Source organism: Pseudomonas kielensis, from assembly GCF_030505375.1.
Classification (GTDB): Bacteria; Pseudomonadota; Gammaproteobacteria; order Pseudomonadales; family Pseudomonadaceae; genus Aquipseudomonas; species Aquipseudomonas kielensis.
The window spans coordinates 1,645,307-1,760,649 of the sequence record NZ_CP130043.1 but is presented as its reverse complement, the minus strand read 5'-3'; the positions used below and the strand labels follow the sequence as shown (position 1 = coordinate 1,760,649).

Below are 115,343 nucleotides of genomic sequence, written 5' to 3'. Positions count from 1 at the left end.
CGCTCCGCGGTCAAGCGTCCAAGTATGGGGTTCAACATGCCGAAGAAACACGTATTGGCGATATCCGCCGTAGTCGTGGTCGCGGTGGCTGCCGCCTGGTTGCTGCCAGGTCGCAACAAGACACCAACCACCGGGGCACCTGCCAACGAACAGGCGCAACTGCCCCTGGGTCAGGGTGCCAATGGCGGTGCGCCGTCGGTCGAATTCGCTGGCAATACCCAGCCAATGCCCCTGCCGTTGGTCGGCCAGTCGCAGCCGGTGATGCGCGGCCCCTTGGCTGAAGCTGCCGGTGGCATCACGGAAGGCGATGATGGCGTGCCGCTAGAGGGCTCCAGCAGCGTTCCGCCGACCGTGACCACCATTGCCCCGCCAAGCGGCGTTGCAGCCGGTCCTGCGCCTACGCCAGCGGCCAAGCCAGTGCCTGCGCCAACCCAGGTTGCGACCGCCAAGCCTGCCCCGACCCCGACCCCGGTGGCCAAGCCAGCACCAGCACCTGTGGCCAAGCCAGCGCCGGTGACCAAGCCGGTGGAGAAACCAGCCACTGTCGCCAAGGCGGCACCGGCAGCCGGTGGCAGCTGGTACGCCGGTCAGAAGCCGGGTAACTACGTGGTGCAAATCCTCGGCACCAGCTCGGAAGCCGCGGCCCAGAGCTTCGTCAAGGAGCAGGGCGGCGAGTACCGTTATTTCAAGAAAGTCCTCAACGGCAAGCCGCTTTACGTCATCACCTACGGTAACTTCGCCAACCGCGATGCCGCCGTATCCGCCATCAAGGCCTTGCCAGCGAAGGTTCAGGCTGGTAAACCTTGGCCTCGCTCTGTCGCCAGCGTCCAACAAGAACTGGCAACAGCTCGCTGAAGATTCGGCGGCCTTACCCAGGCCGCCTCTCCCGGCACCTCAAAATTTCTGCAAGGCATGCTGCCCTCGGGCCGCGTGCCTTGTGGTGTCTGCGTCACAGTAGTCTTTGAGTGGTTGCGGTCAGAATTAAAAAAAGTTTTGACTAGCACAGTAGATCGCTTTAAACCTTTCATAAATGCGACATAGATTTGCGACATTTCGTCGTCAAATTTGTGAGCCTCTGTGTCGGTGTGTACAATGACCTCCCTTTTGCCCCCGCAAAGCTGGCGTACGTTCGGCGTGGAAGGTAACTGGTTGAATTGAAAAGAAATTTGCCTCGTTAAGAGGCAGCCTGGTGAGAAAGTGTCTATGAAAGCAGGTCTGTACCAACCAGATGAATTCAAGGATAACTGCGGTTTCGGCCTGATAGCCCATATGCAGGGCGAACCCAGTCATACCCTTTTGCAAACGGCCATCGAGGCCCTGACCTGCATGACCCACCGCGGTGGGATCAACGCCGACGGCAAGACCGGTGACGGTTGCGGTCTGCTCATTCAAAAGCCGGACGTGTTCCTGCGGGCAATCGCCCAGGAAACCTTCGGTGTGGAACTGCCCAAGCAATATGCGGTGGGCATGGTGTTCTTCAACCAGGACCCGGTTAAAGCCGAGGCCGCGCGCGAGAACATGAACCGCGAGATACTCGCCGAAGGCCTGCAGTTGGTCGGCTGGCGCAAAGTGCCGATCGATACCAGCGTCCTTGGCCGCCTGGCCCTGGAGCGCCTGCCGCAGATCGAGCAGGTGTTCATCGCCGGTGATGGCCTGAGCGACCAGGACATGGCCATCAAGCTGTTCAGCTCCCGTCGTCGTTCGTCCGTGGCCAACGCCGCCGACACCGACCACTACATCTGCAGCTTTTCCCACAAGACCATCATTTACAAAGGCCTGATGATGCCGGCGGACCTCACCGCCTTCTATCCGGACCTGAGCGACCAGCGCCTGCAAACCGCGATCTGCGTGTTCCACCAGCGCTTCTCCACCAACACCCTGCCGAAATGGCCGCTGGCCCAACCGTTCCGCTTCCTGGCGCACAACGGCGAGATCAACACCATCACCGGCAACCGCAACTGGGCCGTGGCCCGTCGCACCAAGTTCAGCAACGACCTGATGGACCTGGAAGAGCTCGGCCCGCTGGTCAACCGCGTGGGTTCCGACTCCTCGAGCATGGACAACATGCTGGAGCTGATGGTCACCGGCGGCATCGACCTGTTCCGTGGCGTGCGGATGATCATTCCGCCAGCGTGGCAGAACGTCGAGACCATGGACCCGGACCTGCGTGCATTCTACGAGTACAACTCGATGCACATGGAGCCGTGGGACGGCCCGGCCGGCGTGGTCATGACCGACGGTCGCTACGCGGTGTGCCTGCTTGACCGTAACGGTCTGCGTCCGGCGCGCTGGGTGACCACCAAGAACGGCTTCATCACCCTGGCCTCGGAAATCGGCGTCTGGAACTACCAGCCAGAAGACGTGATCGCCAAGGGCCGCGTTGGCCCGGGCCAGATCTTTGCCGTGGACACCGAGACCGGCCAGATCCTCGACACCGATGCGATCGACAACCGCTTGAAGTCTCGTCATCCGTACAAGCAATGGCTGCGCAAGAATGCCCTGCGCATCCAGGCGACCATGGAAGACAACGACCACGGTTCGGCCTTCTACGACGTCGACCAGCTCAAGCAATACATGAAGATGTACCAGGTGACGTTCGAAGAGCGTGACCAGGTGCTGCGCCCACTGGGTGAGCAGGGCTACGAAGCCGTTGGCTCCATGGGCGACGATACGCCGATGGCCGTGCTGTCCCAGCGCGTGCGCACGCCGTACGACTATTTCCGCCAGCAGTTCGCCCAGGTGACCAACCCGCCGATCGACCCGCTGCGTGAAGCCATCGTCATGTCGCTGGAGATCTGCCTCGGTGCCGAGCGCAACATCTTCCAGGAGTCGCCGGAACACGCCTCGCGCGTGATCCTCAGCTCGCCGGTCATTTCCCCGGCCAAGTGGCGCTCGCTGATGAACCTCGATCGCCCGGGCTTCGAGCGCCAGGTCATCGACCTCAACTACGACGAGGCCATGGGCCTTGAAGCCGCGGTGCGCAATGTCGCCGACCAGGCTGAAGAAGCCGTGCGTGCCGGTCGCACCCAGATCGTGCTGAGTGACCGTCACATTGCCCCGGGCAAGTTGCCGATCCACGCTTCCCTGGCTACCGGCGCGGTGCACCACCGCCTGACCGAAAAAGGCCTGCGCTGCGACTCCAACATCCTGGTCGAGACCGCCACCGCGCGCGATCCGCACCACTTCGCGGTACTGATCGGCTTCGGCGCTTCGGCGGTCTATCCGTTCCTGGCCTACGAAGTGCTGGGCGACCTGATCCGCACCGGCGAAGTGCTGGGCGACCTCTATGAGGTGTTCAAGAACTACCGCAAAGGCATCACCAAGGGCCTGTTGAAGATCCTGTCGAAGATGGGCATCTCCACCATCGCGTCCTACCGTGGCGCCCAGTTGTTCGAAGCCATCGGCCTGTCCCAGGAAGTCTGCGACCTGAGCTTCCGTGGCGTACCGAGCCGCATCAAAGGCGCGCGTTTCGTCGACATCGAAGCCGAACAGAAGGCCCTGGCAGCCGAAGCCTGGAGCCCGCGCAAGCCGATCCAGCAGGGCGGCCTGCTGAAGTTCGTCCACGGTGGCGAATATCACGCCTACAACCCGGACGTGGTCAACACCCTGCAAGCCGCTGTGCAGCAGGGTGACTACAGCAAGTTCAAGGAATACACGGCGCTGGTAGACAACCGTCCGGTGTCGATGATCCGCGACCTGTTCAAGGTCAAGACCCTGGATACGCCGCTGGACATCAGCGAGATCGAACCGCTGGAATCGGTGCTCAAGCGCTTCGACTCCGCCGGTATCTCCCTCGGTGCCCTGTCGCCGGAAGCCCACGAAGCCCTGGCCGAAGCCATGAACCGCCTGGGTGCGCGTTCCAACTCCGGTGAAGGTGGTGAAGACCCGGCGCGCTACGGCACCATCAAGAGCTCGAAAATCAAGCAGGTCGCCACTGGCCGATTTGGCGTGACCCCGGAATACCTGGTCAACGCCGAAGTGCTGCAGATCAAAGTGGCCCAGGGCGCCAAGCCTGGCGAAGGTGGGCAACTGCCGGGCGGCAAGGTCAACGGCCTGATCGCCAAGCTGCGTTATGCGGTGCCGGGCGTGACCCTGATCTCGCCTCCGCCGCACCACGACATCTATTCCATCGAAGACTTGTCGCAGCTGATTTTCGACCTCAAGCAAGTCAACCCCAAGGCCCTGGTCTCGGTGAAACTGGTGGCAGAAGCGGGCGTCGGCACCATTGCCGCTGGTGTGGCCAAGGCCTATGCCGACCTGATCACCATCTCCGGCTACGATGGCGGCACCGGTGCTTCGCCGCTGACCTCGATCAAGTACGCCGGTGCGCCGTGGGAACTGGGCCTGGCGGAAACCCACCAGACCCTGCGCGGCAACGACCTGCGCGGCAAGGTACGGGTGCAGACCGACGGTGGCCTGAAAACCGGCCTCGACGTGATCAAGGCGGCCATCCTCGGCGCTGAAAGCTTCGGCTTCGGCACCGCACCGATGATCGCCCTGGGCTGCAAATACCTGCGCATCTGCCACCTGAACAACTGCGCCACCGGCGTGGCGACCCAGAACGAGAAGCTGCGCAAGGATCACTACATCGGTACCGTCGACATGGTGGTGAATTTCTTCACCTACGTCGCCGAAGAAACCCGCGAGTGGCTGGCCAAGCTGGGCGTGCGCTCTCTCGAAGAGCTGATCGGGCGTACCGATCTGCTGGAAATCCTCGAGGGCCAGACCGCCAAGCAGCAACACCTGGACCTGACGCCGTTGCTGGGCAGCGATCACATCCCGGCAGACAAGCCACAGTTCTGCCAGGTCGAGCGCAACCCGCCGTTCGACAAGGGCCTGCTGGCCGAGAAAATGGTCGACCTGGCCACCTCGGCCATCAATGACCTGAGCGGCGCCGAATTCGCCCTGGACATCTGCAACTGCGATCGCTCGATCGGTGCACGGATCTCCGGTGAAATCGCGCGCAAGCATGGTAATCAGGGCATGGCCAATGCACCGATCACCTTCCGCTTCAAAGGCACTGCCGGGCAGAGCTTTGGGGTATGGAACGCCGGTGGCCTGAACATGTACCTGGAAGGCGATGCCAACGACTACGTCGGCAAAGGCATGACCGGCGGCAAGCTGGTGATCGTTCCGCCCAAGGGCAGCCTCTACAAGACGCAGGACAGCGCCATTATCGGCAACACATGCCTGTACGGCGCCACGGGCGGCAAGCTGTTCGCCGCCGGTACCGCGGGCGAGCGATTTGCTGTGCGTAACTCCGGTGCCCACACCGTGGTCGAAGGCACTGGCGATCACTGCTGCGAATACATGACCGGTGGTTTCGTCTGCGTCCTGGGCAAGACCGGTTACAACTTCGGTTCAGGCATGACCGGCGGTTTCGCCTACGTGCTCGACCAGGACAACACCTTCGTTGACCGGGTCAACCATGAACTGGTGGAAATCCAGCGGATCAGCGGCGAGGCGATGGAAGCCTACCGTAGCCATTTGCAGCGTGTGCTGAACGAGTACGTCGAGGAAACCGACAGCGAGTGGGGTCGTGAACTCGCCGAGAACCTCGATGATTACGTGCGTCGTTTCTGGCTGGTCAAGCCCAAGGCTGCCAACCTGAAATCGTTGCTTTCCAGCACCCGTGCCAACCCGCAGTGATATGCGCCTGAAGAGTTTGATGAGGTTTTAACATGGCTGAACGTCTGAATAATGACTTCCAGTTCATCGAGGTCGGGCGCAAGGATCCGAAGAAGAAACTGTTGCGTCAACGCAAGAAAGAGTTCGTGGAAATCTACGAACCGTTCAAACCCCAGCAGTCGGCCGACCAGGCCCACCGCTGCCTGGGTTGCGGTAACCCGTATTGCGAATGGAAGTGCCCGGTGCACAACTTCATTCCCAACTGGCTCAAGCTGGTGGCCGAGGGCAACATCCTCGCCGCCGCCGAACTGTCGCACCAGACCAACACCCTGCCGGAAGTCTGCGGCCGGGTGTGCCCGCAAGACCGTCTGTGCGAGGGTGCCTGCACCCTCAACGACGGCTTCGGTGCGGTGACCATCGGTTCGGTGGAGAAGTACATCACCGACACCGCGTTCGCCATGGGCTGGCGCCCGGACATGTCCAAGGTCAAGCCGACCGGCAAACGTGTCGCGGTGATCGGTGCGGGCCCGGCGGGCCTGGGGTGTGCCGACGTGCTGGTGCGCGGCGGGGTGACCCCGGTGGTGTTCGACAAGAACCCGGAAATCGGCGGTCTGCTGACCTTCGGTATCCCCGAGTTCAAGCTGGAAAAGACCGTGCTGAGCAATCGCCGCGAAGTCTTCACCGGCATGGGCATCGAGTTCCGCCTCAACACCGAGGTGGGCAAGGATGTGACCATCGAGCAACTGCTCGCCGAATACGATGCCGTGTTCATGGGCATGGGCACCTACACCTACATGAAGGGCGGTTTTGCCGGCGAGGACCTGCCGGGCGTCTACGACGCACTGGACTTCCTGATTGCCAACGTCAATCGCAACCTGGGCTTTGAAAAGTCGCCGGAAGATTTCGTCGACATGAAAGGCAAGAAGGTTGTGGTGCTGGGCGGCGGCGACACGGCCATGGACTGCAACCGCACCTCGATTCGCCAGGGCGCCAAGTCGGTGACCTGTGCCTATCGTCGTGACGAAGCGAACATGCCGGGCTCGCGCAAAGAGGTGAAGAACGCCAAGGAAGAAGGGGTGAAATTCCTCTACAACCGCCAGCCGATCGCCATTGTCGGCGAAGACCGGGTCGAAGGCGTGAAGGTGGTCGAGACCCGTCTCGGCGAGCCGGACGCCCGTGGCCGTCGCAGCCCCGAGCCGATTCCGGGTTCCGAAGAGATCATCCCGGCCGACGCCGTGGTCATCGCTTTTGGTTTCCGTCCAAGCCCGGCCGCCTGGTTCGAGCAGTTCGACATCCAGACCGACAGCCAGGGCCGCGTCGTGGCCCCGGAACAAGGCAAGTTCAAACACCAGACCAGCAACCCGAAGATCTTCGCCGGTGGCGACATGGTGCGCGGTTCCGACCTGGTGGTGACGGCGATCTTCGAAGGCCGCAATGCCGCTGAAGGGATCCTGGATTACCTGGGCGTCTAAGCTGCGTTAGAAACAGCACTGCAATACCTGTGGGAGCTGGCTTGCCAGCGATAGCATCACCTCGGTCTACCTGACCAACCGAGGTGTCTGCATCGCCGGCAAGCCAGCTCCCACAGTGTTTTGTATTGTTGCGAAAACCGTGTTCCAACCGCGACAAATTGACCCGATAGACAAAAGGCTGACCTGCATCCGTGCCTTTTGTGCTCGGCTCTGAGAAAATGCCCGCACTTTTTTTCCGGATGCCGACATGACTGCCCTGAAGAACGACCGTTTCCTTCGTGCCCTGCTCAAGCAACCCGTAGACGTCACGCCCGTGTGGATGATGCGTCAGGCCGGTCGCTACCTGCCTGAATACCGTGCCAGCCGCGCCAAGGCCGGCGACTTCATGAGCCTGTGCATGAACCCGGAGTTCGCTTGCGAAGTCACCATGCAGCCGCTCGATCGCTACCCGCAGCTGGATGCGGCGATCCTGTTCTCCGACATCCTGACCATTCCCGATGCCATGGGCCAGGGCCTGTACTTCGAAACCGGCGAAGGTCCGCGCTTCAAGAAAGTCGTCAGCACCCTGGCCGACATCGAAGCCCTGCCGATTCCTGATCCGCACAAAGACCTCGGCTACGTGATGGACGCGGTCAGCACCATCCGCCGCGAGCTCAACGGCCGCGTGCCGCTGATCGGCTTTGCCGGCAGCCCATGGACCCTGGCGACCTACATGGTTGAAGGCGGCTCGTCGAAAGACTACCGCAAGACCAAAACCATGCTCTATGACAACCCGCAAGCCCTGCACCTGCTGCTGGACAAGCTCGCACAGACAGTCACCAGCTACCTCAACGGCCAGATCATGGCCGGCGCGCAAGCGGTGCAGATCTTCGACAGCTGGGGCGGCGCCCTCTCGGCGGCGGCGTACCAGGAATTCTCCCTGGCCTACATGCGCAAGATCGTCAGCGGCCTGATCCGTGAGCACGAAGGCCGTAAAGTGCCGGTGATCCTGTTCACCAAGAGCGGCGGCCTGTGGCTGGAAAGCATCGCCGACAGTGGCGCTGATGCATTGGGCCTGGACTGGACCTGCGACATCGGCAGCGCCCGTGACCGCGTCGGCAGCAAGGTAGCCCTGCAAGGCAACATGGACCCGACCGTGCTGTACGCCAAGCCTGAAGCCATTCGCAGCGAAGTCGGGCGGATCCTCGCCAGCTACGGCAAAGGCAGCGGCCACGTGTTCAACCTCGGCCACGGCATCACCCCGGAAGTCGATCCGGAACACGCCGGTGCCTTCCTGCGTGCGGTGCACGAGTTGTCGGCGCAGTATCACGAGTGATCGTGACCCGATAAAAAACGCCCGGCAAATGCCGGGCGTTTTTGTATGCGTGTGGGCACCTTGGGTGACGCTGTAAATAGCGGCCCTGTTGGCGAGCCAGGCAGTGGGGGGCAGACTTGCTCTTTGCGGGCAAACCAGGGTTTGCAACGTTTGTTTCGCAGACGTTGTCTGTAGAACAAGGTTGGGCGATTGTAAGAAAAAGTTGCGTGACTTGTCTGATAAATAGCACCGATGACATTTCTCATGCTGTATAGGATTTATCCTACATAGAACCAGTGAGTTAATCGGTAGAGTGCGGCGCTCTCGTAATCTGGTCGCCGCAGCGTTGTGAACTTGATGTGCAGCGCTTAAATAAGTTTTGTTATTTGGTGCGGTTTGGCCAGCGTTTTCTTGCGGGGTTAAAAAGGTGCTGAAGTTGTCGCGCTCGGGAAATAACCGATTGCGTTGCGCAATATTGGGCGCTTCGCGAGTAAGTATAAATAACCAGTCTGGAACTAATAATATGAAACTAACTGTTTCTAGCCGCGGGATACTGGCGGGTTGCACATCCTCGATGACATTGATGGCAGCCATGCTGGCCTCACCCGGTGTGGCAGCCCATGGCTTTTTGAATGACCCACCTTCGCGAGCTTTTCTCTGCCAAAAAGGCTTGAACAAAGACTGTGGCGGCGCCCAGTACGAACCTCAAAGTGTCGGCGAGACCTTCAAGGGTTTCCCGGCCGGCGTCGGCGGCGCACCGCTGCAAGGCCCGGTAGACGGCAAGATCGCCAGTGGTGGTCATACCCTGTTTTCCGCCGTGGATGCGCAGACCGCCACACGTTGGCACCTGACTGAAATCAACGACCGCAACATCGATTTCGCCTGGACATACACCGCAGCGCACCCGGCGACCAAGCACGAATACTTCATTACCAAAAATGGCTGGAATCCGAACGAGCCACTCGCACGCGCCTCTTTTGACAGCGCGCCATTTTGCTATGTCGACGGCGGTAATGTTCTGCCCATTTCCGGAGCCAAGCACTCTTGCGTGATCCCCAATGACAAGAGCGGGCAGCATGTAATTCTCGGTATCTGGACCGTCGGCGACACTGATGCCGCCTTCTACAACGTCGCCGACGTCAACGTCCTGGCCGAGGCAGCGTTGCCGGGTGGATGGAACCATGTCGGTAACATAACCCCTGCCAGCACCCTGTTGCCGGGTGACAAGGTCAAGGCGCGCGCCTTCACTGCCAACGGTGAAAGTCCGTCGCACAGCGTCGAAATCGGCATCGCCTCGGCTGACGCCGGCAAGCCCGAGAAATGGTCGTTTGCACTGGCCGAGCAGATCAACAAGAGCCAGAAACTGGTGCGAGCCGGTGTCCGTGACGAAGCAGGCAACATCGTACCAATCGAAGGCGAAAACAAGCTGTACGCACAAAAGGATAGCGGTGTAACCCGCTACGAAGTGCAGTTGAACATGCAGGAAGATGCGGCGGCACGTCTGATGGTCGCGTCACTGCAACCTGAATATGTACTGGACAAAGGTCAGGCCAAGGTTGATTTCGGGGTTATCGCTAACCGCACGATGAACATTGAGGCCACGTTGTTTGACCAAAACAACAAGTCGGTCGGCTCCACTGCGGTGCAGATGGACAGCGGCACGACAATGCAGTCCATAGATATTCGCAGTATCCCTGGCACGCACACTCTGACACTGGTGGGTACTACCCTGGATGGTCGGACCACTCGCCAGGACAATCGCACGGTCAATGTGACGGGTGAAGGTGGTGCGCATGAGTACGACTTCGAGTTCCCGAACAACATCGGTGAATACACCGCTGGGACCACTGTCCTGCAACCAAAGACTGGCAATGTCTATGAGTGCAAGCCGTTCCCTTATTCGGGTTACTGCAAGCAGTACAGCCCTGCGGCGAATGGCTATGAACCAGGAGTTGGCGCTCACTGGCATATGGCCTGGGATCAGAAGTAAGTTTAAGTAACAACTCTTCGGGTAGTCCGCTGCAGCGGGCCGTCCGAAGAGGTAGTTTTTATTTTAAGAGAGCAACAGTTTTATTGCGGTGAAGGCCTGGCGAGTACGGACTCGCAAGATGTACAAGCAGGTTTTCAGCGTTTTTTTTGTGGGTCAATGAACTTCATATTTCGTTACTTGGCATGTCGTTGCCGGTAATGGACTGGGCAGGGTGATTTTATATGTCACTGGCGGTCTTTATCTCACGCTGGCCGGAGTTGCTTGCAAGTGTCTTGTGGATCTTGCCATTGGGTTACGGAGTTTATCTGTTCGATAACGAAGTCCGGACGCGCGACCATCTGCTGGCGCGGTCCGTCCTGCCAGCCGCGCCCGCGCAGCAAGCGCTACCGGCCATCGAGTTCAACCCCGAAGCCATCGCTACGGTACTGGGCCTGGCGGAACACGCCGCCAATGTGCGCAGCGCCGAACCTTTGACGTTACGCGCCAGCTTTGTCTCCAGCGCCGGCATTTCGCGGGCGTTGTTGGCGGGGGCTGACGGCGAACGCTTGTATCAGGTGGGCGAAAGTTTGCCAGGCGGCAGTGTGTTGCGTCGGGTAGAGGTCTCAAGAGTGGTGTTGTGGCGCAAGGGACGCGAGGAAGTGCTGACCCTGCAACCGGCCATTGAGCTTCGCGTGTTGACGCTCAACCCGACAACCCCAAGACCTGCGCCACCCCTTCTTCATCTTCGGCCAAGTGCTGATCTACCTCCGAGTCCCTGAATGATGTTTTCAATGCAAGTTGGCGCCGTCCGCGCACGGCTGCGTGTCCTGGCGCTCGCGACGCTGTTGATCCCGAGTCTGGGGGCGGCCGAAGAGGAGCGCTGGCAGCTGGCGATGAACAATGCGCTGCTGCGGGATATCGTCGAAGAAATGTCGGTGATTCTCGGCACGACGGTGATCCTCGATCCCAAGGTAGAAGGCCGGGTCACCGTGATGTCCCGGCAGGCACTGGACCGTGAAGGGGTGCGACGGTTGTTCTATTCAGTGCTGGATGCGCACAACTTCACCGTGATCGATCAAGGAGACCGCATTCTCATCACGCCGGTGACAGAGGCCAAGACCCGAGCCAGTCAGGGCGATTCGAAAGCAGTGGGTGACGGACAGTTTGTCACCGAAGTCATTGCCCTGGGCGCCAGCACGGCCGCCGATCTGGCGGGGCTGGTTCGACCGTTGGTCTCGGTCAACGGTTATGTAGGCCCCTCGGTTTCTGCCAACGCGCTGGTAGTGACTGACACCGCCAGCAATGTCCGGCGGGTCGGGCAGGTGGTGCGCCAACTCGACTCTGGAGTGCGCAACGCCCACAGCCTCGTGACGTTACGCCACGGTCTGGCGGGTGAGATCGCCAGTGTGCTGGAGGCTTCGCTGGGCAAGTCCGGTGCCGATGCTGGCAGCCTGGTGATTGCGGACAATAGGGCCAACCGGCTGGTGGTCGTTGGGCCGGAGTCAGTGCGCAAGCGCCTGGTCCAGTTGGCGCAGTCACTGGATGTCCCTGCGACCACCAAGCTCGACAGTGCCCGGGTCATTCGCTTGCACCACAGTGACGCCAAGCAACTGGCTGAAGTCCTGGATGCCCTGGGCCAAGGATTCAACACTCAAGACGGCAACAAAAACACCAAGGATTCGTCATCGGCCAGGCCGGTCATGGTCAAGGCCGACGAGCGTCAGAATGCCCTGGTGATATTTGCCGATCCCAGTCAACTGCGTACCTTGGAAACCATCGTCCGCGAATTGGACCAGCCCCGTGCGCAGGTGCTGATTCACGCCGCTATTGTCGAGATCACCGGTGATATCGTCGAGGCGCTGGGTGTGCAGTGGGGCCTGGACACTGGGAATGCCAAAGGCCTCATCAACTTCCCGGGTACCGGTGTGCCGGTACTGGGAGGGTTGAATTTCAATGACAAGAATCCTGCTCCCGAGGGTTCGTTTTTGCGTCTCGGTGGCGGCAGTTTCAGCGCGCTGATTTCGGCCCTGGCGAGTAACAGCCGCAGCAACCTGTTGTCGACACCGAGTCTGCTGACCCTGGATAACCAGGAGGCGGAAATCATCGTTGGCCAGAACGTCCCGTTCAAGACCGGTTCCTACACCACCAACAGCAACGGCGCGGATAACCCGTTCACCACGGTCGAGCGCAAGGATGTGGGAATCAGCCTGAAAATCCGTCCGCACATCAACGAGGGTTCGCTGCTGCGTCTGGAAGTCGAGCAGGAGATCTCGGACATCGCACCCTCGGTGTCCGGTGTCGATTCGTCGGACCTGATCACCAACAAGCGCGCGCTCAAAAGCACCATCCTGGCCAATGATGGCGAGATCATCGTGATCGGTGGCCTGATCAAGGACAGCGTGCGGAGCCAGGAAAGCGGGGTGCCAGGATTGCGCAGCATCCCTTACCTGGGCGCGTTGTTCCGCTGGACCAAAGACACTCAGACCAAAAGTAACCTGATGGTGTTCCTGCGTCCGACCATCCTGCGTAGCCGGCAGGATATCGCCGAGATCAGTGAGGACCGCTACAAGGCCCTGCGTGAACTGAGTCAGCCCACGGACCGACAGAACAACTCGTTGTTATTGCCGAATGATCCGCATCAGCTGTTTGACCACAAACCTGAGCGCTCGACACCATGACCCGACAGCCGGAGCACGGCGAGCAACTGCCGTTCGGCTTCGCCCGGCGTTCCGGGGTGTTGGTGGACGGTGCTGGCGAGACATTGAGCCTGTCGATTCGTGCCGACACGCCACTGACCGCGCTGGCAGAAGTGCGGCGGGCCATCGGCCGTCATCTGCCGTTGCAGGTGCTTGAGCCCGCGGAGTTCGCCACACGCCTGGCCAACACTTATCGCGAGGGGCAAAGCGCCGCCGAACAGGTCGCGCTGGGTCTGGACGACGAGTTGGACCTGTTGAGCCTGGCAGACCAGCTTCCTCAGACCGCCGACCTGCTTGAGCAGGAGGGGGACGCGCCAATCATCCGTCTGATCAACGCATTACTGAGTGAAGCCGTGCGTGAGAAGGCCTCGGATGTTCACCTGGAAACCTTCGAACAGTACCTGTCGGTGCGCTTGCGGGTGGACGGGCAATTGCGTGAAGTGCTCAAGCCGCGACGCGAGCTGGCCAATTTGCTGGTGTCGCGGATCAAGGTGATGGCGCGCCTCGATATCGCCGAAAAGCGCGTGCCCCAGGATGGCCGCATGGCCTTGCGCCTGGCCGGGCACGAGGTGGATGTGCGGGTCTCGACGCTGCCATCGGCCCATGGCGAGCGTGTGGTGCTTCGCCTGCTCGATAAACAGGCCGGACGGCTCGATTTAAGGTGCCTTGGCATGCCACCCGAAACACTGACGCACTTCGCCCGGATTCTCTCCAGGCCCCACGGGATTTTCCTGGTGACCGGACCCACCGGCTCAGGCAAGACCACCAGCCTCTACGCCGCTCTTTCCAGCCTCAACGACCAGACGCGCAACATTCTCACGGTGGAAGACCCCATTGAGTACCACTTGCCGGGGATCGGTCAGACACCGGTCAATCCTAAGGTGGAAATGACCTTTGCCCGGGGGCTGCGGGCGATTCTGCGTCAGGACCCGGACGTGGTGATGGTCGGTGAGATTCGTGACCGGGAAACTGCCGAGATCGCCGTGCAGGCCTCGTTGACCGGCCATCTGGTGTTGTCGACGCTGCACACCAATAGTGCGGTCGGTGCCGTCACCCGCTTGCTGGACATGGGCGTCGATGCCTACCTGTTGGCGTCATCACTGGTCGGTGTGCTCGCCCAGCGCCTGCTGCGCACCCTGTGCACCCACTGCAAGGAGCCGTACCTGGCCGACGCCATGGAGTGCCAGCGGCTGGGCGTCGAGGCACCGGCGCGCGTGTTCAAGGCTCGTGGGTGCGCCCACTGCCAGCAAGGCTATCGCGGTCGGACCGGTGTGTATGAATTGGTCAGCATGACGCCGGCGCTATCGGCACTGATCCATCAGGGCGCCAGTGAGCAGGACCTGGCTCAGGAAGCACGCAGGCACTCACCAAGCCTGTTCCAGGACGGGCAACGGTTGGTACTTGAAGGGTTGACCAGCCTCGATGAGCTCTTGCGCGTCAGCCGGGAGGATTAGGCGTGCCGGGATTCGACTACCGTGCCCAGGACTGCAATGGCCGTTCATGCCGGGGCGTTCAGGAAGCTGACAGCCCCAGGCACGCCCGTCAATTGCTGCGCGAGCGCGGGTTGTTGCCAAGCCATGTGGGGCCGGCAAAGCACCAGGGGACGCGCGCCCGCGGATTTGCCCACGGCACCTCATTGGCCGCTGGCGAACTGGCGTTGCTGACGTTGCAGTTATCCACGCTGATCCAGGCCGGCTTGCCGCTGGAGGAGTCCTTGCGTGCGGTTGCCGCACAGAGCGAAAAGCGTCGGATCAGTGCGTTGTTGTCGGCGGTGCGCACGCAGGTCATGGAAGGGCACGCGCTCGCGACCGCTCTGGGTGGATTTCCCCGGGCCTTTCCCGAGTTGTATCGCGCCACTGTCGCGGCGGGCGAGCGCTCCGGGCATCTGGGTTTTGTACTGGAACAACTGGCGGCCTACACCGAGGCTCGCCATGCGTCCCGTCAGCGCATCCAACTGGCATTGGTGTACCCAATGATCCTGATGGTCTCTTCGCTGGCCATCGTCGGTTTTCTACTGGGTTACGTAGTGCCGGATGTTGTGAAGATTTTTGTCGACAGTGGTCAGCCATTACCTCTGCTGACCCGAGGGATGATCCTGCTCAGTGACGGCCTGCGCGACCATGGCCTGCTTTTGCTGGGGCTGCTGGCGATACTCGGGTTACTGGCGCGCTGGGCCTTGCTTCAGCCCTCCCTGCGCCTGCGCGGGCACGCATTGGTATTGCGCCTGCCCTTGCTGGGGAAGGTGCTGCGAACCATGGAGGCTGCACGATTTGCCAGCACTTTGGCGATCCTCGGCAAAAGTGCAGTACCGCTGGTTGATGCCTTGGACATTGCCGCGGCCGTGATCGGCAACCTGACCATCCGCGCACGCATGCACGACGTCGCCCGCGCCGTGACCGAGGGCGGCACCCTGACCCGTGCCTTGGAGCAAAGCGGTGATATCCCTCCGATGATGCTGCACATGATCGCCAGTGGCGAACGCGCTGGAGAGCTTGACAGCATGCTGGCGCGCGCTGCCGAGCAGCAGGAAAAGACACTCGCGGCACGCATCGGCCTGGTCGTGAGCTTGTTCGAGCCCGTGATGCTGGTGCTGATGGGTGGCGTCGTGCTGCTAATCGTCATGGCCATTTTGTTACCCATTCTCAGTCTGAACCAATTGGTGAGTTGATCAATGAACCCTGTCCCCCATTCAAATCCCCGCGCGCAGCGCGGCTTTACCTTGATCGAAATCATGGTGGTGGTTGTCATCATTGGTGTGCTCGGTGCGATCGTCGTGCCACAGTTCATGAGTCGTCCCGACCAGGCCAAAGTCACGGCGGCCCGGATCGATATCCAGGCGATCACCACGAGCCTGGAAATGTACCGGCTGGACAACTTCAGCTATCCCTCCACCCAGCAAGGGTTGGAGGCGTTGGTCAAGTATCCGCAAGGCGCGCCGGTGCCACGAAACTGGAACGCGCAGGGTTATCTCAAAAGTATCCCGGTGGACCCTTGGGGGACGCCGTACCAGTACCTCAACCCGGGTGTTCACTCGGCGGATGGCAGTTATGACCTGTACTCCCTGGGGGCGGATGGGTTGCCCGGTGGTGAAGGGAATGCGGCGGACATCGGCAACTGGGGGCATTGACGGATGCGCCAGGCATGCCGGGGTTTTACCCTGCTCGAACTGATGGTGGTCATGGTGCTGGTGGGCGTGCTGCTGGGCATGGTTGGGCTGGCCACCGGTAGTACCCCCGCGCGCTTGGCCCGACAGGAGGCCAACACACTGATCCAGGTGCTGCACACGCTGCGTCAGCAGGCGGTGTTGGAAGGGCGTGAGTTCGGTCTGCGCCTGGCGCCTGACAGCTATCAGGTGCTTAGCCTCGAGGGACAGGGCTGGCGCCCGGTTGGAAGTGTCTATCGTTTGCCCCAGGGATTTGAGCTGCACCTGGAGCTGCCAGGACAGATTCCGAGCTTGAGCACTGCCGGGGAACAGCCGCAATTGTTGCTGCTCAGCAGCGATGAAAGCACAGCCTTCACCTTGCACCTGCGGGCCGATAAGCGATCGCTGATCAGCTTGTCTAGCGATGGCTTGAACGAGGCGGTGCTGGATGAGTAAGCGCAAGCCTCGCCCGACGCGCCGAAAACACCGTGGCTTTACCTTGCTGGAGATCATGATCGCCCTGGTGGTGTTTGCCACGCTGGCGGCTGCCGTCATTGCCGCCGGGCAATATGCGCTCAAACAAAACGCTCGGCTGGAGGAGCAGTTGTGTGGCGTTTGGCTGGTGGACAACCATCTGAGCGAATTGCAGGTGGGGGCTGTACCGGCCACTGCGCGCGAGCATGTGAGGCGGCACTTCGACCGGCGTGAGTGGCGTTTGGATCAGGTCGTCAGGCCCGCGATCGATTCCGGATTGCTCGAGGTCGAGGTCAGCGTCAGCCGGGCCGACAACAACCGCGTGGTGCATCGTGCCACTGGCTGGATCGATGCCCGTGACCACTAGGCAGCAGGGCTTCACCTTGCTTGAGCTGGTGATCGCCATGGCGATTTTCGCCGTGCTGGGGTTGGCCAGTTGGCGCTTGTTCGATGGCGTGGTCCGTGCCGAGCGCAGCGGTGCAAACCATGAGCAGTACATGCGCACCTTGCTCCGGGCCGTCGCGGTGATCGAGCGGGATGTGTTGCAGGTGACTGTGCATCCGCTGGTGCTTGAGCAAGGCGTTTTGCAGTTGCAACGCGGTAACTGGCGCAACCCGTTGGATCAGCCGCGTAGCGAGCTGCAGAACGTCACCTATCGCCTCGACCAAGGCACGTTGTGGCGCGAAAGTCTGGGTGTGGAACACCCTGTCGCGCAGCGCCAGAAGCTGTTGGACGACGTGCTTGAACTGCGTTGGCGGCTCTACGATGGCAAGCTCGGCTGGCGCAGTGACTGGCCGGCCGCTGCGGGACAACCGGTGGATCGGCCACAGGCGCTGGAGCTGACCTTCTCGACGGCGCGTTTCGAGCAGATTCGCCGGGTCCTGCTACTACCGGGGAGCGCATCGTGAGTCGGCAACAGGGCGTGGCATTGATCAGCGTGCTGCTGGTCATGAGCCTGGCGCTGCTGCTCACCAGTGCGATGTTGCGTAACCACCGGCTAGTGGTCAAAAGCACCGCGCAACAGCTGTACCAGGTGCAGTTGCGTCAGGCCGGGTTTGCCGCAGAACGCTGGGCGTTGCAGCGCTTGCGCAGCGCCGACCTGCAGGCGTCGCCTGACGTCAATCTGGCGCAGGACTGGGCAAAGGCGCAACCGTCCCTTGAGTTCGACGGTGGCACGCTGCATATCCGTATCGAAGACCTGGCAGCACGTTTCAACCTGACGTCGCTGATCAGCACGAACAAAGTCGACGACTTGATGCTATCGCGCTGGATGCGCCTGCTGGCCCAACTGAATATCCACAATCAGCACCTGGAAAACCTTGCGCAGGCCGGTCTCGCCGGCTTGACCGACCTCAGTCAGTTGCGGGCGCTAGCCGGTGTCGAGGCCGATGAGCTGCGCCATTTGCAGCCGATGATTGCACTGCTGCCCAAGAACGCGAGCCTGAATATCAATACGGCCTCGATGCAGCAACTAATGACCCTTGCCGACATCAACGACGCGACGGCCCGCACATTGGTGCAGCAGCGTCCTGTGGACGGTTATCGCTCGGTCCAGGCGTTCGTCGAAGACCCTTTGCTTGCGGGGCTTGAGCTGGGCAGCCATGGTCTGGGGCTGGGCAGTCGCTGGTTCCTCATCACCGTAGACGTTGCTTTCGGATCCGCTCGATTGCGCCTGGTCAGCGAGGTTGAACTCGATGCCAAAACCCGGCAGGCGAGTGTCCTGCAACGACGTTTTTTGAACCCACTGACAAGCGAGTCCTCGTGATGACCTCCTGGCTTTACCTCAGCGCCGAAGGCCTGTCTGAACCCTCGGCACAATGGCCCTGCTGCCTGGTCACGGAATCGGGTGAACAACTGGCGCTGACGCTGGCCGAAGCCGCCCCCAAGTTGCAGGGGCAGGCGGTCGGCCTGGTGTTGCCGATGGAAATGTGTGGCTGGCTGCAGACCGAAACGTGGCCCTCACGTCGCCGCCCCGATGTGCGGACCGTTGCCTACTCCATCGAAGAACAACTGTGCGAAGACCTCGAGACCCTGCACCTGTGTTTAGCGCCCCGTGACCGGCTGGGGCGCTACGGGCTGTGGGTGGTCAATCGGCAGCGCTTTGCACAGGTATTGGCGTTGATGCCCCCGCTGGGGATCACCCTGGCTTTGGTACAGGTCGATGCCGACCGCTTACCCAATGACCAGGCCTATGGCGTGTGGTGGCTGGGCCGCTGGCTCATCGGTGGTGCGGTGCCCGCGCGGCTTGCACTGTCGGCGCCTGAATTGGCGCTGCTCAGGCCGCGGTTGCCCGAAATCACCTGCTGGCTCGAGGACGGTTATCCGGCGCTGCATGGGCAGGGCACGCAGAGACAGCCGATCAACCTGTTGCAAGGCGAGTTTGCGCGCCGGCATCGGCGGTTTCCCTGGGCCGCGGCGGGATTCTCGAGCCTGATGATGTTCACCTTGGCGTGGGGTTTCATGCAGGCACGCAGTAGCTTTCTCGAAGCTCAGGCCCAGCGTTTGTACGCCGTGAGCGAGCAACGTTTCAGGGACCTGTACCCACAACAAACACGCATCGTCGACCTGTCCGCCCAGCTCAAGGTCCTGCAAAAGCACAGCCGTGCGGACACACAGGACACTCAGGTTGCGCGCCTGTTGAAACTGACCCAGCAGGTCATCGGCGCCAGCAGCGTGGATGTGCAGCGCATTGAGTACCGCCTCACGGAAGGCTGGAAGCTGCAACTCACCGCAGACAGTTTTGCTCAGTTGGAGCAACTGCGCGAGCGGGGGCAGAACAGTCAGTTACCGATCAGGCTGAGCGGCGCGAGCAAGGTGCGCGAGGGGGTCCAGGCACTGCTGACCCTGGAGCATCAGCCATGAACGTGCGGATACCCAAATTACCGGCGGCGGTTTTATCGATCTGGCAACGGTTGGCGCCCCGCGACCGACAGGCCGTGAGTGCGCTGGGGTTGGTATTACTGGCGGTGCTGGTTTTCGTCGGATTGTGGCAACCGGCCCAGGCGCGATTGGCGATAGCCGAACGGGTGTACCAGCAGCGGTTGGTGCTGGCCGCCGAGGTCAGCCGTGCCCAGGCCCCCAATGTCCGGGGCCATGACACGCAGCCCCTGGCGGTGCGCCTCAGCGAGCGGGCCGTTGCCGATGGCCTCGACCTGCATCAACTGGATGTGCAGGAAGATGTTTTGCGCCTGACCTTGAGTGGTGATGCGCGAACGCTATTGAGCTGGATTCACCACACCGAACTGGAGGGAGGCTTGGTGCAGTCGCTGACACTGGATAAACGCGATAAGCGGCTGGAAGCTCAACTGCGGATACAAGCAGCGCCTGATCTGTAGGCAGATGCTTGCTGGCGAATGGGGCCTGGGCCGTATCAGACATTGCGCTTTCGCAGGCAAGCCAGTGCCTGCGCGCAGATTAAGTTTCAATTCAGCGAGCCTGTATACGCTGGGTCCATCGAAATCCAGATGGAACCATCGCCATGAAAGCACGCTACCTCGCTCTGCTCGTTGCCCCCCTGTTCAGCACTGCCGTCCTGGCTGCCGGTTACACCGGGCCGGGTGCCGAGCCCATCACCACGGTGGCCGCGGCCAACGAAGCGGCTGACGACACGCCTGTCGTCCTGCAGGGCTTTGTGGTGAAGAAGCTGAACAACGACGACAAATACGAGTTCAAGGACTCCAGCGGTACGGTCACCGTTGAAATCGATGATGAAGACATGCCTGCGGTCGCCTTCAACGACAAAACCAAGGTCAAGCTGACCGGTGAAGTGGAAAAGGGCTTGCTCAAGCGTGAGATCGATGTCGATCAGGTGGAAATCCTCAACTAAGACCGTATTCCCACCCAAGGGCCGCCATGCGGCCCTTTTTTGCGTCAGGACTTGGCGCTCTCCGCCAGGGTCGGCAACTTCGCCAGCTTCAATGCGACCAGCAGTGCAATCACCAGCAGCGTGCCGATGAACAACCCGATGCCGTTCCAGCCGCCCTGGTGCCAGAACACGCCACCCACCGTACCGGCGATGCTTCCCCCAGCGTAGTAGGTGAACAGGTACAGCGACGATGCCTGGCCCTTGGCCTTGGTGGCGCGGCGGCCGATCCAGCTGCTGGCCACCGAATGCGCGCCGAAGAAGCCGAAGGTGAAGATCAGCATGCCGATGATCACCAGCGGCAGGGGGCTGAGCATGGTCACGGCCAATCCGCCCAGCATCAGCACGATGGTGCCCCAGAGCACCTTGCGCCGCCCCAGGCGATCGGCCAGGGAGCCGATTTTCGCCGAGCTGTAGATGCCCGACAGGTACACCACCGACAGCAGGCCGACAAAGGCCTGGTCCATGTGGTACGGCGCGGCCAGCAAGCGGTAGCCGATGTAGTTGAACAGCGTGACGAAGGCGCCCATCAGCACAAAGGCTTCGAGGAACAGCAGCGGCAGGCCGGCGTCGCGAAAATGCATGGTGAAGCCATCGAGCAAACTGCGTGGGTGCAGCGAGCGCGCGCGGAAGTTGCGTGATTCGGGGAGGATCTTCCAGAACACCGCCGCGGCGATCAACGCCAGCCCGCCAATCACCAGCATCGCCGTGTGCCAGCTGACGAAGTCGATCAGCACCCCGACAATCAGCCGGCCGCACATGCCGCCAATGGCGTTGCCGCCGATGTACAGGCCCATCGCCAGGCCGATGTGCTGCGGATGGATCTCTTCACTGAGGTAGGTCATGGCCACCGCCGCCAGGCCGCTCAGGGCCAGGCCGGTCAGCGCGCGCATCAGCAGGATGCCTTCCCAGGTCGGCATCATCGCACTGCCCAGGGTGCACAGCGCGGCGGCGAACAACGCTGCGACCATCACCGGTTTGCGCCCGATGCGGTCCGAGAGTGGGCCGGTGATCAACAGGCCGATGGCGAGCATGCCGGTGGACACCGAGAGGATCAGGCTGCTCTGCGCAGCGTTGATCGAGAACTCATGGGAGAACAGCGGCATCATTGGCTGCACGCAGTACAGCAAGGCAAAGGTGGCGAAGCCGCCGCTGAACAGCGCCAGCACCGTGCGCAGGAACATCGGCGTACCTTTTTCGATGTACACCTCGTGCAGTTGGGCGACCCCGGGGGCCTGTGGGGCAGGCGGAAGATCATGGGCAAGTGGCGCAACAGCAGTTTTCACGGGGGACCTCAGGAGTGCACGGCCGGGCAGGCAATGAAAAAAGCATATAGCTGGCTAATGTTTCTATCCAATATATTGTTCGACCTGTTTAAGAGGTTTTACGACCTAATGGAGTTTTCATGGAATTGCGCCATCTGCGCTACTTCATCGCTGTCGCCGAAGAACTGCATTTCGGCCGCGCAGCACAGGTGCTGGGCATCTCCCAGCCGCCGCTGAGCCAGCAGATCCAGGTGCTGGAACAGGAGGTCGGCGCGCGTCTGTTCGAGCGCACCAATCGTCGGGTCGAGCTCAGCGAAGCCGGTCGTCTGTTTCTCGAAGAAGCCCGGCTGGTGCTGGCCCAGGTCGACAAGGCGGCCGACGTGGCGCGTCGGGCCCAGCTTGGTGAACTGGGCGAACTGAAGATCGGCTTCACCTCGTCGGCGCCGTTCAACTCAACCATCCCCCAAGCCATCTTTGCCTTTCGCCAGCGCTTCCCGGCCGTGCACCTGAACCTGCGGGAAATGAGCAGCACCCAGGTCGCCGATGCCCTGGTGGACGAGTCGATCCAGGTCGGCATCATGCGGCCCTTGCCGCTGCCGGACTCGCTGGAGGTGGTCGAACTGACCCGCGAGCCGCTGGTGGCGGTGCTCAGTTCCAAGGACCCGTTGTCGGTGGGCAGTGAGGAGGGCCTGTTTCTGTCGGCGCTGGCCCATGAACCGTTCGTATTCTTTCCGCGCAGCTATGGCAGCGGTCTGTACGCCCAGTTACTGAGCCTGGCACGTGACGCCGGCTTCAGCCCGCACTTTGCCCAGGAAGCCGGCGAGGCCATGACCATCATCGGCCTGGTGGCGGCGGGGCTGGGTGTATCGGTATTGCCGGCGTCCTACCAGCGGATGCGTATCGACGGCGTGGTCTATCGCCCGCTGCTCGATCCCCTGGCCATGTCGGCGGTGTGGCTGGTCCAGCGCAAGGACCAGAAGTCGCCGATGGCCAAGGCGTTTGTCGACCTCCTCACCCTCAAGACTGACCCCCTACTGTAGGCGCAGTACCTAGGCCCAGCGCTTGAATATCAACGAAGTATTCACCCCGCCAAACGCAAAGTTATTGTTCATCACGTACTGGTTGCACATCTGCCGGAACTCGCCACGCAGGTAGTCCAGGGCGCCGCACTGGGGGTCGACGTGGTCGAGGTTGAAGGTGTGGGCGTATTCGTCGCTGTTGAGCATTTCAATGCTGAACCAGGACTCCAGGGCACCGCAGGCGCCCAGGGTGTGGCCCAGGAAACTTTTCTGCGAACTGATGGGCATGCGGCTGCCGAACAGGCTGCTGGTGGCCAGGGTCTCGGCGATATCGCCCTGTTCGGTGGCGGTGCCATGACCGTTGACGTAGCCGATCGCCGAAGGCGCCAGGCCGGCGTCTTCCAGCGCCAGCTCCATGGCCCGGCGCATGGTGCTCTGTTCCGGGCGTGTGGTGTGTTGACCGTCGGCGTTGCTGCCGAAACCGACGACTTCGGCGTGGATATGCGCACCACGGGCCAATGCGTGCTCAAGCTCTTCGAGCACCAGCATGCCACCCCCCTCACCGATCACCAGGCCGTCGCGCGCGGTGTCGTAGGGCCGTGGGCTGGATTGCGGGGCATCGTTTTTCAGGCTGGTGGCATAGAGCGCGTCGAACACCATGGCCTCGGTCGGGCACAGCTCTTCGGCGCCGCCGGCGAGCATCAACGGCAGGCGTCCGAACTTGATCGCTTCATAGGCGTAGCCGATGCCCTGGCTGCCGCTGGTGCAGGCGCTGGACGTGGGAATCAGGCGTCCGGTGAGGCCGAAAAAGATGCTGATATTGGCCGCCGTGGTGTGGGGCATCATGCGCACGTAGGAGTTGGCGTTGAGCCCTTCGGCCACCGAGTTGAGCAGCATGTTGCCGAAGGCCTTGATCTCGTCGGTGCTGCCGGTGGATGAGCCGCAGGCCACGCCCATGCGTCCGTCCTTGATCGACTCGTCACCCAGCAAGCCGGCATCGGCCAGGGCCCGCTCGGCCGCGCCGACCGCCAGCCGGGACACCCGCCCCATGCTTCGCAGCTGTTTGCGGGTCCAGTGGGCCGGCACCTTGAAGTCATCGATGGGGCCGGCCAGCCGGGTGTTCAGCTCAGTGAACCGATCCCACTCGTGCATGCGCCGGATGCCGCTGTGGTTGGCCTTGAAGTGGCCGGCGATGGTTGCCCAGTCGTTACCCAGGGAGGTGATGCCGGCCATGCCGGTGACAACGACGCGCTTCATCAACACAGGCCTCCATTGACGGCCAGTACCTGGCGGGTGATGTACGAGGCTTCCGCCGACATCAGGAAATTCACCGCGCCGGCCACCTCTTGCGGGGTGCCCAGGCGTTGTGCGGGGATCATTTTCATCAGTTCTTCCACCGGCACGTGGTCATCGAGCATGGCGGTGTCGATCAGGCCGGGTGCGACACAGTTGACGGTGATTTTGCGCTTGCCCAGCTCAATCGCCAATGCCTTTGCCGCACCGATCAGGCCGGCCTTGGACGCACTGTAGTTGACCTGCCCGCGATTGCCGATCAGGCCCGACACCGACGTGATGCAGACAATCCGGCCGGCGGCGCGGCGGCGGATCATCGGCATCATCACCGGGTGCAGCACGTTGTAGAAGCCGTCGAGGTTGGTGCGCATGACCTGGTCCCAATCCTCTTCGCTCAGGGCGGGAAATGCACCGTCGCGGGTCAGGCCGGCGTTGAGCACCACGCCGTAATAGGCGCCATGGGCCTCGACATCGGCCTCCAGCACGGCTTTGCAACGGGCGCGGTCGGCGACGTCGAATTGCAGGACCCGTGCGCGCCGGCCCAGGGCCTCGATCTCGGCCTGGACCGCGTCGGCCTCGGCGCGGCCGCTGCGGCAATGGACCACGATGTCATGCCCGGCCTGGGCCAGGCGCAGGGCGATGGCGCGGCCGATGCCACGGCTGGAGCCGGTGACCAGTACGAATTCAGTCATCACTGGACTCCTTGGATTGATCGAGGTATTGAGCCGCCTTGGGCGGGCGGAACACGTTCAGGCGAGCGCTGGCGTGAATGCCCGCGCCATGGATATGGCATTCGAACACGCCCATGCCGTTGTCGTCTTCCAGGGAGCGGATCCCGTGGATGGTCAGCTCGGCGCCGGCCGGGAAGTGCTCCACGTTGCACTCGAACTTGCGGGTGCCAAGCAGGAACCCCAGCTCCACGGGATTGCCCCGGCGCCGGGCATGGCAACCGGCAAAGGCGGCAACGCTCTGGGCCATCAGTTCGATACCGACCCAGGCCGGCAGGCTGCCGTCCGGATGATTGAACAGGCCGTCGGGCTTGACCGTCAGTTGGGTGTGAATCTGTTCTTCGTCGAACCCCAGGACCCGGTCGATGAGGATCATGTCGCCAGCGTGGGGCAGCAGTTCGGCGAGCGGCCAGTCAATCATGGTGCGTCTCCGATAATCAGGCTGACGTTGTTGCCACCGAAGGCAAAGGAATTGCTCATCAGGTAGCGCGGACCAATGGACGCCAGGCGATCGGCAGGGGTCACCCACTGCAGCGCTGGCAGCCCTGGGTCCGGCTGGCCGTCCCAGAGGTGAGGAGGCAGGGCGTGGGCGGGGTTTTCCGCGCTCAGGCTCAACCAGCAGAACGCCGCTTCCAGGGCCCCGGCGGCACCCAGGGTGTGGCCGGTCAGGGGTTTGGTCGAGGAACAGGGTACGCCGGCCGGGAACAGACTGGCCACGGCCTGGCTTTCCATCGCATCGTTGTGCTGGGTGGCGGTGCCGTGCAGGTTCAGGTAGCTGATCTGCCCGGGCTGCAGGCCGGCACGGGCCAGGGCCTTGTGCATCGCTTGCCGGGCACCGCGACCGGAGGGCTCGGGGGCGGAAATATGGTGTGCATCGGAACTCGCACCGCCGCCGAGCAGGGCCAGCGTCGGCTGGTCATTGGCACAACGGGTCATCAGGAACAGCACCGCCGCCTCGCCGATGTTGATGCCATTGCGGTTCACGGAGAACGGATTGCAGCGCTGTCCGGACACCGCTTCCAGGGCCGAAAAACCGTTGAGCGTCAGCTTGCACAGGCTGTCGACGCCGCCGCACAGCACCGCGTCGCACAGGTCCAGGTCGAGCAGGCGCTGGGCGCTCATCAGGGCGCGGGCGCTGGAGGTGCAGGCGGTGGAAATCACGTAGGCCGGGCCGCGCAGTTGTAGCCAGTCGGCGAGGAAGTCCGCCGGGGCACCGAGTTCCTGCTGCCGATAGTCATAGTCCGCGGGGAATTGCTGGTCCCGCAGGTAGGTGGCCAGGCCCTGGCTGGCTTCATCGATCCCCGAGGTGCTGGTGCCCAGGACCACGGCGATGCGCTGGGCTCCGTAGCGCTGGATGACCTGGTCGATGTCGGCACGGATCTGCAGCGCCGCTTCCAGCAACAACTGGTTGTTGCGACTGGCGTGCTGGCGCAGGTGACCGGGAATCGCTGCCAGTTCGCCCCGGACTGCCGCCACGGGCAGGACGCGCTGTGGCACCCAGCCGGACTCGAGCCGCATCCCCGAGTCGTCCCCGGCGAACAGGTTGCGCGCGACCTCCTGCTGGCCGCGACCGAGGCTGCAGACCAGCCCGAGAGTGTTGAGGTAGGCCGTCATGGGGTGTCCCCGCGAAGTGGCGTGACCTGATAGGTCGGGCCTTGGGGCAGGTTGAGTTGAAAGTTCAGGGGCTGGTCATAACGTACGTCCCAGCGGGTAGGCAGCGAACGTTGTGCGCCATGCTGCCAGGCAGTGGGGTAGTTGGCCTGCAACTGGTCTGGCGGCGTCAGGGCAAACAGCAGCGCGGCGAACAGTTCCCGGGCTTGCGGGTTGGGCGGCAACAGGCCGTCAGCCTGCCACTGGCCGTTGACCAGTATCTGGCGCGCCTGGGGGATGCCCAGCAAGTCCATCATCGACCAGCGAATCCCGGGTTCTTCACGCTGGATCACCAGCACCCAGTCCTGGCGTTGCTGGTCCTGGGATTGTTGCACGTGCAATTGCAGCGGCAGTGCCAGCGTCGGTTGCCCCGCGGGCAGGGGAGGCTGGCCGGCGCATGCGCTCAGCAGCAAGGCAGCGCCCAGCAGCATCAGGCGCGCGACAAGGTCACGCTGGCTCATGTGGCATCCCGGGCACAGAGCTGCGAGATCATTTTCAGCCGGCGCCGGGCCTCGCTGACAAACGGATTACGTTCGTCCCAGGCGTAGCCGGCGAGGATCGCGCTGATCATGCGGCGGATCTCGGCGTTGCCGCCCTGATGGTAGATCACATCCTGGAAGGTGCCGTTGTACCAGCCTTCGACATAGCAGCGGAAGGTATCGACCCCGCGCTTGAGGGGCTCGGCGAACTCGCGCTGCCAATCGACGCTGTGCCCTTGCAGCTGGCGATCCAGGACGGCGGCGGCCATGCTCGCCGAGCGCATGGCGATGGTCACGCCGGAAGAAAACACCGGGTCGAGAAACTCCGCGGCATTGCCCAGCAGGGCAAACCCCGGCCCGTGCAGGGTCTTGACGTTGGCCGAGTAGCCGCCGATGGTCCGGGCCTCGGTGTCCCACACAGCGTTTTCCAGGACCCCGGCCAGGCTCGGGGTTTCGGCGATGAAGCCGCGCAGGCACGCATCCAGGTCGTCGCTGCGCCCGACGAAATGCTCGGCGGCCGCAACCACGCCGACCGAGCAGCGGCCGTTGCTGAACGGGATGGTCCAGAACCAGATGTCGCGTTGGGTCGGGTGGGTGGTGATGAGGATTTTTTCGCGCTCGAACGCCGGGCTGTCGATCCGATCCTGCACGTGGGTGAACACCGCCTGGCGCAGCGGAAAGTTCGACGCCACTTCGAGGTCGAGCAGGCGCGGCAGGACGCGGCCATAGCCACTGGCGTCGAGGATGAAAGCGGCTTGCACGGGGTACTGGCTGCCGTCCTCGCGTTGTACCTGCAGGTGCGGTCGCGGGCACTCGACATCGACGCTGACGATGGCCTCGCCGTAGCGGATTTCCACCCCTTGCAAGGCGGCCTGGTCGGCCAGCAGCTTGTCGAAGTCGGCGCGCTGCACCTGAAAGGTGGTCGGCTTGCCGGCGCTGAAGGTGTCACCAAAATCGAACGCGCTGTAGTGCTCGCCCCAGGCGAAAGCGGCGCCGTTCTTCAACTGGAACCCGGCGGCGTTGACCGCATCAAGCATGCCGGCTTCTTCGACGAAATCCAGGCAGTGGCACAGCAGGCTTTCGCCGATGGAGAATCGCGGGAAATGCTGGCGCTCGATGACCAGCACATCGTGGCCCTTGCGCTTGAGCAGCGCGGCGGCAATGGCCCCCGAGGGGCCGGCACCGATGATCACAACCTGACGCTGTTCGATTTCAACGGTTGGCACGTGGACTCCTTGCCGTAGCGGCGCTGTTTCCGGGCGCGCGATGCATGCCGAGCAAAGCCGGCAGTAGCGTCGCGACGAGACCCATCAGCATCAGCGCGAAGTACAGCGCGCCACTGATGAGGTGTTGTTGCAGCAGCAGGTTGAGAAAGACGATCTCGCTCAACCCGCGAATATTCAGCAGGACCGATTCCCGCCAACGGCTGGCGCCTGCAAAGGATAGTCCGGCCCAGCCCAGGCCCAGCCAGTTGCCGAGCAATTTGCTGGCGATCGGCAACAGCAGCAGGGCCAGCAACTGATGCCAGCCCAGGCTGTCGAGGGCGCTGTGCACGTCGATCTGCACAATGCCGAAGGTCAGGATCAGCGGGATGGCGACCCAGGTCTGCACTCGGTTCATCCACACCGCCGGCAGGGGCAGCACCAGCGCGATCTTCAAACTGGCCATCAACAGCAGGTAGCCGATGCCGAGGATCAGTGCATTGAGCTTGTAGTGCTCGGCCGCCACCAGCAGCAGAAAAAAGCCGGCGCTGTAGACCAGCGGCTGGCGCAGCCCGAGCAGGCGCAGGAGCAGTGGCATGCACGCCCCGGCCAACGGCAGTAACAGGCTGCTCAGGTGCAGGCTGCCCTGGGCCACGGCGAACAGGGTCCAGCAGGTCAGGTCGATGAGGATCGCCGTTTGCACCAGGCGCCGGGTCGCCGCTGCGGGATAACCGATGTGGCGCAGGTACAGGTACAGCACCGGAATCGCGGTGATGGCGAACAGCAGGCCGACAGCCAGGGAGCTGATCCAGGGTTGCGCGGGCAGCAACCAGATGGCCGTGGCCAGGCCGCAGGCGAAGGGCAGGCAAAAACTCGGCAGGGCGATTTTCAGGCTCTGGCGGTCCAGGCGCAGGTCGATCACGTCGCTGAGGATATGCCCCAGCAGCAAGGCAAACCCCAGGCTGTAGAGGTTTTTCAGCCACCCCGGGGCAATCAGTTCGGCGCCCGTGAGCTGCCAGCCCGGTTCGATCCAGAAGTACATCAGCAACGGCAGGCCGAAGGTGGCCAGCAGCAATTGGCTGACGATCGGAATCAGGCCCAGGTGTCGGCCGACGTAGGTGGCCGCGGCGAACAGCGCCAGGGCCAGGAGCCAGAACAGGACAATCAGCATGCTCCCAGCTCCCGGCGTGGCGCGGTGTGGGCCTGGCTTCCCGCCCACGGCGCGAGGATGAAGCTGAACACCAGGCCCAGGCTGACCGCCAGGCCGAAGTTGCTGACCGCCGGGGTGCTGGACACCGCCAGCAGGCCGAACGACAGCCAGGTGGTCAGCGCCGCCAGCAGGGTGCCGAGCAGGCTCACCGCCGCGCCACCGACCTGTTCGCGCATCAGGATCGCGTAGTCGACGCTGATCGCCGTGACCAACAGCAGGCCGAACAGGCTGAACAGGGTCAAGGGTTGCCCCAGCCAGCCCAGGCTGGCCAGGCTGCACAAGGCGGCCAGCAACGGCAGGAGCACGATGCGCAGGGCGCCGCCCAGGCCGAAAGGCAGGATCAGCACCAGCACGATCAGCACGCAGGACGCGAGCTTCAATTCGGCGGCGCTGATTTGCGTGGCGGCGAACACCTGGTTCAGGTCACCAAGGCGATCCACCAGTGCCACACCGGGCAAGTCCTGGGTCTGCACCCGCAGCAACGCCGGGTCGTTCAAACCTTGCAGGCTGACCATGGCCGCCACGCCCTCGGCGTTCGGGCCGAGCCACAAGGTGCGGTAGGGTTCTGCCAGCGGCCCCAGCAGGGCGGCGTCGATGTCCTGCACCGGCAGCGCCTGCAGCGCCGCCAGTTCTGCCTGCAGCGCCTCGTTCGAGACGCCGAGGGCCTGCAGGGGTTGCCAGTGCTGGGGCAGCTTGGCCAGCGCCTCGCGCACCTGCTGCTGGACGCTGGGGGCGCTGACCAGTTGATCGAGCGCCAGGAAACCCTGGAGCCTTTCCAGGTTGACCAGTTGCTCCAGGCGCTCAGTCAAGGCGCTCTGGCGCTCGAGCAATTGCTCCTGGTTGGCGGCCCGCACCAGGAAAAACTGACTGGTGGGCTGAAAGCCGGTGATCTGTGCGATGGTCCGCGCCTCTTCGGTGAGTTGCGCCGGCGCTCCGACCCATTGGCGAATGTCGTTGCGCGTGTGCAGTTGCAACAGGCCACCGACACAGAAGGCAAGCAGCAGCGCGAGCAGCACGGGGGGACGCAGGTGCCTGAGCAGGGCTTCGCGCAGGCTCAGCAAACCTTCGCAGACCCGCAGCGGCCACTGCGCCGGGTGCAGCTCCAGGCCCTTGAGCAGCGCCGGCAGCAGGCACACCGCCGACAGGTAGGCGCCGAGCAGTCCGGCGGCCGAGAACACGGCGATCTGGGTCAGGGCCGGGAAGGGTGTCCAGGCCAGGGCCAGGTAGCCAATGCAACTGGTGATCAGGCTCAGGGTCAGTCCCGGCAAGGTCAGGCGCAAGGCCGACCAACTGCGCCAGGGTTTCAGGCTCCAGCTCTTGGACAGGTAATGCAGTGGGTAATCCACCGCCACGCCGATCAGGCTGGAGCCCAGCACCAGGGTCATCACATGCATGTGGCCAAACAGCGCGACACAGGCCACCGCGCCAAACAGCATGCCCACCAGCACCGGGACGAACGCCAGCAGTACCCGCCAGCGGCGGAAAGCCAGCAACAGCAGGAGCAGGATCCCCAGGGTTGCGCCGCCGCCGACCCAGGTCATCTCCCGGGTCGCTTGCTGCTGACCGGCAGCGGCATACAGCAGGCCGCTGGCTGCGAGCAGTTGCACGTCAGCCTTGGCGGCCTGTTCGCGGCTGCGTTCGAGCAGCCCGGCCACTTGCAGCGGCAGTTGCATGTCAAAGGCATTGCCGGTGGTGCGGGCCCGCAACAACACCCAGCTCTTGCCGTCGGCGTCGGCAATCAATGCGCCGCTGCCGATGTCCAGTTGCACGACGCCACGCTGCGGTTGGCTGTTCTGGATGCGTCCGGTCAGGCCCAGCCAGTCGTCCTGGCTGGGCACCAGGCTGAAGCCGCTGAAGGGGTCGAACAGGGCTTGCAGGCGTTGCTGGATAAAGGCGTCGGGCTGTTCCACCAATTGTTGGCGGTCGGTCTTCGACAGCATGGCCAGGCGACCTTGCAGCAGTTGGCTGCGCAGGGCCGGTAGGTCGGCCTGCAGATCCCACTGGACCTTTTCGAACAGGCCGCTGGCCTGCCATTGAGCGCCGAGGGTCTGCGTCATCTGGATGGCCTGGCTGCGCTGCGGGTGGCCGACCAGTACCAGGATTTCCCGATTCAGCGGTTCCTGCATGCGCTGTTCGGCGCGCAGTTCCAGCGGGTCGGGGGTGGTGCCGGGTGCCAGCTCCATGAGGTTGGCCGACACGGGTGCGCCGTCGCGCCATTGCCAGGCGCCGAGCGCGAGCACCGCCAGCAGCAGGCCCAGGAACAGCCAGGGCAGCCTGCGTTCACTGGGCAAAGTCATGTTGCTCCGCATCACTTAGGGGTTGATCGGCCGTGCTGTCCGGCATGCGCAGCAAGGTGCTGTCGCCCTGGGTTTCCAGCAGTTCGATGCGTTGCACCAGTTCGCCGCCTTCGATGTTGATTTGCTGGAACACTTGCTTGAGCAGCACTGAGCGCGGGGTCAGGGTCAGGTGCCAGCGCTGGGCATCGCCACTGAGGGCCAGTTCGAAATCCCGTTGCAGGCCGCTGCTGTCGCCTTGCAGCACGGCAAGAAACAAACGGTTCTGCTCGGCGCCGGCACTTTTGCCCGGCAGCATGTGCCAGCCGTTGGCGTCACGCCGGGCGATGCCCTGGGCGTTGATGCGGTAGTCCTGCTGCAGCGGTGTCTTGAGCAACCAGAGCAAGCCGTGATCCTTGGCCAGCACGAAGGTGCCCTGGCTGGTCAACGGCTGGGGCAGGGCGCGCAGGTGTTTTTCCTGAATGAACTGGCCGTGGATCACCGCAGGTTTGGCCAGTTGAGTGCTGAGTTGTTGCAGATCGAATGCCTGTGCGCTGAAGCTCAGTAATACCCCCATTCCGGTAGGAGCGAGCTTGCTCGCGAAGAACCTGAGGACGCGTCGCAATACCAGGCGTGCAGCGTTATCGTTGACGACCTTCGCGAGCGAGCTCGCTCCTACAGGGGGGGTGTGCATCATTCGAGGGCTCTCGTGACGGCGTCGGTAAACACTTTGGGCGAGGCCAGTTGCATCTCGCGGCTGGCCAGGTCGACCGCGACCTGCACCGTGCAGGCACGGGTCAGGCGCTCGCCGCTGGCGAGGTCGGTGATCAGGTAGTTGATCTTCAGGCGGTTTTCCCACTCCACCAGGCTGGCACGCACGTTGAGCGTCTGGCCGAATACGGCGCCGCGCACGTAGCGCAACTGCAGGTCGATCACCGGCCAGGCGTAGCCGCAATCGTGCATCGCGTTGTAGTTGTGGCCCAGGCGGTCGAGCAGGGCGCAGCGGGCGATTTCCAGGTACTTCACGTAGTGGCCATGCCAGACCACCTGCATGCTGTCGACGTCAAAGAACGGCACGAGGATCTGGGTGTCGTGGTGCAGCACTCCTTTGCTACGCATGCAGCCTCCAGTGTTGTTCGCCGATCCGTTGCAGGCACAGGCGCAGTTCGCCTTCCAGGGCGCGGTCTTCGATCACCGGAGCAAAGTCCTTGGCCAGTTCCGCGTGCATGGCCGCCAGTGCCGGCGGCAATGGCCGGGCGTCGGCTGCCTGGCCGCGTAGCCAGACCCCTTGCTGGGCGGCGAGCAAGGTGGCGGCAGCGACCTGCTCGGTCAGTTCCAGCACGCGAATCGCGTCGCGGGCGGCAATGGTGCCCATACTCACCTTGTCCTGGTTGTGGCATTCGGTGGAGCGCGAGAACACGCTGGCCGGCATGGTGTTTTTCAGCGCTTCGGCGGTCCAGGCGCTGGTGCCGATCTGCACCGCCTTGAAGCCATGGTTGAGCATGGCCCGCTCGGTGCTGGCGCCCGACAGGTTGCTCGGCAGGCCATGGTTGTAGCGTTCGTCCACCAGCAAGGCAAGCTGGCGGTCGAGCAGGTCGGCGACGTTGGCCACCAGGTTCTTCAGGCTGTCCATGGCGAAGGCGATGTGCCCGCCGTAGAAGTGCCCGCCGTGCAGCACGCGCTCGGCTTCGGCGTCGATGATCGGATTGTCGTTGGCGCTGTTGAGTTCAATCTCGATGAACGAGCGCAGCCAGTTCAGGCTGTCCGCCAGCACACCCAGCACATGGGGCGCGCAGCGCAGCGAGTAGCGGTCCTGCAGGCGATGCAGGGGCGCGGTGGGGGCGTCGATCGCCAGGTCCTTGCGCAGCCAGGCGGCGACCTGCATCTGCCCCGGATGGGGCTTGGCGGCGAACAGGCGCTCGTCGAAGTGCTCCGGGTTGCCTTGCAGGGCGACCACGTTCATCGCCGTGATGCGCGTGGCCAATTGCAGCAGGTAGTCGGCGCGGGCGAAGGCCAGGCAGGCCAGGCCGGTCATCACGGCGGTGCCGTTCATCAGTGCCAGGGCTTCCTTGGGGCGTAGCACCAGCGGTAGCCAGCCGAGCTCGCGGTGGACCTCGGCCGAGGTGCGGCGCTCGCCGCGCCATAGCACCTCACGCTCGCCGGACAGGGTCGCGGCCACGTAGGACAGGGGCGTCAGGTCGCCGCTGGCCCCCACCGAACCCTCCTGCGGGATCAGCGGCAGGATGTCCTGGTCGAGGAACGCCTGCAGGCGCTCCAGCAACTCCACGCGCACCCCGGAGACGCCGTGGCACAGCGACTGCAAGCGTGCGGCAAGCACGGCGCGGGTGGCCTGGGCGTCGAGCAGTTGGCCCAGGCCGCAGCCGTGAAAGGTGTACAGGTGACGGGGCAGGGCCTCGACGTGGTGCAGCGGTACCGCCACCACGCAGGAGTCGCCGTAACCGGTGGTCACGCCATAGATCACGCCTTCCTTGTCCAGCAACGAGTCGAGATACCGGGCGCCCTTGGCGATGCGCTCGCGGTAGGCACTGTCGCTTTGCAGCCGCGCAGGGGCCTGGCGGTTGGCCAGGGCCAGCACGTCCTCGATGCGCAGGGGGAGTTCGCCGAAGGTTACCGGCTCAAGCGTGGGCGTCGTCATCGGCTTTCCAGAAAGGGTAGAAGTTGAACCATTGTTGGGGCGCTTGCAGGCAATAGTGACTCAGGCGTTCGGCATAACGGGAAGCCCACTGATGAATGACCTGCTCGCGCTCGCTGCGTTTCCACAGGATCGCCTCGGCGAAGGGTTCGAGGGTCAGGCGGTAGTGGCCCGCGGGTTGTTTCAGGCACAGCAGCAGATTGACCGGGCATTTCAGCAAGCCGGCCAGCAACCACGGGCCTTGGGGGAACGCCGCCGGATGGCCGAGAAAGTCCACGGTCACGCTGCGCCCGCCGTGCAGGGGCACGCGGTCACCGGCGATTGCCAGCCATTCGCCACGCTCCAGGCGCTCGTGCAGTTGCAGCATGGTCAGCGGGTCCAGCTCACTGACCTGGATCAGCCGCAGGTTGGTGGCTCCGGCTTCTCCCAGCAGGCGGTTGAACTGCTCTGCGTGCTTGGTGTGCACCAGTACGTTCATGGTGACCCGCTCGCCGATCTCCGCCAGCGCGCGGCAAACCTCAAGGTTGCCCAGGTGGGCGCCCACCAGCAGTTGCCCGCGGCTACCGCGCAGTTGATTGCGCAGCAGGGCCGGGTCGTTGATCTCTATCTGCTCGATGCTCAGCTTGCCGTTCCAGACGTCGAGCTTGTCGAGCATCGAGTCGGCGAAGGCCATGAACTGGCCAAACACCCGCCAATGACTGGGGCGCAAGTCGTCGCGGCCGCTCCAGTCGGCCAGGCGCTGCTGGTACTGCCAGGCGCTCTGGCGGGCATTGCGTCCAAACAGGAAAAAGTACAGGACGATGCCATACAGCAGCGGGCTCAATGCGCGTCGGCCCAGCAAGCGGGCGGCGCCGGCGGTGAATTTCATCAGCCAGAAGCTGCCGCGCTCCTCGCGGTCGGCCCAGTGCTTGTTATCGGCGTTGCCGCTCATCGGCGCCACCGCCGCCAGAGCAGTGCGGGCGAGCGCAGTAGCATGCCGAAGAACAGCCGGGTGTGCATGCGCGTGATCAGCACGTTGTCGTGGAACAGGCGAAAGTGCGAAACGCCGTCCAGCGGGTAGTGGACGCGGGTTTGCAGCCACAGCATGGGCTGGTTGCGCCAGGCCAGGCGCACCAGGATGTCGGAGTCGAAGTCCATGCGCTGGCCGATGTTGGCCGAGTCGATCAGGGCCAGGGTCGGTGGCAGCGGATAGACGCGATAGCCACACATGGAGTCGCGGATCTGCAACGACAGGGTGTTGATCCAGACCATCACATGCGTCAGGTAGCGCGCATACAGGCGGCCTTTGGGCACGCTGGCGTCGTACAGCGGGTAACCGCAGACCAGCGCCTCGGGATGGGCTTTGGAGCAGGCGATGAATCGCGCGGCGTCCTGCAGGTCGTGCTGGCCGTCGGCGTCCACTTGCAGGGCATGGCTATAGCCCAGGCGTGCGGCTTCGCGCAGGCCGTGCATCACCGCGCCGCCCTTGCCCTGGTTGACGCTCAGGCGCAAGACAAACACCTTGGGCCGTTGGCCGAGGGCATCCAGCACTGAGGCGCAGGCCGGGCTGCTGGCATCGTCCACCAGGATGCACGGCAAGTCGGCGGCCAGCAGGGCCTCGACCACTCGGGCAATGGCGGTTTCGTGGTTGTAGACCGGGATCACCGCGCAAGGGTTATGCATCAATTGCGCTCTCGAGCAGGATCCGCCCGCTGGAGCAGGTGGCAGTGGCATTGCGGTAGGTGAAGTACAGCTTGCCGCGTGTTGCGTCGAAGCGCAGGTGCAGCTGGATTTCATCGCCCGGACGCACCAGTTGCTGGAACTTGAGCACTTCCATGCCGGCAAACTTTTGCGGCAGGTTCATCAACTGCTGGCCCAGCTTCAAGGCCCAGTCCACCTGCACCACGCCCGGCAGCACCGGCGCCAGGGGGAAGTGGCCGCTGAAGTAGGCCAGGTCCGGGGGCACGGCCAGTTGCAGGCTCCACTGACCCTCGTCTTCACTCTGCTCCAGCACCTCGGGAGTCTTGGGGCGTGGGGCCAGCAGCAGGGCATCGATGGTTTTCTGCGCGAGTTTGCCCTGGGCATTCATCGGCAGTTGTCGCAACAAGCGCCAGCGGCGGGGCAGGGCCAGGGTTTCGCAATGCTGGTTGAGGTGTTCGCGCAGGGCCTGGGTCAGGTTGCGCCGACCGATGTTGCGCAAGGCATGCAGGCCCGTTTCGCTGAGGACCAGCACGGCACCGAGCGAGGCACGGTTTTCCTGGACCACGCCCAGGCGGGCTTCGGCGACCCAGTCGTGGGTCACCAGGGCTTGCTCGAGCATGGGCAGGGAAATGCGTTTTTCTTCCAGTTTGACGATCCGGTCCAGGCGCCCCAGCAGTTCGAAGCGACCGTCCGCGCCGATGCGGGCGGCATCGGCACTGTGTTCGACATGACCGGGCGGCAGATAGGGCGAGGCGATCAGCAAGGCGCCGTCGCTGTCCTGGCGCAACTGGACGCCGGTAAAGGGCTGCCAGGGTTCGTGCCCCTGACGCCAGGCAATGCCACCGGTTTCCGAGCTGCCGAGAATTTCCGTCGGCCATTGCTGCAGCCGGTCATGCAGGGTTTGCGCAGCTTCGCCGGGTAACGCACCACCGGAAGAAAACACCCGGCGTACGGCACTCAGGGCCGGCCAGTCGAGGTTGTCGCCCATGCGCTTGAGCAGTGCCGGGCTGGCGACCCAGGCAAAGGCCGGGTGTTCGCGGCTGGCACGCTGCAGGTCTTCGGGGAATGCCAGTTGCTTGCGCACGAACGGGCGCCCGGCACACAGCGGCCAGAGCACGCGAAACAACAGGCCGTAGATGTGCTGGGTGGCGACGCTGCCAATCAGGCAGGCGTCGCCCAGGTCCGCGCCCCACAGTTGCTCCAGGGCTTGGACTTCGTTGGCCAGTTGGCGCAGGGACTTGTCGATGCGCTTGGGTTCGCCACTGGAGCCGGAGGTGCACAGGCTCAATTGGCAGCGATCAAGGTCCAGGGCGGCGGCCGCCAGTGGCGGGGCGCACAGATCGGCCAGGTAGGCATCACCCGGCTGGTCGCTCAGCCACAGCTCGACTTCGCGGCTCCAGCGTTGACGGGTCTGGGCTTGCAGGTCGGCGGGCAGCAATACGCTGACCCCGGCACGCCAGGCGCCGAGCAGGGCGATGGCCAGGTCGGCGGCGTCTTCCAGGTGCACGGCAATGCGCTGAACGCCGCGGGTCTGCAGGCCGGCGGCCAGGCTCAGCGCCTGCTCGCACAGGCGCGCATGGTCGAGCGCCGGGGCGGTGGTCACGGCCCGTTGTGTTTGAGTCTTGAGCAGCAGGTGCTCAAGTTTTATCCAGTTCATGGGTGGTCTCGTACCCGTTGTCGTATGAGCCACTCGATGGCAAACATCAGACCGATCAAAACGTAGGAAATCAGCCCGGTGTACAGCGCCCACCAACTCAGCGGTGCCCAGAGGGTCAGGGCGGCTGCACACAGGCCGTTGCACAGGAAAAACAGGCACCAGGCAATCGTCACTTGGCGGGTATAGCGGATGGCTTTTTGCGGCAGTTGTGGCTCGCGCAGGCGCGCCAGGCGCTCGACCATCGGCGGGCCGTACTTCAGGCTCGCGCCGAACAGCCCCAGCAACAGCGCGCTGATCAGCACTGGGTACCAGCGCAGCAGGCCAGGGCTGTCGAACAGCGCCAGCAGCAGGCAAAACAGCAGGACCGCAGCGGCCATCAGCACGTCGCCAGGGCGTCGTTTGCCGGTCACGGCCCTGGCCAGCCACAGGCTGCCCAGCAGCAGGGCGAATTGCCAAGGGGCGAAGTGCGCCATGCCGTAATACACCGCAAAGGGGTACAACAGGCCTGTGAGCAACAGGCCTAGGCCGATCACTGGGCTCATGCTGTCGGTTGAACCAGACGGTAGACCGCCTCGACCACATCACTGACCGTGCGGACCGACTTGAATTCCTCGGCGGCAATCTTTTTGCCGGTCTGGCGCTTGATGTGGTCGATCAGGTCGACGGCATCGATGCTGTCGATCTCCAGGTCCTGATACAGATTGGATTCAAGGCTCACGCGCGCCGGATCCAGTTCAAAGAGTTCGACCAGGGCATCGCGCAAGGTGTTGAAAATATCGTCACGAGTTTGCATGGTCCGGTCTCAAGCTGCCTGTTTTGCCGTGACGAAGGCCGCAAGGCTCGCCACATTGATGAAGTGGTTGCGGGTGTCCTTGGCGTCGGCATCGATCTTGATGCCGTACTTTTTCTGGATGGCCAGGCCCAGCTCCAGGGCATCCACGGAGTCCAGGCCCAGGCCTTCGCCGAAGAGCGTCTGTTCATCGTCAATGTCATCGACACCGATATCCTCCAGGCCCAGGGAATCGATGATCAGCAGTTTTATCTCACGGTGCAGTTCGCTCATCTTGGGCGAGCTCCTTAATAAAGTAATGATGCAAGTAGTCGTTGAGCTTGCGCGAGGCCTGCGGCGCAGGCCCCATCGCGGCGAAGGCTTGTGGGTCTATATCGGCCCCCACGTGGAAACTGAAATGCACGCGGCGCTTGGGAATCCGGTACCAGGGTTCGGCCTTGGTCAGGGTGGTCGGGCTGACCTTGATGACCACCGGGGTGAGGATGCTCGCACCTCGCAGGGCAATGGCCGCCCCTCCACGGTGCAAGACCGGTGGTTGGCCGGGCTGGGTGCGTGTGCCTTCCGGGAAGATGATCAGGGTTTGCCCGCTCCTGAGCGCGTCGGCGGCGGCATCGAGCATGTCCATGCTGCCGTCATTGCTGATGTATTCGGTGCAGCGTAGCGGACTGCGGGTAAAGGGGTTCTGCCAAAGGCTTTGCTTGACCACGCAATTGGCGTGGGGCACCAGGCCGATCAGAAACACCACGTCGATCAGCGAGGGGTGATTGGCCATGATCATCTGCCCCGGTCGACCGAGGCGTTCTGCGCCCTGGATGTCATAGGTCAGCACGCCGGTACGGGCCATGAACCGCACAAACAGCCAGAACAGCCGGCTGACCGTCGCGCGAGCCCGCCGCCTGTGGGTCGGGGCATCCCCGGGCAGGCAACCGAGTACCGGGAAAACCACCAGGCGCAGGCACAGCCCGCCCAACCCGAACAGGGCAAAGCTGGCAGCCGTCGCCAGCAGGCGCCAATAGTAGGCGTCGCGGTTTTTTTCGGTCACGGATTGCGTTGCCAGGTCCATACACGATTTTTCCAGGCATGTTGGCAAGAAGTCTCCTGGCCGAGCAGCACAGGTAACAGATTCAGCGCGTGGGGCCAGTGGGCGTTGGACAACGGATCCGCTGCACTGTTCAGGGACAGCTGCCAGTCTTTACCGGAGGTCAGCAGCAAGCCGACGGCGTAGGGAAACGGCACGTCGTCGATCCACGGCGAGTAGGCCTGGGGTGGCTGATCCTCGGTCACTACCAGCAGCACTGCCGGTGCGCCTTCGTCGAGCAGGGCGGCGGCTTCCAGCACGCCATGTTCGAGGCCGTCGCCGGCGGCGGCCAGGGCGGTCATTTCGCTGGTTTCACCGCGCATGATCGACCACAGTCCGATGATCGCATTGTGTACTGACAGGCTGAACTGGGTAGGGGATAGCGGTTGCTCGGCCGCCAGGTCGCTGAGGATCTCGAAGGTGCGCGGGGTTTCGCCATGACGGGACACGAACACCAAGGGCAGTTGCTCGCGCCCTTCGGCCAGCGGCCAGCCGACGCTGAAGGCCATGCGGGCCAGGCGGCTCAGGCGGCGGCGCTGCATGGCCGGAAGAAAGGACACGTCGGGGGCTTCATCGCTACCCGGGAGCACCACCGGTCGGCGGCTCCAGGCTTGCCAGTCGTCCACGCTTACGAGCCCAGGGGCCCAGGCGCGCCATTGGGCGATGCTGAATGTGATCACTGAATTATTCCCGCCCCTGCGGGCTTGCTTGACGCGGTAAGTCGTTTCGATCAGGGACTGACCTGGCGTGGCATGACGGCCGAGTGTCGCGCATTATCCCGGTGCTGTTGGCTTGTAGCAAATGCTGGTTACATTTTGTTCAGTAGATGGTGAGCGTTCTCAAGTAATGGGCAGCGAGGCAATTCTGCGGTTTTCGTCGGGATAATCCGCCAGTCACGTCTTCAGCCAATGGAGGAACGCGCTGGTTAATTCGAGGAGATTGCAGCTGACTCTGTAGTCCGTTTGCCGCCAAGGTAGCTAAGCAGCATCGAGGCCTACTACACTCGGTCATTCTTTGATACACGGAGGTTTTGCAATGCGGCGCGTGGTGTTCAATCAGAAAGGTGGCGTGGGTAAGTCCAGTATTGCCTGCAATCTGGCGGCGGTCAGCGCCAGCGAGGGCTATCGCACCCTGCTGGTGGATCTCGATGCCCAGGCCAACTCCACTCAATACCTCACCGGCCTGACCGGCGATGACATTCCGATGGGGATTGCCGATTTCTTCAAGCAGACCCTGTCGTCCGGGCCGTTCTCGAAGAAGAACCGGGTGGATATCTATGAAACCCCGTTCGACAACCTGCACGTGATCACGGCCACGGCCGAACTGGCCGACCTGCAGCCCAAGCTTGAGGCCAAACACAAGATCAACAAACTGCGCAAATTGCTCGATGAACTGGCCGAAGACTACGACCGGATCTACCTCGACACCCCGCCAGCCCTGAACTTTTATGCGGTTTCAGCGTTGATCGCCGCCGATCGTGTGTTGATTCCCTTTGATTGCGACAGTTTCTCCCGTCAGGCGCTGTACGGCCTGCTGGCGGAGATCGAAGAATTGAAGGAAGACCACAACGAAGGCCTGGAGGTCGAAGGCATCGTGGTCAACCAATTCCAGGCGCGGGCCAGTCTGCCGCAGCAGATGCTCGATGAGTTGATTGCCGAAGGCCTGCCGGTGTTGCCTGTGTACCTGGGCAGTTCGGTGCGCATGCGTGAGTCGCACCAGGCCAACATGCCGCTGATCCACCTCGACCCTCGGCATAAACTGACCCAGCAGTTCGTCGACCTGCACAATCTGCTGGAACACTCCTGACCTTCACGCGCGCATCAGATGCCCTGGGCGCGCAGCCAGCCGAGCAATTGCGGTAACGGCATGGCCCCGCTCTGGCGTGCCACTTCCCGGCCGTTCTTGAGCAGGATCAGGCTGGGAATCGAGCGAATCGCCAACTGAGCCGACAGTTGCTGATTGGCCTCGCTGTCCAGCTTGGCCAGGCGGCATTTGCCCTGCAACTGCGCGGCAGCCTGGGCGAACACCGGTGCAAAGGACTTGCACGGCCCGCACCAATCCGCCCACACATCCACCAGCAACGGCAGGTCACCCTTGATCTGGCTGGCGTAGTCCCCCTGTTTCAACTCGAACGGCTTGTTCAGCAGGACTTCGGCCTTGCAGCGCCCGCATTTCGGATGGTCGCCCAGGCGTTCGGCGGGAATGCGGTTGAGGCCGTTGCAGTGGGGGCAGGGGATGAGGAGTGGGTCGGTCATGAGTGATATCCAATGGGAAGCTGATAACACCTAGTTGGAGACGTTTGCTCATGTTTTCAATCGCGCAGTGATCAGCGTGAAAACCAGGCTGAGTCGTACCGAGCCAGACCGCTGGTCTACTTCGGATTATCGCAACTTGCGATATTTCTTATCTGTGAATAACTCCCCATAGCAAAATGCGATAAGGATGTTGCATGCATGTTCTCACCGAAAAAAGAGTACGTGAAGCCAAGGTCAGATGGCCAATGGCAGCCAATGCGCTGGACCATTGGTATCAATTAGCCAAAGGAAGCAATCCGTCGGATTTTGCGGCGATGAGAGCCACATTCTCTGCTGTCGACAAGGTAGGTGAGCTTCATGTTTTCGATATCGGTGGCAACAAGCTGCGGTTGATAGCTTTTGTCAGATATCGATCGAAAAAGCTTTATATCAAGCCTGTGCTGGATCATCGCGAATATGACCGCGGCAAGTGGAAGGAGGAAAAAGCATGAGTGTACTGATCAAAAAAGCTGCCGAGCATTGGGAGTTTGTCTCACCGCTGCTTCGAAAACCGAAAAGTGAAGATGACTATGACCTGCTGGCGCATGCACTGGACGAGTTGCTCGAGATGACGGGCGATGATGAGTCCCACCCGCTGATGAGCCTGGTGGATATCATTGGTGACTGGATTGAGGAGTGGGACCATAAGCATCACCCGATGCCCAAGCCTAGCGGGGTCGAGATTCTTGGCTACTTGATGCGTGAACACGGCCTCAGCCAGAGCGACCTGCCTGGCGTCGGCCCTCAGTCGGTCGTGTCCGAAATCCTGAGTGGCAAGCGCCAGCTCAACCTGCGCCAAGTCCGCTGGTTGGCCGAGCGCTTTAGCGTGTCGGTTGAAGTCTTTATCTGACTCACCTCACGACGAGCAACTGATCTCCAGGTGCTTGCCCCATTCCGGCGGTCGCTCTGCGTAGCTTTCCATCCCCGCTTGTTGCTCGAATGGCTTGCTCAGCACCGCATGCAGTCGGCGGACCTCCGAGTAGTCGCCGTTTTCTGCCGCATCGATGGCTTTTTGCGCCAGATAGTTGCGCAGGATGTACAGCGGGTTGACCCCGTGCATTCGTGTGCGGCGTTGCTCCTGGTCAACCACTCCTTCACGGGCCACCCGGGCCCTGTAGCGCTCACCCCACGCATCGAAACCCTGAATGTCGACAAAGTCATCGCGCAAGCGGGCGAGGGCCTGTTCGGGGGCTTCATCGCCGAGGCGGCGGAAAAACAGGCTGTAGTCGACGGCGCTGTTTTGCATCAGCTGCAACAACTGCTCGACCAGTGCCTGGTCATTGTCTTCGCCGGTGGTCAGGCCCAGGCGCCGGCGCATCAGGTCCAGGTAGTGGGCCTGGAACAGCGGCAGGTACAGGCTCAGGGTCTCGCGCAGGGCTTCGACGCTGATGAATGGCGTCAGGGCTTGTGCCAAGGCGCTGAGGTTCCACTGACCGATCGGGACCTGGTTGCTGAACGAGTAGCGACCCTGGTCATCGGAGTGGTTGCAGATGAAGTGGGCATCGAAGTCGTCGAGAAAGGCGAACGGCCCGAAGTCGAAGGTGATGCCCAGGATCGACATGTTGTCGGTGTTCATCACCCCATGGCAGAACCCATACGCCTGCCACTTGGCAATCAGTTCGGCGTTGCGCTCGACGATTGCCCGGAACATCGCCAGGTACGGCTCCGGCTGTTCCAGGCACTCGGGGAAGTGCAGTGCCAGGACGTGTTCGCCGAGGGCCTTCTGCTGCTCGGCACGCTTGGTGTAGTAGAAGTATTCAAAGTGACCGAAACGCACGTGGCTCGGCGCCAGGCGCAGGACCATCGCCGCCCGCTCCTGTTTTTCGCGCCACACGGGTGTGCTGGAGCCGATTACGCACAGCGCGCGGCTGCTCGGGATGCCCAATGCGTGCAGCGCTTCTGAGGCGAGGAACTCGCGGATCGAGGAGCGCAGCACCGCTCGGCCATCGCCCATGCGGGAGTAAGGCGTCTGCCCGGCCCCCTTGAGATGCAGGTCCCAATGCTCGCCGGCCTGGTTGTAGACCTCGCCCAGCAATAGGCCGCGGCCATCGCCCAGTTGCGGGTTATAGGAGCCGAACTGATGCCCGGAGTAGACCATTGCCCGGGGTTCGGCCTCGGCCCACAGTTTATGACCGCCGAACAGCTCGGCGAACACCGGGGTCTCGGCCACCGCGGGGGCGAGGTCCAGCAGGGCCATGGCGGCGTGGCTGGCCACGACCAGGCGCGGCTCGCTGATGGGCTCGGGCAGGACATGGGTTGAGAACGCGTCGCCCAGGCGAGCGAAGCGGTTGTCGAAGGTCAGTTCGTCGAGGGCTTTCAACGGCCATCTCCAGCAGAATGTCCGAGCATTCTGCTGGGGATTGCGCGGTTAGTCGAGTTTCGGCGCGGACGGCGGTTGCTCGCCAGGGAGGTCCTTTGCCGGAACGATGGTTTTCGTTTCCGGTTCGATCGGCACCATCTTGTACTCCTGGCCGTGGAGGTTCTTCAGGTAGATCTCCATCTGGCGGAACGAGATGTTGATGTGCTGCTTCTTGAATTCACGGTTGATAAACCGGTTGATCTCGTCGAGGACCGGGTTGCGGTCACCCAGGTCACGCACGTGCACGCGCAGTTCGTGATCCAGGGTGCTTTCGCCGAAGTTCAGGAAGTACACCAGGGGCTCCGGCTCCTTGAGCACCCGCGGGTTTTCGCGGGCGGCCTTGAGCAGCAGCTCCTTGACCAGGTCCAGGTCCGAGCCATAGTCCACGCCAAGCTTGAGCGTCACGCGGGTGACCGTGTCGGTCAGCGACCAGTTGATCAGTTGCCCGGTGATGAACGTCTTGTTCGGGACGATGATGTCCTTGCGGTCGAAGTCGGTGATGGTGGTGGCGCGGATGCGGATTTTGCTCACCGTGCCCGACAGGTTGCCGATGGTGATGGTGTCGCCGATCCGTACCGGACGCTCGAACAGGATCATGATCCCGGAGATGAAGTTGGCGAAGATTTCCTGCATGCCGAAACCCAGGCCGACCGACAGCGCGGCCACCAGCCATTGCAGCTTGTCCCAACTGACCCCGAGGGTCGACAGCGTGGTCACAAAGCCAATGCCGGCAATCACGTAGGTCAGCAAGGTGGTGGTGGCGTAGGCGCTGCCCTGGGCCAGGTTCAGCTTGGACAGTACCAGCACTTCCAGCAGGCCGGGCAGGTTGCGCGCCAGGGCCAGGGTGATGCCGATGATGATCAGGGCTCCGAGCATGTCGCCGATGCTGATCGGCACCATGCTCATGTTGGCGCCGGTGCCGCTGGTGTATTCGTAGAGGGTGATGTTGTCCAGGTACGAGAACACCGTGATCAGGTCGGCCCAGACCCAGTACAGGGCGGCAATGAAGCCACCCAGCAGGGCCAGGCGGATCAGGCGCAGGGATTGCTCGTTGACCTTCTCGATGTCCAGCGTCGGCTCTTCGACCACCACTTCGCCGTCGCCGGCTTCCTTGGCCGCCAGGCGCTTGGTCAGCGCTCGCTGGTAGGCCAGGCGCCGAGCCGCCACGGAAAGGCCGCGCACGAAGGTGGCCTCGATCACCAGCCAGAACATCAACAGGTACAGGGTGTTGATCAGCCGGTCGCTGAGCTTCAAGGCGGTGTAGAAGTAGCCGAAGCACACGGCAATGAACAAGGCCACGGGCAGGGCGGTGAACAGCACCCCGAGCGCCTTGCGAAACAGCGAGGCGTTGTTGTGGTTCGGGCTGTTGAGCAGCAGGCGACTGAGCAGCCAGGCCATCAGGGCGTAGCAGGTCAGCACCACGCCGATGCCCAGCACGTCGTCGGCCAGCGCCGCCGGTTGCAACTCGGCCACCGCCACCACGGCGACCAGCGCGATCACGACCACGCCCAGGCGCCGGATCCAGGTGCGAAGGAACTCGACCTGGGGTTTTTCCCAGCGGAAGTGCAACTGGGCCACGCCGCCCGGCGCCAGGATCCGGTAGGCGGTGTAGAACACCAACCAGGCCTGGGACACTTGCAGCAGGGCCGCGCCGAGGTTGGTGTTCTGCCCGCGGGCGTCGATCTGCAGGGCGTAGCCACACAGCGCCAGTGCCAGGGATACCGGCATCGCCAGCAGCACGTTGATCAGGATCGCCTGGGGCGTGTGCCACTGGCTGTCGCGCTTGAAGTGCCCGATATCCTGGTGGACCTTGTTCAAGCGGCCATACAGGTACTTGCGGCGCCACAGCAAAAAGCCGAACAGCAACGCCAGCGGGGTGAACAGCAGTGGTCGCTGGGTCAGGCCGTCACTCAACTCGCTCAGGGTCGAGGTCCAGGGCAGGGTGTTGATCTGTTTTTCCAGGCGCGTCGGCACGGTCCGCAGCCATTCCAGGTCCAGCGGTTTGTTGCTGGGGATCCAGAACATCTGTTCGTCGAGGGTCGAGCGCAGGTTCTGGGCGGTGGTCAGCAGTTGCTTCTGGTTCAGCTGCAGGGTGATGGATTCGTTGAGCAGGGCGCTCAGTTCACGGTTCAGGCGCTCCAGCAGGTCGGCCCGGGTCAGCGCCAGCTCCAGCAGGTTCTTGCGCAGTTGCGGGGTCACCTGGTCCGGCGGTTGGGCCGCCAGCAAGTTATCCACATAGGCCGTGGGATTGCTGATCAGCTCGCGTTGCTGATTGACTTCGAACTGGTACAGGCGGATGTCGGCAATCTGGTCGGCCAGGTCGCCGTCCAGGCGCAGGCGGGGTAACGCCTGCTTCTGCTTGTAGAGGATCTTGGACAGCAGCAGGCTGCCCTTGAGGACGCTGATCTGTTCGTCCAGCGCCGCGTCGCTCTGGGTCACGGTGTCGAGCTGTTGCTTGGTTTGCAGGTTCTGCTGGGTCAGCTCGTTGAGGCGGTCGGTGCTTTTGAGCAGGTAGTCGGAGAGCTTCAGGTTGGCCGCGCTTTCAGTGGCGAGCAGGCTGCTGCCGCCGGCTTTCTGGGCTTCGATCGACTGCTGGGTCACCGTCTCCTGGGACTGTGCCAGGCGTTTCTGGTTGATCAGGGTCTGCAGGTCCTGGATCTCCTGCTCCATGCGCGCGGTGCGTTCGGTCAGCAGGTCGTGCTGGCTGTTGCCCAGGTCCTGCAGCTGGCTGTTGCCGGCCAGTTCCTGGCGGCGCAGCGGGATCAGCGCGTTCAAGGCGGCGAGCTCGGCATTGAGCAGGTCGCGTTGTTCGTTGGAGAGGGTCTTGCCGTTGTCCTTGCCGGTCTTGAGGATGTTGTTGATCTGCAGGATGCGAGTCTGGCTACTGCTGATTTCGGCCTGGGCGCGCTCGGGGCGGGTCTGGGCCGTGATGATCAGGCTGTTGGCTTCGGCCAGGGCCTTTTGCAGGTCGCTTTGCTGGGTGCTGCGATCGGTGAGCATCTGCTCCAGTTGCGGCACGCTCAGGCTGGCGTAGCGCTGGGCAACCGGGATCACCTTGGTCGCCTCGAGGCGTTCCAGTTCGCGCTGGTTCTCGATGTTCTGCTTGGGCGCGGTGCTCAGTTGTTGCTTGAGGTCGGTGAGGCGCTTGTCGTAGTCGGCCTTTTTCGACAGCTGGGCCAGGGTCTGTTGCAGCACCGCTTGCAGGGCTTTTTGATCGGCCTCGGGCAGTTTGCGTTCGGCGATCTTGTCCAGGCTCTTCTGCACGGCGTCAGCGGAGGGTGGTTCGGCCGCCTGCAGGGTGCCGACGGAAAGACTCAGCCCCAGCAGGGCGATAGCTAAAAATGTGCGCAGGGTTGGCATAGAGACCGATCGAAGACGTGGCGGAAAAAGGAGTTTAGAGGAACAACCCGGGGCCCGGGCGACTTCCTTCGGGGAATCTGACGCCCACTTTGGCAATCTTGTTCCCGTCCATGACGGCGACCGTCCAGATGGTGTTGTTCCATTCCACCTGGTCACCCACCACCGGAGCGCCGCCGACTTTCTGGGTAATGAAGCGACTGAGCGGCATGTCCGGATCGACCCCTTCCAGTTGCAGCCCGTACAGCGCGGAAACCGCGCCCAGCTGGGCGTCGCCTTCGAGAACGAAGTCGCCGAAGAAGCGCAGGTCCAGGCCCCGTTGCGGTGCCTGGCTGAACAGTTTTCCCAGGGCCGGGAGGTTGTGTTCATGGCCGATCACGCAGAGCAGGTCATCGACTTCCAGCACCGTACTACCCGACGGATGGAGCAGTTGCTGGCCACGAAACAGTGCCGCGATGCGGGTGCCTTCGGGCATTTTCAACTCACGCAGCGCTGCGCCGATGCACCATTTCTCCGCGCCGAGGCGGTAAACGAACAGTTCCCACTCGCTGGTCACGTGTACTTCCAGGGCTGCGCGGGAGATCGGCGCGGGCTCCGGCGGTACCGTCACCTTCAGCAGCTTGGCCACCCACGGCAGGCTTGTGCCCTGGACCAGCAGTGACACCAGCACAATGAAGAACGCCAGGTTGAAATACAGCTGGGCATTGGGCAGCCCCGCCATCAGCGGGAACACCGCGAGAATGATCGGTACCGCGCCGCGCAGGCCGACCCAGGAAATGAACACCTTTTCCCGGCCATGGAAGGCCTTGAACGGCAGCAGGCCGACCATCACCGACAGGGGGCGGGCAAACAGGATCATCCACAGGGCCAGGCCGAGGGCCGGCAGGGCGATCGGCAGCAGATCGTGGGGCGTGACCAGCAGGCCCAGCACCAGGAACATGCCGATCTGCGCCAGCCACGCCATGCCATCGAGCATGTGCAGAATGCCGTGGCGGCTGCGTACCGGGCGGTTGCCGATCACCAGGCCACACAGGTACACCGCGAGGAAACCACTGCCGTGCAGGGCGTTGGTCAGGGCAAAGACCACCAGGCCGCCGGCGATCACCAGGATCGGGTACAGGCCGGTGGCCAGGTTGATGCGGTTGACCATCTGCAGCATCAACCAGCCACCGCCCAGGCCAATCAGGCCGCCGATGCCGAACTCACGCAGCAGGTGGGTCAGCAGGCTCCAGTGCAGGCCGGTCTGGCCGCTGGCGAGCATGTCGATCAGGGTCACGGTGAGGAACACCGCCATCGGGTCGTTGCTGCCGGACTCGATTTCCAGGGTGGCCGTCACCCGCTCGTTGAGGCCCTTGCCGCCGAGCAGGGAGAACACCGCCGCAGCATCGGTGGAGCCGACGATGGCGCCGATCAACAGGCCCTGGATCAGGTTCAGGTCGAACAGCCAGGCTGCAGCCATGCCGGTCAGCCCGGTGGTGATCAGCACCCCGACGGTGGCCAGCGACAACGCGGGCCATAACGCCACGCGAAAGCTCGAGACCCTGGTGCGCAAGCCACCGTCGAGCAGGATCACGGCCAGCGCCAGGTTGCCGACCAGGTAAGCGGTGGGGTAGTTATCGAAGATGATGCCGCCGCCGTCGACGCCGGCGGCCATGCCCACCGCCAGGATGATCACCAGAATCGGGATGCCCAGGCGTGAGGACAGTGAACTCACCAGAATGCTCGCACCTACCAGCAACGCGCCGATCAAGAACAGGCTGTTGATGGTCGTCGCATTCAAAGGCAGTACTCCGGAAATCTGAAAGGCGGGCACAAACTGACCATGCAGTCTGCGTGCCAGCGATTCTAACCTGTCGAAATGTGATGCTGTCAAAAAGCTTTTGAGTGGCCTGGCTTACGCCCGTGCAATCAAGGGGGCGCGGCAAACAATTGCCTGCCCCTGACGAGCTGCAGGAACCAGATGGGCCAATCGCAGTCTTTAACACTCGCAGGAAAGTTCGCCGCCAGCAAAATCAAGGCTCTGCGCCGGAATAACCCTGGCGCCTGTGGTGACTTTTCTTTATCGTACGCGCCCTTTGAAAATGCCCGGAAGATCAAAATGTTGGAAGCAACCCTAAGCCAATTGGAACAACTGGTCAGCGAGCTGGTGCAACAGAACCAGGAACTGCTCGGCACCAACCAGGCCCTGAGCACAGAGCTGGCCCAAGCCAAGGACGAAAACGAAAGCCTGCAACTGAGCCTGATGGAACAGGAAGAAAAGCAGGGCGCAACCGTGGCCCGTATCCAGGCCCTGGTTGAGCGTGTGAGCGCAGGCCCTGTGAACGCATGAACTACGGTGCCGATGGGGTAAAAGTCGTTTCCATTCTTGGAGAAGACTATTCGATCAAGGCACCGGCCGGGGAAGAGCAGACGCTGCTCGACGCCGCGCTCATGCTCAAGGCGGTGCTGGCTGAGACCAAGAAGAAATACCCGACCCTGATCGGGGACAAACTGCTGGTGCTGACGGCGATGAACCTGTGTTCAAAGCAGTTGGAAATGCAGAAGCGTCACCAACAGGAACTCGACCGTTACCAAGAGCAAGTCAGCGCCACGGTTGAAGTTATCGCCAAGACCATCAGTCAGGTCTGACTGAAAATAGCGTCGGCCCAGCCGGCGCTATCGCGGGCAAGCCCGCTCCCACTTACTCTGTGAGCAACAGAGACCCTTGTGGGAGCGGGCTTGCTCCGGGCGGCGATCCGACGATTGGATTTGACCAGCCCCACAAGGCATTGATCAAAACCACTCATCCTGCATGCCCAGGCACACATCATTTCGCGCTTCAAGAATCGCCAACTCAGGGTGGCAACCCGGCACTTCCCACGTCAGGAAGCAGCGTGCTGCTTGCTGCTTGCCTTTGTAGAAGCCGACATCTGCGGCATTGCTGTAGATGCCCTTTTGGATTGGGTTCAGGCGGGTGGGGCCACGGCCGCGGCAGAGCAGTCGGCAGTAATGGAAGAGATTAACCACAATGCGCAGTTGGGCTGATCTGGCGCGGCAGATGGGTGGGCTTAGTGTGCGGTAGCGAATGCGTCGAGCCGATTGGCATTGGTTCGGGTTTGTTCGAAGAGGCGATTTGCTGTTTTCTGAAGTGCGCGATGCCTGGCAATAGCCATGATGAAGTTTCTTTGGTTCATCATGGCTATTGCCATGTTTTCAACTGACAGCAAGATAAATGTCGAACGCTTCGCTGTTGGAGGGTTTTTCATCGCAGAACTTATAGTCGATGACGTGCGTTGCGCTCGTGGTGGTAATTTGATCACCGTGTGCGGCGACAAAGAATACATGATTGAAGTCGATGTTACGGCTGCTGTTATACGTTTCTCCTGCAGCTTCGAGGGTGACACTGTAAGTGTTGTCTCTGATCAGCTTGAATGTTTTTTTGTCGATTCGGGAGTTGGAGTGGGCAATGATATCCCCGGTTCGCGCGGCGAAAATAAACTGATCGTGGCTGATGTTGTCCCTTCTGAGAATGACTTCGTCCTGTTCAATGCGTGCGATAAGTTCACAAGTCCAGTTATTGCCATTTTTGTAGAAGACTTTTCGTTGAAGCCTGTAGAGGACACCATTTCTCTTTACTTCAGCATCTTTGGCTATGGTTTCAAGCATTTCTCCAATAGATGTATTGAGCGCTGTTACTTCCTCAATGCCCTCTTTGGATTCTGTCTCGATGTATGTCTGATCTTTGTTCATTGGCATCAGCATGATGTTGATGTGGGTGACTTCGTTTTCACCTAAGTGATAAATTTTGCTTATGACACCTCTCCACTTATCGTGCAAGGCAAACACCGTGCGCGCAACATTGCCTGTCGAGGTAGTGGCAGCTTGAATGCAATGGCCTTTGTTTATGAGTGAACCGCCACGCGGAATCAATAGTTGAGTGCTCATGCCGTATTCTCCTTTGTCGCAGTGCTGGAGCAATGGGTATTCGTCATGTCGGGCTTCGATAGATGTGTTCATTCGAATTGTCCGAACGACAACAAGAACAACCATTCGGCGTTTCGAGCCTATTGATAAACGGTGCGCCGCGCTAGCTGTCAGAGTTGACAGCTAGCGCGGGCAGGTAGGACCTGATAAAAGCAGCGGAGTGCTGCGATCGGCCTTGCCGGTAAGCCGGCTCTACTTGGGGGGGCGTCATACGACGGTAGGGGGAATCCTCTAGGCGCTGGCTCGCGAGCGAAGCTTTCAGCGGTTTAGAACCACTCATCCTGCATGCCCAGGCACACGTCATCCCGCGCTTCAAGAATCGCCAGTTCATGGTGGCAACCCGGCACCTCCCACGTCAGGAAGTAGCGTGCCGCTTGCAGCTTGCCTTTGTAGAAGCCGACATCGGCGGCATTGCCCTTGGCCAACCCTTCTTCGGCGCGGATCGCCTGTTCCAGCCAGCGCCAGCCAATCACCGTGTGACCGAATGCCTTGAGGTACAGCGCCGAGTTGGCCAGGCTGCTGTTGACCTTGCCTTGGCCCAGGTCGGTGAGCAGGCCGATGGTCACGGTTTGCAGGCGCGCCACCAGCTTTTCTAGCGGTTCACGTAATGGCGTCAGCGATTCATATGCCTGGGCACGTTCGGCGGTGTCGGCGATCAGGCGGATCAACTGTTTCAGGCCCGCGCCGCCGTTTTGCGCCAATTTTCGCCCCAACAGGTCCAGCGACTGAATGCCGTGGGTGCCCTCGTGGATCGGGTTCAGGCGGTTGTCGCGGTAATACTGCTCCACCGGGTACTCGCGGGTGTAGCCGTGGCCGCCGAGAATCTGGATCGCCAGTTCGTTGGCCTTGAGGCAGAACTCCGACGGCCAGGATTTGACGATGGGCGTCAGCAGGTCCAGCAGTTCATGGGCGTGCTTGCGCTCGGCCTCGCCGGGCAGGGTGGTGGTGTCATCGAACAGCCGCGCGGCATACAGGCCCAGGTCAAATGCACCTTCCACATAGGCTTTCTGGGTCAGCAGCATGCGCTTGACGTCGGCGTGCTGGACGATCGAGACCGGGGCGGTGTTCGGGTCCTTGCTGTCCGGCAGACGACCTTGCGGGCGTTCGCGGGCATATTCCAGGGAGTACAGGTAGCCGGCATACCCCAGCATCACCGCGCCCATACCGACGCCGATCCGCGCCTCGTTCATCATCTGGAACATGCAGCCCAGGCCCTGGTGCGGCCTGCCGACCAGATAGCCGACACACTCCCCGTTATCGCCGAAGTTCAACGCAGTCGAAGTGGTGCCGCGCCAGCCCATCTTGTGGAACAGGCCGGCCAGCAGCACGTCATTGCGTTTACCGAGGCTGCCGTCATCGTTGACCAGGAACTTGGGCACGATGAACAGCGAAATCCCTTTCACGCCGGCCGGTGCGTCCGGCAGTTTGGCCAACACCATATGCACGATGTTTTCCGAGAGCGGGTGGTCGCCGCCGGAAATAAAGATCTTGTTGCCCTTGAGACGATAAGTACCGTCAGGCGCCGGTTCGGCGCGGGTGCGGATGTCCGACAGCGACGAGCCGGCGTGGGGTTCGGTGAGGGCCATGGTGCCGAAAAACCGACCGTCGATCATGGGCTGCAGGAAACGTCGTTTCTGTTCGTCGGTGCCAAAGCTCTCGATCAGGTTGGCCGCGCCCATGGTCAGGAACGGGTAGGAGGTGGTGGCTGCGTTGGCGGCTTGAAAGTGGGCGAAGCAGGCTTGCGACAGCAGGGTCGGCAACTGCATGCCACCGGCCTCGAAACGACGGGCGGCATTGAGAAAACCGGCCTCGAGGAAGGCGTCCACGGCGGGTTTGACTTCCGGGATCAGGATCGCCTTGCCGTCTTCATAGCGCGGCTCGTTCTCGTCGCCCTTGCGGTTATGGGGCGCAAAGTGCTTCTCGGCAATGCTGCGGGCGGTGCCTATGGCCGCGTCAAAGGTCTCGCGGTTGTGCTCGGCGAAACGCTCGCGCTGGGTCAAACCCTCGGCATCGAGGACTTCGTACAGCTCGAAAGCCAGATTGCGGGAACTGAGCAGCGTCTCGGACATGGCGGCCTACCTTTGATTGGAGTGGACCGAGTCTAGGCGTGGGAATAGGAGGCTGAACAGGATGATTGATGAGCGTGATGGTGGGGAAGAGCGGTGACTTAACACACGTACCACAAACCACTGTGGGAGCTGGCTTGCCAGCGATGGCGGCAGATCAGTCAACATTAATGGTGACTGACACATCGCTATCGCTGGCAAGCCAGCTCCCACAGGGATTGTTGCTTGACCGGGCATCTGTTGCAGATGCCCGGCTTATCGGTTTTAGCCAATAGTCATCAAGCTTGCATTGCCACCCGCCGCGGCGGTGTTGACGCTCAGTGCGCGCTCGATCACCAGGCGCTCCAGCGCAATCCCGGTTTCACCCGGTGCCTGGCCGTGGACCCCGACGATGGCGCCGGCACGGGTTGCCACTTGCTGGCAGACCGCACGCAACTGGTCGGAGTGACCGTGATGCAGCACGGCATCAATCACCACTTCATCCTTGGTCCAGTCTGCAACCCGCTGGATACGCGCCTGCACTTCTTTTGGCAGGCGTGCCAGCAGTGCCTTGCTCAGCTCGTTCTCCGGCATCACTGCCGAGCCGCCCACGGCCAAGACCGCAGCCAGTTGTGTCAGCAGGTCGCTTTCGCTGTCTGCCAGGCACAGCACGTGTTCACGCGGCAGGATCGCATAGCTGTTGCGCTCGCCGGTCGGGCCGGCCAGGACGCGGGTGATACCGCTTTGCGATTGCTCGGCGAACTTCACGCACAGGGCGCTGAGGTCGTTGAGCTTTTGGCTGTCGGCCCAGGCTTGCAGGGCGGTCAGCGGTTTGCGCATGGCATCACGCAGGCGCACGTCCGGCGCTGTCTCGGCATCGGCGCGGGCGAAGGATTGCTCGATCGCGTCGCTTGGGCGAGTCGACAGCAGGCGGTACAGGTACAGCGGGCCACCGGCTTTCGGGCCAGTACCCGACAGGCCTTCGCCGCCGAACGGTTGCACGCCGACCACGGCACCCACGATGTTGCGGTTGACGTAGACGTTACCGGCATTGACGTTGTCGATCACCTTGGCGATGGTCTCGTCGATGCGTGTGTGCACGCCCAGCGTCAGGCCGTAGCCGGAAGCGTTGATCTGCTCGATCAGCAGGTCGATGTCTTTACGCTTGTAGCGCACCACGTGCAGTACCGGGCCGAAGATCTCCCGTTGCAGCTCGTCGAAGCTTTCCAGCTCGATCAGGGTCGGCATGACGAAGGTGCCGCGTTTGACTTCCTCGCCATCGGCGATTGCCACCTGGTACACGGTGCGACCTTTGTCGCGCATGCCCTGGATGTGCTTCTCGATGCCCGCCTTGGCTTCGGCGTCGATCACCGGGCCGATGTCCACGGACAGGCGCTCCGGGTTGCCCAGGCGGCATTCAGCCATGGCGCCCTTGAGCATTTCGATCACGCGGTCTGCCGAATCTTCCTGCAGGCACAGTACCCGCAGTGCCGAGCAACGCTGGCCGGCGCTGTCGAAGGCCGAGGACACCACATCGATTACCACCTGTTCGGTGAGGGCCGAGGAGTCGACGATCATGGCGTTCTGGCCACCGGTTTCGGCGATCAGTGGGATCGGACGGCCCTGGGAGTCCAGGCGCCCGGCGATGTTGCGTTGCAGCAGGCGCGCCACTTCGGTGGAACCGGTGAACATCACGCCTTTGACGCGATCGTCGCCGACCAGGCCAGCACCCACGGTTTCACCACGGCCCGGCAGCAGTTGCAGGACGCCTTCCGGAATCCCGGCTTCGAGCAGCAAGCGTACGGCTTGGGCCGCGACCAGCGGGGTTTGTTCGGCCGGCTTGGCCAGTACCGGGTTACCGGCGGCCAGCGCAGCGGCAACCTGGCCACTGAAGATTGCCAGCGGGAAGTTCCACGGGCTGATGCACACCACCGGACCCAGTGGGCGGTGGGCGTCGTTGCTGAAATCGTTGCGTGCCTGCACCGCGTAGTAACGCAGGAAATCCACGGCTTCGCGCACTTCGGCGATGGCGTTGGCGAAGGTCTTGCCGGCTTCGCGGGCCAGCAGGCCCATCAGCGGCTGGATCTCGCCCTCCATCAGGTCGGCGGCACGTTCCAGGATCGCCGCGCGCTCGGCGGGCGGGGTGGCCTGCCAGATCGGTGCGGCGTTGAGGGCGCACTGGATGGCGTTGTCGACGTCTTCGACGGTGGCTTCCTGGACATGACCGACCACGTCGCGATGATCCGACGGGTTGAGGACCGGGGCCGGGGTTTCGCTGCTGGAGGCGCAGCCGAGCATCGGCGCGGCTTTCCAGTTGTTATGGGCGCTCGCCAGCAGGGCGCAGGACAGCGAAGCCAGGCGATGTTCGTTGGCCATGTCGATGCCGCTGGAGTTGGCGCGTTCGCTGCCATACAGGTCACGCGGCAGCGGGATACGCGGGTGCGGCAGGCCGAAGCCGCCTTCCAGCGTCGCCATCTGCTCGATCTGGTTCACTGGATCGGCCACCAGCTCCTGGATGGAGATCGACTGGTCGGCGATACGGTTGACGAACGAAGTGTTCGCGCCGTTTTCCAGCAGGCGACGTACCAGGTACGCCAGCAGGGTTTCGTGGGTGCCGACCGGTGCGTACACGCGGCACGGACGGTTCAGCTTGCCTTCGGAAACCTTGCCCACGACTTGTTCGTACAGGGGTTCACCCATGCCGTGCAGGCACTGGAACTCGTACTGGCCCGGGTAGTAGTTCTGACCGGCAATATGGTAGATGGCCGACAGCGTGTGGGCGTTGTGGGTCGCGAACTGCGGGTAGATGACTTCCGGTACCGACAGCAGTTTTCGTGCGCAAGCGATGTAGGAAACGTCGGTGTACACCTTGCGGGTGTAGACCGGATAGCCTTCCAGGCCTTCGACCTGGGCGCGCTTGATTTCGCTGTCCCAGTACGCGCCTTTTACCAGGCGGATCATCAGGCGATGACGGCTGCGGCGAGCCAGGTCGATCACGTAGTCGATCACGTACGGGCAACGCTTCTGGTAGGCCTGGATCACAAAACCGATGCCGTTCCAGCCCGTCAGTTGTGGTTCGAAGCACAGGCGCTCGAGCAGATCCAGCGACAGTTCCAGGCGGTCGGCTTCTTCGGCGTCGATGTTCAGGCCGATGTCGTATTGCTTGGCCAGCAGGGTCAGCGACAGCAGGCGCGGGTACAGCTCGTCCATCACGCGCTCGTACTGGGCGCGGCTGTAGCGTGGGTGCAGGGCCGACAGCTTGATGGAGATGCCCGGGCCTTCGTAAATGCCGCGGCCGTGGGAAGCCTTGCCAATCGAGTGGATGGCTTGCTCGTAGGACGCCAGGTATTTCTGAGCGTCATGTTCGGTCAGTGCTGCTTCGCCGAGCATGTCGTAGGAGTAGCGGAAGCCCTTGGCTTCGAACTTGCTGGCGTTGGCCAGGGCTTCGGCGATGGTTTCACCGGTCACGAACTGCTCGCCCATCAGGCGCATGGCCATGTCGACGCCCTTGCGGATCATCGGTTCGCCGCTTTTGCCGATGATGCGGCTCAGGGACGAAGTCAGGCCGGCTTCGTTATGGGTGGAGACCAGTTTGCCAGTCAGCAGCAGGCCCCAGGTCGCGGCGTTCACGAACAACGACGGGCTGTTGCCCAGGTGCGGCTGCCAGTTGCCGGTGCTGATCTTGTCGCGGATCAGGGCATCGCGGGTACCTTTGTCGGGAATCCGCAGCAGCGCTTCGGCCAGGCACATCAGGGCCACGCCTTCCTGGGACGACAGGGAGAATTCCTGCAGCAGGCCCTGGACGATGCCTGCACGGCCGCCGGCGCTCTTCTGGTTACGCAGTTTTTCCGCAATCGAGGCGGCCAGCTTGTTGGTGGCCTCGCACATCGGTGCTGGCAGGCGCGCCTGCTCCAGCAGCATCGGCACCACTTCCGGCTCCGGGCGACGGTAGGCGGCAGTGATCGAGGCGCGCAGGACCGATTGCGGCAGGATGCTTTCAGCGAACTCAAGGAAGCACTGGTGCGCGTGGTCGACGTGTACGTCAGCGCTGTCGTCGGCCTCGGCACGGGTCAAACCGTTGAGCTCGGTCAGGGTTGCACCACCCTCGAGTTTTTCCAGGTAATTGAAAATCGCCTGCTTGATCAGCCAGTGCGGCGTGCGATCAATCGAGGTCGCGGCGGCTTTGAGGCGCTCGCGGGTCGGGTCGTCGAGTTTGACCCCAAGGGTGGTGGTAGCCATATTTTTATCCTCATGTTTGCCACGACCGCGTGGCATCAGCTGGCGGCAAGATTAGCCGCGCGCCGAATGAGGTGCAACCGGGTGCAACCCTTTTTTTGCCGGAATTAACGGCAGTTCGTCAGGAAATAAATTCAAGCAAGTGCCGGTCGCTCCTGCTTGGTGCTTTTTGTCCCAGTCCATTGAGTTTCTTGCTCCGAAAAGGAGCAAAAACTGTCCTCTAAAATAAATTTCCGACTGGGTGCAACTTATTCGGACGAAACAGGTTGCACCTCATTTGCTTTGTTGAATAGCATTCGCGCCCAAGGTGCAACCATCCACGAGACGGTTCATCGGCTGATGGCTTTCCTGGGGAAACATCAGTCATAAATGCGCGGATTCTCCAATCGTCTTTCAAACGTAATCGTTTGGTGGCGGTTCAACAGACCGCCGCTACATAAAAACAAAGCCAGGGCGTAACTCAATGAGTGCAAGCAATCCAACCCTGATCACGTTCGTGATCTACATCGCAGCAATGGTGCTGATCGGCTTCATGGCCTATCGCTCCACCAATAACCTGTCTGACTACATTCTCGGTGGCCGTAGCCTGGGCAGCGTCGTGACCGCGCTTTCCGCTGGCGCCTCGGACATGAGTGGCTGGTTGTTGATGGGCCTGCCAGGCGCCATCTATATGTCGGGCCTGTCGGAAAGCTGGATCGCCATCGGCCTGATCATCGGTGCTTACCTGAACTGGCTGTTCGTGGCCGGTCGCCTGCGGGTACAGACCGAGCACAACGGTGATGCACTGACGCTGCCGGACTACTTCTCCAGCCGTTTCGAAGACAAGAGCGGTCTGCTGCGGATCATTTCTGCCGTGGTGATCCTGGTGTTCTTCACCATCTATTGCGCCTCCGGCATCGTGGCCGGTGCCCGTCTGTTCGAAAGCACCTTCGGCATGTCCTACGAGACCGCGCTGTGGGCCGGTGCTGCGGCGACCATTGCCTACACCTTCGTTGGTGGTTTCCTGGCAGTGAGCTGGACTGACACCGTACAAGCCACACTGATGATCTTCGCCCTGTTGCTGACGCCGATCATCGTGCTGCTGGCCACTGGCGGCGTCGACACCACCTTCCTGGCCATCGAAGCGCAAGATCCAAGCAACTTCGACATGCTGAAGAACACCACCTTCATCGGCATCATCTCGCTGATGGGCTGGGGCCTGGGCTACTTCGGCCAGCCGCACATCCTGGCGCGTTTCATGGCGGCGGATTCGGTGAAGTCGATCGCCAAGGCGCGTCGCATCTCCATGACCTGGATGATCCTGTGCCTGGGCGGCACCGTGGCCGTGGGCTTCTTCGGCATCGCCTACTTCTCGGCGCACCCGGAAGTAGCCGGTCCCGTGACTGAGAACCCTGAGCGTGTGTTCATCGAACTGGCCAAGCTGCTGTTCAACCCATGGATCGCTGGCGTGCTGCTGTCGGCCATCCTGGCGGCGGTCATGAGCACCCTGAGCTGCCAACTGCTGGTGTGCTCCAGTGCCCTGACCGAAGACTTCTACAAGGCTTTCCTGCGTAAGAACGCTTCCCAGGTCGAGCTGGTCTGGGTCGGCCGCGCCATGGTTCTGGCGGTTGCGCTGGTGGCCATCGCGATGGCAGCCAACCCGGAAAACCGCGTACTGGGCCTGGTGAGCTACGCCTGGGCCGGCTTCGGTGCCGCCTTTGGTCCGGTGGTGCTGATCTCGGTACTGTGGAAAGGCATGACCCGTAACGGCGCACTGGCCGGTATCGTGGTGGGTGCGGTTACCGTGATCGCCTGGAAGCATTTCGAACTGCTGGGTCTGTACGAAATCATCCCAGGCTTCATCTTCGCCAGCCTGGCGATCTTCCTGGTCAGCAAGATGGGCGAACCAACGGCTGGCATGCTGCAGCGCTTTGCCGCAGCAGAGAAAGATTTCCACCTGAACAAGTAATTGCCAGGGCCAATGCCCTGATCAATCGCTGATCAAAGAACGGCCCGCAGCCTGATGGATGCGGGCCGTTTTTTTGTGGGCCCTGTTTGAGTCGGTCATGGGCTCAACGGTGGTTTTTGTCTCCTGTTTCTGGGTTGTTCGTGGGAGATTTCCCATTCGCGATGCCCTGTCTTGAGTTTCCTCTGCGGCCACGTACTTTGCGCTAGCCCCGTGCAAGTGCGCAGCCAGCAGACAAGGAGTTCAAGCAATGACGAAGGGATATTTCATTCGTAAAGGTGACAAGACCAGTTGTGGTGGCGAGGTTCTGGAGGCAGATACTCGCGTCACGCTGTTTGGCTTCGCCCATGCGCGGGATGGCGACCGGGTTTCTTGCGGAAAGGACAATGAAACCTACGTGATTGCAGGTGGCGTCTCACACATCACCAGCCACGGCAGGATTGTCGCGGGGTCGCTGGATAGCCTCAGTAGCTGCCCCTGTAAAGCAGAGTTGATTCCCTCATTGACCAGCGTCTCTTACGAGCCCGCGCGAGGTGCGGCACAGCGTGCCGCCATGGCCCCTGTCCAGCCGGTCGCATCCGCCACCAGCCACCCTACAACGCCACGTTCATCCGGCTTCATGCCTGCGCCGAATCCTCAGGTGCCAATGCATGGCAACAACGCACAACCAGCAGACCCTGGGTTCTACATCGTGCCCAGGAGCACCACCGGCGAACAACTCGAGGCTTCGTTGTTCACCCTGCGCGACCCGGCGGTAATGGGCAAATTCAAACTGCTCAATCCCAATCTGCGGGACGTCAAGGCCGGCTCGATGATCGTACTGAGCGATCCCAATAACTTCCAGTGCAGCCGTGAAGAAGCGCTGCTCATGGATGTGGCAGCCAGGACCAACCAGGTGCTTGAAACGCTTAGCCCGCAAGAAGCGGATTTCATGATGCAACACCGGGATGTAATCCAGACCTTCCTGAGCTATGGCTCTGGCGCTATCGGTGTCGGCGCGAGCATTTTCAAGAGCAATCTGGATAACGTAGGCAGTGCTTTGAGGGATATTGAAGTGTTGCAACAGGCGACGCTCCAAAGAGATGGGCACCTGCGCTCGCCGGCTTTTTTTGCAGAACGCCAGCGGTTGCTCGCTCAACTGAACAGCCATATGACGGCACTGACCCGCAAGGGCATTGGATTTCCCCAGCACATCAATTTGAAAAAAATGCTGGGTATCTCCAGTCAAAGCCTGGTCCACCATTGGACTAATGCCAGCCCAGCGGGGCAAATACCGGGGCATGCCACACATCTTGAAGGAGTAGCGAGGGCTTCAAAATATGTCCAGTACGGCGGTTGGTTAGGGACTGCCGTCGGCGGAGGAGCTTCTGCTGCGAAGGTTCAGGATGTGTGTGCTGCAGGAAATAGCGAAGCGTGTAGACGAATCCGGCTTACTGAGTCAGGGAGTTTCACGGTAGGAGTGGCTGCTGGCATGGCCACAGGCAGGATATTAACCGCGCCGGTAGTCGGAGGCCTGTGCGTTGCTCTGGGAGTTCCAACAGGCGGCTTTTTAACGCTTGCTTGCAGTATCGTTGCTGTGGGCGCTGGCTCGTATGCGGGGGGTACGTTGGGAGAAATGAGCGGCGAGTTCATAGGCGAAGCGATTTACGAGTCGACGAAATGACTACTGCAGAAATGATTGCTGGCAGTTTGTGTGGCTTGGCGTTCGTATTCGTACTTGTCGGCAACTGTTTCGCATTGCACTTGGGGTATACGAAAAGAGAGTTCTTATTGGGGCATTTCAAGAATAGCTCCCCAAGCATATCTAATGCTGCACGCATACATAAGGGTTATTGGGGTAGGCTTCAGCTCGTGGGAAGCGCTTGTATGGTTCTTGCTTTTCCAAGTTTTTTCATTAAGCACGGTATTCTAAGTGTTCAGGACTTTGCAGGCTTTCCTCGTCCGCTAAGATGGAAGTTAGTTGTGCTGCAATGGAGTGTTATCGTGTCATTCACTGCTATGGTCTTACTGGTCGCGTTATGGAAATCCGGAGCGCTCAAATAGCTGGCCAAGACGCGATGACGCCGCAGTTAATTGCAGTGTATGCCACTCGTTTAAGAGGGTTTTGGTGAAAAGAATTTTTGGTGAAAATAAATCAGTCCTCATTTTTTTACTTTCAGCAAGCTATACCGGAGGGAAGGCTGGTGAAGGTGCAACCGAAACAATATATGAGTCTCTTAATTGACCCTGAGCACCGCTGATACATTATTCCTTGTCGTAGGAATTATTGACATTGCAGGGTTGTTCGCGGGAATTGGCTACATGCTTTTTCTAGCAAACACAAAAATGGATATTCTTCAGCGATGTTTTAAAAACAGCTGGGGCGTTACGGAGGGGAGTGCCTTTGAATATAGCGGGGTGTGGGGAAGAATAATGATGATTGGTCGTATATCAGGTTGTGTGGCCTTCTCTACCTTTTACATTAAGCACGGACTTCTCAATCCTGACGATTTAAAAGAGCTACCTGTTCCTCTCAAACAAAAACTAATCGCTTTGCAGTGGGTTGGTATAATTTTGTTGGTTGTTATGCTTTGTCTCGCGTTGCTAGCTGAGCTGGATGTTGTCTGATTTGGAGGGCGAACCCCTGACTTGCTGGCCGGTAAAAGGTAAACTTCGCCTCCTTCGCAGGAGCAGCCATGAATTATCGTCACGCCTTCCACGCCGGCAATCACGCCGACGTGTTCAAACACCTGACCTTGACCCGCCTCATCGCCCTGATGTCGCGCAAGGAGCAGCCGTTTGCCTATCTCGACACCCACGCCGGCATTGGTCTGTATGACCTGCAGGGCGATCAGGCCAGCCGGACCGGTGAGTACCTGGAGGGTATCGCGCGATTGTGGGGCGAGCCGGATCTGCCGGTGCTGACGGCCGACTACATGCAGGTGCTGCACGAGATGAACCCGGATGGCCAGTTGCGCTATTACCCGGGCTCGCCGGAGCTGGCGCGGCGTCTGACCCGTCCACAGGATCGGGTCCTGCTCAACGAGAAGCACCCCGAAGACGGTTTGCTGCTCAAGGACAACATGAAGGGTGATCGCCGGGTCAAAGTGCACCTGGGCGAAGGCTGGCATGTGCCCCGGGCGATGCTGCCGGTGCCCGAGAAACGCGGCTTGATGCTGATCGATCCGCCGTTCGAGAAACTCGATGAGATGCAGCGCTGTGCTGCAGCGCTCAAAGAAGCGATTGGCCGCATGCGCCAAACCGTGGCTGCGATCTGGTACCCGGTGAAGGACCAGCGCCTGTTGCGCCGCTTCTATCAGGACCTGGCCGGTACGGGGGCGCCAAAGTTGTTGCGGGTGGAACTGCTGGTGCATCCGCTGGATACGCCCAACAGCCTGAACGGCTCCGGGCTGGCGATTGCCAATCCGCCGTGGGGGCTGGAAGAGGAGTTGCGGGAGCTGCTGCCCTGGCTGGCGCAGAAGCTTGGCCAGACCCAGGGTGGGTGGCAGATGGATTGGTTGATTGCCGAGAGTTGATCGGCCGTTTTGACGGCGTCTGATCGGACGCCATCGCGGGCGGCGCTCGGCTTGCCCGCGATGCTTTTAAGGATTAATTCCCCGCCAGACTCGGCGGCATGCACACGCCCGTGCCGCCGATCCCGCAGTAGCCTTCCGGGTTCTTTGCCAGGTACTGCTGGTGATAGGCCTCGGCGTAGTAGAAGGTCGGGGCCTGTTCGATTTCGGTGGTGATGGTGCCCAGCCCGGCCTTGGTCAGTTCTGCCTGGAACGTTTTCTCGCTGGCCTTGGCTTCGTCCAGTTGTTCAGGTTTGACCGCGTAGATCACCGAACGGTACTGGGTACCGATGTCGTTGCCCTGGCGCATTCCCTGGGTTGGGTTATGCAGCTCCCAGAACATCGCCAGCAGTTCTTTGTAGCTGACCTTGTCCTGGTCATACACCACCAGGACCACTTCGGTGTGGCCGGTCAGGCCCGAGCAGACTTCCTCGTAGGTCGGGTTGGGGGTGAAGCCGCCGGCATAACCCACCGCCGTGCTGACCACGCCTTCACGCTGCCAGAACTTGCGTTCTGCGCCCCAGAAGCAGCCCAGGCCGAAGATCGCGAACTCCACATTGCCGATGAAGGGACCCAGCATGTACTGGTCCTTGTTGACGAAGTGTTTCTCCGGCACGGTGATTGGCGTTTCGCGGCCGGGCAGGGCTTGTTCTTTAGTTGGGAGCACGTTTTTGTTCACCAGAATTTCCGAGCGCAAGACCATGATCAGTCCTCTCAGTCAGAGTATGTAAGTAGTCAGACCGCCAGTGTGCCGAATAATCCCCGTGGGAGCGAGCGCCCACAGGGATGACTCAGTCAGGCAATTGGGCCGCGTGGGTAGCGTTTGAGCTTGTCGATCAGCTCGGCCCCCGGGATCGGCCGGTCGAACAGGTAGCCCTGGCCGACGTCGCAGCGATGGCGCCGCAGGAAGGCCAGTTGCTCGGCCGTCTCGATGCCCTCGGCCACCACTTTGAGTTTGAGGTTGTGGGCCATGGCGATCACGGCCGAGGTGATCTCCATGTCGTCCTGGTTATCCGGGATTTCATGAATGAAGCTGCGATCGATCTTGATGATGTCGATCGGGAATTTCTTCAGGTAACTAAGGGACGAGTAACCGGTGCCGAAGTCGTCCATGGCCAGGGTCAGGCCCAGGCGCTTGAGCTGGTCGAGTTGCAGGTGGGTGTCTTCGGTGGCTTCCAGCAACAGGCCTTCGGTCAGTTCGAGCTCCAGCAGGTGGGCGGGCAGCTTTTCTTCCTTGAGGATGTTGGCAATCGAGGACACCAGGTCCGGGTCGGAGAACTGCTTGGGCGACAGGTTGATCGCCACCTGCAGGTTGCCCAGCCCGGCAGCGCTCAGTTCGATGCTCATGCGGCAGGCCTGGCGGGCGATCCATTTGCCGATGGGGATGATCAGGCCGGTCTCTTCGGCGACGCTGATGAACTGGTCGGGGCGGATCATGCCCTTTTCCGGGTGGTTCCAGCGCAGTAGCGCCTCCATCCCCAGCAAGCGCCCGGAGCGCAGGCACAGTTTGGGCTGGTAGAACACGTCCAGTTCGTTCTGGGTGAGGGCGCGGCGCAGGTTGTTCTCCACGAACAACTTGTAGCTGGCCTCGGCGTTCAAGGCCTCGGTGAACACCTGGACCTGATGTTTGCCATTGGCCTTGGCCTTGTGCAGGGCCAGCCCGGCGTTGCGCATCAGTGTTTGCGGGTCGCGCCCGTGCAGCGGCGCACAGGCCACGCCGACGGAGGCGGTGACGCTGATCAATTGGTTATCGACGAACATCGGCTTGTCCAGCGTCATCAACAGCTGGCTGGCCATTTGCTGGCCGAGATTCAGGCTGGCGTCATCCAGCAGCACCGCAAATTCGTTGCTGGCAAAGCGCGCCAGGCTGCCGCTCGGGCTCAGGCTGTTGCGCAGGCGGCGGGCCAGACTGATCAGCAGCTTGTCGCCGGTCTGGTGGCCGAGGCTGTCGTTGATCCGCTTGAAATTGTCGATGTCCACCAGCAACAGGCAGATCGGGCTGTCGCTGTCGCGGGCAAAACGTTCGTCGAGGTTACGGATGAACGCCGGGCGATTGCCCAGGTTGGTCAGATTGTCGGTGTAGGCCAGGCGCTCGATGCGCTGTTGGGCGAGCTTGGTCTGGGTGATGTCTTCGTAGATGCCGATGTAGTGGGTCAGCTCGCGGTTGTCGCCATACACCTTGGAAATCGACAACTGGCCCCAGTAGGGCTCCAGGTTCTTGCGCCGGCTCTTGAATTCACCTTGCCAGCTGTTGCTCTTGGCCAGGCTGGAGGGCGCGTCGAACAGCAGTTCGCTGAGATTTTCCAGGGCCGGCAGTTCCGACAGGCGCTGACCGTGGACTTCTTCAGTGCTGTACTGGGTGATCGCCGTGAAGCTGGGGTTGACGTACTCGACCACGCCGTCGCAATTGACCAGCAAAAAGGCATTGGCACTTTGCTCGACCGCACGCTGGAACAGGTGCAGGGCGCTGGTGGCGGTGCGCCGGTTGTGGTTGTTGATGACCTGGGCAAACTGATCGGCCAGCTCGCCGGCGAAGGCGATTTCGTCCGATTGCCAGGCACGGGTCACGCCGGTCTGTTCCAGGCACAGGACGCCAACCACCTGGCCGTCCACGCGGATGCTGGCATCGAGCATGGCGTTGACGTCCCGCGGGCGAAGGCTCTCGGCCATCTCCCGGGTGCGCGGGTCATGCATGGCGTTGTGGGCATCGATGGCCCGGCTCGAGTGCAGGGCTTCCAGGTAATCGGGGAAGCCGCTGGCGTCGATCACGTCCGGTAGCCGGTGTTCCTGCGAAGGGCGATGGTAGGCGGAGATCGGCAGCAGTTGCCGGTTTTCCAGGTTCCACAGGCTGGCGCTGTCGATCTGGTAGATATCGCAGGCACTGCGGGTAATCAGCTCCGCCGCTTCGCGCAACGAATTGCCGGAGCTGTAGCGCTGGCGCGTCAGCAGCAGGATCAACTCTTGCTGGGCGCGCACGCGCTCCAGGTGCTGGAGCTGTTCCTGCTGGGCACGCTGGTTCAGCTCCAGGGCAATCTGCAGGCGCGAATTCTGGGTTTCCAGGTCGAGCGCCGGCAGCAGGGGGTCGTCTTCGAACAGGCCGTCGACCACCAGCAGATAACCGCGTAGCAGGTGGCGATTGTGTTGTTTATAGGCTTCGCCCATTTCCAGCAGGCTCAGGGAGCCCTGGGCCGTGTGCAGGGTGTAGCGGATCAGGTAATGGGGGCTTTGGCTCAGTTGCTGCTGGATCGTGTCGTGCAACTGATAGCGCGCCTCAGGCTCCATCAGGCTGGCGTAGGGCGAGCCGACCAGGGCGCAAAGCTCTACCGCGGGCAGGCCGAACTGGCGTTCGCAGTTGGGGTCGAGAAACAGCAGGGCCCAGCTTGCTTCATTCAGCCGCTCGAAACGCAGCATGCCGAGCCGCGAGGGCACAGGCAATTGCGTCACTACCTCGGCCACCATTCGGCTGGTGGCATCGGGATGGCTTTTCATGGAAGAAACTCGCTTCGAAAATGCTGAACGCGACGGGCTCACGCCCTCTGTGTTGCCAGCGGCAAGGTTGCATGATGCCGCCCTGGCTGACAATAGAGGATGAAGGCTAAGTGCTATAGGTCTTTATCGGCATAAATACGAATTTCTGTAGGAAAACTGCGCGTAATTTGTGGGATTCCGCAAGCAAGCACCTACACAGCAGATGGCAGAGACGGCTGGGGAGGGTGCAGTGGCAGGTTGGCCGAATACAGGTAATCGCCATTCGGGTCACGGTACTCCACGCGAATGTGCTCGGTGTGCACCGTCAGGTGGGCGAAGTTGTCCTGGCTGATCACCTTGCTTGTCCATTCGAGGTAATAGTCACCGGCCGCGGTTTTCGCCAATGGCTGGTCAAGGATGAACGACGAGGCCTTGGCGTAGGGCAGCCAGAGGCTGTTGCAAAACGGCGACGAGACGATGGTTTGCACCTCGAAGTCCGGGTCTGCTGTGTGGCGTAGGCGCGAGGAGAGCGAGCCGTGGACGTCGCCCGAGATGATCACCACATTCCTGATCTTGTGCAGGCGGATACTTTCGAGGATGCGCAGGCGCTGTTCGGGGAAGGCTTTCCAGGTGTCACCGTCATTGCTTTTGCTGTCGGGGAACAGCATGACGCCGGTGACCAGCAATTTGACCCGCGCCGGGCTGTTGATCAGCCACTTGAGCACCGCGTGCTCCTGATCGGCATCGAGGATGCGTCGATCGTCGGCCGACAGGTTGCGCCGGGTTCGGGTGTCCATGACAAACCATTCGATGTCCCCCTGAGCAAACTGATACCAGTAATGTGGCGGCTGGTCAGCGGGTTGCTCGCCCGGCCCCCGTTCATGCGCCGGGCCATGGCTGGCTTGATAGATTTCGTACGCGGCCATCGCGTTGTGATACAGGCTGTTGTCGTTGCGGCTGGCGTTCGCGGGCCAGTTATCTTCTATTTCGTGGTCGTCGAGAATCATGTAAGTCGGCAATGAGGCCATCAACGCCTGGATATGGGGCTGAGAAAAGGCCGCGCGGTACTTGGCGAGAATATCCGGGTAATCGCGGTCCGGGACGACGGCGTTCATGTCGTCCACGTACACCTGATCACCGGTCATCACCAGGGCGCTGATCGGTGGCGAGGCGGTCTGCGCCAGCCGCTTGATTGCTGCGAAGATCCGGTCGCCCTTGGCGGGCAATGACGCGATACCCAGGGTCATGCGCAGGTAGCGACACGAGCCGACGATGTAGCTGCGGGGGGTACAGGGTTCACTGGACGCAGTGCGAAAGCGGTAGGTTTCCAGGGGCCATTGCAGTTGCAGCGGGTCAAGGGTTTCCAGCGCTGGTCGGGTATCGCGAGTGTTGAACCAGCCTGCCTGGTACTCATATTCGGTATCGCTGGCGAGGCCGTGCAGTGCGATCACCGCCGACATGTCGCGAGCGGCCGTCAGCTCGGCGAAGTGCCCTTGGGACCAGTCGGTATCGCCCGTGCGGCGATAACGCAGCCCGGCGAATGCCCTGGCGTTGGTCACTGGGGCGCCCCGCAGAAACAGGCGGGTGTCGTGAAAGGTGGTGTGGCCAACAATCGGGCCGACAGTAGGCTTGAGCATGTTCGAATCCATTCGAAGTGCGGCGAGGGAAGTCGCGGCCAGCACGGTATGTGCGTTTGGCGATTCATCGTAGGGCCGGGGGGCATTTAAATATTGGCGGGGAAGCGGACCGTGGATGTGGTCCAGGTCAACTGTTGGCGTGGTCTTGGGGGATAGGGCGGGTAGGAATTCTTACTAGCTTTGCCCCAGTGCCAGTCGCGATGGGCACTGTTTTGCAGGCAAAAAAAGCCCCGCCAATTGGCGGGGTTGAGGTACGAGCGTGGCGCTCGGAAAACGTGGAGCGCGCGGGGCCCTTCGTGGAGGAAGGGCCCTGCGTCTTACAGCAGGATGGTGCGGATGTCGCCCAGCAGGTCGCTCAGACGCTTGGTGAAACGGGCCGCAGCGGCGCCGTTGATCACACGGTGGTCGTAGGACAGCGACAGTGGCAGCATCAGTTTCGGCTGGAAGGCTTTGCCGTCCCAGACGGGCTGGATGGTTGCCTTGGACACGCCGAGGATCGCCACTTCCGGTGCGTTGACGATCGGCGTAAAGCCGGTGCCGCCAATGTGGCCGAGACTGGAGATAGTGAAGCAGGCGCCTTGCATGTCGTCGGCCGTGAGCTTCTTGTCGCGGGCTTTGGCAGCCAGCGCAGCGGCTTCGCCAGCCAGTTGCAGCAAGCTCTTCTGATCAACGTTCTTGATCACAGGAACCAGCAGGCCGTCTGGGGTATCAACCGCAAAACCGATGTTCACGTATTTCTTGCGGATGATCGCTTTGCCGCTTGGCGCCAGGGAGCTGTTGAAGTCCGGCAGCTCCTTGAGCAGGTGCGCGCAGGACTTGAGCAGCAGTGGCAGGATGGTCAGCTTGACGCCAGCCTTCTCGGCCACAGCTTTCTGGGCGATGCGGAACGCTTCCAGCTCGGTGATATCCGCCGAGTCGAATTGGGTCACGTGCGGAATGTTCAGCCAGCTGCGATGCAGGCTCGACGCGCCGATTTGCATCAGGCGGGTCATCGGCACTTCTTCGGTTTCACCGAAGCGGCTGAAGTCCACGACCGGAATCGGTGGGATGCCAGCGCCGCCAGTAGCACCGGCGGCCGGGGCTTCCTTGGCCTTCTGCATCATGGCCTTGACGTAAACCTGCACGTCTTCCTTGAGGACACGACCGTGCGGGCCGCTAGGGCTCACCGCATTCAGCTCGACGCCGAATTCACGGGCCAGTTGGCGTACCGCCGGACCTGCGTGAACCTTGGCACCGCTTGGCGCTGGCGCAGCCGTCGGGGCCGGTGCGGCCGCAGCTTTTGCAGCAGGCGCAGGGGCGGCAGCGGCAGGTGCCGCTTCAGCCTTGGCCGCTGGAGCTGCCGCCGGAGCAGGTGCAGGGGCTGCAGCTGCTGCGCCCTGGACTTTGAGCTTGAGGATAAAGTCGCCAGTGCCGACTTCGTCTTCGAGCTTGACCGCGATGCTTTCCACGACGCCGGCAGCCGGCGAAGGGATTTCCATGCTGGCCTTGTCGGATTCCAGGGTGATCAGCGACTGATCAGCCTCGACGGTGTCGCCGACCTTGACCAGCAGTTCGATGATCTTGGCCTTGCCCGACGAGCCGATGTCCGGGACATGAATGTCCTGCACAGTGGCGGCGGCAGGGGCAGCCGCCGGGGCCGCAGGGGCCTGGGCAGCAGCGGCAGGCTTTTCAGCAGCAGGGGCAGGAGCCGCAGCAGGAGCGGCTGGCGCAGGGGCCGCGTCAGCGGCACCTTCGATTTCCAGCTCCAGCAGTTCGTCGCCTTCTTTCAGGCGGTCGCCCAGCTTCACTTTCAGGCTCTTGACCACGCCGGCCTTGGGAGCAGGGATTTCCATGCTCGCCTTGTCCGATTCCAGGGTCAGGATGCTCTGGTCGGCTTCGACTTTGTCGCCGACCTTCACAAACAGTTCAATTACTTCACCTTCACCGCTGCCGATGTCAGGTACGCGAATGAGTTCGCTCACGGAAAATCTCCTCAGCAGTCCAGTGGGTTGCGTTTTTCCGGGTTGATACCGAACTTGGCGATGGCTTCAGCCACAACCTTAGGTTCGATGTCACCACGGTCAGCCAGTGCTTCCAGGGCTGCCAACACCACGAAATGACGGTCAACTTCGAAGAAATGACGCAGTTTCTTGCGGCTGTCGCTGCGACCGAAACCGTCGGTGCCCAGGACTTTGAATTCCTTGGACGGTACCCACTGACGGATCTGTTCGGCGAACAGTTTCATGTAGTCGGTAGAGGCAATCACCGGACCTTTACGGCCGTTCAGGCACTCTTCGACGTAGCTCAGCTTAGGCTTCTGGCCTGGGTGCAGACGGTTGCTGCGCTCCACGGCCAGGCCATCGCGACGCAGTTCGTTGAAGCTGGTAACGCTCCAGACGTCGGCGCCGACGTTGAACTCTTCACGCAGAATCTTCGCCGCTTCACGGACTTCACGCAGGATGGTGCCGGAGCCCATCAGCTGTACGTGGTGTGCCGCTTCGCGGTTGTCTTCTTCGAGCAGGTACATGCCCTTGATGATGCCTTCTTCCACACCGGCCGGCATGGCTGGCTGCTGGTAGGACTCGTTCATCACGGTGATGTAGTAGAAAACGTCCTGCTGCTCTTCGGTCATCTTCTTCATGCCGTCCTGGATGATCACCGCCAGCTCGTAGCCGTAGGTTGGATCAAAGGTGCGGCAGTTCGGGATGGTGGCAGCCAGGATGTGGCTGTGACCGTCTTCGTGTTGCAGGCCTTCGCCGTTCAGCGTGGTCCGGCCAGCGGTACCGCCGATCAGGAAGCCACGGGTACGGCTGTCGCCGGCCGCCCAGGCCAGGTCGCCGATGCGCTGGAAGCCGAACATCGAGTAGAAGATGTAGAACGGCAGCATGGGCTGGTTGTGGTTGGAGTACGAAGTACCGGCCGCGATGAAGGAGCTCATGGCACCTGCTTCGTTGATCCCTTCTTCGAGGATCTGGCCCTTCTTGTCTTCCTTGTAGAACATCACCTGGTCTTTATCGACTGGCTCGTAGAGCTGGCCGACGGAGGAGTAGATGCCCAACTGACGGAACATGCCTTCCATACCGAAGGTACGGGCTTCGTCCGGGATGATCGGGACGATGCGCGAACCGATTTCCTTGTCCTTGACCAGTTGCGCGAGGATCCGCACGAACGCCATGGTGGTGGAAATTTCACGGTCGCCCGAGCCGTCCAGGATCGCCTTGAGGGTGTCCAGTGGCGGCGTCGGGATGTTGAAGCTCTGTGCGCGACGCTGTGGTACGAAACCGCCCAATGCGGTGCGGCGCTCGCTCAGGTAGCGGGCTTCGGCGCTGTTGGGTTCCGGCTTGAAGAACGGCAGGTTCTCCAGCTCTTCGTCCTTGACCGGGATGTCGAAGCGGTCACGGAACAACTTCAGGCTGTCGACGTCGACTTTCTTGGTGTTGTGCGCAGTGTTTTTCGCTTCGCCGGCACCGGTGCCATAACCCTTGATGGTCTTGGCCAGGATAACGGTCGGTTGTTCTTTGTGGTTGACCGCTTCGTGGTACGCCGCGTAGACCTTGTACGGGTCGTGGCCGCCACGGTTGAGCTTCCAGATCTCGTCGTCGGACAGATCGGCAACCATCGCCTTGAGTTCTGGCGTGTTGAAGAAGTGCTCACGGACGAACGCGCCGTCCTTGGCCTTGTAGTTCTGGTACTCGCCGTCGATGACTTCGTCCATGCGGCGTTGCAGGATGCCGTCGACGTCCTTGGCCAGCAGTGGGTCCCAGAAACGGCCCCAGATGACTTTGGTCACGTTCCACTGAGCACCACGGAACACGCCTTCGAGTTCCTGGATGATCTTGCCGTTGCCGCGAACCGGGCCGTCGAGGCGCTGCAGGTTGCAGTTGATGACGAAGATCAGGTTGTCCAGCTTCTCGCGGCCAGCCAGGGAGATTGCGCCCAGGGATTCCGGCTCGTCGCACTCGCCGTCGCCCAGGAAGCACCAGACTTTCTGCTTGCCTTCGGGGATGAAGCCACGGGCTTCCAGGTACTTCATGAAACGTGCCTGGTAGATCGCCTGGATCGGACCCAGACCCATGGAAACGGTCGGGAACTGCCAGAAGTCAGGCATCAGCCAAGGGTGCGGATAGGACGACAGGCCCTGACCGTCGACTTCCTGGCGGAAGTTGTTCATTTGTTCTTCGGTGATGCGGCCTTCCATGAACGCACGGGCGTAGACGCCTGGCGAGGTGTGACCCTGGAAGTAGATCAGGTCGCCGCCGTGTTCGTCGGTCGGGGCCTGGAAGAAATAGTTGAAGCCGATGTCGTACAGGGTTGCGCTGGAGGCGAAGCTGGAGATGTGACCGCCCAGGTCAGAATCTTTCAGGTTCGTACGCATCACCATGGCCATCGCGTTCCAGCGTACCAGCGAGCGAATGCGGCGTTCCATGAACAGGTCGCCAGGCATGCGTGCTTCGTGGGTAACGGGGATCGTGTTGCGGTACGGCGTGGTGATGGCGTAAGGCAGTTGCGAACCGCTACGGGTTGCGAGTTCGCCCATACGGGTCATCAGATAGTGAGCACGGTCTTCGCCTTCTTTGTCGAGAACCGATTCCAGGGCGTCCAGCCATTCCTGGGTTTCGACGGGATCGAGGTCTTGCATGGCTTGCTCCAGGGCGGAAAGGCTACCAGAATCGGTTGCCTGAGTTAGCGACTGGCCTTGTGGGCAGACGTTATAAATTCTTGGAATGCCGGAGGTTGATTCGGCGGCGTGTAGTTTTACTACAAATCATCGGGCATTTCAGCCTTTCGAATGTATATACGAGTAGTAAAACTACAGAAGAACGGCTTGTGGCCTCCTGCTGTGTTGTGAGAATAATCGTTACTCTTGGTCTTTAGCCAACCAGAATAGGGTCAAGCGTGATGCTGGCTACCAAAAAAAATGAAATTTCAGCTATTTCTAACTTTTGTTCGACAGTCGTTTGCGTAGTGCAATTGCTGGGTTCACTACAGACCGCCCTTTCTACGCCGATCAAGGATAGACCATGAGCCTGCCTTCGCTTGCCCAACTGCCCGCCATTCTCCAGCCGTTTGTCAGCCGTGCCGAGCAATCGTTGCGCGCGGCCGTGGCGGCCCTTGACGATGATCATGGCCTGTCCATCTGGACGCCTGAACGCTGGGCGCAATGGGCCCGCGTGACGGGCGCCAGCGACTTTGTCACTGAGCAATGTGTGCGTGACCCCCTGATGTTGCTGGCGTTGGTGCAGTCCGGCGAGCTGGACCGGCCCTTCGCTGCGGGCGAGCTCTGTGCGCAGATCGCCACGGCCGCGCAGGGTGCGACCACCGATGACGAACTGGCCCGGGCGCTGCGCCGCCAGCGTAACCGTCACCAGGTGCGCATCATCTGGCGCGACCTGACCCGCCAGGCCGACCTGATCCAGACCTGCCGCGATCTCTCGGACATGGCCGATGCCAGCATCGACCAAGCCTATCAGTGGCTGTACCTGCGTCACTGCCAGCAGTTCGGCACGCCTACCGGACGGCGCAGCGGTGAGCCGCAGCAGATGGTCATCCTGGGCATGGGCAAGCTCGGCGCGGTGGAACTCAACCTGTCCTCGGACATTGACCTGATCTTCGCCTACCCCGAAGGCGGTGAGACCGTCGGCGTCAAGCGTGCGCTGGATAACCAGGAGTTCTTCATTCGTCTGGGCCAGCGGCTGATCAAGGCGCTGGACCCCATGACGGTCGACGGCTTTGTATTCCGCGTCGACATGCGCCTGCGTCCGTACGGCTCGTCCGGCGCGCTGGTGCTCAGCTTCAATGCCCTGGAGCAGTACTATCAGGACCAGGGCCGTGACTGGGAACGCTATGCCATGATCAAGGCGCGGGTGGTGGCCGGCGACCAGGTCGCAGGGGCGCAATTGCTCGACCTGCTGCGCCCGTTCGTCTACCGGCGCTACCTGGATTTCTCGGCGATCGAAGCGCTGCGCACCATGAAGCAGTTGATCCAGCAGGAAGTGCGGCGCAAGGGCATGGCCGACAACATCAAGTTGGGTTCCGGTGGTATCCGCGAAGTGGAGTTCATCGCCCAGGCCTTCCAGCTGATTCACGGCGGTCGCGACCTGAGCCTGCAACAGCGTCCTTTATTAAAGGTGCTGAGTACGCTGGAAGGGCAGGGTTACCTGCCGCCGGCGGTCGTTGGCGAATTGCGCGAGGGGTATGAGTTTCTGCGTTACACCGAGCATGCGATCCAGGCGATTGCCGACCGACAGACACAAATGCTCCCGGACAACGAACAGGATCAGGCGCGCATCGCCTTTATGCTGGGTTTTGCCGACTGGCCGGCCTTCCATGCGCAGTTGATGTATTGGCGGGGCCGGGTCGACTGGCATTTCCGTCAAGTGATCGCCGACCCTGACGAAGAGGAGGGGGCAGAAAGCGAAGTGGTGGTCGGTGGCGAATGGTTGCCGCTGTGGGAAGAAGCCCAGGACGAAGAAGCCGCGTGCCGTCAGTTGCACGAAGGCGGGTTTGCCGATGCGCCGAAAGCCCTGAAGGCCCTGGCCGGTCTGCGTGGCAGTCCGCAGTTGCGGGCAATGCAGCGTCTGGGGCGCGAGCGCCTGGACGCCTTTATCCCGCGCTTGCTGGCCCAGGCCGTCGAGCACGCCAACCCGGACCTGGTGTTGGAGCGGGTGCTGCCGTTGGTCGAGGCCGTGGCGCGGCGCTCGGCGTACCTGGTGCTGCTCACGGAAAACCCGGGTGCGCTGCGTCGCCTGTTGACCCTGTGCGCAGCCAGCCCGTGGATTGCCGAACAGATCACCCGCTTCCCGCTGTTGCTCGATGAGTTGCTCAACGAAGGGCGCCTGTTCAAGCCGCCCCTGGCACCGGAACTGGCGGCGGAATTGCGCGAGCGCCTGACACGCATTCCCGAGGATGACCTGGAGCAGCAGATGGAGGCCCTGCGGCACTTCAAGCTGGCGCACCGCCTGCGGGTCGCGGCCTCGGAAATCGCCGGCAGCCTGCCCTTGATGAAGGTCAGCGACTACCTGACCTGGCTGGCCGAGGCGATCCTGGAGCAAGTCCTGGCCCTGGCCTGGCGCCAGACCGCCGCCAAGTATGGTTCGCCACAGCGTCCCGACGGCACCTTGTGTGACCCAGGCTTTGTGATTGTGGGCTACGGCAAGGTCGGTGGGCTGGAACTCGGCCATGGCTCCGACCTGGACCTGGTGTTCATCCACGACGGTGACCCGCAGGCGGAAACCGACGGGCCCAAGCCGATCGATGGCGCGCAGTTCTTCACCCGCCTGGGCCAGCGCATTATTCATTTGCTGACCACCCAGACCAACTCCGGCCAGCTCTACGAAGTCGATATGCGCCTGCGGCCGTCCGGTGCCTCGGGGTTGCTGGTCAGTTCGCTGGGGGCGTTTGAGCGCTATCAAGAGAACGAAGCGTGGACCTGGGAACATCAGGCGCTGGTACGCGCCCGTGTGCTGGTGGGCAGCCAGGATGTCGGCCAGGCGTTCGAGAAAGTCCGCGCCAAGGTGTTGGGTCGAGCCCGCGATTTGCCCAAGTTGCGCCAGGAAGTCAGCGAGATGCGCGCCAAGATGCGCGATAACCTGGGAACCAGGATTACCGGTGCCGGGACAGCGGCCAATGCCTTCGAAGCCACGGTGCCGTTCGACCTCAAGCAGGACGCCGGTGGTATCGTCGATATTGAATTTATGGTGCAATACGCGGCTTTGGCGTGGTCCCAGACGCATCCGCCGTTGCTGCGCTGGACGGACAACATCCGCATTCTGGAAGAGCTGGAGCACGAAGGCTTGATGCCCGCGGCCGATGCCAGCCTGATGCGTGAGGTCTACAAGGCCTACCGCGCCGCCGCTCACCGCCAGGCCTTGCAGAACGAGGCCGGGGTGGTGGCAGGCAACCAGTTTGTCGATGAGCGCCAGCAGGTGTTGCGAATCTGGCGCGAGTTGGGGCTAAGCTGACACGGGAATTTGCAGCACCTGACACCCCCTGTGGGAGCGGGCTCGCTCGCTCCCACAGTAATTACCGAAGTGGGGGAGGCATGTGCCTCCCCTATTCGTTTGTGGATAACTATGAAAATTCTGATCGTTGGGCCCAGTTGGGTCGGTGACATGGTGATGGCGCAGACACTGTTCATGTGTCTGCAGCAGCGTCATCCACAGTGCGAAATCGACGTGCTGGCCCCGGAGTGGAGCCGGCCGATCCTTGAGCGCATGCCCCAAGTGCGCCGGGCCCTGAGCTTTCCGCTCGGCCACGGTGCGCTGGAACTGGCAACGCGGCGGCGGATCGGCAAGTCCCTGGCCGGCCAGTACGACCAGGCGATTCTGCTGCCCAACTCGTTGAAGTCGGCGCTGGTGCCGTTTTTTGCTGGCATCGCGAAGCGCACGGGCTGGCGTGGCGAGTTTCGTTACGGCCTGCTCAACGATGTGCGCACGCTGGATAAAGAGCGCTACCCGCTGATGATCGAGCGTTTCATGGCCTTGGCCTATGAACCCGCTGCCGAACTGCCGACCCCTTACCCACGGCCCAGCCTGCAAATCGATCCTGTGACCCGCGAGGCGGCATTGGCCAAGTTCGGCCTGACCCTCGATCGCCCGGTGCTGGCGTTGTGTCCGGGGGCCGAGTTCGGCGAGGCCAAGCGCTGGCCTTCCGAGCATTACGCCAAGGTCGCCGAGGCGAAGATTCGCGAGGGCTGGCAGGTCTGGCTGTTTGGTTCGAAGAATGATCACGCGGTCGGCGAAGAAATCCGCTCCCGGTTGATTCCCGGGCTGCGTGAAGAGGCAATGAACCTCAGTGGCGGCACGTCGCTGGCCGAGGCCATCGATTTGCTGTCGTGCGCCGACTCGGTGGTGTCCAACGACTCCGGGCTGATGCACGTGGCCGCGGCGCTGAACCGTCCGCTGGTGGCAGTCTACGGTTCGACCTCGCCGGGCTTTACGCCGCCGCTGGCCGAGCACGTCGAAATCGTGCGCCTGGGCATCGAATGCAGCCCGTGTTTTGATCGCACCTGCCGCTTCGGTCATTACAACTGCTTGCGCCAGTTGATGCCGCAAGCGGTGAACGACGCCTTGCAGCGGTTGCAGGGCTCTGTGGTCGAGGTTCGTTAAGTTGCGGGTACTGTTGATCAAGACCTCGTCGCTGGGCGATGTGATTCATGCGCTGCCCGCGCTGACCGACGCTGCACGGGCGATCCCCGGCATCCAGTTCGACTGGGTAGTGGAAGAAGGCTTCGCCGAAATCCCCACCTGGCATCCGGCGGTGGGCAAGGTGATTCCCGTGGCGATCCGGCGCTGGCGCAAGAACCTCTGGCAGACCATCAAGAGCGGCGAGTTCAAACGCTTCAAGCAAAACCTGCAGGCGACCAAGTACGACTTGGTGATCGATGCCCAGGGCCTGCTCAAAAGCGCCTTGCTGACGCGTTACGTGCGGGCCCCGGTGGCTGGCCTGGACAAACATTCGGCGCGAGAGCCGCTGGCGGCGCACTTCTATTCGCGGCGCCTGGCGGTGGCCCGTGGGCAACATGCGGTGGAGCGCTTGCGCCAGTTGTTCGCCGTGGCCCTGGGTTACGACTTGCCCAAGGGCCTGGGCGATTACGGCCTGAACGTCGAGCGCCTGGTGGAGTTGCCGCGCAAGAATCCGTATGTGCTGTTCCTGCACGGCACCACCTGGGACACCAAGCACTGGCCGGAAGCCTATTGGCGCGAACTGGCCGAGCGCATGGGGCACCTGGGCATGGCGGTGAAGTTGCCGTGGGGCAGTCCGGCCGAGAAAGCCCGTGCCGAGCGTATCGCCCAGGGCCTGCGCAACGCCGAGGTGCTGCCCAGGTTGAACCTGGCGGGTGTCGCCAAGGTGTTGGCTGGCGCGCAAGCCTGCGTGGCGGTGGATACCGGCCTCGGGCACCTGGCCGCCGCGCTGGACGTGCCGACGGTGTCGCTGTTCGGCCCGACCAACCCGGGCCTGACGGGCGCCTATGGCCGTAGCCAGGTGCACATGGCGAGTGATTTTTCCTGTGCGCCGTGCCTGCAAAAGAAATGTACCTACCAACCGACGGCTGAAGACCAGCGTCGGTTTGATCTCAAGCGCGAGTGGCCACTGTGCTTCACTCGCCTGAACCCCGAGCGTGTCGCGAGCCGACTGAGCACGTTGTTAATGGCTGAGGAGCTGCGCTGATGCAATTGGCTTTTGTACTGTACAAATATTTCCCGTTTGGCGGCCTGCAGCGTGATTTCATGCGCATTGCCCTGGAATGCCAGCAGCGTGGACACCAGATCCGCGTTTACACGCTGATTTGGGAGGGCGACGTGCCGCCGGGCTTTGAAGTGCTGGTGGCGCCGGTGAAAGCGATCTTCAATCATCGGCGCAACGAAAAGCTCAGCGCCTGGATGGCCGAGGACCTGGCCAAGCGCCCGGTGGATCGCCTGATCGGTTTCAACAAGATGCCTGGCCTGGACGTCTATTACGCCGCCGACGGTTGCTTCGAGGACAAGGCGCAGAACCTGCGCAATTCGCTGTACCGGCGCTGGGGCCGCTACCGGCACTTCGCCGAGTATGAGCGCGCGGTGTTCGCCAAGGACGCGAAAACCGAAGTGCTGATGATCTCCGAAGTCCAGCAGCCGCTGTTCATCAAGCATTACGACACGCCGCTGGAGCGCTTCCACCTGCTGCCACCGGGCATTGCCCAAGACCGACGCGCGCCGCCGAACGCTGCTGAAATTCGCGCGGACTTTCGCCGCGAGTTCTCCCTGGGCGACGACGAGTTGCTGGTGGTGCAGATCGGCTCGGGGTTCAAGACCAAGGGCGTCGACCGCAGTCTCAAGGCCCTTGCCGCACTGCCGGCCGAATTGCGTAAACGCACGCGGCTGTTTGTAATTGGCCAGGATGACCCCAAAGTATTCCAATTGCAGAGTGCCACGCTGGGCTTGGGTGATAGCGTGCAGTTCCTCAAGGGGCGCAGTGATATCCCGCGGTTCCTGCTCGGTGCCGACCTGTTGATCCACCCGGCGTACAACGAAAACACCGGTACGGTGCTGCTCGAAGCGCTGGTGGCCGGGTTGCCGGTGCTGGTCAGCGCGGTGTGCGGTTATGCCCATTACATCGCCGAGGCCGACTGTGGCCTGGTACTGGACGAACCCTTCGAGCAGGCGCAACTCACGCAGTACCTGACGACCATGTTGAGCGATGATGCCGCGCGTGCGGCCTGGAGCCGTAACGGCCTGGCCTTCGCTGACACGGCCGACCTTTACAGCATGCCGCAGCACGCGGCGGATGTGATTCTGGCGGAGCGACACTGATGAAGTTGATTCTGGCCGAACCGTTCAAGAGCCTGTGGGCCGGACGCGATGCGTTCAGCGCCGTCGAAGGCCTGGAGGGCGAGGTTTACCGTGAGCTCGAAGCGCGCCGCACCCTGCGCACCGAAGTCGCCGGCAACGGCTACTTCGTGAAGATTCACCGGGGTATCGGCTGGGGCGAGATCTTCAAGAACCTGCTCACGGCCAAGCTGCCGGTGCTTGGCGCGGGCCAGGAATGGCGGGCGATCCAGCGCTTGCACGAGGCCGCAGTGCCGACCATGACCGCCGTGGCCTATGGCGAGAAAGGCAGCAACCCCGCTGACCAGCACTCGTTCATCGTCACCGAAGAGCTGGCGCCGACCGTCAGTCTCGAAGACTTCAGCATCGACTGGGCCCGGCATGCGCCGGACCCCAGGCTCAAGCGCGCACTGATCGCCGAAGTGGCGCGCATGACCGGGATGATGCACCGCGCCGGCGTCAATCACCGCGACTGCTACATCTGCCATTTCCTGCTGCACACCGACAAGCCGGTCACGGCCGAGAACTTCAAGCTCTCGATCATCGACCTGCACCGGGCCCAGACCCGCCCGGCGATCACTCGGCGCTGGCGCAACAAAGACTTGGCTGCGTTGTATTTCTCGGCACTGGACATTGGCCTGACTCGCCGCGACAAGCTGCGTTTCCTCAAGGGCTATTTCCTGCTGCCGCTGCGCCAGATCCTGCGCGAAGAAGCCTCGCTGCTGGCCTGGCTCGAGGGCAAGGCGAACAAACTGTACGAGCGCAAACAGCGCTATGGGGATGCGCTCTGATGACTGATTTTCTGGCCGCCGAGGACCGCGAGCGGTTCGAACGCCACGGGCTTGCCACGTTCGACGCGCTGTGGGCGCGGGAGCTGGAAGCAGTGGACGAGCCCAACACCTCGGGTGGGGGCTGGAGCAGCGTGTTCCGCCTGGATCTGGACGGCCAGGGGTATTACCTCAAGCGCCAGAGCAACTACCTGACCCGCACGCTGCACCGGCCATTCGGCGAACCGAGCTTTGCTCGCGAATTCCGCAACATCAGCCGTTACCGGCAGATGGACATTCCAGCGCTGGAGGCCGTGTTCTTTGGCGAGCGCAAAGTCGCCGGCGAAGTGCGCGCGATCCTGCTGACGCGGGCGTTGGACGGCTGGAACGACCTCGATGCCCTGCTGCAGCAATGGCCACAGCTCAGTGCCGTGCAACAGGCGGCGATCCTGCGCGCCTGCGGCTTGCTGGCGCGCCGGCTGCACGGTGCGCGCCAGGTGCACGGCTGTTTTTATCCCAAGCACATCTTTTTGCAGGCCGAGGGCGAAGGCTACCGGGCGCAATTGATCGACCTGGAGAAAACCCGCCCGCTGCTGTTTGGCCAGCGTGACCGGGTCAAGGATCTGGAGCCGTTGTTGCGCCGAGCACCGATCTGGAGCACCGAGAATGTGCGCAGCTTGCTGGCGGCTTACCTGGATCAACCGGCCGACAGCACGCTGGTGGATGCCTGGCTGCAGCGCTTGTCCGCTCGACGCAGCCATAAGGGAGTGCGTTGATGCGTTTGTCTGAACTGAAAAACGCCGGACGCACACCACAACTGCCGTTGAGCCTGGAATTGGCCGATGCCGCGGGCCCGGCGCAGTTGCAACTGCTCAGCCTGCTGCGGGTGCTGCCCGGCCAGCGCTATGTCGGTGCCGGGGTCTGGCGCGGGCGGCCGGTGTTGGCCAAGTTGCTGGTGGGCCGCAAGGCGGCGCGGCATTTTCAGCGTGAGCTGGACGGTGTGCGCCTGCTCGCGGCCCAAGGCCTGACGACCCCATTGTTGCTGGCCGACGGCCTGAAAGAAGGCGAGGGCGGCTGGCTGCTGTTCGAACTGCTCGAAGGCGCACAGAGCCTGGGCGACGCCTGGCAACAGGTCGAAGCCCTGCCAGTCCTGGCAGACGAGCAAATCGAAGTGCTGGCCGAGGCGCTGGCCGCCATCGGCCAGATGCACAGCAAAGGCCTTTGGCAGTCGGACCTGCACCTGGACAACCTGCTGCGCCACGGTGGTCGGCTGTATTTGATCGACGGCGCCGGGATCCATGCCGAAACCGCGGGGCAACCGTTGTCGCGGCAAAAGGTCCTGGAAAACCTCGGGGTGTTTTTTGCCCAGTTGCCCAAGTCGCTGGAGCCGTTCACCGAAGAGTTGCTGGTGCATTACCTGCTGAGCAATGGCGAGCACGCGTTACCGCTTGAAGCCTTGCAAAAGCAGGTGCGCAAGATTCGTAGCTGGCGCTTGAAGGATTACCTGGTCAAGGTCGGGCGCGAGTGCTCGCTGTTCGCCGTGCAGCGCGGGGCCTTTGGCTTGCGCGCGATTCGTCGCGACGAAGAGGCCGCCATGCTGCCGGTGCTGGAGCAGGCTGATGCCTTGCTCGACCAGGGTCACCTGTACAAGACCGGCGGCGCGGCGAGCGTGGGCAAGGTCGAGGTGGGTGGTCGGACGCTGGTGGTCAAGCGCTACAACATCAAGGGGTTTGCCCACTGGCTCAAACGCTTCTGGCGTCCGAGCCGTGCCTGGCATTCCTGGCGCGAGGGCAATCGCCTGGCGTTCCTCGGCATTGCCACACCCAAGCCGTTGGCGCTGCTGGAAAAGCGTTTTTTCTGGTTGCGCAGCCGGGCCTACCTGATCACCGAGTACCTGCCGGGGCCGGACATCATTGAGCGTTTTGCGCCCTATGTGGAAAGTGGCGAGGCGCCTGAGGCTGAGCTGGTGGCGCTGGATCAGTTGTTTGCCGAGTTGATTGCCGAGCGCATCAGTCATGGGGATTTCAAGGGGCATAACCTGTTCTGGGACAAGGATCGCTGGTCGTTGATTGACCTGGATTCGATGTGCCAACACGCCTCGCTCAGTAGCTTTGCGCCGGCTTATGCGCGGGATCGGGCGCGGTTTATGCGCAATTGGGGTGAGGGGTCGGCGCTTTATCGGGTGATTGATCAGCGGTTGCCCAGGCAGGTGGAGTGACTCTTTTTGGGGGCATATCCGTTGCTGCGGTGATGGCGGCTTAGGGTACCGCCCTGACGTACGGCCCCTCGCTACGGCATCCATCCGGGGGCATCGCCTGCCGATGGGGCGGGAGGATCAAAAGCTGCAGGCGAGCTAACGCTCGGCCTGTCGAGTGGTAAGGGCGGGCGAAGCGGCCTACCGGCCGGCCTGCTTTTTCCTGGTGTACGAATTTCCCCTGTGGGAGCGGGCGCCCGCGATGGCGATCTGCGCTACACCACAGATCCCGGCAATACCCCAACCCCCGTAGCCGCTGCCGAGCCCGCGAGGCTGCGTTCGAGGACGCAGTCCTCGCCGCCCGTCATCTTTACGCTATAATCTCGCCCTTTAGCTGTTTCTCGCCTTGGTGCGGGGACACATTATTTCCAGGCGCGTGTCGCCTGCATGCAGACTAAAGAGGCTAGACCCCTGTGGCATTGACGATTCTTGGCCTGTCCGGCGCCCTTAGCCATGATCCTTCCGCAGCGCTGTACATCGACGGCAAGCTGGTCGCGGCTGCTGAAGAAGAGCGCTTCGTACGCGATAAACATGCAAAGAACCGCATGCCTTACGAGTCGGCGAAGTTCTGCCTGGAGCAGGCGGGCATCAAGCCGTCCGACGTTGACGTGGTCGCGATCCCGTTCGCTCCGATCAGTATCTTCGGCAAAGCCCGCTGGCAGTACGCCAAGCGTTACTGGTATGCCCCGGACCGCGCGCTCGACGCGATCCTGATGGGTAACCGTCGCTACAAGCGCTACCGCAACAAGATTGTCTGGTGCCTTGAGCAACTGGGCTTCGATCCGAAGAAAATCAAGATCGAGCCGGTCGAGCATCACCTGGCCCACGCCTCCAGCGCTTACCATTGCTCCGGTTTCAAAGAGAAAACCGCGATCCTGGGGATCGACGGCAAGGGCGAGTACGCCACGACCTTCTTCGGCTACGGCGAAAACGGCAAGATCCACAAGATCAAGGAATTCTTCGATCCGGACTCCCTCGGCGGCCTGTACGGTGCGATTACCGAGTTCCTCGGTTTCGACATGCTCGACGGTGAGTTCAAGGTCATGGGCATGGCGCCGTATGGCGATGCCAGCAAATACGATTTCTCGCGCCTGGCTTCGTTCGAAAATGGCGAGTTGGTGATCAACACCGACTACGCCAACGTCATCGGCCTGCGCCGCTACAAAGAGAAGGGCAAGGGTTACTACTTTTCGCCGAAGCTGATCGAGTGGCTGGGTCCAAAGCGTGAAGGCGATATCGCCGACGAGCCTTACATCCACTACGCCGCCAGCATTCAAGCGCTGTTCGAAAAGATTGCGCTGCAGATGATCGACCACTACCTGGGCGACGTGCTCAAGGAAACCGGCAAGCTGGCCTACGCCGGCGGCTGTGCGTTGAACGTCAAGCTCAACCAGAAAATCATCGCCCGCGATGACGTCAAGGAACTGTTCGTCCAGCCGGCCTCCGGTGATGCCGGGACTGCGGTGGGGGCTGCGGCCTACGTGTCCAACGCTCGTGGTGTGCCGGTGGAGAAGATGGAACACGTCTACCTCGGCCCGTCGTACAGCAACGAAGACGTGATCGCCGCCTGCGCCCGTCACCCGAGCAAGCCGACCTGGCGCAAGCTTGAGAGCATGCCGGAGAACATCGCCAAGATCATGGTCGATGGCAACCCGGTGGCCTGGTTCCAGGGGCGCATGGAGTTTGGTCCGCGTGCCCTTGGTGGTCGTTCGATCATCGGCTGCCCGAGCGCCGTTGGCGTGGCTGACCGGATCAACCACCAGATCAAGTTCCGCGAGCGCTGGAGGCCTTTCTGCCCGTCGATGCTCGACACCGTGGCGCCACAGATGATCAAGATCGATCACCCGGCCCCCTTCATGACCTTCACCTTCGAAGTGGCTGAAGAGTGGAAGACCCGCGTGCCGGAAGTCGTCCATGAAGACGGCACCTCCCGTGCCCAGGTGCTCAAGCGCGAGTACAACCCGCGCTACTACGACATGATGAAAGCCCTGGAAGTGCTGACCGGCAACGGTGTGTCGCTGAACACCTCGCTCAACCGTCGTGGCGAACCGATGATCTGCTCGCCGACCGACGCGCTGAACATGTTCTTCGGTTCCGATCTACAGTATTTGATCATGGAAGACATTCTCGTGGTCAAAGACGGCGCGGACGCTTATGACACGCTCGGCTGAGCGCCATGTCCTGCAGTTCTGTCACGGCTATGACGGGCCGTTCCTGGACTGCGCCCGACAGTACGCCAGCCTGTTTGCGGGCTCCGGTTATCGCGTGACCACGGTGTTCCTCACCGGGGTGGCCGATGCCGAAGTGGCAGCCGGCTGCGCGTCTGACGAAGTGCTGTTCATGGAATACAGCTCCAAGGCCATTCGTGGCCTGAAGCTGGGGGCGATTGCCGATCTGCGCAAGATCGCCCAGTCGCGCCAGTTCAGTTTCTGTATTGCCCACCGGTTCAAGCCGATCTACATCGCCTTGCTCGCCACGGCGCTGCCGGTGATCGGTGTGCACCACGCCTTTGGCGACTACCAACGGCGCACGCGCAAGCTGTTTGCGCAGATTTTCCGCAAGCGTCTGAGCCTGCTCGGGGTCTCTGACGCGGTGCGCGACGACATGCGTCGCTGCCTGCCGACATGGCCGGCGACACGTATCCAGACGCTCTACAACCGCATCGATGTCGACGCCTTGCAGGCCAGCCAGCTGTCCTTCGCCCAGGCGCGGGACGAGTTGGGCCTGTCGCCGGATGCCTGGGTGGTCGGCAACGTTGGCCGCCTGCACCCGGACAAGGACCAGGCCACGCTGCTCCATGGCTTTGCCCAGGCCTTGCCGGGGTTGCCGGTCGACAGCCAACTGGCGATTCTCGGCACCGGTCGCCTGGAGCAGGACCTCAAGGAGCTGGCCCGCGAACTGGGGATCGGCGATCGGGTGTTGTTCCTCGGCCAGGTGCCCGAGGCGCGTCGCTACTTCCGTGCCTTTGATGTGTTTGCCTTGAGCTCCGACCATGAACCTTTCGGCATGGTGCTACTCGAAGCCATGGCGGCCGGTGTGCCGTTGCTGGCCACGGCGTGTGGCGGGGCCAAGGAAGTGGTCGAAGGCGTCGGTATCCTGTTTCCCCTGGGGGACGCCGAACACCTGGCGCAAGGGCTGCAACACCTGGCCCGGATGGACCAGCGTGAGCGCCAGTTGTGTGCCGAGCTGATGCTCGAGCGCCTGCGCCAGCAATTTTCCGATCGCGCGGTACGCGAGGCGTTCTGGCGTCTGCCGCCTGTCATTGAACTGACGACGAGGGCTTGATGCTCAACCGATTCCAAGGCTGGCGCGAACGCGGCTGGTCCGTTGTCGACGCGTCGACCTATAGCGACGCCTGGCAACGTTGGGGGGGCAGCGTCGCGACTCACCCGCTGGTGGTCGAGCGCCTGGCTGACCTGGCCGGCATCCCGGTGCGTTACCTGGCGTGGGAACAGGGCGGCGAGTTGCAAGCAGCGATCCCGACCTGGGGCCGCGACCTGGCCTTGTCCAAGGACGTGCTCAAGCGGCATGGCAAGAAAGGTCTGTTTGACCTCGGCAATGCCGAATTGATTCTGCCGGCCGCCCCCGATGCCCAGGCCGTGCTGCGCCATCGTGCCCGCTACTTGTCGGCGCTCAATGAGGGGCGTTTCACCGGCCTCAAGCTGCAGACCGAACAACTGGCAATGGCGCGCACGCCCGAAGAGCTGTCGAAGAAATTCCGCTACAACCAGCGCCGTGAGCTGCGCTTGCTGGAAGAGGCCGGCGGCGTGGTGCGGCCGGTCAGCGAGTTCTCCAGTGGCGAACTGGCCGCTATCTACTGCGATCTGTTCCAGCGTCGCTGGGGTTTCCCGGCCACGGGGGCGGCGCGCATGAGCGAGGTGCTGGAGTTGCTGCACGAGCTGTTGATCGGTTCGGTGATCTTCCTCAACGATGCGCCGATTGCGATCCAGTTGGTGTACCGGGTGCAAGCGCCGCAGTGGATCAGCGTCGAGTACATCAACGGCGGGGTCGACCCCGAGACCCGCGAATTCAGCCCCGGTAGTGTGCTGAGCTTTCTCAACACGCAAAGTGCCTGGGAGCAGGCGCGGGCACTCGACAAGCCGCTGCGCTTTTCGTTTGGCCGCGCCGATCGTGAATACAAGGACCGTTGGTGCAATCCCGTGCCCGTCTTCACTGTATGAGCCAGCCCATGAGTCGCAAGCAGCAACTGCTCAAGCGTCATCGACGCAACAAACGCATCGGCCTGTTGATAACCCTGGTGCTGTTGATCGGGGTCGGCGTGCTGCTGGCCTGGTGGGTGCCGCTGGTGCTGGCGGTGCTGGCCTGGGTCGCCCACGAGGCCTGGTTCGCCGACCATCTGTTCTATTCGCCCAAGGACGATTACCACTACAGCTTCCCGCCGTACACCCCGCAGCCCAAGGTTCGGCTGGACGGGGACCGGCTGTTGCTGGACGAGGGCGTGATCCTGGCGGACGACACCACGCTGGTCCTGGCTGTGCAGGTCAAGAGCACCTGGCTGGGGCGCTTTTTCGACCCGGTGGTCGAGCTGGCGGGGGGGATCAGCCGGATCGGCAAGTGTTCGAGCGCGGGGTCAGCGGCCTGCGTTACCTCAACCTCAGTGGCCAGGCGCAGGTGCTGTCTGCCGGGCAATTGCGCGTGCGTGGGCATTTCTGCCGGCTGGCCGGGGAGCCGCTGCTGTGGTCGATCGAACAGCCGGACTACCGCCAGCAACGGGTCATGGTGATTGCGCCCCATGCCGATGATGCCGAGCTCGCTGCATTTGGCCTGTACAGCCAGGCTGCCGAGACCTGGATCGTCACGCTGACGGCCGGTGAAATCGAAGCCGAACACTATCAGGCGATGGGCCTGGACAAGGTCGAGGCATCACGGCTCAAGGGCCGTCTGCGTGCCTGGGACAGTATTGCGGTGCCCCGTTGGGCCGGTGTGCCTGAGGCGCACTGCGTGCAGTTGGGGTATTTCTGCCTGCAGTTGCCTGCCATGCAGGCAGCGCCGCAACAGCCGGTGGCCTCCCGCGAGGCCGAACTGGGCGATATCCGCGCGTTCCGCCGGCTCAACCCGTTTGCCTTGCCAGGCGACCTCGACGGCCTGCCGACCTGGAACAATCTGCTGGCCGATCTGCGCGCAGTCCTGCTCAAGGCGCGCCCTGAAGTGATTGTGCTGCCCCACAGTTCGCTCGATCCCCATCCCGACCACATCTGTGCCCAGCAAGCAGTGCTGGAGGCGTTGCAGGGGCTTGAGTGGCAGCCCTCGGTGCTGCTCGGCTACGCTAATCACCTGCATGACAACGATCGTTGGCCCATGGGCGACTCTGGTGCCGGGATTGCCTTGCCGCCGGTGTTCGACGGGACGCAGGTGCTGCAGCCGTACTGCTTGAGCCTGTCGCTCGAGCAGCAGCGGGACAAGGCCATGGCCCTTGGCATGATGCATGACCTGCAGCCCCGCGCACCGTTCAAGCGGCGCTTGCGCCGTGGCTTGCAGCGCTGGCTGGCGGGGCGCCGGGCTTCGCCTTATGGCGAGAACGAGTTTTTCCGCAAGGCAGTGCGTCGCCACGAGCTGTTCTGGCGTTTGTAATTATGTATTGCGTGACATCTTTCGATTGAGATCGTGGGTTAATCTCTGCACTTTTTTTGGCTGGCGGGCACTGCAAGGAAAACGATGAAGGTTCTATTTCTGGTGCAGAAAGAACAGCGGGCGATTCTCGACCGCTTGTATGAAGGCGTGGCCGATCATTGCGAATGCGACCTGCGGTGGCTGAGCAGTGACGAGCAGCGCAACCTGCGCCGCTACTTCCGTCGTGAAGTGGATGTGACGCGTTATGACCGCATCGTGTTTTTCCTGCGGTTCAAGCAGGAGATTCGCCAGGCGAGTTTTATCCGCACTATCCCCAACCTGGTGATCCTCGAGCACGACGCCTACCAGAACTACATTCCTTGCAAATACACCGGCAAGTTCAGCGCGCACTACCGCCGCCTGCCGTGGGCACGGGTCATCAGTTCCGGCTTCGTGGTCGCCGAGCGCTTGCGCCAGGAGGGCTTCGACGCGGTATTCGTGCCCAAGGGCTATGACCAGAGCCTGTTGCAGGACCAGGGCCGGGAGCGCGACATCGAGCTGGCCTTCGTCGGCAGTACCAACAGCGTTGCCTACAGTGGGCGCAAGGCATTGCTCGATGAGTTGGCCAGTGTCGAACCGCTGGTGGTGACGCGCACCAAGTCCGGTGATGAGTATCGCGATACGCTCAATCGAATCCGCTTTTTCGTCAGTGCCGATGTCGGCATGGGCGAGTTCATGATCAAGAATTTCGAAGCCATGGCCTGTGGCTGCGTGCTCCTGGCCTTCGATCAGGGCGAGGCCGAAAGCCGCGCGCTGGGCCTGCAGGACATGCACAACATCGTGTTCTACCGCGACATCGCGCAGTTGCAGGAAAAGCTCGCGCTGCTGCGTGCCGATCCCGGGCTGGCCGCCAGCATTGCCCGCAATGGGCGGGACCTGGCCGTCAGCCAGTTCAGTTTTGCCCGGGTCGGCCAGCGGATCGTCGAAGAGCTCCAACCCCCGCTAAGACCTCGCGCCGACTTGAGCCTGGTCGAACGACTGCGCCTGAAGCTGGGTATTTGACTCGGTATTCCAAGCGTTTGAGCGGATTTGAAACTATAACTGGCAATGACCCGGCACTGTTGGGGTCCAACAGTGCCTCACGCCGATGTGGAAAAGGGTGCCCCGCTCGATGAGTATCCTCAATGTCATGTGGTCCGGTGGCTCTGCCTTTGCCTCCATCCACAAGGTTCATCGGCAGATTCTGAGCCAGGTGGACCCGACTATCGCGGTCAATACCTGGCTGCTGTGCGGTGATAAGCAAGGCTGTGTCGCCGATATCGGGCAAACCCGGGAATGGCGCCTGTCCTCCAGCCAGCTCAAGGGAAAACACGTCTGGAAACTGCTGCAGGGCAGGATGCGTGCGCAGTTTTACCGCGCCCTCAAAGACACAGATGCACAGGTGGTGTTGCTCGATGGCCTGGGCACTGCCCGCGCGTTGTTGCCGGTCCTGGAAAAATTGCCGTCCCTGCGTGCGGTGGTGCTGTTTCATGGGGAGACCCGGATCAGGGCCGCCGATCGTGAACTGCTGGCAGGGTTCGACGGGGCGCGGCTGACCCTGGCGGCGGTTTCCAACACCCTCGCCGACTCACTGGCGAGTGCGTTGCGTCTACCGGTCGTCACGCTGCGCAGTGCGCTTGATCCCGTCGACTTTCGCTCCCGCCTGCTGTCTCGCGAGCAGGCTCGAACCCGACTGCACCTGCCCACCGATGACACCCCGGTGGTGGGCGCGGTAGGGCGTCTGGTGGGTAACAAGGGCTTTGCCTGCCTGATCGAGGCGTTTGCCGTGGCGCGGATCGAACGTCCCCGCCTGCACCTGGTGATTGTGGGGGAAGGCCATGCCCGCGCCGCCCTGCAGGAGCGGATCAACCAGCTCGGCCTGCAGGGGAGTGTCTCGCTGCCAGGGCACCTGGACGATGTGGCAAGGCTGTATCGAGCATTCGACTGGGTAGCGATCCCGTCGCTGGAAGAAGGCCTGGGCCTGATTCTGCAGGAGGCGGTGCTGGCCGGTGTGCCGGTATTGAGCAGCGAGCTTGCGGTGTTCCGCGAGCAGTTGGCGGAGGCGGGGTGGTACGCCGCGACAGAGGATGCCCAAGCCTGGAGCGAGGCGCTGATCAAGACGTTCAGCGTCGCTCCCGAGCAGATTGCCAAGGCGCAATCGGCGGTATTGTCTGCGGACCGCGGATGGCAGGAGTTCAGCCAGACGGCCCGGACCCTGTTGTCATGCCGGCAGTAGGGATTGCTCGAGAGTCTGCATTGGAAAGCTCTCGTTCAGCTTTTCGCGCTCAATATAGCGCGCGAAATGTTGCAGGTTGCGCTTGACTAGATGCGGTGGCAGCGGCCCGCGGGTGAAGCGCATGTCGGCGACATCAATCAAGCCGTACTGATTGTCGGGCGTGACCACGATGTTGCCCAGGTGCAGCGAGCGGAAGTAGACCCCGGCGCTGTGCAGTTGGCGAATGAACAGGGTCAAGGCGGGCAAGGCCTGTTGCCAGTCGAATCCGGCCTTGGCTGCAATCTGGCGCAAGGTTTCGCCAGGCAAGGGACGGTAGAGGACTGCCGTCATGCCAGGCGTTTCCAGTTGATGGAATTTCAGCGTCTGCAGGGTCGGGATCCCCAGTTTTTCGAGCTGGGCGGCGTTATCGATAAACCGTTTCGAGTACGGGCGAAACAGGGCCGAGGAGAGCAGTCGCTTGCGGCGGAACAGTTTAAGAATGTTGCCGTCCGGCAGAAGGAATACTTTCGGGCCGAAGCTGTCGGCTTCTAGTACTCTGGCGCCTTCAACCATTTGAGTTAAAGCGGCGTGTGGAAGCCGGAAGCATTGCATGTAGGAAGCCTTGTAGAAAAATGGGGCGTATGTGCGATCAATGATGCCGAAAACTTGTTGTTTTAACCATGCCGTGTTGGCAGTTGGATTTTTTGCGGGAGCGGGTAGATGCGGGAAACGCGTTGGGCGCAGGTTTGGCTGGCGACAGGTCTTCTATGGTTTTTGCTGGCTATCGCATTTGCTCCGACCAACAAGATTTATCAGCAAGGGCTGGTCGCGTTTCTGTGGTTGCCGACCCTGTTTCTGGCCTGGTCGGCGCGGGCTCGGCTAGCTGAGCTGTGGCAAGCGCAGCGGTTGCTGTGCCTGGCAGTCCTGGCGCTGGGTGCCTGGGCGTTGCTGACCTTGCTCTGGACCCAGGACCCCGATCCTTCGCGCGGTGCCAAGCGCGCGCTGTACGTCATCGTCTTCCTGCTGTTTTTCCCGGTACTTGCCAATGCCCGCCCCGAGCGGGTGATTCGCGTCATGCAGTGGGGCGGCCTGGGGCTGGCCTTGACGGCGGTGCTGGCGGCCATCAAGTTCTACCTGATCGACGATAACCTCTGGACTGCGCGCCTGGTCGGCCTGGGCCAGTTGGCTCATCCGATTCTGGGCGGTTACGTGCTGGGCCTGGCCGCCGTGTGGCTGGCGCACTGGATTCCGCAGGAGCGCTGGAAACAGGCGGTCTGGGTGGTGGCGCTGGCGTTCCTGTGCGGGTTTGTCGTGCTGTCCCAGAGTCGGGGCGCGGCATTGGCCCTGTTGCTGACGTTCGTCAGCATGCCGATCTGGAGTCGCGACCGCCACAGTCGTCTGATCGCGGTCGGCGCACTGACCATGGCGATGTTCGCATTCTGGCTGCTGGAGCCTTTGGTGATGGCTCGGGGCGCCTCATTCCGCCCGCAAATCCTGATGGCGAGCCTGGACATGATTGCCCAGCACCCGTGGCGTGGCCTGGGCCTGGGTTCGGCGTACTCGGTGTTTACCGAAGGCCATGAGTTCGATCACGCCCACAACCTGTTTACCCACATCACCATCGAACTGGGGCTGCCTGGGCTGCTGCTGTGGTGCGTGGTCTGGTTTGCCGTGCTGCGCGAGGCGTGGCGGGCACGTGATACGGTATATGGCCGTGGCATCATCGGGATCTGGATGTTCTCGTTCCTGGCCATGCAATTCGACGCGGCGAGCATCAGTGGCAGCCCGCGTGCAGAGTGGTTCATCAGTTGGTTGCCGGTGGGCCTGGCCAGCGTTTTGGTATGGACACAGGCCAAGTTCAAAGCCTGTGATAAAATTCCGCGTTCTACCTAAGAAGTGAGCTCTACGATGAGTGCAGCACCGCCCAATGCGGAACAGGATTCAAGCCTGAAAATCTATTTTCGACTGCTGGGGTATGTAAGACCCTACGTAGGCATTTTCCTGTTGAGTATCCTGGGCTTTGTGATATTTGCCTCCACTCAACCGATGCTGGCCGGGATTCTCAAGTACTTCGTCGATGGCTTGAGCAACCCCGAAGCCGTGCTCTTCCCCAATGTGCCGTTCCTCCAGGACCTGCAGTTGCTGGTGGCCGTGCCCCTGCTGATCATTCTGATCGCGGCGTGGCAGGGACTGGGTTCGTTCCTGAGTAACTATTACCTGGCCAAGGTTTCCCTGGGGCTGGTGCACGACCTGCGGGTCGAGCTGTTCAACAAGCTGCTGGTGTTGCCTAACCGCTATTTCGATACCCATAACTCCGGGCATCTGATTTCCCGCATCACCTTCAACGTGACCATGGTCACCGGGGCAGCGACCGACGCCATCAAGGTGGTGATTCGTGAAGGCCTGACCGTGATTTTCCTGTTTGCCTACCTGTTGTGGATGAACTGGAAACTGACCCTGGTGATGCTGGCGATCCTGCCGATCATTTCCTTCATGGTCGGCAACACCAGCAAGAAATTCCGCAAGCAAAGCAAAAGAATCCAGGTGGCCATGGGGGACGTGACCCATGTCGCTTCCGAAACCATTCAAGGCTATCGCGTGGTCCGCAGCTTCGGTGGCGAAAGCTACGAAGAGCAGCGTTTTGCCCGGGCCAGCCAGAGCAATACCGACAAACAGCTGCGCATGACCCGCACCAGCGCCATCTACACCCCGGCGCTGCAACTGGTGATCTATACCGCAATGGCCTCGCTGATGTTCCTGGTGCTGTTCCTGCGCGGTGATGCCACCGCCGGTGACCTGGTGGCCTACATCACGGCTGCCGGTTTGTTGCCCAAGCCGATCCGCCAGCTGTCGGAAGTCAGCTCGACCATCCAGAAGGGTGTCGCCGGTGCTGAAAGCATCTTTGAACAACTGGACGTCGAGCCTGAAGTCGACAGCGGCACAGTCGAGCGCGAGCGCATCAGCGGTCGCCTGGATGTGCACAACCTGAGCTTCACCTACCCGGGTACCGATCGGGAGGTGTTGAAAAACATCAGCTTCAGCGCAGCCCCCGGGCAGATGATCGCGCTGGTGGGGCGTTCGGGCAGCGGCAAATCGACACTGGCTAGCCTGATCCCACGCTTCTACCATCACGAAAGCGGCAAGATCCTGCTCGATGAGGTCGAGATCGAAGACTATCGCCTGCGCAACCTGCGCAAGCACGTGTCCCAGGTCACCCAGCATGTGACCCTGTTCAACGATACGGTCGCCAACAACATCGCCTACGGCGACCTGGCCGGCGCGCCTCGCGAGGACATTGAGCGGGCCGCCGAAGACGCCTATGCCATGGACTTCATTTCCCAGTTGCCCCAGGGCCTGGACACTGAAGTCGGGGAAAACGGCGTGCTGCTCTCCGGTGGTCAGCGCCAGCGCCTGGCCATTGCCCGAGCCCTGTTGAAAAACGCGCCATTGCTGATCCTCGACGAGGCGACGTCGGCCCTGGATACCGAGTCCGAGCGCCATATTCAGGCGGCCCTGGATAAAGTCATGAAGGGCCGCACCACTCTGGTGATTGCCCATCGCCTGTCGACCATCGAGAAAGCCGACCTGATCCTGGTCATGGATCACGGCGAGATCGTCGAGCGCGGTACCCACACCCAGTTGCTGGCCCAGGGCGGGTACTACTCCCGCCTGCACGCCATGGGCCTGGATGAGCCCACTTCGGCCGGTATTGCCTGATAGCGACAGCGGGGTGAGCCTGGCTCACCTCGTGCGCGCCCCTCTATTTGTCTGAATTGTTTAAAAAATAAACAATTTCACAGTCTGCATCACAGCCGATGAAGCTCTCGAACTAGCCAGCGTTCACCCTGTGCTAATATCGCGCCCCTGTTCATTTTGTATGTGGGTTGCACCATGAAGTTGTCCATGCCGCGATTCGATCAAGCCCCTGTCTTGGTGGTCGGCGATGTCATGCTCGACCGTTATTGGCATGGTGGTACCTCACGGATTTCTCCTGAGGCACCGGTGCCGGTGGTCAAGGTCGAGCAAATCGAAGACCGCCCGGGCGGTGCCGCCAACGTTGCGTTGAACATTGCTGCGCTCGGCGCGCCAGCGTCCCTGGTCGGTGTGACCGGTGACGACGAGGCGGCCGACAGCCTGACCAACAGCCTCAAGGGCGCAGGCGTGCGGGCATTGTTCCAGCGTATCGCCCACCAGCCGACCATCGTCAAGCTGCGGGTCATGAGTCGTCACCAGCAACTGCTGCGCATCGATTTCGAAGAACCCTTCGCCACCGACGCCCTGGCCCTCGGTGCCGAGGTCGAGAATTTGCTGGAAGGCATCAAGGTGCTGGTCCTGTCCGACTACGGCAAGGGCGCGCTGAGGAACCACCAGGTGCTGATCCAGGCGGCCCGTGCCCGTGGCATTCCGGTGCTGGCCGATCCCAAGGGCAAGGACTTCTCGATCTATCGCGGCGCCAGCCTGATCACCCCTAACCTCAGCGAGTTCGAAACCATCGTCGGCGGTTGCATCGATGAGCACGACCTGGTGAGCAAGGGTGCCAAGCTGATGCACGACCTGGATCTCGGCGCGTTGCTGGTGACCCGTGGCGAGCACGGCATGACCTTGTTGCGTCCCGATCATCCGGCGCTGCACCTGCCGGCGCGGGCTCGGGAAGTGTTCGACGTGACAGGTGCCGGTGATACGGTGATTTCGACCCTGGCAGCGGCGATCGCGGCGGGCGAAGAACTGCCTCACGCAGTGGCCCTGGCCAACCTCGCGGCCGGCATTGTGGTCGGCAAGCTGGGTACGGCGGCCATCAGTGCCCCGGAATTGCGTCGGGCGATCCAACGTGAAGAAGGCTCGGAGCGCGGCGTACTGGGGCTCGAGCAACTGCTGCTGGCCGTCGACGATGCGCGTGCGCACAACGAGTCGATCGTGTTTACCAACGGTTGCTTCGATATTCTCCACGCCGGCCATGTGACCTACCTGGAACAAGCGCGGGCCCAGGGCGATCGCTTGATCGTCGCGGTCAACGACGACGCCTCGGTGAGCCGCTTGAAGGGCCCTGGCCGCCCGATCAACAGCGTTGATCGACGGATGGCCGTACTGGCGGGCTTGGGCGCGGTGGACTGGGTGATCAGCTTCCCTGAAGGCACCCCGGAAAACCTGCTGACCCAAGTCAAGCCGGATGTGCTGGTCAAGGGTGGCGACTACGGGATCGACCAGGTGGTCGGCGCCGATATCGTCAGCGCCTATGGCGGCACGGTGAAGGTGTTGGGGCTGGTGGAAAACAGCTCGACCACTGCCATCGTCGAGAAGATCCGCAAGACTGAGTAAGGGTGAGCCGGTGCGAGGGCTTGCTCCCTCGCTCCCGCCCGCGTTTATCGGGTCGCCTTGCGCGGCACGATTTTCTTCAGCAGTTGCCTGGCCTTGCCGGTCAGGCGGCTCAAGCCTGACGGCTTGCCTGGCTGGCACAAGCCTTGTTGCTTGAGCCAGTCCTTCCATTTGATTCGCTCATCGCGTACCAGCCAGCCTTCCTGCCGGGCAAAACTCTCGGCCAGGTACAGGCCGCGCGTGCTTGCCGGGTACAACTGATCCTTTTTCAGGGTATAGAGTTCGGGCAGCGGCTGACCGTCCTTGAGGGGCATCAGGTACAGGTCCGGGCGCTTGCGATCCAGGCGGGCGACCAACTGATCGCCTTCCAGGCGCTCGTCGACATGGAACAGGCTCAGGGACTTGGCTTCCTTGGGCACATCCAGGCGCAGATCGTAAATCAGCTGCAGCGACGCCGTGGGCAGGTGCACGTAGGCCCGTGGGCGCTCGATCAATTGCAGGTTGGCGCAGCGCACCGGACGGGCCGCGCCCGACTCCGGGGTCAGGCGAAACGGCATGGCTTCACGGTAATGCAGGGCGCTGGCGTAGGGCGCGGGCAGCCAGGTGTCGTTGAACCGACCGCCAAGCCAGCCTTCCGGGGTTTCCAGCAGGCATTCTTCGGCGATCTCCTGAATCGCCGTGTGCAGCGGCAAATTCAGCTCGTGGGCCGGCACGTAGCCGGAAATCAGCTTGAGCACCACATCGCCACGGTCCTGACGGCGCTGGCGCACCAACACCCAATAGTCGCGATTCTGCCAGTGCAGCGTCAGGCGCACTGACACGCCGAGGTTGGCCAACTCCAGGGCAAAGTGTTCGGCATTGGCCACCGTGACCGGGCGTCGACGCTGCAGGGTCTGGGAGAAGTTGAGCGGCATCCCGACGCTCTGGTAGCTCAGGCCTTCGGGAGTCGCTTCGACGTACAACGGCAGGGTCTTGAAGTTGCTGGGGTTCTTTCTTATGAGCGTTCGCGGCATGTCGGCTCCTTCTTGCGTCGGGGTCGGCCGCCTCGGCGGCGGTTCAACGACTGGCTAGGACTTGAGCAACGGTCGCCACATTGTGGGCGAGGTGCAGCGGATTGATGGTCCCGACAATAGCACTGGCAACCCCGGGTTGGGCAAACAACAACTCGAAGCTGGCACGCACCGGGTCCACCCCTGGACTGAGGCACACGTGACCGCTGGCCAAGGCTTTTTTCACCAGGATCGCTTTGCCGTGGGCAGCAGCGTAGTCGATCACCGGTCGCTCGGCCTGTTCGTTGAGGTTGTAGGTGACCATGGCGCAATCGCCCTGTTCCAGAGCCTTCAGACCGCCTTCGACGGTTTTTCCGGAAAAGCCGAAACCGCGAATCTTGCCCTCGGCCTTGAGCGCGGCGAGGGTCTGGTAGACCTCGCTGTCGTTAAGGATTGCCAGGTCGTTGCCGTCCGAGTGCACCAGCACCAGGTCAATAAAATCCGTTTCCAGACGTTGCAAGCTGCGCTCGATCGAGAAACGGGTATGGGCGGCGCTGAAGTCGTGGCGGGACTGGCCATCGGCGAACTCTTCGCCGACCTTGCTGACAATCACCCAGTCCTGGCGTTGGCCACGCAGCAGCGGGCCGAGGCGTTCTTCGCTGCGGCCATAGGCAGGGGCGGTGTCGATCAGGTTGATGCCCAGGTCGCGGGTCAGCTTGAGCAGCATGCGCGCTTCGTCGTCGTCCGGAATCTGGAAACCGTTGGGGTACTTCACCCCTTGATCACGACCGAGTTTTACGGTGCCCAGGCCCAGCGGCGATACCTGCAGGCCGGTGCTGCCCAGCGGGCGGTGCAAATCGTGCAGAGTGGCCTGGCTCATGGCAGCAGTTGCTCCCAGGCCGGTACTGCCATTGGTGGTTTGGGCAAGTCGGGCAGGGGCGCCGGGTGGCTCGGCTGGATACCATCGCGCTGCAGGGCGGCGATTACCCGGTCAGCAAAGTCCGGGGCCAGTGCCAGCTTGGTCGGCCAGCCCACCAGCAGGCGGTCCTGCTCGGCGAGGAAGGCGTTGTCGGGACGGCTCAGGCCTGACTGCTGAGGCTCGGCGCGATCGACGCGCAAGGTTGCCCACTGGGCCTGGCTGAGGTCGATCCACGGCAGCAACTGCCCGAGTTCTTTTTGCGCGGCGGCGATTTGCGCAGCGGGTTCGCGTGCCACCCCTTCGGCTTCCGCGATATCGCCGCCCAGGTACCAGACCCATTGGCCATCAGCTGCCGGATGGGTGGTGACGGTAATCCGCGGTTTTGGCCCGCCGCCCAGGCAATGGGCGTACAGCGGCTTGAGGCTCGGGCCTTTGACCAGGACCATGTGCAGCGGCCGGCATTGCATGGCTGGCTGGCTGAGGCCCAGGGCGGCGAGGAGGTCGGCATTGCCGGCGCCGGCGCTGAGGACGATGCGTTGCGCGCGGATTTCCCGCCCGTCGACCTGCAGGCCGACCAACTGGTCATTCTCCAGCAACGGCTCGATCTGCTGTGCAGCCAGCAAGCCGTCACCGGCCAGTTGCGCCAGGCGGCTGATCAGGCTCGGTACATCGATCACCAGTTCGGCCAGGCGATAGACCTTGCCCTTGAAGCGTTTGTCTTGCAGGGCCGGCGGCAATTGCTCGCCCTTGACCTGATCGACCCGCCCGCGCACGGCTTTGCTGGCGAAGAAGCTGGTGAGGTTGCCGGCCAGGGTGCCGGGGGACCATAGATAATGGGCTTCGGAGAGCAGGCGCACGCCGGTCAGGTCCAGCTCGCCGTCACCGGCCAGGGCCTCGCGCCAGCGGCGGGGCATGTCGGCGATGGCTTCCGAGGCGCCTGTCAGGGCGCCATGCAGCGCGTACTTGGCGCCGCCATGGATGATGCCCTGGGATTTGACACTCTGCCCGCCGCCGAGGCTGGCGCTCTCCACCAGCACGGTGGAAAACCCCTGGCGGCGCAGGCGTGCATTCAGCCAGAGCCCGGCAACCCCAGCGCCGACAATCAGTACGTCGGTGGAAATAACGGATGGCATGCGGCGACCTCAGAGTTCAAGACGAGGGGCGCAGTATACAGATTCATGCCGAGCGCTATGTAGCCGCTGCCGTGGCTCAGTGCCCGGCCGTTTTCGAGAACAGCTGGATCACCACCACCCCCAGCACGATCAGCGCCATGCCCAGCATGGCCGGAACATCGAGCTTCTGCCCGTAGATGAACAACGCGGCGACGCTGACCATCACGATGCCCATGCCGGCCCACACCGCATACGCCACGCCTACGGGAACGGTGCGCACCACCAGGGTCAGCATCCAGAAGGCGATGCCGTAGCCGACGATCACCAGTGTCAGGGGCAGGGGCGTGCTGAAGCCTTTGACCGCTTTCATCGAAACAGTGGCAATCACTTCGGCGCAGATGGCGATGGCCAGGTAGTAGTAGGCGGTCATGGGTCAATCCTCGTATGAAGTGCTGCTTTCTGAGGTCGGCATTCTAGTGTTTCCTCAGATGCGGTAAAGTCATTACCTATCTGATCTGAAGATGGGTTGCAGCATGAGTATTCAGTGGAACCTGGAACAGATGCAGTTGTTCGTCAGCGTCGCCGAGCAGCGTTCGTTTTCCGCCGTGGCCCGCGACCAGCGCAAGGCGCAGTCGGCGGTCAGCAGTTCGATTGCGCTGCTGGAGGCGGACTTGGGTGTCAGCCTGTTCGAGCGTAGCAGCGGCCGCCAGCCACGGCTGACCGAGGCCGGCAGCGCCTTGCTGGAAGAGGCGCGGGAAGTGTTGCGCCAGTGCGAGCGCCTCAACGGTCGGGCGCAGGCCTTGATGCGTGGCCAGGAGGCGCGCCTGCGCCTGGCCCAGGACGAGGCAATGCCTTACCAGCCGGTGCTCGACAGCCTGGAAGCGCTGGCCGAGCAATTCCCCAGCCTGGAGGTGCAACTGGCCAGTGCCGCCCAGGGCGATGTGGCGCGCAAACTGGTGCAGCGCCAGGCCGACCTGGGCCTGCTGTTTTATCACGAGCAGATCCCTGAAGCGCTGGAGCGCCGAGTGCTGGGCAGTGTCGAGATGGTCACCGTGTGTGGCGTGGGGCACCCGCTGGCGGCGGGCGGCCAGGTCAATTGCCAGCAAATGGCCCAGCACCGGCAACTGTTGATGGCCACCCACTCCAGCGTCTACCCCGGCAGTGAACAGGCCAGTCCGCAGGTCTGGCGCGCCGACAGCTTCTACGTGCTGGCGGAGTGGCTGATGCGTGGCCTGGGCTGGGGCTGGTTGCCCCGGCACGTGGTGCAGTACCCCGCTTACCAGGGGCAGATGGTCGAGTTGGTCAGCGAGTGGACCCCGCCGGCGCTGGTGGTGGAACTGGTCTGGCGCCGCGATGAGACGCTGGGGCCGGCGGCACGTTGGCTGGCCGAACGTTTTGCCGTGCAGTTGCAGGCGATTGGCTGAAAAAGCCGATAAACTCCGCCCCCATGAACAGAACCCTCTATACCGCATTGTTTTACCTGGGGCTGCCGTTGGTGGCGATTCGGCTGTGGCTTCGCTCGCGCAAGGCGCCAGCCTACGCCAAGCGTATCGGCGAGCGATTTTCCATTGGCCTGCCGCCGATGGCGCCCGGCGGGATCTGGGTGCATGCCGTGTCGGTGGGCGAAAGCATTGCCGCCGCGCCGATGATTCGGGCGCTGCTGGAACGTTATCCACAGCTGCCGATTACCGTCACCTGCATGACGCCGACCGGCTCGGAGCGAATCCAGGCGCTGTTTGCCAATCAACCGCGAATCCAGCACTGCTACCTGCCGTACGACTTGCCCTGTGCCGCCGCGCGTTTTCTCGACCGGGTCCAGCCCAAGCTGGCGGTGATCATGGAAACCGAGTTGTGGCCCAACCACATCCATCAATGCGCCAAGCGCGGGATTCCCGTGGCGCTGGCCAATGCCCGGCTCTCCGAACGCTCGGCCAAGGGCTACGGGCGTTTTCGCAACCTGACACAGCCGATGCTCGCCGAAATGAGCCTGTTTGCGGTGCAGACCGAAGCCGAAGCCGAGCGCTTCCGGGCACTGGGCGCGCGGGCGGAAACGGTCGAGGTGACGGGTTCGATCAAATTCGACCTGAGTATCGACCCCAGCTTGCTGCAACGTGCCAGTGATTTGCGCGAGCAATGGCAGGCGACCCAGCGGCCGGTGTGGATCGCCGCGAGCACCCACGAGGGTGAAGACGAGGTCGTGCTGGCAGCTCATCGGCAGTTGCTCGCCAGCCATCCGGACGCATTGCTGATTCTGGTGCCACGTCATCCGGAGCGCTTCAACTCGGTGTTCGAGCTGTGTCAGCAACAGGGATTCAACACGGTCCGTCGCTCCAGCGGGGCAGCGGTCAGCGCCGCTACCTCGGTGCTGCTCGGCGATACCATGGGTGAACTGTTGTTTCTCTATGCCCTGGCGGACAGCGCGTTTGTCGGTGGCAGCCTGGTGCCGAACGGCGGGCATAACCTGCTGGAGCCGGCGGCATTGGCCAAGCCGGTACTCAGTGGCCCGCACCTGTTCAACTTCCTCGAGATCGCAGCGTTGATGCGCAATGCCAAGGCCCTGCAGGAAGTGGAGGACGCCCACGGACTGGCGGTGGCCGTGCAGCGCCTGTTCGAACTGCCCCGCGATGCGCAGCAAATGGCCGAGGCCGGGCTGACCGTGATGCGCGCCAACCAGGGCGCCTTGCAGCGTTTGCTGGATGGGTTGGGGCGCTTGCTCGATAGGTCCTGAATACACCGAGCCCCTTGTGGGAGCGGGCCGGGCGGCGCTCCTACAAGGGTTTGAGTGCTAGCTCAAGGCCGGGCTTTCAACTGCTCGGCCGCAGCCTTGGCCAGGTCCGGGGGCAGGAAGTCCTTGTCCGGGTTGTAGTCGGCCTTGAGGTAGCGCTTGAGGTCTTGCAGGTCGCCCGGGCTCAGGGTGCCGGCCGCCTGTTTCAGGCGCAGGTTGTCGAGGATGTAGTCGTAGCGGCTGTTGTTGTAGTTGCGCACCGAGGTGTACAGCTGGCGCTGGGCGTCGAGCACGTCGACGATGTTGCGTGTCCCCACCTGATAACCGATTTCAGTGGCTTCCACCGCGCTCTGGTTGGAGATGATCGACTGGCGGCGCGCTTGCACCTGCTCGACATCGCTGTTGACCGCGCGGTGCAGGTTGCGGGTGTTCTCCACCACCTGGCGGCGCAGCGATTCACGTTGTTGCTCGCTCTGGTCCAGGCGGGCATACGACTCGCGGACCTGGGAGTTGATCAGGCCGCCGCTGTAGATCGGAATGTTCAGTTGCAGGCCGACGGTGGTCTGGGTGACGTCGCCACTGTAGGGCTGGCCGAACGCACTTGGGTTGCTGAAGCCGAAGGCGTCGTTGTCCCCTTTCTTGTACTGCGCCACGGCATCGACGGTCGGGGCATGCCCGGCCTTGCGTTGCTTGAGGGTTTCCTCGGCCGCGCTGACCGCGTAGTTGCTGGCCAGCAGGTTGAGGTTCTGCTGCGCGGCGGTGTCGACCCAGGCCTTGGCGTCATTGGGCGTCGGCGGCAGGATCGGCAAAGTGTGGACGATGCCCTGGATCGAGTTGTACTGCCGGTTGGTCAGGGTGATCAGGGCCTCGAACGCGTTATCCACCTGTTGCTGGGCGAGGATCCGGTTGGCGCGGGCCGTGTCATAACTGGCTTGCGACTGCAGCACGTCGGTCTTGTCCGAGAGGCCCACGTCGAAGCGCTCGTTGGACTGGTCCAGTTGGCGCTTGAAGGCGGCTTCTTCGGCTTTGGTCGAGGCCAGGTTGTCCTGGGTACGCAGCACGTTGAAGTAGGTCTGGGCGGTCTGCAGGATCAGGTCCTGCTCGGTGGCCGAGAGCTGCAGTGCGGCTTGTTCGTTGACGTCCTTGGCCGCCTGGAACTGGAACCAGCGGTCGGCGCGGAACAGCGGCTGGGCCAGGGTGGCCTGGTAGAAATGCGCGTTGCGGTTGGCGATGGCGGCCGGGGTGTCGATGTCGGTCCGCACGTTGGCGATTTCCGCACCACCGGAGAGGTTCGGCAGCAAGCCGGCGCGCGACTGGGGCACGACTTCCTTTTGCGCGCCATATTGGGCGCGGGCCGCCGCGAGGTCGGCGTTGTTGTCGACTGCCTCCTGATAGACGCTGACCAGGTCGGTCTTGGTCGACAGGGGCGTGTCTGCTGCCCAGGCCATTCCATTGGACGCACAAGACACGGCGAGAGCCAGTGAGAGTTTGCGCAGCATGAGGCGATCCCTAGAAGTGAAAATGCGACAAGAAATAGAGCGCCAAGCTACGGCGCGGGCCCGTCAGCGTCAAGGCGCGGCAGGGCGTAGCGAGTGTAGTGGTGGTGATCTGGAGCAACAATCGTGCAATTGCGCCATTCATCACGCTGTTTAATCCGGGGTTGGCGTTCTTGGGTGGTTATGTCTAGACTGGCCGGGTTCTTGTCGGGGTGCCTTGCTATGAGGCTGAGATCGAATAATTTCGGATCCCGTTGAACCTGATCAGGTTAGCGCCTGCGTAGGGAACAAGATTTCTCGTCACCCGGCGAGTCCTCTTGTGCTTCGTCCGGGATATTGTTCGACAATCGAACGCTTCGCGAGATGATGCACAGCACCATTCCTGGTGCCTCCGTGCCTTTCAGGTTCTGCTCCGACAATCCACTGCCTGGATGCTGTCTGGAGAGCCCGTGATGACCACAAAACTAAAAAATGCGACCCACCTGAGTGAATCGGCCAAGGTCGATCAACAATCGGTGCAGCCCTTTACCCGCTCGCAAAAAATTTATGTCCAGGGCTCTCGCCCGGACATTCTGGTGCCGATGCGCGAAATCAGCCTGGATGTCACCCCGACCGACTTCGGCGGTGAAATCAATGCGCCTGTCGTGGTCTACGACACCTCCGGCCCCTACACCGACCCGAACGTCATCATCGACGTGCGCAAAGGCCTCGCCGACGTGCGTTCGCCGTGGATCGAAGCCCGTGGCGACACCGAGCGCCTGCCCGGCCTGAGCTCCAACTTCGGCCAGGAACGCCTGGCCGATGCCGAACTCACCAAGCTGCGCTTCGCCCACGTCAACAACCCGCGCCGCGCCAAGGCCGGGGCCAACGTCAGCCAGATGCACTACGCCCGCCAAGGCATCATCACCGCCGAGATGGAATACGTCGCCATCCGCGAAAACATGAAGCTGGAAGTGGCCCGCGCCGCCGGCCTGCTGGATCAGCAACACGCCGGCCACAGCTTCGGCGCCAGCGTGCCGAAAATCATCACCCCGGAATTCGTGCGCGAGGAAATCGCCCGCGGTCGCGCGATCATCCCGGCCAACATCAACCACACCGAACTGGAACCGATGATCATCGGCCGTAACTTCCTGGTGAAGATCAACGGCAACATCGGCAACAGCGCCCTGGGATCGTCCATCGAAGAAGAAGTGGCGAAACTGACCTGGGGCATTCGCTGGGGGTCGGACACGGTCATGGACTTGTCCACCGGCAAGCACATTCACGAAACCCGTGAATGGATCATCCGCAACTCGCCAGTGCCCATCGGCACCGTGCCGATCTACCAAGCCCTGGAGAAAGTCGGCGGCGCCGCCGAAGACCTGACCTGGGAGCTGTTCCGCGACACCCTGATCGAACAGGCCGAGCAGGGCGTCGACTACTTCACCATCCACGCTGGCGTGTTGCTGCGCTATGTGCCGCTGACCGCCAAGCGCGTGACCGGCATCGTCTCCCGTGGCGGCTCGATCATGGCCAAGTGGTGCCTGGCGCATCACAAGGAAAACTTCCTCTACACCCATTTCGAAGACATCTGCGAAATCATGAAGGCCTACGACGTCAGCTTCTCGCTGGGCGATGGCCTGCGTCCGGGGTCGATTGCCGACGCCAACGACGCCGCCCAATTCGGTGAGCTGGAAACCCTCGGCGAGCTGACCAAGATTGCCTGGAAACACGACGTGCAGTGCATGATCGAAGGCCCGGGCCACGTGCCGATGCAGTTGATCAAGGAGAACATGGACAAGCAGCTGGAGTGCTGCGACGAGGCGCCGTTCTACACCCTCGGCCCGCTGACCACTGACATCGCCCCGGGTTACGACCACATCACCTCGGGCATCGGTGCCGCCATGATCGGTTGGTTCGGCTGCGCCATGCTCTGCTACGTCACGCCCAAGGAGCACCTGGGCCTGCCGAACAAGGATGACGTGAAGACCGGGATCATCACCTACAAGATCGCCGCCCACGCCGCCGACCTTGCGAAGGGCCACCCGGGCGCACAGATCCGCGACAACGCCTTGAGCAAGGCGCGGTTCGAGTTCCGCTGGGAAGACCAGTTCAACCTCGGCCTGGACCCGGACACCGCCCGTTCGTACCACGATGAGACCCTGCCGAAGGACTCGGCCAAGGTCGCGCACTTCTGCTCCATGTGCGGGCCGAAATTCTGCTCGATGAAAATCACCCAGGAAGTCCGCGAGTATGCGGCCAACCAGCGGATCGACGCGGTGGACGTGGACGTTGCCCAAGGCCTGGCCGACCAGGCCGAGCGCTTCAAGCAGGAAGGCAGCCAGCTGTACAAGAAAGTCTAGCTACGAGCTACGAGCTGCAAGCGGCAAGCTACAAGCTAGAAGCTGTCCGCGTACCGCTTCTAACTTGCAGCTTGCAGCTTGCAGCTCGTAGCTTTTTTCTGCCCCTCTTCGAGATAACACCCTTGAGCATTCAACCCAGCACGTACTCCCCCGATATCGCGGTGCCGACCGACAAACGTGTCTTCGGCGGGCGTGATCTGTTTTCCCTGTGGTTTTCCCTCGGCATCGGCCTGATGGTCCTGCAGACCGGCGCCTTGCTCGCACCGGGTCTGGGCCTGTCGGGTTCGTTGCTGGCGATTTTCCTCGGCACCCTGGTTGGCGTGCTGCTGCTGGCGGCCGTCGGCGTGATCGGCAGCGACACCGGCCTGTCGTCAATGGCCGCGCTCAAATTGAGCCTGGGCAGCAAGGGCGCAAGCCTGCCGGCGCTGCTCAACCTGCTGCAACTGATCGGTTGGGGCTCGTTCGAAATCATCGTCATGCGCGATGCCGCCAGCTTGCTGGGCGCCCGCGGATTCAGCGAGGGCAGCCTGATGGCCAGTCCGCTGATGTGGACCCTGTTCTTCGGCGCCCTGGCGACCCTGCTGGCGGTGAGCGGCCCGCTGACGTTCGTGCGGCAGATCCTGCGCAAGTGGGGCATCTGGCTGTTGCTGGCAGCGTGCATCTGGCTGACCTGGAACCTGCTGGCCAAGGCTGACCTGGCCGAGTTGTGGGCCCAGGCCGGTGATGGATCGATGCCGTTTGCCGTGGGGTTCGACATTGCGATCGCCATGCCCCTGTCCTGGTTGCCGCTGATTGCGGACTATTCGCGGTTCGGCAAGCGCGCGAAGAATGTCTTCGGCGGCACGGCGCTGGGCTTTTTCATCGGTAACTTCTGGCTGATGAGCCTGGGCGTGGCCTACACCCTGGCGTTTGCCCCCAGCGGTGACGTGAATGCCTTGCTGTTGGCGCTGGCCGGTGCCGGCCTGGGGATTCCGCTGTTGTTGATCCTGCTCGACGAGTCGGAAAACGCCTTTGCCGACATTCACTCGGCGGCGGTGTCCAGCGCGACCCTGTCACGGCTCAAGGTCGAGCACCTGGCATTGGCCATCGGTGTGATCTGCACCCTGATCGCCCTGCTGGCGCCACTGGCCCAGTACCAGAACTTCCTGCTGCTGATCGGCTCGGTGTTCGCGCCCTTGTTCGGCGTGGTACTGGTGGATCACTTCATCCTGCGCAAGCGCGGTGCCCAGGCCACCTCAGCCGCGTTGCGCGGGTCGGCCCTGTGCGCCTGGTTGGGCGGGGTGGTCACCTATCACTTGCTGGCCAATCTTTACCCTGAGCTTGGGGCAACCCTGCCGGCGCTGATCCTGGCAGGGCTGTTGCAGCTGGTGCTGGGCCGTATCGTTACTTTCGGGCGGGAAACAGCTCGGGCTTGAGGATGCCACCCAGGCGCGAGTACGGAATCTTCAACTCGACGTGGCCCAGGGCGTAAGGCGCAATGGTGTTCACGTCGTACTTGAGCATCACCCCGGCGGTGGTCAGGGCCACGTTGGGGGTTTGCTTGAACGGCCAGGCCTTGAGGAATTCCGCTTCCTGATCCAGGCGGGTGCTGATCAGCCAGCTGTTGTGCGCCACCTGGGCGGCTTTCCAGAACGCCTGTTCCTCGCCCGGCTTGAGCATATCGGCCAGGGTCAGCACTTTGTGCTCCTGGCGCGAGTAGTTGATGAAGCCGCGTCCCGGCTTGCCCGTGGCGGTGCCGTTGTCCAGATAGCTGGACAGCTCGATGATCACCAGTCCGTCATGCTGCTCGCGTACCTTGGCCTGCAAGTAGCTGCTGTTGCGCGGGGCGGCATCGCGCAGGAACTGCTCGCGATAGGCCGCCAGCGAGGCGGGCAGCGGTGCATCGGCGGTGCTGCGGGTCATTTGCAGCAGGCGTCGTTCGATGATGCCATCCAGTTGCGGCTCGCCGGGGAAGCGCACGGTGTCGATGTTGACCAGCGGGCACTCGGCACCGCTGCAGCCTGGCTTGACGGTCTCGGCGGTGTCGCGCAAGGTTTCCAGCGGCGCTTTGTAGCTAGGCTCGAACAGGCTTTGGCAGGCGCCCAGGGTCAGGGCGATGCAGGCCACGGAGGCGATTTTCAAAAGTGACATGGGCGTCCTTCATGGATCAAGGGTAAGCAAAAAGTTACCGGCTTCGACTGCCAGCGGGGCGGTCAGTTCGCCACTAAGCTCAATAGTGTCAATTAGAGTAGGTTTGCCCCCCTGCCGTCTATCCCGGCAACTGCAAAGGGGCTGCATCAAAGGTGGCGAGCGCGTTAGGATGGCGCGAAGTCGAGGTTGGAGCCTCGTAGCGGATCTGCAGTAGACGAGGATTGAGATGACTGATTTTGCCAATGCCACCCCGACTGTCGTTGACATCGTGCGCACCGAGAACTGCCACAAGGGCTTCTACCAGCTCGACCGGGTGCACCTGCGCCATGAGCTGTTTGCCGGTGGCATGAGCCGGGAAATCAATCGCGAACTGTTCGTGCGCCACGATGCAGTCTGCGTCCTGCCCTACGATCCGCAGCACGACCGAGTGGTGTTGATCGAGCAATTTCGCGTGGGGGCATTGAGCAAGACCGACAACCCGTGGTTGATCGAACTGGTCGCCGGTCTGATCGACAAGGACGAACAACCGGAAGAAGTTGCTCACCGTGAAGCGCAGGAGGAAGCTGGGCTTGAGTTCACGGGGTTGTGGCCGATGCTCAAGTATTTCCCGTCGCCAGGCGCTAGCACCGAATACGTGCACCTGTACCTGGGGCGGTGTGACAGCACGGGGGCTGGCGGCCTGCACGGGTTGCTGGAGGAAGCAGAAGATATTCGCGTCACAGTCTGGGACTTTGAAGATGCCCTGCAGGCCGTGCGTGATGGGCGGATTTCCAACGCGGCGAGCATTATTGCCTTGCAATGGCTGGCTTTGAACCGCGTTGAAGTGAGGGGGCTATGGTCGTAAACAAACAACGCGACCGCTATCGGGTCGACCTGGTGGGGCTGCAAAGCGCCTGCGAGGCCAACTATGCCCGCTTGCTGCGGCTGCTGCCGGACATGCGCAATACGCCGGCGGCGCGGCGCATCGCCATGACCCAGGGCGACCAGATGCTCGGGGTGCTGACCCTCGAGGTCCTGCTGACCTGTCCCTACACCACCACCCTGCGCGTGCGCCAGGAACACAGCCTGCCCTGGCTGCCGGTGCCGCAATTGGAGGTGCAGGTCTATCACGATGCGCGCATGGCCGAAGTGGTCAGCGCCGAACATGCGCGGCGTTTTCGCGGCATCTATCCTTACCCCAATGCCTTCATGCACCAGCCTGACGAAAAGTCCCAGCTCAACGTCTTCCTCGGCGAATGGCTGAGCCATTGCCTGGCGTGCGGGCACGAATACGAAGTGGTGCGTTAAGCGGCAGATGTGAACTGTGTCCGGTTCACGGCTTTCCTCTTTTACCCATGCCCCAGCATAATTGCGCCACTTATCCACCCGCGTGATCGCGCCTTGGGAGAACGCCTTGCCGAGCGTATCGACTCTGACCGCCAACGACCCGGTTCTGCTGGTGCAGCTTTCCGACAGCCATCTGTACGCCGAGGCTGACCGCACGCTGCTGGGCATGAACACCCGCGACAGCCTGACGGCGGTGATCGAACTGGTGCGGGCGCAACAGCCCCGGGTGGACCTGGTGATCGCCACGGGTGACCTGTCCCAGGACGGCACCTTGGCCTCCTATCAGCTGTTTCGCCACTTGAGCGAGCAGATCGACGCGCCTGCCCGCTGGATTCCGGGCAACCATGACGAGCCGCAGGTCATGGCCCAGGCGGCAGTGCAGAGTTCGCTGCTGGAACCATTGCTGGACATCGGCAACTGGCGGATCACCTTGCTCGACTCGGCCGTGCCGGGCTCGGTACCGGGGTACCTGCAGGACGACCAGCTGCAATTACTCGCCCGCGCCCTGAGCGAAGCACCCGAACGCCATCATCTGGTGTGTTTCCATCATCACCCGGTGCTCATTGGCTGTCCGTGGATGGAACCAATCGGCCTGCGCAATCCTGAAGCGCTGTTTGCCGTGCTCGACCGCTTTCCCCAGGTGCGTGCCGTGTTATGGGGGCATGTGCATCAGGAAGTCGATCAACTGCGCAACAGCGTGCGGTTGCTGGCATCGCCTTCGACCTGTATCCAGTTCGAACCCGGCAGCGAAGACTTCCGGGTCGATACCCTGGCACCCGGCTATCGCTGGCTGCGTCTGTTGCCCGATGGGCGGCTGGAGACCGGTGTGGAGCGGGTCATCGGGTTCGATTTCACGGTCGATTACGGTTCTGACGGTTACTGAACTTTCCTCTGAAAGTAAATCTGGCGGCCCGCACATCTTGTAGACACCCAGCACATGTGTGAGCGAGCCTGCTCGCGATATGCCCGACTCCCTGTAAACTGCGCTTTCTTTTGCCGACCGCCAGGGAGCTCAAATGTCCGGTTCGATCCTCTACATCCATGGCTTCAACAGCGCGCCTTCGTCGAAAAAGGCCAGCCAGTTGATCGGCGTGATGGAACGTCTGGGGCTGGCTGACCAATTGCGCGTTCCGGCCCTGCATCATCACCCGCGTGAGGCCATCGGTCAGTTACAGCAGGCGATTGCCGAGCTGGGACGGCCACTGCTGGTCGGCAGCTCACTCGGCGGCTACTATGCCACTCACTTGGCCGAGCTCCATGGCCTCAAGGCCCTGCTGGTCAACCCTGCCGTCAGCCCGCACCGGATGTTCGACGGCTACCTGGGGACGCAGCAGAACCTGTATACCGAACAAACCTGGGAATTGACCCACGACCACATCACGGCCCTGGCCGAGCTGGAAGTGCCGGCGCCCCGGGACCCACAGCGCTACCAGGTGTGGCTGCAGACCGGCGACGAAACGCTGGACTATCGCCTCGCCCAACAGTATTACCGAGCCTGTGCGTTGCGCATCCAGGCCGGCGGCGACCATAGTTTCCAGGGATTTGCCGGGCAGATGCCGGCCCTGTTGAGTTTTGCCGGCATTGGCGCAGATGTGTACCAGGCGATCGATTTCACAGCATTGTGAACCCTTGCCCCTATTTTCATGAACGACTGACGACGAGACCCCATGGCCACTCCCAGCGCTAGCTCTTATAACGCAGACGCCATCGAAGTCCTCTCGGGCCTCGACCCGGTGCGTAAACGCCCCGGCATGTACACCGACACCAGTCGGCCGAACCACCTTGCCCAGGAAGTCATCGACAACAGTGTCGACGAGGCCTTGGCCGGGCACGCCAAATCGGTCCAGGTCATCCTCCACGCCGACCACTCGCTGGAAGTCAGCGATGATGGCCGCGGCATGCCGGTGGATATCCACCCGGAAGAGGGTGTCTCGGGCGTCGAACTGATCCTCACCAAGCTGCACGCCGGCGGCAAGTTCTCCAACAAGAACTACCAGTTCTCCGGGGGTTTGCACGGGGTCGGCATTTCGGTGGTCAACGCCCTGTCGACCGAGGTCCGGGTGCGGGTCAAGCGTGACGGCAACGAATACCAGATGACGTTCGCCGACGGTTACAAGAAGACCGAGCTGGAAGTGGTCGGCAGTGTCGGCAAGCGCAACACCGGCACCAGCGTGTTCTTTGCCCCGGATCCGAAGTATTTCGATTCGCCGAAATTCTCCATCAGCCGCCTCAAGCACGTGCTCAAGGCCAAGGCCGTGTTGTGCCCGGGGTTGCTGGTCAGTTTTGAAGACAAGGCCAGCGGCGAAAAAGTCGAATGGCATTACGAAGACGGCCTGCGTTCCTACCTGGTGGACGCGGTCAGCGAATTCGAGCGCCTGCCGGACGAGCCGTTCTGCGGCAGCCTGGCCGGTAACAAGGAAGCGGTCGACTGGGCGCTGCTGTGGTTGCCCGAAGGCGGCGACAGCGTGCAGGAAAGCTACGTCAACCTGATCCCTACGGCGCAGGGCGGCACCCACGTCAACGGCCTGCGTCAGGGCCTGCTTGATGCGATGCGCGAGTTCTGCGAATTCCGCAGCCTGTTGCCCCGTGGGGTGAAGCTGGCGCCGGAAGACGTCTGGGAGCGCATCGCGTTTGTCCTGTCGATGAAAATGCAGGAACCGCAATTCTCCGGCCAGACCAAGGAACGCCTGTCGTCCCGCGAGGCGGCGGCGTTTGTTTCCGGGGTGGTCAAGGACGCGTTCAGCCTGTGGCTCAACGCCAACCCGGAAACCGGCATGCTCCTGGCGGAGCTGGCGATCAACAACGCCGGCCGTCGCCTCAAGGCCAGCAAGAAAGTCGAGCGTAAACGCATTACCTCCGGTCCGGCCCTGCCGGGCAAGCTCGCCGACTGCGCCGGGCAGGACCCGATGCGCTCCGAACTGTTCCTGGTGGAAGGTGACTCCGCCGGCGGCTCGGCCAAACAGGCGCGGGACAAAGAGTTCCAGGCGATCCTGCCGCTGCGCGGCAAGATCCTCAACACCTGGGAGGTGGACGGCAGCGAAGTGCTGGCCAGCCAGGAAGTGCACAACATTGCCGTCGCCATTGGTGTCGATCCGGGCGCGGCGGACATGAGCCAGCTGCGCTACGGCAAGATCTGCATCCTCGCCGACGCCGACTCCGATGGCTTGCACATCGCCACCTTGCTCTGCGCCTTGTTCGTCCAGCATTTCCGTCCGCTGGTGGATGCCGGTCACGTCTACGTGGCGATGCCGCCGCTGTACCGGATCGACCTCGGCAAGGAAATCTACTACGCCCTCGACGAAGCCGAGCGCGACGGTATCCTCGACCGCCTGGTGGCCGAGAAGAAACGCGGCAAGCCCCAGGTCACCCGATTCAAAGGCCTGGGTGAAATGAACCCGCCGCAATTGCGCGAAACCACCATGGACCCGAACACCCGGCGCCTGGTGCAATTGACCCTGGATGATTTTGCCGCCACGTCGGAAATGATGGACATGCTGCTGGCGAAGAAACGTGCCGGTGATCGCAAGTCCTGGCTGGAGTCCAAGGGCAACCTGGCCGAGGTTCTGGCCTGATGCGGAGCGGTTTCGCCCTCCCATGGTTGCTGCTGGCGGGGGCTGCGTTTGCGCAGCCGGTGCCTGAGCTGACAATGCTCTCCGAGCATGCCGTGCAAGGCATGCACGGCGGCAATCTGTCGGGGTTGGCGCAATGCGGCAATGACCTGTGGACGGTTTCTGATCGCGACGATGGGCAGCTCTATCGTCTCGCCACGGGTGAGGGCGTCTGGCAGGCCGAAGCGGTGCCCATCGACGTGCCACCGGTGCCGGACAGCGGCCTGCCCTGGGGCCTGAAGTCGCGCACCTGGGCGTCATCTATCGTGCGCGGTGGCAACCTCGACTTCGAGGGCATCAGCTGCGACAAGGCTGGCAATCGCTACATCGTCAGCGAGGCCCATGCGGCCGTGTTGCAGGTGCCGCCGACGGGCGCTGCGCAATGGCTGAAGATTTCCCCGATGCTGGTGCGCGAAGCCCGGGCCAGTGGCATGTTGCTGCACTTCAATGCGCTGTTCGAGGGCCTGGCTGTCGACCCTGAGGGTGGCCAGCTGTGGCTGGCGGCCGAGCGCGAGCGGCGCGGGCTGTTGCGGCTCAAGCGGCAACAGACCGTGTGGGATTGCGACGGCGCCTGCGTACTGCTCAGCGAAGCCGGCACGCAGATGCAGCCGGCGCAGTTTCCCCATGCCCGGCCGGTCTCCCGGGACTTCGCCGACCTGGCGTGGTTCGATGGCAAGCTCTTTACCCTGGAACGCAACGCCTATGAAATCTGCCGCCGTGACGTGGTGACGGCCAAGGTCGAGCGTTGCTGGTCGTTTGCCGCTGATGCCTTGCAGGCGCCGCGGCGTTATCCACAAGCCTACGGCCTGGCCGAGGCGCTGGTGATCGACGCCACGGGAGCCTGGATCGGTATCGACAACAACAACGGCACCCGCGCTGACGGCGAAGTCCGCCCGATCGTCTGGCGCTTCGCAGCGCCGCAGGGTGGCTGGAGCAGCAAGCCATGAGTCAGCAGGCGCCGGGCAAGCGCGCCGGTCGGGTGTTGCTGGTGCTCGCCTGGTGTGCCGGGCTGTACCTGGCGACGCAGTTTTTCGGCGCCTGGGAAAAGCGTCAGGAAAACCCCAATACCCAGGTCAGCTCGCAGCAGGGGGAGGGGTTTATCGAGGTGAAGCTGGTGGGCAACGGCCAGGGACACTTCGTTGCCGATGGCCAGATCAACGGCCAGCCGGTGAACTTCATGCTCGATACCGGGGCGACCGATGTGTCGATCCCGGCCGGCCTGGCCCAGCGGCTGAACCTGGAAAAAGGTGCCACGGTCACCCTGAGCACGGCCAATGGCCGCAGCCAGGGCTACCGGACTCGACTGCAACAACTGAAACTGGGCGACATTGTCTTGCATGACGTGCGCGCCCTGGTGGCGCCAGGCTTGAGCGGCGATCAAGTGCTGCTGGGCATGAGCGCCCTGAAACAACTCGAATTTACCCAGCGCGGCGGCACCTTGCTGCTGCGCCAGACAACGAAATGATGAGGCCCGCATGAGCGACTCCCTGGATCTCAGCCTGGACGGCGTAGAACGCCGCTCACTGGCCGACTTCACCGAAAATGCCTACCTCAACTACTCCATGTACGTGATCATGGACCGGGCCCTGCCGCATATCGGCGACGGCCTGAAGCCGGTGCAGCGACGTATCGTCTACGCCATGAGCGAGTTGGGCCTGGACGCAGACTCCAAGCACAAGAAATCCGCGCGTACCGTCGGTGATGTGCTCGGCAAGTTCCACCCCCACGGCGACTCCGCCTGCTACGAAGCCATGGTGCTGATGGCCCAACCGTTCAGCTACCGCTACACGCTGGTGGACGGCCAGGGTAACTGGGGTGCGCCGGATGATCCGAAATCCTTCGCCGCCATGCGTTACACCGAGGCGCGGCTGTCGCGTTATTCCGAAGTGCTGCTCAGCGAACTGGGGCAGGGCACGGCCGACTGGGGGCCTAACTTTGACGGTACCCTCGATGAGCCGCTGGTGTTGCCGGCGCGCTTGCCGAACATCCTGCTCAACGGCACCACCGGCATCGCCGTGGGCATGGCCACCGACGTCCCGCCGCACAACCTGCGGGAAGTCGCCACGGCGTGCGTGCGTTTGCTCGATGAGCCCAAGGCCACGGTCGAGCAGCTGTGTGAGCACATCCAGGGCCCGGACTACCCGACCGAGGCGGAAATCATCACGCCGCGCGCCGACCTGCTGAAAATGTACGAGACCGGCAAGGGCTCGGTGCGCATGCGCGCGGTGTACCACGTCGAAGACGGCGACATCATTGTCACCGCGCTGCCGCACCAGGTTTCCGGTGCCAAGGTGCTGGAGCAGATTGCCGCGATGATGCAGGCCAAGCCCTCCAAGGCCCCGCAGATCGCCGACCTGCGTGATGAGTCCGACCACGAGAACCCGTGCCGGATCGTGATCATTCCGGTCAACAGCCGGGTCGATCATGAAGCCCTGATGCAGCACCTGTTCGCCAGCACGGAGTTGGAATCCACCTACCGGGTCAACATCAACATCATTGGCCTGGACGGCAAGCCGCAGCTGAAGAACCTCCGCGCCTTGCTGGTCGAGTGGCTGGAGTTCCGGGTGCGTACGGTGCGTCGCCGCCTGCAGTTCCGCCTGGACAAGGTCGAGCGCCGCCTGCACCTGTTGGACGGCTTGTTGATTGCCTACCTCAACCTGGATGAAGTGATCCACATCATCCGCACCGAGGAACACCCCAAGGCCAAGCTGATCGAGCGTTTTGCCCTGAGCGAAATCCAGGCTGACTACATCCTCGACACACGCCTGCGTCAGTTGGCGCGCCTGGAAGAGATGAAGCTGCGCGACGAGCAGGACGAACTGCTCAAGGAGCAGGCCAAGCTGCAAGCCCTGCTGGGCAGCGAAGCCAAGCTCAAGAAGCTGG

94 protein-coding genes, 2 pseudogenes and 1 riboswitch (2 of these 97 running past the window's edge) are annotated in these 115,343 nt (G+C 62.3%); of the genes and pseudogenes, 56 read left to right on the top strand and 40 right to left on the bottom strand.

The window, feature by feature from the left end; translation table 11 throughout:
• The 17 genes from Q1W70_RS08285 to Q1W70_RS08205 all read left to right on the top strand — a co-directional run.
• On the top strand, window positions 1-855 hold the 3' portion of the coding sequence (locus tag Q1W70_RS08285; RefSeq protein WP_166592081.1) for an SPOR domain-containing protein. Its footprint begins 738 nt before the window's first position; 855 of the gene's 1,593 nt are visible here — the last part of the coding sequence; the start codon falls outside the window, past its left edge; its stop codon occupies window positions 853-855.
• Window positions 856-1,203: 348 nt separating this feature from the next.
• Window positions 1,204-5,649 (top strand): glutamate synthase large subunit, encoded by a 4,446-nt coding sequence (gene gltB, locus Q1W70_RS08280; RefSeq protein WP_166592082.1) that lies wholly within the window; start codon window positions 1,204-1,206, stop codon window positions 5,647-5,649.
• A gap of 32 nt (window positions 5,650-5,681) precedes the next feature.
• Entirely contained in the window at window positions 5,682-7,100 is a 1,419-nt protein-coding gene (locus tag Q1W70_RS08275) for an FAD-dependent oxidoreductase (RefSeq protein WP_166592083.1), read from the top strand.
• Between the two features lie 247 nt (window positions 7,101-7,347).
• Entirely contained in the window at window positions 7,348-8,415 is a 1,068-nt protein-coding gene (hemE, locus tag Q1W70_RS08270) for a uroporphyrinogen decarboxylase (RefSeq protein ID WP_166592084.1), read from the top strand.
• Window positions 8,416-8,917: 502 nt separating this feature from the next.
• Window positions 8,918-10,384 carry an N-acetylglucosamine-binding protein GbpA gene (gbpA, locus tag Q1W70_RS08265; RefSeq protein WP_166592085.1) on the top strand — a complete coding sequence of 489 codons (1,467 nt, stop codon included), beginning with the start codon at window positions 8,918-8,920 and terminating at the stop codon, window positions 10,382-10,384.
• 221 nt (window positions 10,385-10,605) lie between these two features.
• A complete protein-coding gene (locus tag Q1W70_RS08260; protein WP_166592086.1) occupies window positions 10,606-11,142 on the top strand; it encodes a type II secretion system protein N in 537 nt (178 codons plus the stop codon).
• Window positions 11,143-11,145: 3 nt separating this feature from the next.
• Window positions 11,146-13,041: a type II secretion system secretin GspD gene (gene gspD, locus Q1W70_RS08255; protein ID WP_436799883.1), complete on the top strand. Its 1,896-nt coding sequence runs from the start codon at window positions 11,146-11,148 to the stop codon at window positions 13,039-13,041.
• Window positions 13,038-14,513, top strand: coding sequence for a type II secretion system ATPase GspE (gspE, locus tag Q1W70_RS08250; RefSeq protein WP_166592088.1), 1,476 nt, complete (start codon window positions 13,038-13,040; stop codon window positions 14,511-14,513). Before gspD ends, gspE begins: the two co-directional genes overlap by 4 nt.
• A 2-nt stretch (window positions 14,514-14,515) precedes the next feature.
• Window positions 14,516-15,727 carry a type II secretion system inner membrane protein GspF gene (gspF, locus tag Q1W70_RS08245; RefSeq protein ID WP_166592089.1) on the top strand — a complete coding sequence of 404 codons (1,212 nt, stop codon included), beginning with the start codon at window positions 14,516-14,518 and terminating at the stop codon, window positions 15,725-15,727.
• A gap of 3 nt (window positions 15,728-15,730) precedes the next feature.
• A complete protein-coding gene (gene gspG, locus Q1W70_RS08240) occupies window positions 15,731-16,186 on the top strand; it encodes a type II secretion system major pseudopilin GspG (RefSeq protein ID WP_166592090.1) in 456 nt (151 codons plus the stop codon).
• 3 nt (window positions 16,187-16,189) lie between these two features.
• Entirely contained in the window at window positions 16,190-16,657 is a 468-nt protein-coding gene (gene gspH / locus Q1W70_RS08235; RefSeq protein ID WP_166592091.1) for a type II secretion system minor pseudopilin GspH, read from the top strand.
• The gene (gspI, locus tag Q1W70_RS08230; RefSeq protein ID WP_166592092.1) at window positions 16,650-17,042 is read left to right on the top strand and encodes a type II secretion system minor pseudopilin GspI; all 393 of its coding nucleotides are present in this window, start codon (window positions 16,650-16,652) and stop codon (window positions 17,040-17,042) included. The genes gspH and gspI overlap by 8 nt, the downstream gene beginning before the upstream one ends.
• Window positions 17,032-17,583: a type II secretion system protein GspJ gene (locus tag Q1W70_RS08225; RefSeq protein WP_232534578.1), complete on the top strand. Its 552-nt coding sequence runs from the start codon at window positions 17,032-17,034 to the stop codon at window positions 17,581-17,583. Before gspI ends, Q1W70_RS08225 begins: the two co-directional genes overlap by 11 nt.
• Complete coding sequence (locus Q1W70_RS08220; RefSeq protein ID WP_322740471.1) at window positions 17,580-18,440, top strand: type II secretion system protein GspK; 861 nt, start codon at window positions 17,580-17,582, stop codon at window positions 18,438-18,440. Before Q1W70_RS08225 ends, Q1W70_RS08220 begins: the two co-directional genes overlap by 4 nt.
• A complete protein-coding gene (gene gspL / locus Q1W70_RS08215; RefSeq protein WP_166592094.1) occupies window positions 18,440-19,537 on the top strand; it encodes a type II secretion system protein GspL in 1,098 nt (365 codons plus the stop codon). Before Q1W70_RS08220 ends, gspL begins: the two co-directional genes overlap by 1 nt.
• Window positions 19,534-20,010 carry a type II secretion system protein M gene (locus tag Q1W70_RS08210; protein WP_166592095.1) on the top strand — a complete coding sequence of 159 codons (477 nt, stop codon included), beginning with the start codon at window positions 19,534-19,536 and terminating at the stop codon, window positions 20,008-20,010. Before gspL ends, Q1W70_RS08210 begins: the two co-directional genes overlap by 4 nt.
• A 143-nt stretch (window positions 20,011-20,153) precedes the next feature.
• Window positions 20,154-20,501: a YgiW/YdeI family stress tolerance OB fold protein gene (locus tag Q1W70_RS08205; protein WP_166592096.1), complete on the top strand. Its 348-nt coding sequence runs from the start codon at window positions 20,154-20,156 to the stop codon at window positions 20,499-20,501.
• Between the two features lie 44 nt (window positions 20,502-20,545).
• Here the strand turns inward: Q1W70_RS08205 and Q1W70_RS08200 are convergent, their stop codons facing one another.
• A complete protein-coding gene (locus Q1W70_RS08200) occupies window positions 20,546-21,823 on the bottom strand; it encodes an MFS transporter (protein WP_265537078.1) in 1,278 nt (425 codons plus the stop codon).
• Between the two features lie 119 nt (window positions 21,824-21,942).
• Between Q1W70_RS08200 and Q1W70_RS08195 the strand changes: the two genes are divergently transcribed.
• Complete coding sequence (locus Q1W70_RS08195; RefSeq protein ID WP_166592097.1) at window positions 21,943-22,842, top strand: LysR family transcriptional regulator; 900 nt, start codon at window positions 21,943-21,945, stop codon at window positions 22,840-22,842.
• A gap of 9 nt (window positions 22,843-22,851) precedes the next feature.
• On the opposite strand, the gene Q1W70_RS08190 is transcribed toward Q1W70_RS08195, so the two are convergent.
• Genes Q1W70_RS08190 through Q1W70_RS08100 form a run of 19 tightly spaced genes read right to left on the bottom strand, consistent with a single transcriptional unit; the run spans window position 22,852 to window position 40,194 of the window.
• Window positions 22,852-24,078 carry a beta-ketoacyl-ACP synthase gene (locus tag Q1W70_RS08190; protein WP_166592098.1) on the bottom strand — a complete coding sequence of 409 codons (1,227 nt, stop codon included), beginning with the start codon at window positions 24,076-24,078 and terminating at the stop codon, window positions 22,852-22,854.
• Window positions 24,078-24,806, bottom strand: coding sequence for a 3-oxoacyl-ACP reductase FabG (gene fabG / locus Q1W70_RS08185; protein ID WP_166592099.1), 729 nt, complete (start codon window positions 24,804-24,806; stop codon window positions 24,078-24,080). The genes Q1W70_RS08190 and fabG overlap by 1 nt, the downstream gene beginning before the upstream one ends.
• Window positions 24,799-25,263, bottom strand: a complete 465-nt coding sequence (locus Q1W70_RS08180; RefSeq protein ID WP_166592100.1) for a hotdog family protein — start codon at window positions 25,261-25,263, stop codon at window positions 24,799-24,801. Before Q1W70_RS08180 ends, fabG begins: the two co-directional genes overlap by 8 nt.
• Window positions 25,260-26,456: a beta-ketoacyl-[acyl-carrier-protein] synthase family protein gene (locus tag Q1W70_RS08175; RefSeq protein ID WP_166592101.1), complete on the bottom strand. Its 1,197-nt coding sequence runs from the start codon at window positions 26,454-26,456 to the stop codon at window positions 25,260-25,262. The genes Q1W70_RS08180 and Q1W70_RS08175 overlap by 4 nt, the downstream gene beginning before the upstream one ends.
• Complete coding sequence (locus Q1W70_RS08170) at window positions 26,453-26,953, bottom strand: DUF3261 domain-containing protein (protein ID WP_166592102.1); 501 nt, start codon at window positions 26,951-26,953, stop codon at window positions 26,453-26,455. Before Q1W70_RS08170 ends, Q1W70_RS08175 begins: the two co-directional genes overlap by 4 nt.
• A complete protein-coding gene (locus Q1W70_RS08165; protein WP_166592103.1) occupies window positions 26,950-28,197 on the bottom strand; it encodes an NAD(P)/FAD-dependent oxidoreductase in 1,248 nt (415 codons plus the stop codon). The genes Q1W70_RS08170 and Q1W70_RS08165 overlap by 4 nt, the downstream gene beginning before the upstream one ends.
• A complete protein-coding gene (locus Q1W70_RS08160; protein ID WP_166592104.1) occupies window positions 28,184-29,344 on the bottom strand; it encodes a cation:proton antiporter in 1,161 nt (386 codons plus the stop codon). Before Q1W70_RS08160 ends, Q1W70_RS08165 begins: the two co-directional genes overlap by 14 nt.
• A complete protein-coding gene (locus tag Q1W70_RS08155) occupies window positions 29,338-31,680 on the bottom strand; it encodes an MMPL family transporter (RefSeq protein WP_302098752.1) in 2,343 nt (780 codons plus the stop codon). Before Q1W70_RS08155 ends, Q1W70_RS08160 begins: the two co-directional genes overlap by 7 nt.
• Window positions 31,664-32,353: an outer membrane lipoprotein carrier protein LolA gene (locus Q1W70_RS08150; protein ID WP_166592768.1), complete on the bottom strand. Its 690-nt coding sequence runs from the start codon at window positions 32,351-32,353 to the stop codon at window positions 31,664-31,666. The genes Q1W70_RS08155 and Q1W70_RS08150 overlap by 17 nt, the downstream gene beginning before the upstream one ends.
• Entirely contained in the window at window positions 32,350-32,775 is a 426-nt protein-coding gene (locus Q1W70_RS08145; protein ID WP_166592767.1) for an acyl-CoA thioesterase, read from the bottom strand. Before Q1W70_RS08145 ends, Q1W70_RS08150 begins: the two co-directional genes overlap by 4 nt.
• On the bottom strand, window positions 32,768-34,312 hold the full coding sequence (locus Q1W70_RS08140; protein WP_302098751.1) for an HAL/PAL/TAL family ammonia-lyase: 1,545 nt from the start codon (window positions 34,310-34,312) through the stop codon (window positions 32,768-32,770). Before Q1W70_RS08140 ends, Q1W70_RS08145 begins: the two co-directional genes overlap by 8 nt.
• Window positions 34,293-35,240 carry a lysophospholipid acyltransferase family protein gene (locus Q1W70_RS08135; protein WP_166592765.1) on the bottom strand — a complete coding sequence of 316 codons (948 nt, stop codon included), beginning with the start codon at window positions 35,238-35,240 and terminating at the stop codon, window positions 34,293-34,295. Before Q1W70_RS08135 ends, Q1W70_RS08140 begins: the two co-directional genes overlap by 20 nt.
• Window positions 35,237-35,971: a glycosyltransferase family 2 protein gene (locus Q1W70_RS08130; RefSeq protein ID WP_302098750.1), complete on the bottom strand. Its 735-nt coding sequence runs from the start codon at window positions 35,969-35,971 to the stop codon at window positions 35,237-35,239. Before Q1W70_RS08130 ends, Q1W70_RS08135 begins: the two co-directional genes overlap by 4 nt.
• A complete protein-coding gene (locus Q1W70_RS08125; protein ID WP_302098749.1) occupies window positions 35,964-37,646 on the bottom strand; it encodes an acyl-CoA synthetase family protein in 1,683 nt (560 codons plus the stop codon). The genes Q1W70_RS08130 and Q1W70_RS08125 overlap by 8 nt, the downstream gene beginning before the upstream one ends.
• Window positions 37,643-38,188: a COG4648 family protein gene (locus Q1W70_RS08120; RefSeq protein ID WP_302098748.1), complete on the bottom strand. Its 546-nt coding sequence runs from the start codon at window positions 38,186-38,188 to the stop codon at window positions 37,643-37,645. The genes Q1W70_RS08125 and Q1W70_RS08120 overlap by 4 nt, the downstream gene beginning before the upstream one ends.
• Window positions 38,185-38,439: an acyl carrier protein gene (locus Q1W70_RS08115; RefSeq protein ID WP_182343202.1), complete on the bottom strand. Its 255-nt coding sequence runs from the start codon at window positions 38,437-38,439 to the stop codon at window positions 38,185-38,187. Before Q1W70_RS08115 ends, Q1W70_RS08120 begins: the two co-directional genes overlap by 4 nt.
• A gap of 9 nt (window positions 38,440-38,448) precedes the next feature.
• Window positions 38,449-38,709, bottom strand: a complete 261-nt coding sequence (locus tag Q1W70_RS08110) for a phosphopantetheine-binding protein (RefSeq protein WP_166592761.1) — start codon at window positions 38,707-38,709, stop codon at window positions 38,449-38,451.
• Entirely contained in the window at window positions 38,690-39,499 is an 810-nt protein-coding gene (locus tag Q1W70_RS08105) for a lysophospholipid acyltransferase family protein (protein WP_166592760.1), read from the bottom strand. Before Q1W70_RS08105 ends, Q1W70_RS08110 begins: the two co-directional genes overlap by 20 nt.
• Complete coding sequence (locus Q1W70_RS08100) at window positions 39,475-40,194, bottom strand: beta-ketoacyl synthase chain length factor (protein WP_182343204.1); 720 nt, start codon at window positions 40,192-40,194, stop codon at window positions 39,475-39,477. The genes Q1W70_RS08105 and Q1W70_RS08100 overlap by 25 nt, the downstream gene beginning before the upstream one ends.
• A gap of 355 nt (window positions 40,195-40,549) precedes the next feature.
• Between Q1W70_RS08100 and Q1W70_RS08095 the strand changes: the two genes are divergently transcribed.
• Entirely contained in the window at window positions 40,550-41,320 is a 771-nt protein-coding gene (locus tag Q1W70_RS08095; RefSeq protein WP_166592758.1) for a ParA family protein, read from the top strand.
• Between the two features lie 14 nt (window positions 41,321-41,334).
• On the opposite strand, the gene trxC is transcribed toward Q1W70_RS08095, so the two are convergent.
• Window positions 41,335-41,769, bottom strand: coding sequence for a thioredoxin TrxC (gene trxC, locus Q1W70_RS08090; protein WP_185817854.1), 435 nt, complete (start codon window positions 41,767-41,769; stop codon window positions 41,335-41,337).
• Between the two features lie 194 nt (window positions 41,770-41,963).
• On the opposite strand from trxC, the gene Q1W70_RS08085 reads away from it, so the two are divergent.
• Window positions 41,964-42,260, top strand: a complete 297-nt coding sequence (locus Q1W70_RS08085) for a type II toxin-antitoxin system HigB family toxin (protein ID WP_302098747.1) — start codon at window positions 41,964-41,966, stop codon at window positions 42,258-42,260.
• Entirely contained in the window at window positions 42,257-42,658 is a 402-nt protein-coding gene (locus Q1W70_RS08080; RefSeq protein WP_103397313.1) for a helix-turn-helix domain-containing protein, read from the top strand. The genes Q1W70_RS08085 and Q1W70_RS08080 overlap by 4 nt, the downstream gene beginning before the upstream one ends.
• A gap of 6 nt (window positions 42,659-42,664) precedes the next feature.
• Here Q1W70_RS08080 and selO read toward each other — a convergent pair whose 3' ends face one another.
• From selO to Q1W70_RS08065, 3 genes are read right to left on the bottom strand one after another with little or no spacing between them, the layout of a single operon-like run.
• Complete coding sequence (gene selO / locus Q1W70_RS08075; protein ID WP_182343208.1) at window positions 42,665-44,128, bottom strand: protein adenylyltransferase SelO; 1,464 nt, start codon at window positions 44,126-44,128, stop codon at window positions 42,665-42,667.
• Between the two features lie 48 nt (window positions 44,129-44,176).
• Window positions 44,177-47,527, bottom strand: a complete 3,351-nt coding sequence (gene mscK, locus Q1W70_RS08070; protein ID WP_182343210.1) for a mechanosensitive channel MscK — start codon at window positions 47,525-47,527, stop codon at window positions 44,177-44,179.
• A 34-nt stretch (window positions 47,528-47,561) separates the two neighbouring features.
• On the bottom strand, window positions 47,562-49,304 hold the full coding sequence (locus tag Q1W70_RS08065; RefSeq protein WP_265537092.1) for a potassium/proton antiporter: 1,743 nt from the start codon (window positions 49,302-49,304) through the stop codon (window positions 47,562-47,564).
• 318 nt (window positions 49,305-49,622) lie between these two features.
• Here Q1W70_RS08065 and Q1W70_RS08060 point away from each other — a divergent pair, with 318 nt between their 5' ends.
• On the top strand, window positions 49,623-49,853 hold the full coding sequence (locus tag Q1W70_RS08060) for a hypothetical protein (RefSeq protein ID WP_166592769.1): 231 nt from the start codon (window positions 49,623-49,625) through the stop codon (window positions 49,851-49,853).
• Complete coding sequence (locus Q1W70_RS08055; RefSeq protein WP_166592752.1) at window positions 49,850-50,152, top strand: cell division protein ZapA; 303 nt, start codon at window positions 49,850-49,852, stop codon at window positions 50,150-50,152. The genes Q1W70_RS08060 and Q1W70_RS08055 overlap by 4 nt, the downstream gene beginning before the upstream one ends.
• A 144-nt stretch (window positions 50,153-50,296) precedes the next feature.
• Here the strand turns inward: Q1W70_RS08055 and Q1W70_RS27255 are convergent.
• Window positions 50,297-50,440, bottom strand: a pseudogene (locus Q1W70_RS27255) (hypothetical protein); the annotation flags it as partial.
• Between Q1W70_RS27255 and Q1W70_RS08050 the strand changes: the two are divergent.
• Window positions 50,405-50,548, top strand: coding sequence for a hypothetical protein (locus tag Q1W70_RS08050; RefSeq protein WP_166592751.1), 144 nt, complete (start codon window positions 50,405-50,407; stop codon window positions 50,546-50,548). The pseudogene Q1W70_RS27255 and the gene Q1W70_RS08050 overlap by 36 nt on opposite strands.
• A 168-nt stretch (window positions 50,549-50,716) precedes the next feature.
• On the opposite strand, the gene Q1W70_RS08045 is transcribed toward Q1W70_RS08050, so the two are convergent.
• The 3 genes from Q1W70_RS08045 to putA all read right to left on the bottom strand — a co-directional run bounded on the left by Q1W70_RS08045 (window position 50,717) and on the right by putA (window position 57,771).
• A complete protein-coding gene (locus Q1W70_RS08045) occupies window positions 50,717-51,520 on the bottom strand; it encodes a hypothetical protein (protein ID WP_265537093.1) in 804 nt (267 codons plus the stop codon).
• A 233-nt stretch (window positions 51,521-51,753) separates the two neighbouring features.
• Window positions 51,754-53,556 carry an acyl-CoA dehydrogenase gene (locus Q1W70_RS08040; RefSeq protein ID WP_302098746.1) on the bottom strand — a complete coding sequence of 601 codons (1,803 nt, stop codon included), beginning with the start codon at window positions 53,554-53,556 and terminating at the stop codon, window positions 51,754-51,756.
• 261 nt (window positions 53,557-53,817) lie between these two features.
• Window positions 53,818-57,771 (bottom strand): trifunctional transcriptional regulator/proline dehydrogenase/L-glutamate gamma-semialdehyde dehydrogenase, encoded by a 3,954-nt coding sequence (gene putA, locus Q1W70_RS08035; protein WP_302098745.1) that lies wholly within the window; start codon window positions 57,769-57,771, stop codon window positions 53,818-53,820.
• A gap of 460 nt (window positions 57,772-58,231) precedes the next feature.
• Here putA and putP point away from each other — a divergent pair, with 460 nt between their 5' ends.
• The 4 genes from putP to Q1W70_RS08015 all read left to right on the top strand — a co-directional run bounded on the left by putP (window position 58,232) and on the right by Q1W70_RS08015 (window position 63,228).
• Complete coding sequence (gene putP / locus Q1W70_RS08030; protein WP_302098744.1) at window positions 58,232-59,716, top strand: sodium/proline symporter PutP; 1,485 nt, start codon at window positions 58,232-58,234, stop codon at window positions 59,714-59,716.
• A gap of 247 nt (window positions 59,717-59,963) precedes the next feature.
• Entirely contained in the window at window positions 59,964-61,376 is a 1,413-nt protein-coding gene (locus tag Q1W70_RS08025; RefSeq protein ID WP_302098743.1) for a PAAR domain-containing protein, read from the top strand.
• Window positions 61,377-61,933: 557 nt separating this feature from the next.
• Window positions 61,934-62,320, top strand: a complete 387-nt coding sequence (locus Q1W70_RS08020) for a hypothetical protein (protein ID WP_265537096.1) — start codon at window positions 61,934-61,936, stop codon at window positions 62,318-62,320.
• A 68-nt stretch (window positions 62,321-62,388) separates the two neighbouring features.
• Window positions 62,389-63,228 carry a 23S rRNA (adenine(2030)-N(6))-methyltransferase RlmJ gene (locus Q1W70_RS08015; RefSeq protein WP_182343221.1) on the top strand — a complete coding sequence of 280 codons (840 nt, stop codon included), beginning with the start codon at window positions 62,389-62,391 and terminating at the stop codon, window positions 63,226-63,228.
• 73 nt (window positions 63,229-63,301) lie between these two features.
• Here Q1W70_RS08015 and msrA read toward each other — a convergent pair whose 3' ends face one another.
• The 5 genes from msrA to aceE all read right to left on the bottom strand — a co-directional run bounded on the left by msrA (window position 63,302) and on the right by aceE (window position 72,987).
• Window positions 63,302-63,967: a peptide-methionine (S)-S-oxide reductase MsrA gene (gene msrA, locus Q1W70_RS08010; protein WP_166593086.1), complete on the bottom strand. Its 666-nt coding sequence runs from the start codon at window positions 63,965-63,967 to the stop codon at window positions 63,302-63,304.
• 92 nt (window positions 63,968-64,059) lie between these two features.
• On the bottom strand, window positions 64,060-66,753 hold the full coding sequence (locus Q1W70_RS08005) for a sensor domain-containing phosphodiesterase (RefSeq protein ID WP_185817849.1): 2,694 nt from the start codon (window positions 66,751-66,753) through the stop codon (window positions 64,060-64,062).
• A 191-nt stretch (window positions 66,754-66,944) separates the two neighbouring features.
• The gene (locus Q1W70_RS08000) at window positions 66,945-68,369 is read right to left on the bottom strand and encodes an alkaline phosphatase D family protein (protein WP_302098742.1); all 1,425 of its coding nucleotides are present in this window, start codon (window positions 68,367-68,369) and stop codon (window positions 66,945-66,947) included.
• A 317-nt stretch (window positions 68,370-68,686) separates the two neighbouring features.
• Window positions 68,687-70,330, bottom strand: a complete 1,644-nt coding sequence (aceF, locus tag Q1W70_RS07995; RefSeq protein WP_182343227.1) for a dihydrolipoyllysine-residue acetyltransferase — start codon at window positions 70,328-70,330, stop codon at window positions 68,687-68,689.
• An 11-nt stretch (window positions 70,331-70,341) separates the two neighbouring features.
• Complete coding sequence (gene aceE / locus Q1W70_RS07990; RefSeq protein ID WP_166592070.1) at window positions 70,342-72,987, bottom strand: pyruvate dehydrogenase (acetyl-transferring), homodimeric type; 2,646 nt, start codon at window positions 72,985-72,987, stop codon at window positions 70,342-70,344.
• Window positions 72,988-73,369: 382 nt separating this feature from the next.
• Here aceE and glnE point away from each other — a divergent pair, with 382 nt between their 5' ends.
• The 13 genes and pseudogenes from glnE to Q1W70_RS07925 all read left to right on the top strand — a co-directional run bounded on the left by glnE (window position 73,370) and on the right by Q1W70_RS07925 (window position 90,521).
• Window positions 73,370-76,309 carry a bifunctional [glutamate--ammonia ligase]-adenylyl-L-tyrosine phosphorylase/[glutamate--ammonia-ligase] adenylyltransferase gene (glnE, locus tag Q1W70_RS07985; RefSeq protein ID WP_185817847.1) on the top strand — a complete coding sequence of 980 codons (2,940 nt, stop codon included), beginning with the start codon at window positions 73,370-73,372 and terminating at the stop codon, window positions 76,307-76,309.
• Between the two features lie 111 nt (window positions 76,310-76,420).
• Window positions 76,421-77,455: a lipopolysaccharide heptosyltransferase II gene (gene waaF / locus Q1W70_RS07980; RefSeq protein ID WP_166592068.1), complete on the top strand. Its 1,035-nt coding sequence runs from the start codon at window positions 76,421-76,423 to the stop codon at window positions 77,453-77,455.
• Between the two features lies 1 nt (window position 77,456).
• Entirely contained in the window at window positions 77,457-78,518 is a 1,062-nt protein-coding gene (gene waaC, locus Q1W70_RS07975; protein ID WP_182343229.1) for a lipopolysaccharide heptosyltransferase I, read from the top strand.
• Window positions 78,518-79,639 carry a glycosyltransferase family 4 protein gene (locus tag Q1W70_RS07970; protein ID WP_302098741.1) on the top strand — a complete coding sequence of 374 codons (1,122 nt, stop codon included), beginning with the start codon at window positions 78,518-78,520 and terminating at the stop codon, window positions 79,637-79,639. The genes waaC and Q1W70_RS07970 overlap by 1 nt, the downstream gene beginning before the upstream one ends.
• Window positions 79,639-80,445 (top strand): lipopolysaccharide core heptose(I) kinase RfaP, encoded by an 807-nt coding sequence (rfaP, locus tag Q1W70_RS07965; protein ID WP_302098740.1) that lies wholly within the window; start codon window positions 79,639-79,641, stop codon window positions 80,443-80,445. Before Q1W70_RS07970 ends, rfaP begins: the two co-directional genes overlap by 1 nt.
• Window positions 80,445-81,197: a lipopolysaccharide kinase InaA family protein gene (locus Q1W70_RS07960; RefSeq protein ID WP_166592064.1), complete on the top strand. Its 753-nt coding sequence runs from the start codon at window positions 80,445-80,447 to the stop codon at window positions 81,195-81,197. The genes rfaP and Q1W70_RS07960 overlap by 1 nt, the downstream gene beginning before the upstream one ends.
• Window positions 81,197-82,639: a lipopolysaccharide kinase InaA family protein gene (locus Q1W70_RS07955; RefSeq protein WP_302098739.1), complete on the top strand. Its 1,443-nt coding sequence runs from the start codon at window positions 81,197-81,199 to the stop codon at window positions 82,637-82,639. Before Q1W70_RS07960 ends, Q1W70_RS07955 begins: the two co-directional genes overlap by 1 nt.
• A gap of 449 nt (window positions 82,640-83,088) precedes the next feature.
• Window positions 83,089-84,846 (top strand): carbamoyltransferase family protein, encoded by a 1,758-nt coding sequence (locus Q1W70_RS07950; protein WP_182343235.1) that lies wholly within the window; start codon window positions 83,089-83,091, stop codon window positions 84,844-84,846.
• Window positions 84,830-85,960 (top strand): glycosyltransferase, encoded by a 1,131-nt coding sequence (locus tag Q1W70_RS07945; RefSeq protein ID WP_166592061.1) that lies wholly within the window; start codon window positions 84,830-84,832, stop codon window positions 85,958-85,960. The genes Q1W70_RS07950 and Q1W70_RS07945 overlap by 17 nt, the downstream gene beginning before the upstream one ends.
• Window positions 85,960-86,856, top strand: coding sequence for an antimicrobial resistance protein Mig-14 (locus Q1W70_RS07940; RefSeq protein WP_166592060.1), 897 nt, complete (start codon window positions 85,960-85,962; stop codon window positions 86,854-86,856). The genes Q1W70_RS07945 and Q1W70_RS07940 overlap by 1 nt, the downstream gene beginning before the upstream one ends.
• Window positions 86,857-86,864: 8 nt before the next feature.
• Window positions 86,865-88,267 (top strand): annotated as a pseudogene (locus Q1W70_RS07935) (PIG-L deacetylase family protein).
• 84 nt (window positions 88,268-88,351) lie between these two features.
• Window positions 88,352-89,308 (top strand): glycosyltransferase family protein, encoded by a 957-nt coding sequence (locus Q1W70_RS07930; RefSeq protein ID WP_166592058.1) that lies wholly within the window; start codon window positions 88,352-88,354, stop codon window positions 89,306-89,308.
• Between the two features lie 109 nt (window positions 89,309-89,417).
• On the top strand, window positions 89,418-90,521 hold the full coding sequence (locus tag Q1W70_RS07925; RefSeq protein ID WP_166592057.1) for a glycosyltransferase: 1,104 nt from the start codon (window positions 89,418-89,420) through the stop codon (window positions 90,519-90,521).
• Here the strand turns inward: Q1W70_RS07925 and Q1W70_RS07920 are convergent.
• A complete protein-coding gene (locus tag Q1W70_RS07920) occupies window positions 90,507-91,073 on the bottom strand; it encodes a BUD32 family EKC/KEOPS complex subunit (RefSeq protein ID WP_232534581.1) in 567 nt (188 codons plus the stop codon). The two genes, Q1W70_RS07925 and Q1W70_RS07920, sit on opposite strands and share 15 nt — an antisense overlap.
• Window positions 91,074-91,220: 147 nt before the next feature.
• On the opposite strand from Q1W70_RS07920, the gene Q1W70_RS07915 reads away from it, so the two are divergent.
• From Q1W70_RS07915 to hldE, 3 genes are all read left to right on the top strand, one after another.
• Window positions 91,221-92,393 (top strand): O-antigen ligase family protein, encoded by a 1,173-nt coding sequence (locus Q1W70_RS07915; protein ID WP_166592055.1) that lies wholly within the window; start codon window positions 91,221-91,223, stop codon window positions 92,391-92,393.
• 15 nt (window positions 92,394-92,408) lie between these two features.
• Window positions 92,409-94,217 (top strand): lipid A export permease/ATP-binding protein MsbA, encoded by a 1,809-nt coding sequence (gene msbA / locus Q1W70_RS07910; RefSeq protein ID WP_166592054.1) that lies wholly within the window; start codon window positions 92,409-92,411, stop codon window positions 94,215-94,217.
• Window positions 94,218-94,391: 174 nt separating this feature from the next.
• Window positions 94,392-95,816, top strand: a complete 1,425-nt coding sequence (gene hldE / locus Q1W70_RS07905; RefSeq protein ID WP_166592053.1) for a bifunctional D-glycero-beta-D-manno-heptose-7-phosphate kinase/D-glycero-beta-D-manno-heptose 1-phosphate adenylyltransferase HldE — start codon at window positions 94,392-94,394, stop codon at window positions 95,814-95,816.
• Window positions 95,817-95,860: 44 nt separating this feature from the next.
• Here the strand turns inward: hldE and Q1W70_RS07900 are convergent, their stop codons facing one another.
• From Q1W70_RS07900 to Q1W70_RS07885, 4 genes are all read right to left on the bottom strand, one after another.
• Entirely contained in the window at window positions 95,861-96,826 is a 966-nt protein-coding gene (locus Q1W70_RS07900; RefSeq protein ID WP_166592052.1) for a metal ABC transporter ATPase, read from the bottom strand.
• 43 nt (window positions 96,827-96,869) lie between these two features.
• Window positions 96,870-97,682 (bottom strand): aldo/keto reductase, encoded by an 813-nt coding sequence (locus Q1W70_RS07895; protein WP_166592051.1) that lies wholly within the window; start codon window positions 97,680-97,682, stop codon window positions 96,870-96,872.
• Window positions 97,679-98,854: an NAD(P)/FAD-dependent oxidoreductase gene (locus Q1W70_RS07890; RefSeq protein ID WP_166592050.1), complete on the bottom strand. Its 1,176-nt coding sequence runs from the start codon at window positions 98,852-98,854 to the stop codon at window positions 97,679-97,681. The genes Q1W70_RS07895 and Q1W70_RS07890 overlap by 4 nt, the downstream gene beginning before the upstream one ends.
• Window positions 98,855-98,930: 76 nt before the next feature.
• A complete protein-coding gene (locus tag Q1W70_RS07885; RefSeq protein WP_166592049.1) occupies window positions 98,931-99,263 on the bottom strand; it encodes a DMT family transporter in 333 nt (110 codons plus the stop codon).
• A 103-nt stretch (window positions 99,264-99,366) separates the two neighbouring features.
• Between Q1W70_RS07885 and Q1W70_RS07880 the strand changes: the two genes are divergently transcribed.
• Complete coding sequence (locus tag Q1W70_RS07880; protein ID WP_166592048.1) at window positions 99,367-100,257, top strand: LysR family transcriptional regulator; 891 nt, start codon at window positions 99,367-99,369, stop codon at window positions 100,255-100,257.
• Between the two features lie 23 nt (window positions 100,258-100,280).
• On the top strand, window positions 100,281-101,561 hold the full coding sequence (gene waaA / locus Q1W70_RS07875) for a lipid IV(A) 3-deoxy-D-manno-octulosonic acid transferase (protein WP_166592047.1): 1,281 nt from the start codon (window positions 100,281-100,283) through the stop codon (window positions 101,559-101,561).
• Window positions 101,562-101,623: 62 nt separating this feature from the next.
• Here waaA and Q1W70_RS07870 read toward each other — a convergent pair whose 3' ends face one another.
• Window positions 101,624-103,057: a TolC family outer membrane protein gene (locus Q1W70_RS07870; protein WP_166592046.1), complete on the bottom strand. Its 1,434-nt coding sequence runs from the start codon at window positions 103,055-103,057 to the stop codon at window positions 101,624-101,626.
• Between the two features lie 195 nt (window positions 103,058-103,252).
• A riboswitch (TPP riboswitch) is annotated at window positions 103,253-103,358 on the top strand.
• A 148-nt stretch (window positions 103,359-103,506) separates the two neighbouring features.
• On the opposite strand from Q1W70_RS07870, the gene thiC reads away from it, so the two are divergent.
• Complete coding sequence (gene thiC / locus Q1W70_RS07865) at window positions 103,507-105,396, top strand: phosphomethylpyrimidine synthase ThiC (RefSeq protein WP_182343243.1); 1,890 nt, start codon at window positions 103,507-103,509, stop codon at window positions 105,394-105,396.
• A 122-nt stretch (window positions 105,397-105,518) separates the two neighbouring features.
• A complete protein-coding gene (gene cytX, locus Q1W70_RS07860; RefSeq protein WP_166592044.1) occupies window positions 105,519-106,811 on the top strand; it encodes a putative hydroxymethylpyrimidine transporter CytX in 1,293 nt (430 codons plus the stop codon).
• Here the strand turns inward: cytX and Q1W70_RS07855 are convergent.
• Window positions 106,780-107,526, bottom strand: a complete 747-nt coding sequence (locus Q1W70_RS07855) for an RsiV family protein (protein WP_182343247.1) — start codon at window positions 107,524-107,526, stop codon at window positions 106,780-106,782. The genes cytX and Q1W70_RS07855 overlap by 32 nt on opposite strands.
• Window positions 107,527-107,752: 226 nt before the next feature.
• On the opposite strand from Q1W70_RS07855, the gene Q1W70_RS07850 reads away from it, so the two are divergent.
• From Q1W70_RS07850 to parC, 8 genes are all read left to right on the top strand, one after another.
• Window positions 107,753-108,370: an NUDIX domain-containing protein gene (locus tag Q1W70_RS07850; RefSeq protein ID WP_166592042.1), complete on the top strand. Its 618-nt coding sequence runs from the start codon at window positions 107,753-107,755 to the stop codon at window positions 108,368-108,370.
• Complete coding sequence (locus Q1W70_RS07845; RefSeq protein ID WP_159993402.1) at window positions 108,361-108,813, top strand: DUF1249 domain-containing protein; 453 nt, start codon at window positions 108,361-108,363, stop codon at window positions 108,811-108,813. The genes Q1W70_RS07850 and Q1W70_RS07845 overlap by 10 nt, the downstream gene beginning before the upstream one ends.
• Window positions 108,814-108,919: 106 nt before the next feature.
• Window positions 108,920-109,735, top strand: a complete 816-nt coding sequence (cpdA, locus tag Q1W70_RS07840) for a 3',5'-cyclic-AMP phosphodiesterase (RefSeq protein ID WP_166592041.1) — start codon at window positions 108,920-108,922, stop codon at window positions 109,733-109,735.
• Between the two features lie 133 nt (window positions 109,736-109,868).
• On the top strand, window positions 109,869-110,477 hold the full coding sequence (locus Q1W70_RS07835; RefSeq protein ID WP_166592040.1) for a YqiA/YcfP family alpha/beta fold hydrolase: 609 nt from the start codon (window positions 109,869-109,871) through the stop codon (window positions 110,475-110,477).
• A gap of 42 nt (window positions 110,478-110,519) precedes the next feature.
• Complete coding sequence (gene parE / locus Q1W70_RS07830) at window positions 110,520-112,424, top strand: DNA topoisomerase IV subunit B (protein WP_166592039.1); 1,905 nt, start codon at window positions 110,520-110,522, stop codon at window positions 112,422-112,424.
• The gene (locus tag Q1W70_RS07825) at window positions 112,424-113,407 is read left to right on the top strand and encodes an esterase-like activity of phytase family protein (protein WP_302098738.1); all 984 of its coding nucleotides are present in this window, start codon (window positions 112,424-112,426) and stop codon (window positions 113,405-113,407) included. Before parE ends, Q1W70_RS07825 begins: the two co-directional genes overlap by 1 nt.
• Window positions 113,404-113,925, top strand: coding sequence for a retropepsin-like aspartic protease family protein (locus tag Q1W70_RS07820; protein ID WP_166592037.1), 522 nt, complete (start codon window positions 113,404-113,406; stop codon window positions 113,923-113,925). Before Q1W70_RS07825 ends, Q1W70_RS07820 begins: the two co-directional genes overlap by 4 nt.
• A gap of 10 nt (window positions 113,926-113,935) precedes the next feature.
• Window positions 113,936-115,343 carry the 5' portion of a DNA topoisomerase IV subunit A gene (gene parC, locus Q1W70_RS07815; RefSeq protein ID WP_159993410.1) on the top strand. The gene runs 857 nt beyond the window's last position, so the window shows 1,408 of its 2,265 coding nt (coding positions 1-1,408); its start codon is at window positions 113,936-113,938; its stop codon lies beyond the right edge, outside the window.

What these genes read in the sequence shown, in the direction of transcription:
- gltB (WP_166592082.1), top strand. Translation starts at nt 1,204, where the DNA reads ATGAAAGCAGGTCTGTACCAACCAGATGAATTCAAGGATAACTGCGGT.
- Q1W70_RS08275 (WP_166592083.1), top strand. Translation starts at nt 5,682, where the DNA reads ATGGCTGAACGTCTGAATAATGACTTCCAGTTCATCGAGGTCGGGCGC.
- hemE (WP_166592084.1), top strand. Translation starts at nt 7,348, where the DNA reads ATGACTGCCCTGAAGAACGACCGTTTCCTTCGTGCCCTGCTCAAGCAA.
- gbpA (WP_166592085.1), top strand. Translation starts at nt 8,918, where the DNA reads ATGAAACTAACTGTTTCTAGCCGCGGGATACTGGCGGGTTGCACATCC.
- Q1W70_RS08260 (WP_166592086.1), top strand. Translation starts at nt 10,606, where the DNA reads ATGTCACTGGCGGTCTTTATCTCACGCTGGCCGGAGTTGCTTGCAAGT.
- gspD (WP_436799883.1), top strand. Translation starts at nt 11,146, where the DNA reads ATGTTTTCAATGCAAGTTGGCGCCGTCCGCGCACGGCTGCGTGTCCTG.
- gspE (WP_166592088.1), top strand. Translation starts at nt 13,038, where the DNA reads ATGACCCGACAGCCGGAGCACGGCGAGCAACTGCCGTTCGGCTTCGCC.
- gspG (WP_166592090.1), top strand. Translation starts at nt 15,731, where the DNA reads ATGAACCCTGTCCCCCATTCAAATCCCCGCGCGCAGCGCGGCTTTACC.
- gspH (WP_166592091.1), top strand. Translation starts at nt 16,190, where the DNA reads ATGCGCCAGGCATGCCGGGGTTTTACCCTGCTCGAACTGATGGTGGTC.
- gspI (WP_166592092.1), top strand. Translation starts at nt 16,650, where the DNA reads ATGAGTAAGCGCAAGCCTCGCCCGACGCGCCGAAAACACCGTGGCTTT.
- gspL (WP_166592094.1), top strand. Translation starts at nt 18,440, where the DNA reads ATGACCTCCTGGCTTTACCTCAGCGCCGAAGGCCTGTCTGAACCCTCG.
- Q1W70_RS08210 (WP_166592095.1), top strand. Translation starts at nt 19,534, where the DNA reads ATGAACGTGCGGATACCCAAATTACCGGCGGCGGTTTTATCGATCTGG.
- Q1W70_RS08205 (WP_166592096.1), top strand. Translation starts at nt 20,154, where the DNA reads ATGAAAGCACGCTACCTCGCTCTGCTCGTTGCCCCCCTGTTCAGCACT.
- Q1W70_RS08195 (WP_166592097.1), top strand. Translation starts at nt 21,943, where the DNA reads ATGGAATTGCGCCATCTGCGCTACTTCATCGCTGTCGCCGAAGAACTG.
- Q1W70_RS08190 (WP_166592098.1), bottom strand. Translation starts at nt 24,078, where the DNA reads ATGAAGCGCGTCGTTGTCACCGGCATGGCCGGCATCACCTCCCTGGGT.
- fabG (WP_166592099.1), bottom strand. Translation starts at nt 24,806, where the DNA reads ATGACTGAATTCGTACTGGTCACCGGCTCCAGCCGTGGCATCGGCCGC.
- Q1W70_RS08180 (WP_166592100.1), bottom strand. Translation starts at nt 25,263, where the DNA reads ATGATTGACTGGCCGCTCGCCGAACTGCTGCCCCACGCTGGCGACATG.
- Q1W70_RS08175 (WP_166592101.1), bottom strand. Translation starts at nt 26,456, where the DNA reads ATGACGGCCTACCTCAACACTCTCGGGCTGGTCTGCAGCCTCGGTCGC.
- Q1W70_RS08170 (WP_166592102.1), bottom strand. Translation starts at nt 26,953, where the DNA reads ATGAGCCAGCGTGACCTTGTCGCGCGCCTGATGCTGCTGGGCGCTGCC.
- Q1W70_RS08160 (WP_166592104.1), bottom strand. Translation starts at nt 29,344, where the DNA reads ATGCTGATTGTCCTGTTCTGGCTCCTGGCCCTGGCGCTGTTCGCCGCG.
- Q1W70_RS08155 (WP_302098752.1), bottom strand. Translation starts at nt 31,680, where the DNA reads ATGACTTTGCCCAGTGAACGCAGGCTGCCCTGGCTGTTCCTGGGCCTG.
- Q1W70_RS08150 (WP_166592768.1), bottom strand. Translation starts at nt 32,353, where the DNA reads ATGATGCACACCCCCCCTGTAGGAGCGAGCTCGCTCGCGAAGGTCGTC.
- Q1W70_RS08145 (WP_166592767.1), bottom strand. Translation starts at nt 32,775, where the DNA reads ATGCGTAGCAAAGGAGTGCTGCACCACGACACCCAGATCCTCGTGCCG.
- Q1W70_RS08140 (WP_302098751.1), bottom strand. Translation starts at nt 34,312, where the DNA reads ATGACGACGCCCACGCTTGAGCCGGTAACCTTCGGCGAACTCCCCCTG.
- Q1W70_RS08135 (WP_166592765.1), bottom strand. Translation starts at nt 35,240, where the DNA reads ATGAGCGGCAACGCCGATAACAAGCACTGGGCCGACCGCGAGGAGCGC.
- Q1W70_RS08130 (WP_302098750.1), bottom strand. Translation starts at nt 35,971, where the DNA reads ATGCATAACCCTTGCGCGGTGATCCCGGTCTACAACCACGAAACCGCC.
- Q1W70_RS08125 (WP_302098749.1), bottom strand. Translation starts at nt 37,646, where the DNA reads ATGAACTGGATAAAACTTGAGCACCTGCTGCTCAAGACTCAAACACAA.
- Q1W70_RS08120 (WP_302098748.1), bottom strand. Translation starts at nt 38,188, where the DNA reads ATGAGCCCAGTGATCGGCCTAGGCCTGTTGCTCACAGGCCTGTTGTAC.
- Q1W70_RS08115 (WP_182343202.1), bottom strand. Translation starts at nt 38,439, where the DNA reads ATGCAAACTCGTGACGATATTTTCAACACCTTGCGCGATGCCCTGGTC.
- Q1W70_RS08110 (WP_166592761.1), bottom strand. Translation starts at nt 38,709, where the DNA reads ATGAGCGAACTGCACCGTGAGATAAAACTGCTGATCATCGATTCCCTG.
- Q1W70_RS08105 (WP_166592760.1), bottom strand. Translation starts at nt 39,499, where the DNA reads ATGGACCTGGCAACGCAATCCGTGACCGAAAAAAACCGCGACGCCTAC.
- Q1W70_RS08095 (WP_166592758.1), top strand. Translation starts at nt 40,550, where the DNA reads ATGCGGCGCGTGGTGTTCAATCAGAAAGGTGGCGTGGGTAAGTCCAGT.
- trxC (WP_185817854.1), bottom strand. Translation starts at nt 41,769, where the DNA reads ATGACCGACCCACTCCTCATCCCCTGCCCCCACTGCAACGGCCTCAAC.
- Q1W70_RS08085 (WP_302098747.1), top strand. Translation starts at nt 41,964, where the DNA reads ATGCATGTTCTCACCGAAAAAAGAGTACGTGAAGCCAAGGTCAGATGG.
- Q1W70_RS08080 (WP_103397313.1), top strand. Translation starts at nt 42,257, where the DNA reads ATGAGTGTACTGATCAAAAAAGCTGCCGAGCATTGGGAGTTTGTCTCA.
- mscK (WP_182343210.1), bottom strand. Translation starts at nt 47,527, where the DNA reads ATGCCAACCCTGCGCACATTTTTAGCTATCGCCCTGCTGGGGCTGAGT.
- Q1W70_RS08060 (WP_166592769.1), top strand. Translation starts at nt 49,623, where the DNA reads ATGTTGGAAGCAACCCTAAGCCAATTGGAACAACTGGTCAGCGAGCTG.
- Q1W70_RS08055 (WP_166592752.1), top strand. Translation starts at nt 49,850, where the DNA reads ATGAACTACGGTGCCGATGGGGTAAAAGTCGTTTCCATTCTTGGAGAA.
- Q1W70_RS08045 (WP_265537093.1), bottom strand. Translation starts at nt 51,520, where the DNA reads ATGAACACATCTATCGAAGCCCGACATGACGAATACCCATTGCTCCAG.
- Q1W70_RS08040 (WP_302098746.1), bottom strand. Translation starts at nt 53,556, where the DNA reads ATGTCCGAGACGCTGCTCAGTTCCCGCAATCTGGCTTTCGAGCTGTAC.
- putA (WP_302098745.1), bottom strand. Translation starts at nt 57,771, where the DNA reads ATGGCTACCACCACCCTTGGGGTCAAACTCGACGACCCGACCCGCGAG.
- putP (WP_302098744.1), top strand. Translation starts at nt 58,232, where the DNA reads ATGAGTGCAAGCAATCCAACCCTGATCACGTTCGTGATCTACATCGCA.
- Q1W70_RS08025 (WP_302098743.1), top strand. Translation starts at nt 59,964, where the DNA reads ATGACGAAGGGATATTTCATTCGTAAAGGTGACAAGACCAGTTGTGGT.
- Q1W70_RS08015 (WP_182343221.1), top strand. Translation starts at nt 62,389, where the DNA reads ATGAATTATCGTCACGCCTTCCACGCCGGCAATCACGCCGACGTGTTC.
- msrA (WP_166593086.1), bottom strand. Translation starts at nt 63,967, where the DNA reads ATGGTCTTGCGCTCGGAAATTCTGGTGAACAAAAACGTGCTCCCAACT.
- Q1W70_RS08005 (WP_185817849.1), bottom strand. Translation starts at nt 66,753, where the DNA reads ATGAAAAGCCATCCCGATGCCACCAGCCGAATGGTGGCCGAGGTAGTG.
- Q1W70_RS08000 (WP_302098742.1), bottom strand. Translation starts at nt 68,369, where the DNA reads ATGCTCAAGCCTACTGTCGGCCCGATTGTTGGCCACACCACCTTTCAC.
- aceE (WP_166592070.1), bottom strand. Translation starts at nt 72,987, where the DNA reads ATGCAAGACCTCGATCCCGTCGAAACCCAGGAATGGCTGGACGCCCTG.
- glnE (WP_185817847.1), top strand. Translation starts at nt 73,370, where the DNA reads ATGAGCCTGCCTTCGCTTGCCCAACTGCCCGCCATTCTCCAGCCGTTT.
- waaF (WP_166592068.1), top strand. Translation starts at nt 76,421, where the DNA reads ATGAAAATTCTGATCGTTGGGCCCAGTTGGGTCGGTGACATGGTGATG.
- Q1W70_RS07970 (WP_302098741.1), top strand. Translation starts at nt 78,518, where the DNA reads ATGCAATTGGCTTTTGTACTGTACAAATATTTCCCGTTTGGCGGCCTG.
- rfaP (WP_302098740.1), top strand. Translation starts at nt 79,639, where the DNA reads ATGAAGTTGATTCTGGCCGAACCGTTCAAGAGCCTGTGGGCCGGACGC.
- Q1W70_RS07960 (WP_166592064.1), top strand. Translation starts at nt 80,445, where the DNA reads ATGACTGATTTTCTGGCCGCCGAGGACCGCGAGCGGTTCGAACGCCAC.
- Q1W70_RS07955 (WP_302098739.1), top strand. Translation starts at nt 81,197, where the DNA reads ATGCGTTTGTCTGAACTGAAAAACGCCGGACGCACACCACAACTGCCG.
- Q1W70_RS07945 (WP_166592061.1), top strand. Translation starts at nt 84,830, where the DNA reads ATGACACGCTCGGCTGAGCGCCATGTCCTGCAGTTCTGTCACGGCTAT.
- Q1W70_RS07940 (WP_166592060.1), top strand. Translation starts at nt 85,960, where the DNA reads ATGCTCAACCGATTCCAAGGCTGGCGCGAACGCGGCTGGTCCGTTGTC.
- Q1W70_RS07930 (WP_166592058.1), top strand. Translation starts at nt 88,352, where the DNA reads ATGAAGGTTCTATTTCTGGTGCAGAAAGAACAGCGGGCGATTCTCGAC.
- Q1W70_RS07925 (WP_166592057.1), top strand. Translation starts at nt 89,418, where the DNA reads ATGAGTATCCTCAATGTCATGTGGTCCGGTGGCTCTGCCTTTGCCTCC.
- Q1W70_RS07920 (WP_232534581.1), bottom strand. Translation starts at nt 91,073, where the DNA reads ATGGTTGAAGGCGCCAGAGTACTAGAAGCCGACAGCTTCGGCCCGAAA.
- Q1W70_RS07915 (WP_166592055.1), top strand. Translation starts at nt 91,221, where the DNA reads ATGCGGGAAACGCGTTGGGCGCAGGTTTGGCTGGCGACAGGTCTTCTA.
- msbA (WP_166592054.1), top strand. Translation starts at nt 92,409, where the DNA reads ATGAGTGCAGCACCGCCCAATGCGGAACAGGATTCAAGCCTGAAAATC.
- hldE (WP_166592053.1), top strand. Translation starts at nt 94,392, where the DNA reads ATGAAGTTGTCCATGCCGCGATTCGATCAAGCCCCTGTCTTGGTGGTC.
- Q1W70_RS07900 (WP_166592052.1), bottom strand. Translation starts at nt 96,826, where the DNA reads ATGCCGCGAACGCTCATAAGAAAGAACCCCAGCAACTTCAAGACCCTG.
- Q1W70_RS07895 (WP_166592051.1), bottom strand. Translation starts at nt 97,682, where the DNA reads ATGAGCCAGGCCACTCTGCACGATTTGCACCGCCCGCTGGGCAGCACC.
- Q1W70_RS07890 (WP_166592050.1), bottom strand. Translation starts at nt 98,854, where the DNA reads ATGCCATCCGTTATTTCCACCGACGTACTGATTGTCGGCGCTGGGGTT.
- Q1W70_RS07885 (WP_166592049.1), bottom strand. Translation starts at nt 99,263, where the DNA reads ATGACCGCCTACTACTACCTGGCCATCGCCATCTGCGCCGAAGTGATT.
- Q1W70_RS07880 (WP_166592048.1), top strand. Translation starts at nt 99,367, where the DNA reads ATGAGTATTCAGTGGAACCTGGAACAGATGCAGTTGTTCGTCAGCGTC.
- waaA (WP_166592047.1), top strand. Translation starts at nt 100,281, where the DNA reads ATGAACAGAACCCTCTATACCGCATTGTTTTACCTGGGGCTGCCGTTG.
- Q1W70_RS07870 (WP_166592046.1), bottom strand. Translation starts at nt 103,057, where the DNA reads ATGCTGCGCAAACTCTCACTGGCTCTCGCCGTGTCTTGTGCGTCCAAT.
- thiC (WP_182343243.1), top strand. Translation starts at nt 103,507, where the DNA reads ATGACCACAAAACTAAAAAATGCGACCCACCTGAGTGAATCGGCCAAG.
- Q1W70_RS07855 (WP_182343247.1), bottom strand. Translation starts at nt 107,526, where the DNA reads ATGTCACTTTTGAAAATCGCCTCCGTGGCCTGCATCGCCCTGACCCTG.
- Q1W70_RS07850 (WP_166592042.1), top strand. Translation starts at nt 107,753, where the DNA reads ATGACTGATTTTGCCAATGCCACCCCGACTGTCGTTGACATCGTGCGC.
- Q1W70_RS07845 (WP_159993402.1), top strand. Translation starts at nt 108,361, where the DNA reads ATGGTCGTAAACAAACAACGCGACCGCTATCGGGTCGACCTGGTGGGG.
- Q1W70_RS07835 (WP_166592040.1), top strand. Translation starts at nt 109,869, where the DNA reads ATGTCCGGTTCGATCCTCTACATCCATGGCTTCAACAGCGCGCCTTCG.
- parE (WP_166592039.1), top strand. Translation starts at nt 110,520, where the DNA reads ATGGCCACTCCCAGCGCTAGCTCTTATAACGCAGACGCCATCGAAGTC.
- Q1W70_RS07825 (WP_302098738.1), top strand. Translation starts at nt 112,424, where the DNA reads ATGCGGAGCGGTTTCGCCCTCCCATGGTTGCTGCTGGCGGGGGCTGCG.
- Q1W70_RS07820 (WP_166592037.1), top strand. Translation starts at nt 113,404, where the DNA reads ATGAGTCAGCAGGCGCCGGGCAAGCGCGCCGGTCGGGTGTTGCTGGTG.